We start from the raw sequence: 112852 nt of genomic DNA, 5'->3' as shown, positions 1-112852 counted from the left end.
CTTGGCTCCCACGAAAAACGATGGCGGCACGCATTCGCCGCCGGACCGGACATTATGACAGCCGCGCGGCGCGACGCCACGCCCCCGGCCGCGCCGCCCCGAAGCGAACCGGGCCCGCCATCGCTGGCGGGCCCGGTCGTCGGTCGATGAGGCGCGAGGCCGGCCGCGCTCAGCCGGTCACGACGTCCGCGCCCTTCGGCACGACGAACTTGAACTGGTCGGCCTTGAGCGGCGGATTCGTCTGAATATTGGTGAACGTGAGGAGCGTCACGTTGCCGAACACGTCGTGCAGCTCCATCGCGGCGAGCACGCCGTTCCTGAAGCCGATGCCGATCCGCTGGAACTGCGTGTCCTGCGCCTTCGGCACCATCTCGAGCCAATCGATCCCGCCCTTCTCGCCGGCGTCGCGCAGCGTGTAGTTCTTCTCGAGATCGTTGCTGCCGAACAGGATCGCGGCCGGGCTCGCGCCGAGCGCGCCCGCGAGCTTGCGCTCGGTGACCTGGTTCAGGTCCTTGTCGTACACGTAGAGCTTGTCGCCGTCGGCCTGCAATACCTGCTGGTACGGCTTCTGATACGTCCAGATGAATTTGCCGGGCCGCGAGAACACGAAGCTGCCGCTCGAGTTGTCGGTCGGCTTGACGGTCGGCACCGCGCCGCTCGCCGCCTTCGACGGCGCCTTGACGATCTGCTGCGTGAAGTCGCCCTTCGCCGCGTGGACCTTCGACACGAACGCCCTCAGCTGCTCGGTGCCGCTCGCGAACGCGTGCGACGCGACGAGCGCGAGCGCCGCGCCGGCGAGCGCCGCGCGCAACGTGCGTGCGAGCGTGCGCTTCGGCGCAAGACCCGAACCGGTGTGAACTGCCAACGACTGATGCTGCATATTGAGGTTTTCTCCGTAGACGGCCGGCGCACCGTCGACCGACCGCGCCGGCGCGGATTCATTCGGCGTCGCGCGCGGGCACGAGGATTTCGCGATTCCCGCTCGACGACATCGCCGACACGAGCCCGGACTGCTCCATCTGCTCGAGCAGCCGCGCCGCGCGGTTGTAGCCGATCCGCAAATGGCGCTGCACGAGCGAGATCGACGCGCGCCGGTTCTTGATGACGATCTCGACCGCCTGGTCGTACAGCGGATCAGACTCGCCGTTCGCGTCGCCCGTTCCCGCGCCCGAGCCTTCGTCGCCGTCGACCGTGCCGCCTTCGAGGAGGCCTTCGACATAGTTCGGCTCGCCGTGCTCCTTCAACCTCTCGACGACGCGGTGCACCTCGTCGTCCGACACGAACGCGCCGTGCACGCGCACGGGCAGCCCGCCGCCGGGCGGCAGGTACAGCATGTCGCCCTGGCCGAGCAGCGATTCGGCGCCCATCTGGTCGAGAATCGTGCGCGAATCGATCTTCGACGACACCTGGAACGCGATCCGCGTCGGCACGTTCGCCTTGATGAGGCCCGTGATCACGTCGACCGACGGCCGCTGCGTCGCGAGAATCAGGTGGATGCCGGCCGCGCGCGCCTTCTGCGCGATCCGCGCGATCAGCTCTTCGACCTTCTTGCCGACGACCATCATCAGATCGGCGAGCTCGTCGATCACGACGACGATGTGCGGCAGCCGGCCGAGCGGCTCCGGATCGTCCGGCGTCAGGCTGAACGGATTCGGGATCTTCTCTTCCCGCTTCTTCGCGTCTTCGATCTTGTTGTTGTAGCCGGCGAGGTTGCGCACGCCAAGCTTGCTCATCAGCTTGTAGCGGCGCTCCATCTCGGCGACCGTCCAGTTGAGCGCGTGGCCCGCCTGGCGCATATCGGTGACGACCGGGCACAGCAGATGCGGAATCCCTTCGTAGACGCTCATTTCGAGCATCTTCGGATCGATCAGGATCAGGCGCACCTGCTCGGCGCTCGCCTTGTAGAGCAGCGACAGGATCATCGCGTTGATCCCGACCGACTTGCCCGAGCCCGTCGTGCCGGCGACGAGCAGGTGCGGCATCTTCGCGAGATCCGCGCACACGGGCTTGCCGCCGATGTCCTTGCCGAGGCCGATCGTGAGCATCGACGGCGCGTCCGCGTAGACCTCGGAGCCGAGGATTTCGGACAGGCGCACGGTCTGGCGGCGCTGGTTCGGCAGTTCGAGCGCCATGTAGTTCTTGCCGGGGATCGTCTCGACGACGCGGATCGACACGAGCGACAGCGAGCGCGCGAGATCCTTCGACAGATTGACGATCTGGCTGCCCTTCACGCCCGTCGCGGGCTCGATTTCGTAGCGGGTGACGACGGGCCCCGGATACGCGGCGACGACGCTCACCTCGACGCCGAAGTCCTTCAGCTTCTTCTCGATGAGGCGCGACGTGAACTCGAGCGTGTCGGCGGAGATCGTCTCCTGCGACACGGACGCGGGATCAAGCAGCGAGATCGCGGGCAGCGTCGAATCGCCCGGCAGATCGGTGAAGAGCGGCTGCTGGCGCTCCTTCTCGGCGCGCTCGGACTTCGCCGGCGTGACGACGGGCGGCACGATCGTGACGGGCTCGTGCTCCTCGATCCGCACGCGCTCCTCCTCGACCTTGCCTTCGCGCTTGACGGCCGCGGCCTCGCCAAGCTTGCGGTCGCGCTCGGCCTCGCGGCGCAGCTTCGCGAGCGTGAACGCATTGATGATCGCGTCGCCGACGCGCTCGGCGACCGACAGCCACGAAAAGCGGAAATACAGCGACAGCCCGATCGCGAGCGCGATCAGAAGCGCGAGCGTGCCGCCCGTGAAGCCGAACGCGTGCGACACGCCGCGCGCGACCGTCTCGCCGACGACGCCGCCCGGCGCGCGCGGCAGCTGCACTTTCAGCGACCACATCCTGAGCGCCTCGATGCCGTCGCTCGCGAGCAGCACGAGGACGAACGCGAAGCCTTCGGCGAGCCAGCCCGCCGGCTTTTCCGGCTCGTCGGGCAGCGCGTCGTGCCGGGTGATCCGGCGGTAGCTCGCGGCGACGCGCCGCCCGAGCAGCACGATGAGCCAATAGGCGGACAGGCCGAAGAGCAGCAGCATGATGTCGGCCGTCCACGCGCCGACCCGCCCTGCCCAGTTTGCGATGTGATCGACCTGCGCGGCGTGCGTCCAGCTCGGATCGCGCCGGCTGTAGCTCAGGAGCGCCATCAGCAGGAACGCGAGCAGCGCGACCTGGAGGATCCAGCGGATCTCGGTCAGTAGGCGCGACATGCGATGCGGCAGCGCTTGGGCCTGAGCGGTGTAAGGTGCTTTTGCCATGAATCCGTCAAGAGGGGCGATGAGGCGGCCTGCGCGCGGCAGGGCCGCCGATCGTTCGGTCCGATCTATTGTAAACGCTGCGCCGCCGCGCCAAGTGTAAATGACGGTAACGCCCGGCCGGTTCGCGCCGGAAATGTGCACGCGCTACCACAGACGGACGCGGCGCGACGCTATCGCGCCGATTGAAAAGTCCATTCGGCGGCGCAGCAAGCAGGCCTTTATAATGCGAGCTTTGCACCCATCTGCGACGGTATCCCGCTCGCAACGTGCCGCCCGGCGGCGTCATCCGCCCGGCCGGCCGCTTTTTACGGATCCTGCACATGTCCACGCCCAAACACGCGAAAGTCCTGATTCTCGGCTCCGGCCCCGCCGGCTACACGGCGGCCGTCTATGCGGCCCGCGCGAACCTGTCGCCCCTCCTGATCACGGGCATCGCGCAAGGCGGCCAACTGATGACGACGACCGACGTCGAAAACTGGCCGGCCGATCCGGACGGCGTGCAGGGCCCGGAGCTGATGCAGCGCTTCCTCGCGCACGCTGAGCGCTTCAACACCGAAATCGTGTTCGACCACATCCACACGGCGAAGCTGCACGAGAAGCCGATCCGCCTCATCGGCGACTCGGGCGAATACACGTGCGACGCGCTCGTCATCGCGACGGGCGCGTCCGCGCAGTATCTCGGCCTGTCGTCGGAAGAAGCGTTCATGGGCCGCGGCGTATCGGCCTGCGCGACCTGCGACGGCTTCTTCTACCGCGGCCAGGACGTCGCCGTCGTCGGCGGCGGCAACACGGCCGTCGAGGAAGCCCTCTACCTGACGGGCATCGCGAAGAAGGTCACGGTGATCCACCGCCGCGACAAGTTCCGCGCGGAGCCGATCCTCGTCGACCGTCTGCTCGAGAAGGAGAAGGAAGGCGTCGTCGAGATCAAGTGGGACCACGTGCTCGACGAAGTGACGGGCGACGATTCCGGCGTGACGGGCGTGCGCATCAAGCACGCGAAGACGGGCGCGACCGAGGACGTCGCGGTGCAGGGCCTCTTCATCGCGATCGGCCACAAGCCGAACACCGACATCTTCAAGGGCCAGCTCGAGATGAAGGACGGCTACATCATCACGAACAGCGGCCTGTCGGGCAACGCGACGGGCACGAGCGTGCCGGGCGTGTTCGCGGCGGGCGACGTGCAGGACCACATCTACCGTCAGGCGATCACGAGCGCGGGCACGGGCTGCATGGCGGCGCTCGACGCGCAGCGCTATCTCGAAAGCCTGCACGACCGCAAGTAAGCGCGCCGCGCGGCGCTACAATGGCGTCGCCGCGCGCCGCCTGCCGGGTCTGGAACACCACAGCCGCTGTGCATCGCGCAGCGGCTTTTTCATGTCCGTCGGGCGAAACCGCAGCGTCGGCGCGCCCGCCCATCCGCATCCGATTCATCATGGCGAAGAACCAGCCTCATCCGAGCGACCCCGCGAAGCGGCAAGCCGCCGCACGGGCCGTCGAACCGACTCCCGCGCCCGCGAGCCCGCCTCCGCCGCCCGCCGCGCTCCGCGGCCAGGGCCTGGCCGGGCTCGGCGCGCTGCGCGCGACGCTCGCGGGCGAATCCGAGCGCCGCACGCGCGAAGCGGCGCGGGCGAAACAGGCCGCCCGCCGGTCCGCCGCGGACGCCGATCTGTTCCGCCGCGAGATCGGCGAGATCACGCCGCTCGCCGCGCCGCCGCGCGCCGAGAGCGGCCGCCCGCCGCCCGAGCCCGTGCCGAAGCACACGCGGCAAGACGAGGAAGCGGTGCTGTCCGAGACCTTGTCCGACGAATTCGATCCCGAGACGCTGCTCGACACCGACGAGACGCTTTACTACCACCGCCCCGGCGTGAGCCGCGACGTCGTGCGCAAGCTGAGAAGCGGCGCGTGGATCGTCCAGGCGCAGCTCGATCTGCACGGGATGCGGCGCGACGAGGCGCGCGATGCGCTCGCCGAATTCATCCGCGAAGCGGGCAAGAAAGGCCTGCGCTGCCTGCGCGTGATCCACGGCAAGGGGCTCGGCTCGGCCGGCAAGGAGCCGGTGCTGAAAGGCAAGGTGCGCGCGTGGCTCGTGCAGAAGGACGAGGTGATCGCGTTCTGCCAGGCGCGCGGCCACGACGGCGGCGCGGGCGCGGTGCTCGTGCTGCTTCAGCCGTCTCCGGCGCCGAGTGGCGACCGGCGGCCGCGTGCATCCTAGGCTCACGCTCGCGATCGCGGTCCTCGAGGCGATCGCGACCCTCGCGTTCGCTATCTCGGGCTTCGTCGAGGCGCGCAAGAACCGGCTCGACTCGGTCGGCACGTTCGTCGTCGCGCTCGCGACCGCGTTCGGCGGCGGCACGATGCGCGACGTGCTGCTCGAGCGGCGTCCGTTCTATTGGGTCGAGCATCAGGGCTACGTGATCGCGATCTTCGGCCTGTCGCTCGTCGCGCCGCTCCTGCTCAGGATGGCGTCGCGGCTCTCCGCGGAACGGCTGCTGCTCGTCGCCGACGCCGTCGGCCTCGGCATCTTCAGCATCTCCGGCACGTCGATCGCGCTCGACGCGCAAATGCCGTGGTTCGTCGCCGCGATGATGGGCGTGACGACCGGCGTCTTCGGCGGGATCATCCGCGACGTGCTGTGCAACGACATCCCGCTGATCCTGCGCGATTCGCGGCCCTATGCGACCTGCGCGTTCGCCGGCTGCTGGGTCTATCTGCTGCTCGTCTGGCTGCGCATCGATGCCGTCTACAGCGTGCTCGCGGCGACGGGCTTCATCCTCGTCGCGCGGGTCGTCACGTACAAGCTCGACATTCGGCTGCCGCACTAGCCGCGCACGATGCGCGGAACAAAAAGGGCGGCCCGTGCACGCACGGCCGCCCTTCTCTTCCCTTACTTCGTCCCGCCATCGCCCGGATCACCTGCGATCGACATAGCGGCGCACGGCGAACGCTTCGCGCAAGCCGCGCCGCCATCGGGCGCCGCCCACGCGCCGGATCACGCGATCCGCGCCTCCGTCGACGGATCGAACAGCACCGCCTTCGACACGTCGAACAACAGCGACAGCTTCTGCTGCGGCTTCGGATCGGCGGCCGGGTGCACGCGGCTCACGATCCGCTTGCCGTTGACCTGCGCGAACACGTGCGTGTCCGGGCCGGTCGGCTCGGTCACGTCGACCGTCACGTCGACCGGCTGCAGCCGCGAGCTCTCGCCGTTGTGCGCGCTCCTCGCATCGGTGATCCGCTCCGGCCGCAGCCCGAGGATCACGTCGCGGCCGACGTGGCCGTTCATCCGCTTCGCGTCGAACGGCAGGTTCAGCACGCCGCGCATCGCGCCCGTGTCGAGCTCGATGCCGACGCCGCTCCCCTGCTCGACGAGCTTGCCGTTGATGAAGTTCATCGGCGGCGCGCCGATGAAGCCCGCGACGAACAGGTTCGACGGCGAATCGTAGATTTCCTGCGGCGCGCCGAACTGCTGGACGACGCCGTCCTTCATCACCGCGATCCGGTCGCCGAGCGTCATCGCCTCGATCTGGTCGTGCGTCACGTAGACGATCGTCGTGCCGAGGCGCTGGTGCAGCAGCTTGATCTCGGCGCGCATCTCGATGCGCAGCTTCGCGTCGAGGTTCGACAGCGGCTCGTCGAACAGGAACAGCGACGGATCGCGCGCGAGCGCGCGGCCCATCGCGACGCGCTGCCGCTGGCCGCCCGACAGCTGGCCCGGCTTGCGGTCGAGCAGGTGCTCGATCTGCAGCATCGCGGAGACGCGGTCGACGATGCTCTTCTGCTCGCTCTTCGCCACCTTGCGGATGTTGAGGCCGAACGAGATGTTCTCGCGCACCGTCATCGACGGATACAGCGCGTACGACTGGAACACCATCGCGATGTCGCGATCCTTCGGCGACAGGTCGTTGACGACCTTGTCGCCGATCCGGATCTCGCCCTTCGTCACGGTCTCGAGGCCCGCGATCATGTTGAGGAGCGTCGACTTCCCGCAGCCCGAACCGCCGACGAGAATCAGGAACTGGCCGTCCTCGATGTCGATGTCGACGCCCTTGAGGACGGGCACCCCGTTCGGGTAGGTCTTGTACACGTCACGGATGGAAAGGCTTGCCATGCTGTGAATCCTCTGTCTCAGTGCGGCGCGCGTGCGCCGCGTCGTGTCTCGTATCGTTGCGCCGCGCGCGGCGCCTGCATGTTCGCGTCGGGCGTCCCGACGTCACCCCTTGACCGCGCCCGCCGTCAGGCCGCGCACGAAGTAGCGGCCGGCGATCACGTAGACGAGGAGCGTCGGCAGCGCGGCGATGATCGCGCCCGCCATGTCGACGTTGTATTCCTTCACGCCCGTCGACGTGTTGACGAGGTTGTTCAGCGCGACCGTGATCGGCATCGAATCGACGCCCGAGAACACGATCCCGAACAGGAAGTCGTTCCAGATCTGCGTGAACTGCCAGATCAGGCACACCATGAAGATCGGCAGCGACACGGGCAGCAGGATCTTCGTGAAGATCGTGAAGAAGCCCGCGCCGTCGATGCGCGCAGCCTTCACGAGCTCGGCCGGCACGCTCACGTAGAAGTTGCGGAAGAACATCGTCGTGAACGCGATCCCGTAGACGACGTGCACGAACACGAGGCCGGGAATCGTGTTGGCCATCCCGAAGAAGCCCTGCAGCCGCGCCATCGGCAGCAGGATCACCTGGAACGGGATGAAGCAGCCGACGAGCAGCATCGTGAAGAGCGCGTCCGCGCCGCGGAAGCGCCAGTGCGTGAGCACGTAGCCGTTGAACGCGCCGATCACCGACGAGATCAGCACGGCCGGAATCACCATCTTGATCGAGTTGAAGAAGAACGGCTTCATCCCGTCGCAGCGCACGCCGGTGCACGCCTCGCTCCACGCCTTCACCCACGGCGAGAAAGTCCAGTTCGACGGCGGCGTCAGCAGGTTGCCGGTGCGCAGCTGGTCGAGGTCCTTGAACGACGTCGACAGCATCACGTAGATCGGAAACAGGAAGTACAACGCGAACAGGATCAGCGCCGCGTAAATGACTGCCCGACTGAGGGTCATCTTAGGCTGCATTGCGGGTGCTCCTCGATTCCAGATACATCAGCGGCACGAGCACCGCGACGACCGTCGCGAGCATCATCACCGACGACGCCGCGCCGACGCCGAGCTGCCCGCGGTTGAACGAATACGTGTACATGAACATCGCGGGCAGCGACGACGACGTGCCCGGCCCGCCCGCCGTCAGCGCGACGACGAGGTCGAAGGTCTTGATCGTGATGTGGCAGAGGATCAGCAGCACCGAGAAGAACACCGGGCGCATGCTCGGGATCACGATCTTGCGGTAGATCGTGGGCAGCGTCGCGCCGTCGACCTGCGCCGCCTTGAAGATCTCGCTGTCGACGCCGCGCAGGCCGGCGAGAAAGAGCGCCATCACGAAGCCCGTCGACTGCCAGACGGCCGCGATCACGACGCAGAAGATCGCCTTGTCCGGGTCGTCGAGCCAGCCGAACGAGAAGCTCGTCCAGCCCCAGTCGTGCATCACCTTCTCGAGGCCCAGGCCCGGGTTCAGGATCCACTGCCACGCGGTGCCCGTGACGATGAACGACAGCGCCATCGGATACAGGAACACCGCGCGCAGCGCGCCTTCGTTGCGGATCTTCTGATCGAGCAGGATCGCGAAAAAGAGACCGAGCGCGACGCAGATCGCGATGAACGGAACGCCGAACCAACCGAGGTTCGCGGCCGACGTCCACCAGACGTCGTTCTGGAACAGGTCCGAATAGCGGCCGAAGCCGTCGAAGTCGTAGTTCGGCAACAGCCGGGAATTCGTCAGCGACAGATAGCCGGTGACGGCGATGAAGCCGTAGATGAAAACCAAGGCGATCGCGATGCTGGGCGCGAGCACCAGTTTCGGAATCCAGCGGTCGGCGAACGCCGACAGCGGCGACGTGCGGTGCGCGGCAGCCGCGCTGGTTCCGTTTCCGCTAAGAGGGGCAGCCACGTGTTTCGACTCCTGGAACGAGGTCGCCCGCGCGTCGGCAAGAAGCCGGCGCGGGCGGCGGGTACGGCGCGGGCCGGCTCGCGGCCCGCTTGCTGCGGTTGCAGCGCGAAGCGCCCGGCGCGACGATGCGCGAAACCGGGCGCCCGCGCCGTGCGTTACTTCACCTTCGCGGCTCGCGCGAGCGCGGCGACCGCGCTCTTCGAATCCTGCTGCGAGTTCATGAACTTCGTCACGACGTCGGTGATCGCGCCCGCCGTCGCGTCGCCCTGCGCCATCCCGTGCGCGAGCGACGGCACGTAGCCGCCCGACTTGATCGCCGTCTGTTCATCAGCGTAGGACTTCTTCGCGCAATCGTCGAACTTGTCCATCTTCACGCCGAGGCGCACCGGAATCGAGCCCTTCAGCAAGCTGAACTGCTCCTGGAACGCGGGCGTCATGATCGTCTTCGCGAGCGCGATCTGGCCGGGCGTCGCCGCCTTCTGGCCCTTCTGCTGGAAGAACACGAACGAATCGACGTTGAACGTGTACGCATTCGCCGTGCCCGGCACCGCCGCGCAGATGTAGTCCTTGCCCGGCTTCTTGCCGGCCGCCTCGAACTCGCCCTTCGCCCAGTCGCCCATGAACTGCATGCCGGCCTTGCCGTTGATGACCATCGCGGTCGCGAGGTTCCAGTCGCGGCCGTTGCGGCCGGTGTCGAAGTAGCCCTGGATCTTGCGGACCGTGTTGAACACGTCCAGCATCTTGTCCGACGTGAGCGTCTTCTGGTCGAGGTCGACGAGCGCCTTCTTGTAGAAGTCGGCGCCTTGCGACAGCACGACGTCTTCCCACAGCGTCAGGTCCTGCCACGGCTGGCCGCCCATCGCGACCGGCTGGATGCCCGCCGCCTTCAGCTTGTCGGCGATCTGGAAGAATTCGGGCCACGTCGCGGGCGGCTTCGCGCCGATCTTGTCGAGCGCGGCCTTGTTGATGTAGAGCCAGTTGACGCGGTGCACCGAGAACGGCGCCGCGACGGTGTTGCCCTTGTACTTGATGATCTTGTCGATCTCGGGCGGCAGGTTCTGCTTCCAGTCGCCCGTGGCGGAATCGATGTTCACGAGCACGCCCTGGTCCGCCCATTCCTGGATCAGCGGCCCCTTGATCTGCGCGGCCGACGGCGCGTCGCCGCTGATGACCTTCGTCTTCAGCGCGGTCATCGCCGCGGCGCCCGCGCCGCCCGCGACCGCGTAGTCCTTCCAGACGTAGCCCTGCTTCTGCAGGTCGTCCTTCAGTGCGCCGACCGCCTTCGATTCACCGCCCGACGTCCACCAGTGCAGCACCGTGACGTTCTCGGCTGCTTGCGCCGCTGCGGCGCCGAACAACAGGCCTGCGGCGCCGAGCGCGCCCATGATCGCGCGAATTTTCATCAGTTATCTCCTCCAGATTTGGATCGATTCGTCAGGCTTTCGACTGCGCGGATGCGTGAAAGCCGGCTTTGCTACGGAACGACACGGGAAATCGAGCCGCGAACGACGCATGATGCGTGCGGGCCGATGCCGGCCGCGGGCTCTTAGGAACTGAGTGACTCGAGATTCAACGACTGTCTCCTCTTTAGGCTATCCGGTTCCGCCGCCGCGCGGCTCGAACCCGGGGCAGCGACGCGCGCGAACATGCGCTTCATCAATGTCCGATAACATTTCCACGTGCGGCGCTCGCGCCGCACGGCCCGTTGCGAAGATCGCGCCTCTTCATGCCGTGCGCTTCTTTTCTTCGTTCGGGTGCTACCCCTTGCGGCGGATTGTAGTTAAACTACAATTCAGTGTCAAAAATATTTTTATCGCACTACGGCCCGCGTCGCGGGCATCCCCCAACGGCGGAGACACATGCATACCGATTCGAGCTTCACCTTCGTTCTCTTCGGCGGCACCGGCGATCTGTCGATGCGCAAGATCCTCCCTGCGCTCTTCGAGGCGCACCGCGCGAACATGCTGTCGGAAGCCGGCAGGATCGTCGCCGTGGCCCGCCATGCGGCGGACCGCGACGGCTACCTGCAGTGGGTCGACGAGCACGTGAAGCCGCACGCGACGAAGGCGGCGGGCGGCGCGTTCGACGAATCCGTCTGGCAGAGCTTCCTCGAGCGCATCGTCTACGTGAAGCTCGATCTCGGCCGCGCGGAAGACTACGCGCTGCTGCGCGACGCGGTCGGCCGGCTGTCGGGCATCCGCGTGTTCTATCTGGCGACGGGCCCGTCGCTCTTCGTGCCGATCTGCAAGGCGCTCGCCGCCGTGGGCCTCAACGAAGGCGCGCGGATCGTGCTCGAGAAGCCGCTCGGCTACGACCTGCGCTCGTCGAACGCGATCAACGACGCGGTCGGCGAGATCTTCGCCGAAGATCAGATCTATCGGATCGACCACTACCTCGGGAAGGAGCCGGTGCAGAACCTGCTCGCGCTGCGCTTCGGCAACGCGCTGTTCGAGCCGCTGTGGCGCCGCGAATGGGTCGAGAGCATCCAGATCACGATCGCCGAGGAGCTGGGCGTCGAAGCCCGCGGCGATTTCTACGACAATACCGGCGCGCTGCGCGACATGGTGCAGAACCACCTGCTGCAGCTCCTGTCGATCGTCGCGATGGAGCCGCCGCACTCGATGGATTCCGATTCGGTCCGCGACGAGAAGCTGCGCGTGTTGCGCGCGCTCAAGCCCATCGATCCGCGCGACATCGGCAAGGTCGCCGTGCGCGGCCAGTACCATGCGGGCGTGATCAAGGGCGCGCAGGTGCCCGCCTACGCGACCGAGTCCGGCGTGAAGTCCGACAGCCAGACCGAGACGTTCGTCGCGCTGAAGGTCGAGATCGAGAACTGGCGCTGGGCCGGCGTGCCGTTCTTCCTGCGCACCGGCAAGCGGCTTGCCGACCGCGTCGCGGAGATCGTCGTCAACTTCCGCCCCGTGCCGCACTCGGCGCTCGGCCCGACCGCGCTGCGCGCGGGCGCGAACCGCCTCGTGATCCGGCTGCAGCCGAACGAGTCGATTCGCCTGTACTGCCTCGCGAAGCAGCCGGGCGAAGGGATGAACCTCGCAAGCGTGCACCTCGACCTCGCGTTCGACCAGTTCTTCAAGGAAGGCCAGATGGAGGCGTACCAGCGCCTGCTGCTCGACGTGATCAACGGCCGCCTCGCGCTGTTCGTCCGTCGCGACGAGCAGGAAGCGGCATGGCGCTGGGTCGAGCCGATCCTGAACGAATGGGCGCGCTCGACGAAGCCGCCGAAGCCGTACGCCGCCGGCACCTGGGGCCCCGCCGCCGCGAGCGCGATGCTCGCGCAGCACGGCACCTGCTGGCTCGAAGAAGAAAACTGATGCAAGGCGGCGCGCATGCGGTTTCGCAGGCGCGCCGCTCGATGGTCCCCGCTGAATTCATTCAACATTCAATAAAGGCAGTCTGGAGGAGAAGTGATCGAGGTTCACGCTTTCGAAAGCCCGCGCGCGCAATCCGAAGCGCTCGCGCAAGCGGTCGGCGAAGCGCTCGCGGCGGCGCTCGCGCAGCGCGCGCGCGCGACGCTCGCGGTATCGGGCGGCACGAGCCCGCGGCCGTTCCTGCAAACGCTGTCGGGCGCCGCGCTCGACTGGCCGCGGATCGACGTGACGCTCGTCGACGACCGCTGGGTCCCCGACACCGACGACGCAAGCAACGCGAAGCTCGTGCGCGAGACGCTGCTGCGAAACGCGGCCGTGCACGCGCGCTTCGCGCCGCTCGTCGACACGCGCGAGTCGCTCGACGTACAGATCGCCGCGCTCAATCAAAGCCCCGCGCACCCGCTGCCCGACATCGCCGTGCTCGGCATGGGCGAGGACGGCCACACCGCGTCGATCTTCGCGGACGCGCCCGAATGGGATCACGCGATCGCGACGACCGAGCGTTTCGTCGCCGTCCATCCGGGCGCCGCGCCGCATCCGCGCGTGAGCCTGTCGCTCGACGCGCTGAAGCATATCGAGCGCCTGTTCCTGCTGATCGCGGGAAGCCGCAAGCGCGAGGTGCTCGAGGCGGCCGCCGCAGCGCCGCAGAAGAACGCGATTTCGCAACTCGCCAACGACAAGGGGACGAAGCTCGATGTCTACTGGTGCGCAAACTAAGGTCGCCGCGGCGAGCCAGCACGCCGACGGGCCGCGCCTGCTGGCCGACGTCGGCGGCACGAACGCGCGCTTCGCGCTCGAGACGGGCCCGGGCGAGATCACGCAGATCCGCGTGTACCCGGGCGCCGACTATCCGACGCTCACCGACGCGATCCGCAAGTATCTGAAGGACGTGAAGATCGGCCGCGTGAACCACGCGGCGATCGCGATCGCGAATCCCGTCGACGGCGATCAGGTCCGGATGACGAATCACAACTGGAGCTTCTCGATCGAAGCGACGCGCCGCGCGCTCGGCTTCGACACGCTCCTCGTCGTCAACGATTTCACCGCGCTCGCGATGGCGCTGCCCGGCCTCACCGACGCGCAGCGCGTGCAGATCGGCGGCGGCGCGCGCCGGCAGAACAGCGTGATCGGCCTGATGGGGCCGGGCACGGGGCTCGGCGTGTCGGGTCTCATCCCCGCCGACGACCGCTGGATCGCGCTCGGCAGCGAAGGCGGCCACGCGACGTTCGCGCCGATGGACGAACGCGAGGATCTCGTGCTGCAGTACGCGCGCCGCAAGTATCCGCACGTGTCGTTCGAGCGCGTGTGCGCCGGCCCCGGCATGGAGATCATCTATCGCGCGCTCGCCGCGCGCGACAAGAAGCGGATCGCCGCGAACGTCGACACGGCCGACATCGTCGAGCGCGCGCACGCGGGCGATGCGCTCGCGCTCGAGGCGGCCGAGTGCTTCTGCGGGATTCTCGGCACGTTCGCCGGCAACCTCGCGGTGACGCTCGGCGCGCTGGGCGGCATCTATATCGGCGGCGGCGTCGTGCCGAAGTTGGGCGAGCTGTTCATGCGCTCGTCGTTTCGCGCGCGCTTCGAGGCGAAGGGCCGCTTCGACGCGTATCTCGCGAACATCCCGACCTACCTGATCACCGCCGAGTATCCGGCGTTCCTCGGCGTGTCGGCGATCCTCGCCGAGCAGTTGTCGAACCGCACGGGCGGCGCGTCGTCGGCCGTGTTCGAGCGGATCCGGCAGATGCGCGACGCGCTGACGCCCGCCGAGCGGCGCGTCGCCGATCTCGCGCTCAACCATCCGCGCTCGATCATCAACGATCCGATCGTCGACATCGCGCGCAAGGCCGACGTGAGCCAGCCGACCGTCATCCGCTTCTGCCGCTCGCTCGGCTGCCAGGGGCTGTCGGATTTCAAGCTGAAGCTCGCGACGGGCCTGACGGGCACGATTCCGATGAGCCACAGCCAGGTGCATCTCGGCGACACCGCCACCGACTTCGGCGCGAAGGTGCTCGACAACACGGTGTCGGCGATCCTCCAGCTGCGCGAGCATCTGAACTTCGAGCACGTCGAGCAGGCGATCGACATCCTGAACAACGCGCGGCGCATCGAGTTCTACGGCCTCGGCAATTCGAACATCGTCGCGCAGGACGCGCACTACAAGTTCTTCCGCTTCGGCATTCCGACGATCGCGTACGGCGACCTGTACATGCAGGCGGCGTCCGCGGCGCTTCTCGGCAAGGGCGACGTGATCGTCGCGGTGTCGAAGTCGGGCCGCGCGCCGGAGCTCCTGCGCGTGCTCGACGTCGCGATGCAGGCGGGCGCGAAGGTGATCGCGATCACGTCGAGCAACACGCCGCTCGCGAAGCGCGCGACGGTCGCGCTCGAGACCGATCACATCGAGATGCGCGAGTCGCAGTTGTCGATGATCTCGCGAATCCTGCATCTCGTGATGATCGACATCCTCGCGGTCGGCGTCGCGATCCGCCGCGCCGTGCCGAACGCGGAGCTCGCGGAGGCGATGGCGCGCGCGAAGGTGCGCGCGGGCGCGGACGACGAAGCCGCCGACGTGCTCGACTGGCTGAGTCACGGCGCGGCGCCCGCGGCGAAAGACTGACGCGAATCGAAGTGAGCCGGAGCCCTGGGGCTCCGGTTTTTTTTGTGCGGCCGCATGGCGTGGGACCGGCAGGCTGGCGAATCCCTCGACCAGTCGCACCCGGTTGCACCCACTGCAGGATTATTTGCGCAACCTTCCAAAGCACTAGAATAACTTTCCACGCGACAGCCAAAGTCCGCACTTCTTTGGAAACATTTTCCATTTTGACAAAACTAAGCTTGCCTTCAATCGACTCGCTTTCGTAGCCGTCGGGCGACGCCCCGCCACGCGCATCCCGCACGAATCCGCGCGGTGCCGGGACCGCCGTCGAAGCGACGACGCAGCCGTGAAATCACCCGATCAGTTTTTATCAACGGAGATCAAGATGAAAGTACTCAAACCGATGTTCACGTCAGCAGTCGTTGCCGCGCTCGTGGGCATCGCGACCGCCTCCGCGCACGCGGCCGACCTGCTCGACAGCGTCAAGCAGGCCGGCGTGCTCAAGATCGCGCTCGAAGGTACATACCCTCCGTTCGACTACCGCAACAGCGACGGCCAGCTCGAAGGATTCGACGTCGATGTCGCGAAGGCCGTCGCCGCGCGGCTCGGCGTGAAGCCACAATTCGTCACGACCGAATGGAGCGGAATCCTCGCCGGCCTGCAGGCGGGCAAGTTCGACGTGATCGTCAACCAGGTTGGGATCACGCCGGCGCGCAAGCAGGCGCTCGACTTCAGCCAGCCGTATGTGTATTCGGCCGCGCAACTGATCCAGCGCGCGGACGACAAGCACGACTACGGCGCGCCGGGCGCGCTGCAGGGCAAGCGGCTTGGCGTCACGCTCGGCACCAACTTTGCCGATCTCGCGAAAACGCTGCCGGGCGTCGATGTGAGGACCTACCCCGGCGCACCGGAAAAGCTGCGCGACGTCTCGGCGGGCCGCATCGACGTCAGCATGGACGACCGGCTGATGCTGCCGTATCTGATCAAGAACGCGCATATGCCGCTGCGGCCGGGCGCGACGGTCAAGGGTGGCGAGACGCAGATGGGCATTCCGTTCCGCAAGGGCAACCCGAAGTTCGCGAAGGCGATCGACGACGCGCTCGCGTCGATGCGCCAGGACGGCACGCTCAAGAAGATCTCGATGCATTGGTTCGGCGTCGACACGTCGATCCCCAACGCGCAATAACAGTCCCCAACCGCGCGCGTCGGCACGCACTCCGCGGCCGGCGCGGCCGACAACGATCTGGAGTCAAGTTCATGGAAGCGTTCGATCTGGTCGTGCACACCCTCCCCGTCCTCGCGAAAGGCGCGGTGCTCACGTTGAAGTTCGCGGTCGCGTCGATGGTGCTGGGATTGATCGTCGGCCTCGTGGTCGCGATCGTGCGGATCGGCAACAACCGGATCCTGTCCGCCGTCGCGCAAGGGTACGTCAGTCTGATGCGCGGCACGCCGCTCCTCGTGCAGATGTTCGTCGTCTATTACGGGCTGCCCGACATCGGCATCTCGCTCGACCCGACGTCCGCCGGCATCTTCACGCTGACGCTCAACGCGGGCGCCTATCTGTCCGAGAGCATGCGCGGCGCGATCCTCGGCATCGGCCGCGGCCAGTGGGCCGCGTCGCACAGCCTCGGCCTCACGCACGTGCAGACGCTGCGTCACGTCGTCTGCCCGCAGGCGCTGCGCCTCGCGGTGCCGAGCCTCGGCAACACGCTGATCAGCCTCATCAAGGACACGTCGCTCGTCTCCGTCATCACCGTCACGGAGCTGCTGCGCTCGACGCAGGAAGTGATCGCGTCGACGTTCCAGCCGCTGCCGCTGTATCTCGCCGCCGCCGCGATCTACTGGGTGCTGAGCACGCTGCTCGCGCGGCTTCAGGGCCGCATCGAAACGCACTGCGCGCTGCCGTCGACGCACTGAACGCGCGCCGGCCGTCCGGCTCGCGGACGGCCGCGCGTCCCGCTACTCACGAAGAACCCCGACATGATTACTCTCGACAACGTATCGAAGTGGTACGGCAAGCATCAGGTCCTCAGCGATTGCAGCGCGGCGGTCTCGAAAGGCGAGGTGGTCGTCGTCTGCGGGCCGTCCGGCTCCGGCAAGTCGACGCTCATCAAGACGATCAACGGCCTCGAGCCGTTCCAGCAAGGCCGCATCACCGTCGACGGCGCGCGGCTCGACGATCCGTCGGTCAAGCTCGCGCAGCTGCGCGCGCGCGTCGGCATGGTGTTCCAGCATTTCGAGCTGTTCCCGCACCTGTCCGTGCTCGAGAACCTCACGCTCGCGCAGATCAAGGTGCTGCGCCGCGCGAAGGACGAAGCGCACGACATCGGGCTGCGCCTGCTCGACCGCGTCGGGCTGAAGGCGCATGCGCGGAAATTCCCCGGCCAGTTGTCGGGCGGCCAGCAGCAGCGCGTCGCGATCGCGCGTGCGCTGTCGATGAATCCCGTCGCGATGCTGTTCGACGAGCCGACGTCCGCGCTCGATCCCGAGATGATCAACGAAGTGCTCGACGTGATGGTCGAGCTCGCGCGCGAAGGGATGACGATGGTCTGCGTCACGCACGAGATGGGTTTTGCGCGCAAGGTCGCGCATCGCGTGCTGTTCATGGATCGCGGCGCGATCGTCGAAGACGCGGCGAGCGACGCGTTCTTCGATACGCCGCGTTCCGAGCGCGCCCGCGACTTCCTCGACAAGATCCTGCACTGATCCGCGCCGCACGCCGCCGCACGCGGCGGCGACACTTCGACCCGACACCTCCACCCGACACCTCGACCCGGCATGAACACGACGACACCCCTTTCAACCCGAATGAGCGCCTTTGCGCGCCTGAACCTGATCGACGCGGCGACGCCGCTGCAACGGCTGCCGCGCCTGTCGACGCACGTCGGCCGCGACGTCTACGTCAAGCGCGACGATTTCACGTCGCTCGCGATGGGCGGCAACAAGCTGCGCAAGCTCGAGTTTCTCGCCGCGGACGCGATCCGTGCGAACGCGGACGTGCTCGTGACCGCGGGCGCGATCCAGTCGAATCACGTCCGGCAGACCGCGGCGCTCGCCGCGCAGCTCGGCCTCGACTGCGTCGCGCTGCTCGAGAACCCGATCGGCACCGCGCGCGACGATTATCTGCGGAGCGGCAACCGGCTGCTGCTCGATCTGTTCCGCGTGCGCGCGCACGACGTCGGCAGCCTCGACGACGCCGACCGGCAGCTCGAAGCGGCCGCGCAGCGGCTGCGCGACGAAGGACGTCGTCCGTATGTGATTCCGATCGGCGGATCGAATGCGCTCGGCGCACTTGGCTACGTGCGCGCGGGTCTCGAGCTCGAGCAGCAGATCCGCGCGGCGGGGCTCGACTTCTCGGCCGTCGTGCTCGCGTCCGGCAGCGCGGGCACGCATGCGGGCCTCGCGTTCGCGCTCTCGCACGCATTGCCGTCGCTGCCCGTGATCGGAGTCACCGTGTCGCGCACCGACGCGGCGCAGCGTCCGAAGGTGCAGCAACTGCTCGACCGGACAAGCGAGCTGCTCGACATCGGGACGCCCGCCGGCACGCGCATCGATCTGTGGGACGACTACTTCGCGCCGCGCTACGGCGAGCCCAATCGCGCGGGCATCGACGCGGTCCGGCTGCTCGCGCGGACCGAGGGGCTGCTGCTCGATCCCGTGTACACGGGCAAGGCGATGGCCGGCCTGCTCGACGGCATCGCGCGCGGCCGCTTCGAGGGAAACGGCCCGGTGCTGTTCCTGCACACGGGCGGCGCGCCCGCGCTGTTCGCGTATCGCGACGCGTGCGGCGCGGATTGATTCGCGAACTCGCAAACTCGCGCGCACGTCGCGATCGCGAATCTTGCGCGGCGCGCCGGCGATCGATCGCCGGCAGGCCGCGCGCCCGCGTCACTCGGTCGCGACGTAATCGAGCGGCAGCGCGGTCGTGCGCTTGATGACCTCCATCGCGAACGCGGAGCTCACGTCCATCAGCTCGACGCTCTTGATGAGCCGCTTGTAGACACTGTCGTAGCCGGCGATGTCGGGCACGACGACCTTCAACAGGTAATCGACGTCGCCGCTCATCCGATAGATCTCGATGATCTCCGGAATCGCGCGGACGGCTTCGATGAAGCGCATCGTCCACGCGTCGCCGTGCTGGTTCGAGCGCACCGTCACGAACGCGGTGAGCCCGAGATTCAGCTTCGCCGGATCGCAGAGCACGACCTGCCGGCAGATCACGCCGTCGTCACGCAGTTTCTGCAGCCGGCGCCAGCACGGCGTCGGCGACAGGTTCACCGCCTTCGCGAGATCGTTCAGGCCGATCGTCGCGTCCTGTTGCAGCAGCGTGAGCATCTGAGCATCGCGTTTGTCCATATCCCCTCCGGATTAGAAAATTTTTCCAATCTTATCCGGATGCGCGCGAATCTTTAAAAACAATTTCCGATCTCGCGCAATTAACATGACTTCACGAACTGCCACGCCGCGACGCGCGGCGCCGCTCGATTCGCCTCGATTGAACAGATGACCAAAGGATCACGCCTTGAACGCCACGCATTCGACCGACACCGTCCTCGCGCACGAGGGCCGCGCGCACAGCCAGCTCGGCGCGCCCGTGAATCCGCCCGTCTACCGGCAATCGACGCTGCTCTTCGACAGCGTCGAAGCGCTGAAGCACGCGAACGGCACGCCGGACGTCTACGGGCGCGGCGGCAGCCCGACCACGCGCGCGCTCGAGACCGCGCTCGCCCGCCTCGAAGGTGCGCATCGCGCGATGCTCACGCCGAGCGGGCTGAGCGCGATCACGACGTCGCTGCTCGCGACGCTCGGCCCCGGCGACCATCTGCTGATGACGGACTCCGTCTACGACCCGACACGCGCGTTCTGCGCGGAGACGCTCGCGCGCCTCGGCATCGAGACGACGTACTTCGATCCGTCGATCGGCGCGGGCATCGCCGCGCTGATGCGTCCGAACACGCGCGCCGTGTTCGTCGAGTCGCCCGGCTCGCTGACGTTCGAAGTGCAGGACATTCCGGCGATCAGCCGGATCGCGCATCGGCACGACGCGATCGTGCTGATGGACAACACGTGGGCGACGCCGCTCTATTTCCGTTCGTTCGAGCACGGCGTCGACGTGTCGATTCACGCGGCGACGAAGTACATCTCGGGCCACTCCGACGTGCTGATGGGCGCGATCCTGACGACCGACGCGCTCTATCCGAAGATCAACCGCTTCTACCGGCAGCTCGGCCTGACCGTGAGCGGCGACGACGCATATCTCGCGCTGCGCGGGCTGCGCACGCTGTCGGTGCGGCTCGAGCGGCACCAGCGCAATGCGCACGCGCTGACGGAATGGCTCGCGAGGCAGCCCGAAGTCGCCGAGATCCTGTATCCGGCGCGGCCCGGTTCGCCCGGGCACGCGCTCTGGCGGCGCGACTTCACGGGCGCGAGCGGACTGTTCGGCGTCGTGCTGCACCCGCAATCGGACGAAGCGCTGCGCGCGATGCTCGACGGGATGACGTGCTTCGGCATGGGCTACAGCTGGGGCGGCTTCGAAAGCCTGATCCTCCGGTCGAACCCGGCGTGCTGTCGCACGGCGACGCAATGGAAGCGGGAAGGCCCGCTGCTGCGGATTCACGCGGGCCTCGAGCACCCGGACGACATGATCGCCGACCTCGAAGCCGGATTCTCGCGGCTGCGCGCCGCCGCGCCGACGCCGATCGAAGCCTGATCCGCCGCGATGCCGCGATGCCACCGATGCCGCGCGGGCGGCGAGCCGCCCTCACGCGATGCCCGCGCGCCTCGCCGGCGCCTGGCCCCAACCCACGTAGACCAACCACAGCGAGGCAACCATGAAAGACAAACTGTTCATTCTCCGTCCGGGCTTTTACAGCGGTGCGGAAGGCCCGTTCTACTGCGGCGATTCGGTGGCGGTCGAAGGCCTGCTGAGCTTCTTTCCGCAACTGCGCGACGCGGTCGACGTCGAGTACATCGATGCGCCGCGCCCGCGCAACGCGATCGTGGCGCTGATCGGCGAAGCCAACCAGTCCGCGCCGGTGATCGTGCTGGGCGAGGGTCGGGTGCCGAAGGACGCATCGGTCGCCGTTCGGGACCGCGACGGCACGCGCTTCATCAACGCGCCCGACGATATCCGGCGATATCTGTCGTCGCAGTACGGCGTCGCGCACGCATCGTGATCGCGCGCTCGACGCGGCCCTTCGCGTCGAGCGGCGACGGCCCACGCACCGGCGGTTCGCTTGCGAGCCGCCGGCTCTCCCTTACCCGACGTCGACGTTGCTCAGCCGGCCCTTCGCCGGCCGGCCGTGCCAGCGCAGCACGAGCATACGCCCGCCGAAACACAGCAGGCCCGTGACGCCGATCGTCACGCCCATCGCGAACGGCGTGCCGTCGGCGAGCGCACCGATCGCGACGCTCGCGAGCGCGCCGAGCGCGAGCTGCATCGCGCCGAACACGGCGGCCGCGGCGCCCGCGTTGTGCGGATAGCGGTGCATCAGGTCGGTCGTGCAGTTCGCCGACAGGATGCCGACGACGCCGACGACGAAAAAGAGGCTCGCGACGATCGACCACAAGCCGCCCAGCCCCGTGAGCGCGAAGAACGCGACGGCGAGCGACGCCGCGCAGCTCAGCAGCGACGCGCCGGCGATGATCTTCAGCGAGCCGACGCGGCCGACGAGCCGCGTGTTCAGGAAGTTGCCGATCATGATGCCGACGACGTTCAGCCCGAACAGCAGCCCGTAATGCTGCGGCGACACGTGGAAGTAGTCGATGTAGACGAACGGCGTCGCGGTGATGTACGCGAACATCGACGCGAACGCCATCCCGCCGCACAGCATATGGCCCCAGGCGACCGGATCGGCGACGATGTGCCCGTACGCGGCGAACGAGCGCAGCACGGCCGAGCTCGCGCGCCTCTCGCGCGGCCAGGTCTCGGGCACGCGCAGGAACGCGGCCGCCGCGCACACCGCGCCGAACAGCGTGAGCACGACGAACACGCCGCGCCAGCCGGAGAAGCGCAGCACCTGTCCGCCGATGAGCGGCGCGAGAAGCGGCCCGACCGCGGTGACGATCGCGACCATCGACAGCACCTTCGCGGCGTCGGCGGGCTCGTGCGCGTCGCGCGCGATCGCACGCGCGAGCACCGACGCGGCGCCCGCGCCGAACGCCTGCAGGAAGCGGACGACGATCAGCATGTCGATCGACGCGGCGACGAAGCAGCCGATGCTCGCGAGCGTGAAGAGCGCGATGCCGCCGAGCAGCACGGGCCGGCGGCCGTACGTGTCGGACAGCGGGCCGTAGAGCAGCATGCCGATCGAGAAGCCGGCCATGAAGCTCGTCAGCGTGCGCTGCGCGGCGGCGGCGCTCACGCCGAAGCCGTCCGCGATCGCGGGGAGGCTCGGCAGATACATGTCGGTGGCGATCGGCCCGCACGCGGCGAGCGCGCCGAGCAACAGGATCAGCCGGCCGTCGGGCCGGCGTCTTGCGACGTGAGACATGGGAATTCCACGGAAGCGGCCGGCGTGCGCCGGTGAGCGCGCTGCACGGTCAGGCAAGGAGGACGGCGGCCGGTCGGGCCGACTCGAGGTTTCGATTGTACGCGACCCTTCGTCGGCGCTCTTGACGCGCCCGGACTGGGCGTCGGCTTGCGCGCTTCGCTGCGTTCGCATGCGGTGCTTTGGTGCTTTGGTGCTTTGGTGCTTTGGTGCTTTGGTGCTTTGGTGCTTTGGTGCTTTGGTGCTTCGGTGCTTCGGTGCTTCGGTGCTTCGGTGCTTCGGTGCTTCGGTGCTTCGGTGCTTCGGTGCTTCGGTGCTTCGGTGCTTCGGTGCTTCGGTGCTTCGACAGTTCGGGGCTCGGGGCTCGGGGCTCGGGGTTCGGGGTTCGGGGTTCGGGGTTCGGGGTTCGGGGTTCGGGGTTCGGGGTTCGGGGTTCGGGGTTCGGGGTTCGGGGTTCGGGGTTCGGGGTTCGGGGTTCGGGGTTCGGGGCTCGGGGTTCGGGGCTTCAGTGCGTTGAATTCCCGAGCCTCACTGTTTCCACATCGCCTTCCATTCATTCCCGCGCCCGCGCGAGCGTCTCGCCGCTCCGACGCGCCGGCGATCGCCCTCCGCCGGCCACCGCAATTTTCTTGATCCGACCGCCCTTTGCCCGGCACCGCCGTCGCGCGACGCCCGCGCATCGGTTAAGCTCGCCGTTTCATTGGACGATTCCGCGCCGAGCTGCCGACATGACCGCCTTCCTGCTGATCTGGAGCCCCAAGAAATGGCCGTGGCCCGAGTTGCCCGAGATGGCCGCGCGCGTGAAGGCGGGCGAAGCAGTCGCGGACGTCTGGGGCTGCGGCTTCTCGCGCAGCATCCTGCCGGGGGATCGCGTGTTCCTGCATCGCGTCGCGAAGGAGCCGAAGGGCGTATTCGGCTCCGGCTACGTGACGCGCGGGCCGTACGAAGTGCCCGATCCGGAAATGAAGCGCGGCTACCGGCTTTGCATCGATTTCGTCTACGACTGGCTCGTCGACGGCCATAGCGAAGTCGTGATCCCGCGCGACGCGCTGCGCGCACATCCGTTCTCGGTGCAGACGTGGGACGCGCAGACGTCCGGCATCTCGATCAAGCCCGTCGCCGAAGGCGCGCTCGAGAAGCGCTGGGCCGAGCTCACCTGCAAGCGCAAGCCGCTGCGGCGCGCGTAGCCGGCAACCCAGCCGCCCTTCGTCGCGGCGGATCGCCGTCGATCCGGCAAATGCGGCAAAGCGAGCCGGTACGAAGAGAATCGGACGAATCCGGCCCGCGCCCCGCCCGGCAAACGCGGGCCGCATCACATATCGCGCGCCCGCGCCGCCCCCACGCCCTGCTCGCGCGCCCAACCGCCGCAGCCCCGGCCGGACCCGCGCCGCGCGTCTCCGGTACAATCGGTCGGATCGATACGTCCGACGCGAGCCGCGGCGCTTCGCCGCTCGCGCGCACTCCTCTCGCAGGTCCAATTCATGCCGAACAATCAAACTCTCTTCGAACGCGCCCAGCGGACCATCCCGGGCGGCGTCAATTCGCCGGTGCGGGCATTCCGCTCGGTCGGCGGCACGCCGCGCTTCGTCGCGCGCGCGCAAGGCGCGTACTTCTGGGACGCGGACGACAAGCGCTACATCGACTACATCGGCTCGTGGGGCCCGATGATCGTCGGCCACGTGCACCCGGACGTGCTCGCGGCCGTGCAGCGCGTGCTCGCCGACGGCTTCTCGTTCGGCGCGCCGACCGAAGCCGAGATCGAGATCGCCGAGGAAATCTGCAAGCTCGTGCCGTCGATCGAGCAGGTGCGGATGGTGTCGAGCGGCACCGAGGCGACGATGAGCGCGCTGCGCCTCGCGCGCGGCTTCACCGATCGCAGCCGGATCGTCAAGTTCGAAGGCTGCTATCACGGCCACGCGGACAGCCTGCTCGTGAAGGCGGGCTCGGGGCTCCTCACGTTCGGCAACCCGACGTCGGCGGGCGTGCCGGCCGACGTCGCGAAGCACACGACCGTCCTCGAATACAACAACGTCGCGGCGCTCGAAGAAGCGTTCGCCGCGTTCGGCGACGAGATCGCCGCGGTGATCGTCGAGCCCGTCGCGGGCAACATGAACCTCGTGCGCGGCACGCCCGAATTCCTGAACGCGCTGCGCGCGCTCTGCTCGAAGCACGGCGCCGTGCTGATCTTCGACGAAGTGATGTGCGGCTTCCGCGTCGCGCTCGGCGGCGCGCAGCAGCACTACGGGATCAAGCCGGACCTCACGTGCCTCGGCAAGGTGATCGGCGGCGGGATGCCGGCCGCCGCGTTCGGCGGCCGCGGCGACATCATGTCGCACCTCGCGCCGCTCGGCGGCGTCTATCAGGCGGGCACGCTGTCGGGCAATCCGATCGCGGTCGCGGCGGGCCTGGCGACGCTCAAGCTGATCCAGGCGCCCGGCTTCCACGACGCGCTCGCGCAGAAGACGCGCCAGCTCGCCGACGGCCTCGCGGCCGAAGCGCGCGCAGCCGGCGTGCCGTTCTCGGCCGACGCGATCGGCGGGATGTTCGGCCTCTACTTCACCGAACGCGTGCCGGCGAGCTTCGCCGACGTGACGAAGAGCGACGTCGAGCGCTTCAACCGCTTCTTCCATCTGATGCTCGACGAAGGCGTGTACTTCGCGCCGTCCGCGTACGAAGCGGGCTTCGTGTCGAGCGCGCACGACGACGACACGCTCGACGCGACGCTCGCCGCCGCGCGCCGCGCGTTCGCGGCGCTGCGCCCCTGAACGGCCGGACGACAGACAGGACCCACCGATGTTCTCGGAAAGCGACTTCACCCACATGCAGCGCGCGCTCGCGCTCGCCGCGCGCGGGATGTACACGACGACGCCGAATCCGCGCGTCGGCTGCGTGATCGTCCAGAACGACGTCGTGATCGGCGAGGGCTTCACGCAGCCGGCAGGCCAGGATCACGCGGAAGTGCAGGCATTGAAGGACGCGCGTGCGCGCGGCGGCGACCTGCGCGACGCGACCGTCTACGTGACGCTCGAGCCGTGCAGCCACTTCGGCCGCACGCCGCCGTGCGCGCACGCGCTGATCGACGCGCGCGTCGGCAAGGTCGTCGCGGCGATGGAGGACCCGAACCCGCAGGTGTCCGGGCGCGGCCTCGCGATGCTGCGCGACGCGGGCATCGACGTGCGCTGCGGTCTGCTCACGCACGAGGCGCACGAGATGAACATCGGCTTCGTGTCGCGGATGACGCGCGGCCGGCCTTGGGTGCGGATGAAGACGGCCGCGTCGCTCGACGGGCGCACCGCGCTCGCATCCGGCGAAAGCAAGTGGATCACGGGCGACGCCGCGCGCGACGACGGCCACAAGTGGCGGGCGCGCGCCTGCGCGATCCTGACGGGCATCGGCACCGTGCGCGAAGACGATCCGCAGCTCAACGTGCGCGGCGTCGACACGCCGCGCCAGCCGCGCCGCGTGCTGATCGACAGCCGCCTGGACATTCCGCTCTCCGCGCGCCTGCTCGAAGGCGGCTCGCTCCTCATCTTCTGCGGCGCGCTCGACTCGCAGAGCGAAGCGCGCGCGGACGCGCTGCGCGCGCGCGGCGCGGAGATCGTGCCGCTCGCGAACGCGCGCGGCAAGGTCGATCTGCCCGCCATGCTCGCCATGCTCGGCGAACGCGGGATCAACGAACTGCACGTCGAGGCGGGCCACAAGCTGAACGGCTCGCTGCTGCGCGAGCGCTGCGTCGACGAGCTGCTCGTCTATCTCGCGCCGAGCCTGCTCGGCGCCGACGCGGCGGCGATGTTCGAGGTCGCCGCGCCCCCGTCGCTCGCCGACCGCACGCGGCTCGCGTTCCATAGCGTCGAGCGCGTCGGCGACGACCTGCGCATCCTCGCGCGCTTCGCGAACGCACACGCGAGCGCGTCCCCTACTCATTCATAACGGAACCCGACACGATGTTTACCGGAATCGTCGCGGCGGTCGGCCGCATCGAAACGATCGAGCCGATCGCCTCCTCGCCCGACGCGGGCGTGCGCCTCGAATTGCGCGCGGGCGGGCTCGACCTCGCCGACGTCGCGCTCGGCGACAGCATCGCGATCCAGGGCGCGTGCATGACGGTCGTCGCGAAGACGGCCGACACGTTCGACGTCGAGGTGTCGCGCGAAAGCCTGAACAAGACGGTCGGCCTCGCCGAGCCGGGCGACGTGAACCTCGAAAAAGCGCTGCGCGCGCACGATCGCCTTGGCGGCCACATCGTGTCCGGGCACGTCGACGGGCTCGGCACGGTCACGCGCTTTGCGCCCGTCGGCGAATCGCACGAGCTGCGCGTGCTCGCGCCGCGCGAGCTCGGCCGCTATCTCGCTTACAAGGGCTCGATCACCGTCAACGGCGTGAGCCTTACCGTCAATTCGGTCGAGGACCGCGACGACGGCTGCGAATTCTCGATCAACCTGATTCCTCATACGGTCGAGGTGACGACGCTGCGGCATCTGAAGGCCGGCGCGAAGGTCAATCTGGAGATCGACATGATCGCGCGGTACACCGAAAGGATTCTGTCGTCGGCGCCGCCGATACAGCGTAGCTGACCGCTGCGGTCAGCTACAGCTGCATGGCTGTCTTTCGCTCGGCGGCAAGTCGTCCATCGGGCGACTCTGTAACCCGTAGCCGCTTTGCATCCGGCGCGTCGAGTATCGGCCCTCCGGCCTACTCGACCCGGACTACGCCGCGGCAAATCGCAATCAGGAAGCTGCTCCCCCATCGTTCGTCAACGCTTTCAACGCCCGCTCTGGAGACACTGGTCCCTTGTAAAGCGGGCTACATGGGGTGCGCGCCAGTTTTAGCGACAGTTCGATGAGTTCGGTCGGTTTGTCGTGGGCGCGGTAGGCTTCGGCGAGATGCGCGAACTCCGTCATGATGCCGACAACGCTGCGATTTTGTGTCTTCGCGTATTTGACGACCTGCATTTCGCTCACTTCCGACTCGATAAACGAACCCGGCATCCCGTGGGCGGCCAGTATGTCTATCAGAGCTTCCGGGAACCTAACCGCTAGGTTGGTGGCAGGAGCCAACGGCATCAGCACCGGCAATAGCGTCTGCTCATTCACCAGCATCGCGACCTGAGGCCGCCATGGCAAAACAGTTGCGTACCAGTTGCCAAGCTTCGTCGTGCTGCTTCCAGCCTCGACCACGTCGGGTTTCAGACGTTTGAGCAGCTTGTGAGTGCAGTAAAGATAGAGCATAGAAAGGGGAGCAACCGTGTACCAAAAGAAGATGTACGCCGAGCTAACATGGCGTACCTCCAACCGACTCCGGCGCGATGAGCGGTAGGCCCAAGCGTAGTTCGGCCCGGCTCGCCGAAGCGTGCTCTTGCAATTATACGCAAGTAGCGTATAATTTTTTATGGAAGCGACCTTCATTGAACTGCCGACGTTTTCCCGTGAACGCGAGAACTACCTGGCGGATGACGAGTACGCCGTCCTGCAGAAAGAGCTGCTGGCCAATCCCGAGGCTGGCGACCTGATCAAGGGAGCCGGCGGTCTGCGGAAGTTGAGGTTCGCCGACAAACGCCGCCAGAAAGGCAAACGCGGTGGCCTACGGGTGATCTATTACTACTGGGTCAGCGGTTATCAATTCTGGTTGTTCACACTGTACGACAAGGATGAAATGGCAGACCTCTCCAGTGACGAGCGCAAAGCCTTCGCAAAGCTACTGGAAAGAGAGGTCACGATACGGAGCAAGCAATGAAGAAGCGAAATCTGTTTGCTGAATTGACCGAGGGTCTCGATGCCCTTACTGCCGAGCGCGAAGGGAAAATCACGCTGCGCAAGATCAAGGCCGATGTGCCCGATGCGCTCGAAGTTTCGCCAGCAGAAATCAAGGCCGTGCGTGAAGCCTCTCACGCGTCGCAAGCCGTCATGGCCCGAAGCCTGCGCATCAATGTGCGTACGTATCAGAATTGGGAACAAGGCAAGGCCAAGCCCAACGCACAAGCGGCCACGCTGATCCGACTGGTCGCCAAGCACCCGGAAACGCTTCAGATGCTGGAAACGCTCTGAACAATTGCGGGCAGCGTCCACCATCGCCTGTGGTCGTCTCGCTACAAGCACCGTGACGCGACGGTATTTCTGACGGTATACGAGCAGCTTTTCTTGATCCCGCTTATGTGGGGCTTGGTTTTCCCGCCAGACTCCACATAATCGCGCGATACGTCGAGCGGATGGTGAACGCGCCGAAGTAAGCGTGAACCGGCGCGGCGCGCGGCGCGGGCGCGCGATCGGACGATCGGCGCACGCATCGCGCCCTTTTCGCATCTGCGCCGCCCGCCGGATATCGCGCACCGGCGCGCGCCGAACGTCCGCCGCGCGGCGCTCCGGCCGCATCGCCGCGCGCGCCGCCATAGGCCGTTCGGCCGACGCGGCCGGCCGTCGCGCCGCATCCGGCTAAAACCCGGCGCGCGTGGCGTAAAATACGCGCTTTCCCCTCCCCTGATCCTTTTATGACGCTCGCCTCCACGCCCGACATCATTGCCGAGCTCAAAGCCGGCCGGATGGTGATCCTGGTCGACGAAGAAGACCGCGAAAACGAGGGCGACCTCGTGCTCGCCGCCGAGTTCGTCACGCCGGAAGCGATCAACTTCATGGCTCGCTACGGCCGCGGGCTGATTTGCCTCACGCTCACGCAGGAGCGCTGCAAGCAGCTCCACCTGCCGCTGATGACGTATCGCAACGGCACCCAGTACGGCACCGCGTTCACGGTCAGCATCGAAGCGGCCGAAGGCGTGACGACGGGCATCTCGGCCGCGGACCGCGCGCGCACGATCGCGACCGCGGTCGCGCACGACGCGCGCGCCGAGCACATCGTGCAGCCGGGCCACGTGTTCCCGATCATGGCGCAGCCGGGCGGCGTGCTCGTGCGCGCGGGCCACACCGAGGCGGGCTGCGATCTGACGGCGCTCGCGGGCCTCACGCCCGCCGCCGTGATCTGCGAGATCATCAAGGACGACGGCACGATGGCGCGCCTGCCGGACCTGATCGAATTCGGCAAGGAGCACGGCCTGAAGATCGGCACGATCGCCGATCTGATCCACTATCGCAGCCGCACCGAATCGATCGTCGAGCGCGTTGCCGAACGCACGATGCAGACGGCGCACGGCCCGTTCAAGGCGGTGCTGTACCGCGATCATCCGACGGGCTCGCCGCACATCGCGCTCGTGCGCGGCACGCCCGCGCCGCACGACGAGACGCCCGTGCGCGTGCACGAGCCGCTGTCGGTGCTCGACCTGCTCGAGACCGGCATATCGACCCACTCGTGGACGCTCGACGCCGCGATGAAGGAAATCGCCGCGCGCGAGCTCGGCGTGGTCGTGCTGCTGAACTGCGGCGACACGAACGAGCATCTCGTCGACGTGTTCCTCGCGTTCGACGAGAAGGAGAAGGCGGCCGCGCTCAAGCGCCGGCCGGTCGATTTCAAGACGTTCGGCATCGGCGCGCAGATCCTGCGCGACGTCGGCGTCGGCAAGATGCAGGTGCTGTCGAATCCGCGCAAGCTCGGCAGCATGTCCGGCTACGGCCTCGAAGTCACCGGCTTCGCGCCGATGCCGGGCGGCGCGACGTCGACGCCCGACGCCGCATAACGGTCTCGTGTCGTAGTGTCGTACTGTTGTCAGCCTGTGCTGCAGCCCCTATCACCGCTAATCCACACCACGGAAAGAACATGGAAATCGGACAATATCAACCGAACCTCGAAGGCGATGGCCTGCGTATCGGCATCGTTCAATCGCGCTTCAACGAGCCCGTCTGCAACGGCCTCGCGGACGCGTGCGTCGAAGAGCTGGAGCGCTTGGGCGTCGCCGGCGAAGACGTGCTGCTCGTGACCGTGCCGGGCGCGCTCGAAATCCCGCTCGCGCTGCAAAAGCTCGCGGAAAGCAACCAGTTCGACGCGCTGATCGCGCTCGGCGCGGTGATCCGCGGCGAGACCTATCACTTCGAGCTCGTGTCGAACGAGAGCGGCGCGGGCATCACGCGCATCGCGCTCGACTTCAACACGCCGATCGCGAACGCCGTGCTCACGACCGAAACCGACGAGCAGGCGATCGCCCGGATGACCGAGAAGGGCCGCGACGCCGCACGCGTCGCCGTCGAGATGGCGAACCTCACGATGACGCTCGATCAATTGAGCGACGACGAAGAGGATGAAGACGAGGACGACGAAGACGAAGAGGAGCGCGCATGAAGAAGAGCGCCCGCCGACAATCGCGCGAGCTGGCGACGCAGGGCCTGTATCAGTGGCTGCTGTCGAACGCGGCGCCGGGCGAGATCGACGCGCAATTGCGCGGCGCGCTGGGTTACGACAAGGCCGACAAGACGCTGCTCGACACGATTCTGCACGGCGTGATCCGCGAGCACGCGGCGCTTGCCGAAGCGATCTCGCCGAGCCTCGACCGTCCGATCGACCAACTGTCGCCCGTCGAACGCGCGGTGCTGCTGATCGCGACGTACGAGCTCACGCATCAGATCGAAACGCCGTACCGCGTGATCATCAACGAGGCCGTCGAACTCGCGAAGACGTTCGGCGGCTCGGACGGCTACAAGTACGTGAACGGCGTGCTCGACAAGCTCTCCGTCAAGCTGCGCCCGGCCGAAACGCAGGCGCGACGCGACGCGTAACCCCTTCGCGGGCGCGCGGCGCGCGCCCGCTTTCCGCTTCCCCAACGTTTTGATTCGACGATGAATACCGCTGCCGATTCGCTCCTGAGGCTCGCGTCGCGCGTCGACGCGATCGAGCCGTTCTACGTGATGGAGATCGTCAAGGAGGCCGCCGTGCTCGAGCGCGCCGGCCGCGACGTCATCCACATGAGCATCGGCGAGCCGGACTTCACCGCGCCGGAGCCCGTCATCGAGGCGGCGGCCGCGGCGCTGCGCCGCGGCGTCACGCAATACACGAGCGCGCTCGGCATCGCGCCGCTGCGCGAGGCGATCGCCGCGCACTATGCGCGCGCGTACGGTCTCGCGATCGCGCCGGAGCGGATCGTCGTGACGGCGGGCGCGTCGGCCGCGCTGCTGCTCGCGTGTCTCGCGCTCGTCGGCCGTGACGACGAAGTGCTGATGCCCGATCCTTCGTATCCGTGCAACCGCCACTTCGTCGCGACGGCCGAAGGCCGCGCGATGCTCGTGCCGAGCGGCCCCGAAACCCGCTTCCAGCTGACCGCGAACGACGTGAAGGCGCGCTGGGGCGAACGCACGCGCGGCGTGCTGCTCGCGTCGCCGTCGAACCCGACGGGCACGTCGCTCGAGCCCGCCGAACTCGGCCGGATCATCGACGCCGTGCGCGCGCGCGGCGGCTTCACGATCGTCGACGAGATCTACCAGGGCCTGAGCTACGACGGCGCGCCCGTCTCGGCGCTGTCGTTCGGCGACGACGTCGTCACCGTCAACAGCTTCTCGAAGTACTTCAACATGACGGGCTGGCGGCTCGGCTGGCTCGTCGTGCCGCCGGCGCTCGTCGGCACGTTCGAAAAACTCGCGCAGAACCTGTTCATCTGCCCGTCGGCGCTCGCGCAGCATGCGGCGCTCGCATGCTTCGAGCCGGACACGCTCGCGATCTACGAGGCGCGCCGCGCCGAATTCAAGCGCCGCCGCGATTTCATCGTGCCGGCGATCGAATCGCTCGGTTTCGAGGTGCCCGTGATGCCGGACGGCGCGTTCTATGTATACGCGCAATGCGGCGGCGTCGCGCATCCGGCGGCAGGCGACAGCGCCGCGCTCGTGAACGCGATGCTGCACGACGCGGGCGTCGTGCTCGTGCCGGGGATGGATTTCGGCGTTCATGCGCCGCACGACTATATCCGGCTGTCCTATGCGACTGCGTACTCGCGGCTCGAAGAGGCGGTCGAGCGTCTCGGCAAGCTGTTCGGACGGTAGAAGGCTCTCGGCAAGGGCGCCGCCGGCCGCATTGCGGGCACCGTCCGTTGCTGCCGATCACGGCGGTCGCGCCGCGGCGCGTCTCGCGATCGCCCATCCTGCTTCCCACCTCTTTCGCCTTCGGCTTTCCGTGCCCCGCCCTTCACTGCGCCGCTCGCCTCGAGGCCGAGCTTGACGATTTGCGCTTTGGGACTTCGGACTTCGGACTTCGGACTTCGGACTTCGGACTTCGGACTTCGGACTTCGGACTTCGGACTTCAGCGTAAGTACTGGGCCGCGTGCCGCAACCGCGCCGATTTGCGACAAATCGGCGTGGCCGTCACACACACTACCGCTTGCAGTTAGTTGCACCTACAACACGCGCAACATCCTCGCCCGCCCAAACGAAAAAGCCGAGTCCCGTCTGACACCGGACTCGGCCCTTTCGATGATTCCCAGCCTTCTGCAACCTGCTCGCGACCGAAGCGGCCCGCCGCTCCGGCGCATTCGGCAATCGCCATCGCCACCCGTCAGGTGCCGAGCTCCGAAGCAGCGGTGTCGTGCTTCGCCGCCGTGTCGACGCTCGCGTCGTCCTGCTGCGGCGCCTTCGGCGCGGCGGCCGCCTTGATTGTCAGCGGGTGCGCGCCGTCGAGCGTCGTACGCACGCGCTTTTGCGTCGAGCCCGACGTCGATACCGTCGCGACCGTCACTGCGCCCTGCGCGGGCTGCTGCGACGCATAGATCGATACCTTGCGGCCGCGCGCGACATCGCGCAGCCGGTCGCGCTCGCCGATCACCTTCGTGCCGTAGCCGCCGTCGTCGGGCGTCGTCGCGCCGACGTACAGACGCAGCCCGCCCGAGAGCGAGCCGCCGCGCGCGATGCAATCCTTCAGCACGAGCGCGCCGACCTGGATGTTGACGAGCGGCTGCAGCGCCGCATCGGTACCGCCGAAATACTCGAACTTGTCCGAATGGACCTTCGACATCACCTGCATCAGGCCCTGCGCGCCGACGCCGCTTTCGGCGTATGGATTGAAGCCGGATTCGATCGCCATCACGGCAAGGATCAGCAGCGGGTCGAGCCCGACGTCGCGGCCCGTCTGGAACGCCGCCTTCACGAGCTGGCCGACGGGCTCCTGCGCGACGCGGTAGCGGCGCGCGAGGTAAGTGGCGACGAGCGCCTGTTCGCGGTTCGACGCGAGCACGCGGTCGTCGCGCGCGTCGGCGGCGACCCGCTGCGTCGGGATGAGCTTCGCGAGCGACACGGGCGAAGGACCGTTGCGCACGGCGTCGAGCGCCGCGCCGACGTCGGCGGGCGCGGCCGTTGCCGTCGGCGCAGGCGTCGCGTCCGCGTTGATCGATTCGGCTTCGTCGGCATTCGCCGGGCCGAAGGTCGGGAGCGGATGGCCGCTGAGGAGCCGCGCCGGACCGGCCTGGACGGCAGCCGACACGAACGGCATTACTTTTGCTGCGAGCGTGCCGCGCACGTTGGGCAGCAGCCACAGCGCGAGCGCGATCGCAACCGCACAGCAACCGACCACGCTCAATAGATGGTGACTGACACGCGTCCCGCGACGCAGCGCTGCGCGCAATATCTGCGCATGCCGCTCACTGGGACGCCACGATAACCAAGCGTTCATTCAGATCCTCCACGGGCATGATTCGTGCGGCTCGCTCGGTTCTCGAGGCGAGACATGGCGCGCTGCCGCGGAATCAAGACACCGAGCGTCTTGGTCAGACCGCATCGGTATCGGAGAAACGGTATAAGTACCGTTCGGAGCCACGTCGAAACAGGGCCTGCACTTGCGGCAGGCGGACGCGCGAGGCTCCTACGCAAAAAACCAGCGTCGACTGGGCGCTGGCTAGGACAACAAACAGACCGTCAGAAGGCCGTGCAGGTATCGGCGGACGGCGACGCGTTGCGTCTATAGGACCGGGGATTGATGGTTCAACACTGGGACCTGCAACCAATGTGAGCGGATTCTAGCAGGGTTTTATAGATCGTCAACACTATAGAAATACGATTTCATAACAAAAAGTAATGATTTGTTACGGGTCGGATTTGGAAGCCGCGTGCCGCCTGGCGCTCGGATCCGCCGCCATTTTTTTACGTTTCCATCGCCTGGCCGTCCGGCCGGGTAAAATCGGCGCTCGTTTCCGGGCGGACGCCGTGCCCGCCCTCACCGCCGCCGCCTGTCGCGCGCGGCCCGGACATCCTTCATGAAATACAAAGACTTACGCGATTTCATCAACAGCCTCGAACAGCTCGGCGAGTTGCGGCGCATCACGCAGCCCGTGTCGCCCGTCCTCGAAATGACCGAACTCTGCGACCGCGTGCTGCGCGCGGGCGGCCCCGCGCTCCTGTTCGACGCGCCGACCGGCTACCGGTTTCCGGTGCTCGGCAATCTGTTCGGCACGCCGCGGCGCGTCGCGCTCGGAATGGGTGTCGATGCCGACGACGAAGCGGCGCTCGCGTCGCTGCGCGACGTCGGCCGACTGCTGTCCGCGCTCAAGGAGCCCGATCCGCCGAAGAGCCTGAAGGACGCAGGCAAGCTGCTGTCGCTCGCGAAGGCCGTCTGGGACATGGGCCCGAAGACGGTGTCCGCGCCGCCGTGCCAGGAGATCGTCTGGGAAGGCGCCGATGTCGATCTGCACAAGCTGCCGATCCAGACCTGCTGGCCCGGCGACGCGGGTCCGCTCATTACCTGGGGCCTGACGGTCACGCGCGGGCCGAACAAGACCCGCCAGAATCTCGGCATCTATCGGCAGCAACTGATCGGACGCAACAAACTGATCATGCGCTGGCTCGCGCATCGAGGCGGCGCGCTCGATTTCCGCGAATTCGCGCTGAAGAACCCGGGCCAGCCGTATCCGGTCGCCGTCGTGCTCGGCACCGATCCGGCGACGACGCTCGGCGCCGTCACGCCCGTGCCCGACACGCTGTCCGAATACCAGTTCGCCGGCCTCTTGCGCGGCGCGCGCACCGAGCTCGCGAAATGCCTGACGCCCGGCGTCGACACGCTGCAGGTGCCCGCGCGCGCGGAGATCGTCCTCGAAGGCTTCATTCATCCGCAGCAAGGCACGCCCGCTCCGGCGCCCGAAGGCGCGCCGCCGCGGCCGGCTGCGGGCGCCGCGGCCGGCTACGAGCACGCGCTCGAAGGCCCGTACGGCGACCACACCGGCTATTACAACGAGCAGGAGTGGTTTCCGGTCTTCACCGTCGAGCGGATCACGATGCGCCGCGACGCGATCTACCATTCGACCTACACCGGCAAGCCGCCCGACGAGCCGGCCGTGCTCGGCGTCGCGCTGAACGAGGTGTTCGTGCCGCTCCTGCAGAAGCAGTTCCCCGAGATCACCGACTTCTACCTGCCGCCCGAGGGCTGCAGCTACCGGATGGCCATCGTCCAGATGAAGAAGAGCTACGCGGGCCACGCGAAGCGCGTGATGTTCGGCGTCTGGAGCTTTCTGCGGCAGTTCATGTATACGAAGTTCATCGTCGTCGTCGACGAGGACGTGAACGTGCGCGACTGGAAGGAGGTGATCTGGGCGATCACGACGCGCGTCGATCCGGCGCGCGACACCGTGCTCGTCGAGAGCACGCCGATCGACTATCTCGACTTCGCGTCGCCCGTCGCGGGTCTCGGCTCGAAGATGGGGCTCGACGCGACCAACAAGTGGCCGGGCGAAACCCAGCGCGAATGGGGCCGGCCGATCGAGATGGACGCCGCCGTGAAGGCGCGCGTCGATCGTCTGTGGACCGACATCGGCTTGTCGTGAGCTTCCGCTTCTCCAACCTTCGATAACGACGACGCACCATGAGCTTCGCCCCCACGTCGATGCTGTCCGACGGTTTTTTTTTGTCGCTTTCGCTTTGTCTCGACATCGGCCTCGTGAATGTCGCGATGCTGTCGCTCACGCTGTCGCACGGATTCAGGCCGGGATTCTGGCTCGGCGTCGGCTCGTGCGTCGGCGATCTCGTCTATGCGGCGCTCGCGCTCGCCGGGATGGCCGTGCTGCTGCAATTCGAAGCGGTGCGCTGGATCGTATGGCTCGGCGGCGGCGCTGTGCTGCTGTTCCTCACGTGGAAGATGGCGCGCGAGGCGCTCTTTCCCGAACCGGCGCACGATGCCGTGGACGACGATACCCCCGCCGCTCCCATACGAGCGAGCACGTGGCGCAATTTCGCGCGCGGAATGCTGCTCGCGATGTCGTCGCCGTCGGCGATCCTGTGGTTCGCGGCGGTCGGCGGCGCGCTGATCGCGAAGGCCGGCGCGACGACGCCCGCGACGGCATCCGTGTTTCTGTCGGGGTTCTTCCTCGGCGGGCTCGCGTGGACGCTCTTTCTCTGCACGCTCGCGAGCCAGGGCCGCAAGCGCGCGGGCGCAGGGCTGATGCGCGCGTGTCACGTCGTGTCGGCGCTGCTTTTCGCGTATTTCTCGTACAGCGTGATCGTCGGCGGCTATCGCGACCTGATTCTGAACGCGGCGGCTTGACGCTGGCACGATGCGAGTCGCTCAAGTCGTTCAAATCGTTCAAATCGTGCGGGTCGGCTCAGACGGCTCGAACGACGCGGTCGAAGTCAGGATCTCGAGCCGCTCGCGCAACCGCATACGCAGCCCGGCCTATCCGGACCGGCCGCTCGCCTCGATGGATCGACCGGCCCGCCGCTCGCGCGTGCGGCCTGCCGACAAGACACGCCGCAAGCCGCACGCACGCGCTCACCCGCGCAGGAACTCGCCGTAGCGCGCGAGATCGACGTTCCCGCCGCTCAGGATCACACCGATGCGCTTGCCCGCGACGGGCAGCACGCCATCGAGCACCGCGGCCGCGCCGAGGCAGCCGGTCGGCTCGACGACCATTTTCATCCGCTCCGCGAAGAAGCGCATCGCCTCGATCAGTTGCGCGTCGCTGACCGTGACGATCCGCTTGACGAGCTTCTGGATGATCGGGAAGTTGTACGCGCCGACGTGCGTCGACGCCGCGCCGTCCGCGATCGTCCGCGGCACCGGGATGTGCACGACCTCGCCGCGCGCAAGCGACTGCTGCGCGTCGTTGCCCGCTTCCGGCTCGACGCCGATCACGGCGCAGCCGGCCGCGAGCGCAGCCGCCGACAGCGCACTGCCCGCAATCAGCCCGCCGCCGCCGAGCGGCACGACGAGCATGTCGAGTTCGCCGACTTCGTCGATCAGTTCCTTCGCGGCCGTCCCCTGCCCGGCGATCACGTGCGGATGGTCATACGGCGGCACGAGCGTCATCCCACGCTCCTGCGCGAGCCGCGCGCCAATCTCCTCGCGGCTTTCCGTGTAGCGATCGTAGGTGATGACTTCGCCGCCGTAGCCCTTCGTCGCCGCGACCTTCGCGGCGGGCGCGTCGTGCGGCATCACGATCGTCGCGTGGATGCCCGCGAGGCGCGCGGCAAGCGCGATCGCCTGCGCGTGGTTGCCGGACGAATACGTGAGCACGCCCGCGCGGCGCTGTTCGGCGTCGAAGTGCGAGATCGAGTTGTACGCGCCGCGGAACTTGAACGCGCCCATCCGCTGGAAGTTCTCGCATTTGAAGAAGATCGTCGCGCCGGTGCGCGCGTCGGCCGTGCTGGACGTGAGGACGGGCGTGCGATGCGCGACGCCGGCGAGCCGGGCGGCCGCGTCGGCCACGTCGTCGAAGGTCGGGATGGCGAGGTCGGAAGCGGATTGAACAGGCATGGCGGCGAGTAGGAAAACGCGTTGGACAAGGAAACGGTCATTGTCCCAGCTTCGCTCGACTCGCGCAGCCCCGAAAAAGAAAACGGCGCGGCACGAACCATCGCCGTGCAGCGCCGCGGCATCAGGCGCGCCGCCGGCCAGGCGGCGCGTCGACGTCAGCAATCAATAACGCCAGTACGGACGGCCGTAGTAGCCGTGATGGCGCCAGTACGGGCGCCCGTAGCCGTAGTAGCCGCCGACCACGACAGGCGGCGCGTAGTACGCGGGCGCCGGCGCGTAGACGACAGGCGGCGGAGGCGGCGCGTAATAAACGGGCGGCGGCGCGGCGTAAACCGGATACGCCGGCGCGATCGGCACCCCGATGCCGACACCGATCGACACGTGCGCCTGGGCGGCGCTCGCAGCGCCCAGGCCCAGGACTGCAACGGCGATCAACGGAATGAGCTTTTTCACTTTGGTTCTCCTGGCAGCGGGCGTCAGCGCCCACCGCATCGACAGCGACGGCAAGCTTGCCGCATGAGTCGAATGTAGCGAAATCCCGCATCGCGAGCCACGCGCATTTGTTGCAAATTGCAATTGCGCAAAGCCTCGCGGCAAGGCCGCGCGCGGGATCGGACGCGGCCGCGCGGGCGCGGTCCGGCTGCAATTCGGCGGATTGCGAGGAATCGCGGGAGGCGCCGCGCGCCCCGCCGCGCCATCCGTCCGGCGACCGGTAATGAACGATTACAAATTAGAGACAGTATGTGGACGGCGCGACACGGACGGATCCCGCCGCGCATTCCGTCCCTCAAAAAATGCGGCGGCCTTTTGGGGCTGGATCGAACGCCGCCGCCGCCGAATACGCGATACTGATGGTTTGCCGCAGATTCAGGATCGCATCCATGTCCTTGTCCGCTACGCCCCGCATCGGCTTCATCGGCGCGGGCCGCCTTGCCCGCTGCGTCGCCCGCCGCTTCGCGCGCGCCGGCTACGCCGTCACCGCGATCGCGAGCCGCTCGCCCGCGCCGGCCGCCGCGCTCGCCGCGCAGATCGATGCCGACCAAGCCGCACGCGACGCCGCTGACCCCGCACGTTCCGGCCACGGCAACGCGGCGCACGGCGCGCGTTGCGCGGCGGTCGATTCGCCGCAGGCGGTCGTCGACGCCGCCGACCTGATCTTCGTCACCGTGCCCGACGACGCGCTCGGCCGGATCGCCGCCGAATTGCGCTTCGCGCCGGCGCGCGCGGGCGACCAGGCGCTCGTCCACTGCAGCGGCGCGTCGAGCGTCGATCTGCTCGCCCCCGCGCGCGCGCAGGGCGCGGCGACGGGCGGCTTCCATCCGCTCTACCTGTTCGGCGGCGGCGACGCCGATCTCGCGCGGATCGACGGCTGCTCGGTGACGATCGAGGCCGACGGCGCGCTGAAGGACGTGCTCGTCGCGCTCGCCGCCGCGCTCGGCTGCCATCCGCTGTCGATCCCGGCGGGCGGCCGGATGCTCTATCACGCGGCCGCCAACTACGCGGCGAGCTTCGCGCTCTGCAACCTCGCCGAATGCGTCGAGCTGTGGCGCTCGCTCGGCCTCGCCGAGGACGACGCGCTGCGCGCGCTGCTGCCGATGCTCGCCGGCACGATCGAGACCGCGCGCGACAAAGGACTCGCGAACGCGCTCGCGGGGCCCGTGTCGCGCGGCGACGTCGGCATCGTCGAGCGGCAGCTCTCGCTCCTCGAGTCGCTCGGCGGCGATCACGCGGCGCTCTACGCGCTCCACACCCGCCGCGCCGTCGCGCTCGCGCGCAAGCGCGCGTCGCCGCCGCCGTCGCTCGACGCGCTCAAGCACGCGGTCGACGCGTCGCTCGCCCGTTCGCTCGACCTCGCGCGCCCCGCCCGCGACGAGCCGTGATAAGGTGACGCCCGATGCGCGCCGCCTGCGGGCGGCGACGGCACGCTACCCGACTGGACTGGATAAGGAAAAGGATTCAAACGATGTTCGGCGAGATCGCCCGTTTTCTGCTCAATACCGTCTTCACGCTGTTCGGCGCCGCGCTGATTCTGCGCGTCTGGCTGCAGGCCGTGCGCGTGCCGCCCTACAACCCCGTCACGCAGGCCGTGCTGCAGGCGACCAACTGGCTCGTGCTGCCGCTGCGGCACATCGTCCCGGGCGTGCGCGGCGTCGATTGGGCGAGCATCGTCGCGGCGCTCGTCACATCGCTCGTCTATGTCGCGCTGATGGTGACGATGGCGGGCGTCGACGCGCTGTCGATCATCCCGACGATCCTCATCGTCGCGCTGCTGACCGTCGTGAAATGGGCGCTCAATCTCGTGCTGTGGCTGACGATCCTGATGGCGCTGCTGTCGTGGCTGAACCCGCGCTCGCCCGCGATGGCGATCCTGTATCAGTTGACGGCGCCGTTCCTGAACCCGCTGCGCCGGGTGATCCCGCACCTGGGCGGCATCGACCTGTCGCCGATCCTGCTGTTCGTGATCGTCCAGGTGCTGATCATGATCGTGACGCGCGCGGCGGTTTCGCTCACGCTGTTCGGGATCTGACGCGCTACCGGTTCGGCGGACCGGCGGCGGCCGGCGCGCCGTCGCCGAGATTGTCGATCACGCCGAAGTGCGCGGGGATCGTCGCGTAGCACACGCGCACCTTCTCGCGCGACACGCGCTCGATGAGCCGCTGCGCCTCGTCTTCCGTGACGATGAATTCGACCTCGATCGCAAGCGAGCCCTGCAACTCGAAGAAGCGATCCTCGTGCAGCACCCGATGCTGGCCGAACCCCGCCATCGCGCGAAACGCGGAGCCGCCCGCGATGCCCATCCGGTTCGCTTCCTCGAGCAGCCACTCCCAGAGCGGCTTCCAGTGCAGCCGGTGATTCTCGTGTACGTAAAAACGCAGGAAGACTCCGTCCATAGCCACCTCCGCCCGGGCCGCATCAGGCCGGCGCGAGCCACGCCCGCGCGGTCCACATGCCGAGCCCCGTCAATGTGAACGAACCTATCAAGTGTAGGGCAGCCACGGCGAGCGCCCAGCCGAACTCGCCCTGAGCCGCGTGCGTCATCACTTCGACCGAGTAGGTGGAGAACGTCGTGAGCCCGCCCATGAAGCCCGTGATCACGAAGAGGCGCCATTCGGGCGGCAGCCCCGCCCTCATGGTAAACGCGACGACCGCGATCCCGATCAGATAGCCGCCGATGAGGTTCGACGCGAGCGTGCCGAGCGGCACTTCGGGCAAGAGCGCATTGAGGCCGAGGCTCAGGAACCAGCGCAGCAGCGCGCCGAGCCCGGCGCCGACGAAGATCGCGACGATCGAATAGAACAAGGCCGCACCTCACGATTGACGGGGAGAAGGTCCGCGCGACGTCCGCGCCGCGGGCATGCGCGATGCCCGCAGGACGTGCGGCGGCGGCCGGCATTCGGCGCGGCGCGAGATGCCGGACGCGCCTGAGCCGGCTGCGCACGCTCAACTTTATGCGGATTTCCGGCCGCCCGGCAATCGGCCGGCCCGCGCGCCGCGCCGAATGCCGGCCGCCGCCCGGATGCACCGGCGGCGCTTCGCCTTCCCGCCGCATCGATGCGGCCACTCCGAAAAATCGTAATCCTCGCGTAAAAATGTCGAATGAAAACTACCGTTCGTTCTATTTCAAGGATGCCAAATAAAACAAAAACAATATCCCTATAAATCAATTATTATGATTATTTAAAAAATTCCACCCGGGTTACTCCGGATACCGCCCGCCCCGTGCGAGCGCGCCGTGAGCCGCTCGCCCGATCGGCCATCCGGCCTTATTCGACAACGCATCCCATCGGTTCGAAATGAACAACGATGCCCATGTTCCGGATATCAAAACGGACTCGGTGAATTCCCTCAGCACGCTAATTTTTATTCAAAAAAATTTCTCCGCTCCGTAGAATTCAAACAGACCACGCCATTTTATTGATATGGAGAATGCGCCATGAAAAACAATCCCCTGCTATCCATATTGATAACGGCCGCGTGCCTTCAGGCGTTCGCGTCGACAGCCGCGCTCGCGCAGGGCAACGGCCAGTCGTCGTCATACGTCGAAGGCACCCGTGTGCCGAAAGGCTTCGCGCGGCCGCCGTTCCACACGAACAAGCTGCGCATCGCCGGTACGACCGTCGCGGGCCTCGCGCCCGCCACCGTGCGGCACGCGTACGGCTTCGACTCGATCGCGAACCAGGGCGACGGCATGGTGGTCGCGATCATCGACGCATACGACGACCCGAAGATCGAATCCGATCTCGGCGTATTCAGCAAGACCTTCTCGCTGCCGACCTGCACGACGTCGAACGGCTGCTTCAAGAAGATCTACGCGAACGGCAGCAAGCCGCGCGCCGACGCCGGCTGGTCGCTCGAGATGTCGCTCGACGTCGAATGGGTGCACGCGATCGCGCCAAAAGCGAAGATCGTGCTCGTCGAAGCGGCATCGAACAGCTTCAACGACCTGATGACCGCGGTCGACGTCGCCGTCGGCAACGGCGCGTCCGTCGTGTCGATGAGCTTCGGCGGCAGCGAGTTCAGCTCGGAGACCGGCTTCGACAGCCACTTCGGCTCGCCGTCACGCGTCACGTTCGTCGCGTCGTCGGGCGACAGCGGCAACGGCAGCGAGTATCCGGCGGCGTCGCCGTACGTCGTCGCGGTCGGCGGCACGACGCTGTCCACCGACGCGTACGGCAACTACCTCGGCGAAACCGCGTGGAGCGGCAGCGGCGGCGGCGTCAGCACGTACGAGCCGGAGCCGTCCGGACAGGCGCTGTGGCCGATTCCGTACGCCGGCAGCCGCGGCGTGCCCGACGTCGGCTACAACGCGAATCCGGGCTCGGGCTTCGCGGTGTACGACTCCGTCACTTACCAAGGGCAGTCGGGCTGGTTCGTGGTCGGCGGCACGAGCGCGGGCGCGCCGCAATGGGCGGGGCTCTTCGCGATCGCGAACTCGATGCGCACCGCCGCCGGCAAGGCGAAGCTCGCCGGCCCGTACAACCTGCTCTACACGGTCGGCAAATCCGCGTACGGCAGCGACTACCACGACGTGACGTCGGGCACCAACGGCACTTGCGGGACGATCTGCACTGCGAACGGCGGCTACGACTACGTGACGGGATTGGGCTCGCCGCAGGCGCTCAATCTGATTCAGGGACTCGTCGCGCAGCCTTGACGCGCGCGGCGTGAAGGCGGCGCGCCAAAGATCCGGCGGCGTGAATCGGACATGGCGCGGAGATCTCGATCGAAGTCGAAACGATCATACGCCCGGGCGATGCGCGCTCAGAAGCGTTCGACGACAAGCGACGCCTGCCGGCCCGCCACCGATCCGCACACGGCCGCCGGCTCGCTCGCCCCCCGATCATTTCGCGGCCGCATTCGCCCGCTGCAGCGCCGGCGTGCCCTGCACCCGCTCGACGATGAAATCCATCACCGCGCGAATCGGCGGCGCGGCCTTCAACTGCCGATGCACGACGAGCCAGATATCGCGCACGAACGGCTCGGCGTCGGCGTCGAGCTCGACGAGATCGTCGCTCGCGCTCGGCAGGAATCGCGGCAGCATCCCGATTCCGGCGCCGGCGCGCGTCGCCGCAAATTGGCTCGTGATGTCGCCGAGCCGGCACACGACCGGCCGCTTGCCCGCGACCTTCTTCAGCCATCGCTGCTGCGGCATGTCGTCGAACTGATCGTCGTAGCCGATGAATTCCCAGCGCGCCGGCTCCTGCAGATACGGGTAGCGCCGCGCCGCATAGAGCGCGAACTCCATCGCGCCGATGCGCCGCACGACGTTGCCCGCCTCCTTCGGACGCACGAGCCGCACCGCGACGTCGGCCTCGCGCCGGCTCAGCGACACGCTCTGCGCCTGCCCCGACAGCGCGAGCTGGATGCCGGGATAGCGTTCGCGAAACGCCGTCGTCGTCGCCGCGAAGAAGTTCGTGACGAGCACGGGCGGCGCGCTGACGACGACCGTGCCCGTCAATTGCGACCGCTCCGCCTGAACCGCGCGCTCGATCGCGAATGCGCCCGACTCCATCGTCGACGCGATCTCGAAGATCCGCCGGCCGGCGCCCGTCAGCGTGCAGTGCCGTGGAAAGCGCTCGACGAGACGCACCTGCAATTCGGTTTCGAGCATCGTGACCCGGCGGCCGACCGTCGCATGATCGACGCCCAGCTCGCGCGCCGCGCCCGACAACGTGCCGACACGCGCGACCGCCAGAAAATGGCGCAAGTTTTCCCAATCGAACATCGGTGCAATTTTCCACAGAGAGAGTGCAGATCTGGGGAATTTACATCAGATCGACGCGAGCGATACCCTTCGCTTCGACGCACGGATCCGCGCCTCACACCAGTTCGCAACATTGGAGAAATCAGATGACTCTTGCCATGGCGATGACGCAAACGGGCGGCCCCGAGGTGCTGAAGGCCATCGACGTCGAGGTCCCCGCTCCGGGGCCGCTCGACGTGCGCATCAAGCAATCGGTGATCGGCGTGAATTTCGTCGATACCTATTTCCGCAGCGGCCTCTACCCCGTCGCGTCGCTGCCCGCCGTGATCGGCTTCGAAGGCGCGGGCATCGTCGAGGCGGTGGGCGGCGAGGTCGCGCGCCTGCGGCCCGGCGATCGCGTCGCCTACACGGGTGCGCCGATCGGCGCTTACGCCGAGTCGCGCTTGCTGCCGGAGAGCCGGCTCGTCAGGATTCCCGATGCGCTCTCGTTCGAGACGGCCGGCAGTTCGATGCTGCGCGGGCTCACCGCGCACATGCTGCTGCACAACGTGCATCCGACGAAGCGCGGCGACTGGATTCTCGTGCATGCGGCCGCGGGCGGGCTCGGACAGATCGTCGTGCGATGGGCGAAGCGGCTCGGCGCCAACGTGATCGGCACGGTCGGCTCGCCCGGCAAGATCGATCTCGCCCGCGCGGCGGGCGCCGATCACGTGCTTCTCCATACCGATCCGCATTGGACCGACGACGCCGTGCGCGTGGCCGAGCGCCGCGGCGTGCACCTCGCGATCGACGGCATCGGCGGGAGCATGGTCGCGCAGACGCTGCGCGTCGTCCGTCCGTTCGGCGTCGTCGCGAGCCTCGGCCAACCGGCGGGCCCGATCCCGCCCGTGCGCGTCGAGGATCTCGGCTTCGCCCGCTCGATCGCGCTGATGCGGCCGAGTTCGCTCGCGTATGCGGACGATCCGGATCTGTACGCGCGCGGCACGAGCGATCTGCTCGACGTGCTGGTCGACGGGATGGTCGGGCCGATCGGCGCACGCTACGCGCTGACCGACGCGGCGCGCGCCCATGCCGAGCTCGAAGCCGGCAGGACCACGGGCAGCGTGATCCTGACCGTGTAACGGAGCGTTCGACGCCGCGCCTCGCGCGTTGCGCATTTGCTTGCAGTGATCGTTGCGACCATGCGTAGTATCGTTCGCGCGAACACGCCGGCAGGATGTGCGATGAAGCATGGAGCATGGAGCATTTGACGGCCGACGGCGGCCGATATGTGATTCGGCCGCCTAGCCGGACGCGTCGGCTGCCGCTCCACGATGCCCTCCTCCCAGGCCATCGCCCCGACTGTCCGGCTGGATCTCGACCGGCTGCGAAGCTCAACGTCGCGATGTTCTCGTGCATCGGCCGCCATCTTCGCGCGATCGCGGACGCGCAGCCGCGATCCGCGTCGCGAGATCGGCGAGCGTGTGGCTCGCGCCGAGGTGAACCGGCTCGCGGCGACTGGCTGCATTGCCGGTGGAATACGACGAACCACGTGCCGGCGGCGGCGCTCGGGCCAGATGTCACGTCGTCGCGAGCGTCTAGGAATTCGATGGTGATTCACGATTCAATCAGCGAACCCCGTGATGCCACTGCTGCATCAGCAAGCGATGCTATTTCCCGCCCCACTCGCCAAAACCTCACAATTGCCAACCTCGCCCCAAACCCTGTAGAATCACGCGTTCTGCGGGCGTCGTATAATGGCCATTACCTCAGCTTCCCAAGCTGATGACGTGGGTTCGATTCCCATCGCCCGCTCCACTTTCCCGGCCGTGGATGCCATCCGCAGCCGAAGCACGCGAAGCCGCCTCGTCGAAGGCGGCTTTTTCGTATTTCGTACGCAGTACCGGGCGGCCCGTCCATCGCGACGCCGCCGCGCGCGCCGCGGCACCCGGCCCGCCACTCGCCTTTCATTGCCACGATGACTCACGACGATCCGAACGCTCCCGGCGCGCCGCACGACGACGCCAACGACGCCGCCTCCGCATCGGCGACCGACGCCGCTCCGGCAGCCGGCGCCAGTGGTGGCGGCGACGAATCGAACCCGCTCCACCTGCGCCGCATCCGCAGCTTCGTGACACGCGCCGGCCGCGTGTCGACCGGCCAGCGCCGCGCGCTCGACGAGTTCGGCCCGCGCTTCGTCGTCCCGTACGAGCGCGCGCGGCCGGACTGGGACGCGATCTTCGGCCGCCGCGCGCCGCGCGTGCTCGAGATCGGCTTCGGGATGGGCGCATCGACGGCCGAGATCGCCGCGCTTCGCCCAGACGACGACTTCATCGGCGTCGAGGTGCACGAGCCGGGCGTCGGCGCGCTGCTGAAGCTGATCGGCGAGCAGCAACTGACGAACATCCGGATCATCCAGCACGACGCGGTCGAGGTGCTCGAGCACATGATCGCGCCTGACAGCCTCGACGGCGTCCACATCTTCTTCCCGGACCCGTGGCACAAGGCGCGTCATCACAAGCGCCGGCTGATCCAGCCGCCGTTCGTCGCGCAGCTCGCGGCGCGGCTCAAGCCGGGCGCGTACCTGCATTGCGCGACCGACTGGCAGAACTATGCGGAACAGATGCTCGAGGTGCTCGGCGCCGATCCGACGCTCGAAAACACCGCGGAAGGCTACGCGCCCCGCCCCGACTATCGTCCGGTAACGAAGTTCGAGCGCCGCGGCTTGCGGCTCGGGCACGGCGTGTGGGATCTCGTGTTCCAGAAGCGCGCGAACTGACGCGCGACGCCGCACGGATCACGCGCGGCGTCGGCCGCGGAATCCGTCCGAAGCATGTCCGACAGCGGCGGCGCACCCGCCGCCGCTCATCAGTTGTCGAGGCGCAGAATTACCGAGGCGAAGGACCGCGGCCGCGGCCTCAGGTCCACTCGATCCAGCCGCTGTACCCGACGAGCAGCACGAACAGCCCGAACGCGATCCGGTACCACGCGAACGCGGTGAAATCGTGCGATGCGACGTAGCGCAGCAGCCAGCGCACGCACGCGAATGCGCTGACGAAGGCGGCGACGAGGCCGATCGAGAAGAGGCCGATCGAATCGGCGTCGAATGCGCGCCAGTCCTTGGCGGTCTCGTACAGCGTCGCGCCGAAGATCACCGGGATCGCGAGAAAGAACGAGAATTCGGTCGCGACGCGCCGATCGAGGCCGAACAGTATCCCGCCGATGATCGTCGAGCCGGACCGCGACATCCCCGGAATCAACGCGAAACACTGCGCGAGGCCGACCTTCAGCGCATCGAGCGGCGTCAGCGCATCGATCGACTGCACGCGCGCGGGCGCACCCCGCTCGCGCTGCCGCCCTTCGACCCACAGGATCACCACGCCGCCGACGACGAGCGCGACCGCGACGGGCACCGGCGCGAACAGCACCGATTTGATGGTCTTCTCGAACAGCAGCGCGAGCGAGATCGCCGGGAGTGTCGCGATCACGACGTTCATCACGAAGCGCCGCGCTTCGCGCTGGGCGGGCAGGCCGGTCACGACGTCCACGATCCGGCGGCGGTATTCCCAGCACACGGCGAGAATCGCGCCGAACTGAATCACGACGTCGAACGTCTTCGCCTGTTCGGCATGAAAACGCAGGAAGCTGCCCGCGACGATCAAATGGCCGGTGCTCGACACCGGCAGGAATTCAGTCAGCCCCTCGACGATGCCGAGCGCCAGCGCTTTGCAAATCAGTATCCAATCCATCCGTGGCCCGCTTCAGAAGTGAGTCGAACGAGGCCACGGAACCGCCGCGGCCGCTCCGGCCGCGCGCGGTGCGACGTCACTTTTCGACGATCGCCACGCGTATGCCGTTTGTAAGAATTGTGATTGTACCGGGTTCGTAATTCACGCCGGCAAATTGCAGCTGTTCCGGCTTGAACGTGTAGATCGGATAATTGGTCAGCAATTGAGTCGCGAGCAGGCCGGCCGCCGCGCCGATCTGCTGCGTATACATCTGCGCGTCGCCGTCGACGTTCACGCTGTCGACGGCGGGCGCCTTCAGCACGACCGAGCGGCTCGGCGCGTCGTACGCGAGCTGGCCCGACACGGTGAACTTGCCGTTGACCGGCTCGCGCAGAAACGGGCTCTCGAAGCGCGCGTCGAGGCGCACCGCGACCCGGTTCTGGTCGGGCAGCAGCCCGACCGCCGGATTCGCGAGCGCGACGTCGATCACCTGCGCAACCGTCTTCCGGTACGGGAACTTGCGGGCGACCGCGCGTTGCACGTCGCCTTGCGAGAACGTGTAGTGATCGGGGATGAACGGAAACGTCGACGCGCAAGCGGCAAGCGACGCGGTGACGCCCGCGGCCGCGCACGCGGCGATCAGGAAGCGGCGCCGGCTCGGCGCGCTCGTCTGGGTCATGCTGGATCTCCTGCTGGGGCAAGCGGCGCCGCGGGCCGCGTCTCGGCTTCGAGCCGTGCGAGCCAGGCGAGCGCGTCGGCGCGCGACGCGCCGCACATCTCGTCGCTCGACCGCAGGCCCGAGCAGCACGCCGGCCGCTCCGGGCGGCCGAAGATCGCGCAGCGCTCGCCGTCGACGAGTTGCACGCAGCGCACGCCGGCCGGCTTGCCGTTCGGCATGCCGGGAATCGGGCTCGAGATCGACGGCGCGATGCAGCACGCGCCGCAGCCTTCGCGACACGCGTGCGCGGACGTCTCCCGCGAACTCACGGCAACTTCGCCAATCATCACATCAAATATCCCAAAAGCCACGACAACCGCCGCAACCGCCGAACGGCCGGCCGGCGGCGCGCGGAATCCGTATTGTGCCATCGGCCGCTGCGACGTTATTACACAATTCAATGAAACCGCCGGTTTATATACTGAACGGCGTCACAGAGCACGATTCGAGCTTCCAGCATGACGCCGCCGATCCCGTCCGAAGCGCTGTTTCGCCCCGACCTGCTTGCCAAGTACACGGCGAACGGCCCTCGTTATACGTCCTACCCTCCCGCTCCGCAGTTCCGCGCAGACTTCGATCCGGCCGACTACATCCGCGCGGCCGCCGACCCGGGCGCGTCGGCGAGCGATCTGTCGCTCTATTTTCATATTCCGTTTTGCGCGACCGCGTGCTTCTACTGCGGCTGCAACAAGATCGCGACCCGCAACCGCAAGCGCGCGCGCCCCTATCTCGATCAGTTGAAGCACGAGATCGCGCTGCAGGCGGCGCTCTTCGATCCCGAGCGGACCGTCTCGCAGCTCCACTGGGGCGGCGGCACGCCGACCTTCCTGTCGGACGCCGAAACCACCGAGCTGATGGCGGCGACCCGCGAATACTTCACGCTCGCGTCGGACCGCGCGGGCGAATTCTCGATCGAGATCGACCCGCGCACTGCGTCGCCCGCGACGCTCGTCCATCTGCGCACGATCGGCTTCAACCGCGTGAGCCTCGGCGTGCAGGACTTCGATCGCGACGTGCAGCGCGCGATCAACCGCGTGCAGCCGCTCAAGATGACGTCCGACCTCGTCCGCGCGGCCCGCGCGACCGGCTACCATTCGATCGGCATCGACCTCATCTACGGGCTGCCGCACCAGACCGTGTCGAGCTTCGCGCGCACGCTCGACACGATCGTCGAGCTCGAGCCCGACCGGCTGTCGGTGTTCGGCTACGCGCACATGCCGCATCTGTTCAAGATGCAGCGGCAGATCGACGACGCCGCGCTGCCGCCGCCCGCGACGCGGATCGCGCTCCTCGGCCTCGCGATCGAGCAGCTCACCCGCGCGGGCTACGTGTACATCGGAATGGACCACTTCGCGCGGCCGGGCGACGAGCTCGTGCGCGCGCAGCGCAACGGCACGCTGCAGCGCAACTTCCAGGGCTACAGCACACGCGCGGACGCCGACCTGATCGGCATCGGCGCATCGTCGATCGGCAAGGTCGGCGACGTCTACGCGCAGAACGCGAAGGATCTGCCGCGCTACGGCGCGGCGCTCGCCGAGCAGCGCCTGCCGATCGTGCGAGGCCTGAAGCTGTCCGCCGACGACCGGCTGCGGCGCGACGTGATCACGCACCTGATGTGCAATCTCGTGCTGCCGTTCTCGCATTTCGAGGCGGCGTACGGCATCCGCTTCGCGAACAAGTTCGCGCGCGAGCTCGACACGCTGCGCGGCTTCGAGCGCGACGGCCTGCTGTCGATCGGCGGCGATCATCTGACGATTCATCCGGCGGGGCGCCTGTATGTGCGCAACATCGCGATGGTGTTCGACGCCTACCTGTCGGGCGCGCCCGAAACCCGTTATTCGAAGACCGTCTGAGCGCGAAGGCCGGCGCATCGCGCGCTCGGCCCGCGTTGTTGTTAAAGTGACGGTTTCACCGCACTCCGTTTCCACGCACGATGCGCACCACGCAAGCGACCCGCGCGGTCGAACGCCTGAAAACCCGCACCGGCAATGCACAATACGCGGCGGTCGGCATGCCGGGCGGCCTCTTCTACCTCGTCGACCGTTCGAGCGGCGCGGCCGAAAAGCTCTCCAAGCCGCTGCCGCTCGACGAATTCGTCGCGTTCGTCGACGAGCTCGGCCCGAAGAAGCCGCGCAAGATCAGCAAGTTCGACGTCGCGCTCGAGCAGCAGATCAAGAACAGCAAGCGCTAGCCGGTTTCGTGCCGCAGGCGTTCCGAAGGCAAGACCGCGACCCCGTTTGGTACAATTCGAGAGTTTTTCGTCCCTCGCCCGATTGCCGTCCAGGCAGCATGACACCATGAATATCGAAAAAGCACGTTTCAACATGATCGAACAGCAGATCCGTCCTTGGGATGTACTGGATCTAGACGTCCTGGGCTTGCTGTCGGTCGTCAAGCGTGAGAACTTCGTGCCGGCCGCGTACCGCGACCTGGCCTTCGCCGACATCGAGCTGCCGCTGCCGAACGGCCAGAAGATGCTGTTTCCGCGCGTCGAGGCCCGCGTCCTGCAGGAGCTCGCGGTGAAGAAGCACGAGAACGTGCTCGAGATCGGCGCAGGCTCCGGCTACATGGCGGCGCTCCTCGCCGCGCGCGGCCAGCGCGTGACGACGGTCGAGATCGATCCGGCGCTCGCGAAGTTCGCCGAAGAGAATCTGAAGAAGAACGGCGTGACGAACGTCGAAGTCGCGCTCGGCGACGGCTCGCGCGGCTGGCCTGCGAAGGCGCCGTACGACGTGATCTGCGTGTCGGGCGGCCTGCCCGTCGTTCCGCAAGAGCTGCTCGAGCAGCTGAAGGTGGGCGGCCGCCTCGCCGCGTTCGTCGGCGGCCGGCCGGTGATGAAGGCGCAGATCATCACGCGCATCGACGAGAAGCAATACCGCGTCGCCGACGTGTTCGAAACCTACGTCGATCACCTCGTCAACGCGATCGAGCCGTCGCGCTTCAAGTTCTGAGTCGATTCGTGCCGATGCAGATCCTGACCGCGCCCGCCCTCGCCGAATGGCTGCGCGACCCGGCGCGCCCGGCGCCCGTCGTGCTCGACGTGCGCGAGCCTTGGGAAATCGCGACCGCGAAGATCGACGGCAGCGTGTCGATCCCGATGCAGCAGATCCCCGCGCGCAGCGAGGAGCTCGACGACGAAGCGGAGATCGTCTGCGTGTGCCACCACGGCATGCGCAGCGCGCAAGTCGCGATGTTCCTCGAATCGCGCGGCTTCACGAAGCTCTACAACCTGCAAGGCGGGATCGACGCGTGGTCGCGCGACGTCGATCCGTCGGTGCCGCGCTACTGATCGCGCATCGCGGCGGCGCGCGCTACGCGCGCCGCTTCGCGTGATCGTCCCGCTCAATTTCCCCTTCCCGGCTACTCCGTTTCCTTCAGCGCTTCCGCGACGATCGAGAACAGCTCGACGATCTGCGCCTCCTCGACGATAAGGGGCGGCGAGAACGCGAGGATGTCGCCCGTATAGCGGATCATCGCGCCCTTCCGGAAGCACTTGACGAACACCTCGTATGCGCGCGCGCCGGGCTTGCCGTCGCGCGGCTTCAGCTCGACGCCGCCGACGAGGCCGAGATTGCGCACGTCGATCACGTGGCGCGCGTCCTTCAGCTTGTGGATCTCGCGCTCGAAAATCGGCCCGATCTGCGCGGCGCGCGTAAGGAGCCCATCGCGCTCGTAGAGATCGATCGTCGCGACGGCCGCCGCGGCCGCGAGCGGGTGCCCCGAATACGTATAGCCGTGGAACAGCTCGATGCCGGCCGGCACGCCGTTCACGATCGCGTCGTGGATCGCGCCGCTCGCGGCCACCGCGCCCATCGGCACGGCCGCGTTGTTCGTGCCCTTCGCCATCGTCAGCAGGTCGGGCGTCACGCCGAAGAACTGCGACGCGAACGGCGCGCCGAGCCGCCCCCAGCCGGTGATCACTTCATCGAAGATCAACAGGATGCCGTGCTTGTCGCACAACGCGCGCAGCCGTTCGAGATAGCCCTGCGGCGGAATCAGCACGCCCGTCGAGCCCGCGACCGGCTCGACGATCACGGCGGCGATCGTCGACGCGTCGTGCAGCGCGACGAGCCGCTCCAATTCGTCGGCCAGATGCGCGCCCCACGCGGGCTGTCCCTTCGAGAACGCCGCTTCTTTCAGGTTCAGCGTATGCGGCAGGTGATCGACGGACGGCAGCAGCGCGCCCGAATACGCGTTGCGGTTCGGCGCGATGCCGCCCACCGAGATGCCGCCGAAGCCGACGCCGTGGTAGCCGCGCTCGCGTCCGATGAAACGCGTGCGCTGCCCTTCGCCGCGCGCGCGGTGATACGCGAGCGCGATCTTGAGCGCGGTGTCGACCGCCTCCGATCCGGAGTTCGTGAAGAAGACGTGCTTCAGATCGCCGGGCGTATGGCGCGCGATGCGCGTCGCCGCTTCGAACGCCTTCGGGTGGCCCATCTGGAACGTCGGCGCGAAATCCATCTCCTCGGCCTGCGCCTTCACCGCCGCGACGATCTCGTCTCGCCCGTGTCCCGCGTTCACGCACCAGAGGCCCGCCGTGCCGTCGAGGATGCGGCGGCCATCGTGCGACGTGTAGTACATCCCCTTCGCCGCCACCAGGAGACGCGGCGCCTCCTTGAATTGCCGGTTCGCGGTGAACGGCATCCAGAACGCGGAAAGGTCGGGGGTCTGCGAAACGTGCTCGGCCATGGAGGACTCCTCGGAGATCGATCGAACGAAGTTTGGAATGCGTCGCGATGCGCACTGACGAGCGCGTCGCTCGGGCGCCGCATCGAAGGGAAATCGCATTGAGAGTGTAAGCACGCGGGTCGCGATGCACAACCATGCAGCATGCGCGTGCGCGGTGCTGCACCGCGACGGACCACGCGATGCGCGATCGCGAGCGTCGCAGGCACCGCGTCGCATCGTCGAAAGCCCCGCCGATGGGCGCGCGAACCCGAAAGGCGCGGCATCTGGCACATGCCTTGCGTATTCGGGTTCGCCGCGTGTCCGCTCCGGTGCGCGCCCACACTCCAACAGGCAAGGGGAACTCGATGAAACGTCGCAGTCTTTTGAAGTTCGGATCGATGGCAGGCGTCATGGCGCTCGCGGGGCAAAGCCCCCTCGCGCGCGCGGCGGATTCGGGCAAAGGCCCGATCAAGGTCGGCATCCTGCATTCGCTGTCGGGCACGATGGCGATCTCCGAAACTTCGCTCAAGGACACCGCGCTGATGACGATCGCCGACATCAACAAGAGCGGCGGCGTGCTCGGGCGGCAGATCCAGCCCGTCGTCGTCGACCCCGCGTCGAACTGGCCGCTCTTCGCCGAGAAGGCGCGCCAGCTGCTCACGCAGGACAAGGTCGCGTGCGTGTTCGGCTGCTGGACGTCGGTGTCGCGCAAATCGGTGCTGCCCGTGTTCGAGGAGCTGAACGGCCTGCTCTACTACCCGGTGCAGTACGAAGGCGAAGAGATGTCGCGCAACGTATTCTACACGGGCGCCGCGCCGAACCAGCAGGCGATTCCGGCCGTCGAATACATGATGAGCGCGGAAGGCGGCGGCGCGAAGCGCTTCTTCCTGCTCGGCACCGATTACGTCTATCCGCGCACGACGAACAAGATCCTGCGCGCGTTCCTGAAATCGAAGGGTGTGAAGGAATCCGATATTCAGGAAGTCTACACACCGTTCGGACACAGCGATTATCAAACGATCGTCGCGAATATCAAGACCTTCGCGCAGGGCGGCAAGACGGCGGTGATCTCGACGATCAACGGCGATTCGAACGTGCCGTTCTACAAGGAGCTCGGCAACCAGGGGCTCAAGGCGACCGACGTGCCCGTCGTCGCGTTCTCGGTCGGCGAGGAAGAGCTGCGCGGGATCGACGCGAAGCCGCTCGTCGGGCATCTGGCCGCGTGGAATTACTTCATGTCGGTGAAGGGTCCCGCGAACACGAAGTTCAAGGAGCAGTTCGCCGCGTGGGTGAAGTCGCAGAACCTGCCGGGCGGCGCGAAGCGCGTGACCAACGATCCGATGGAAGCGACCTTCGTCGGCATCCACATGTGGAAGCAGGCGGTCGAGAAGGCGAAGAGCACCGACGTCGACAAGGTGCGCGTCGCGATGATCGGCCAGAGCGTCGCGGCGCCGTCGGGCTTCACGCTGACGATGGACGGCAACCATCACCTGCACAAGCCGGTGATGATCGGCGAGATCCGCGGCGACGGCCAGTTCAACGTCGTCTGGAAGACGAAGACGGCGATCCGCGCGCAACCGTGGAGTCCGTTCATCGCGGGCAATCAGGGCAAGCCCGATGTGGTCGCCTCGATTCCCGAGTTCCTGCGCCGCCGTCGCGCGGCGCTCGCCTGACGCCTCCGCCAGCGCCGCGCAAACGCGGCGCCGCCATCGCGCGCGGCCGCGCCGCGCGTTTTCTCTCCATTCGCGAGGACATACCGATGCCCACGCCCTTGAGCCGCGCCGCCCGTGCGTTCGCGGCGCTCGCCGTCTGCGCGGCATTCGCGCTCGGCGCGCCTCGCGCGGCGTTCGCGGTCACGGCCGCCGACGTCGCCGCGCTGGCCGGCGACGATTTCGACGCGAAGACCACCGCGATCGACCATCTCGCCGCCGAGCGCGACGCCGCCGACGTCGCGCTCTTGAACGCGCTCGCGAACGGCGACGCGCTCGCGACCGACGCGGGACGCATCCTGATCCAGAGCGGCGACACCGCGCACGACGCGCTGACGAACGCGCCGGCGCAGGCGGGCGACGCGCAGCCCGTGATGCTCAACAACCTGCTGCGCACGAAGATCGCGAACGCGCTGTCCGGGCTCGACCTCGCGTCGCCCGATCCCGCGGCGCGGCGCAACGCGATCGACGCGCTGCTGAAGAGCCCCGATGCGTCGCTGAAGCCGATGATCGACGCGGCGCGCGCGAAGGAAACCGACCCGATGCTCAAGCGCCGCCTCGATGCGCTGTGGGCGATCGCCGCGCTGCACGACGCCGATCCGGCGAAGCGCCTCGAAGCGGTACGGCTCGTCGCCGCGCGCAACGAGCTCGACATGATCGAGCAGTTGCGTCCGCTCGTCGCGAAGAACGCCGACGGCAGCTACGCGGAGCCCGATGCGCGCGTGCGCGACGCCGCGCTGCAAGGGCTCGACGCGCTGCACGCGATCCAGCGCCGCGGCGAGATCGTGGGCACGCTGTTCGCCGGGCTGTCGCTCGGCAGCGTGCTGTTGCTCGCCGCGCTCGGCCTCGCGATCACCTACGGTCTCATCGGCGTCATCAACATGGCGCACGGCGAATTCCTGATGATCGGCGCGTACGCGACCTACGTCGTGCAGACGCTCGTGCAGCGCTATGCGCCGGGCGCATTCGACTGGTATCCGCTCGCCGCGATTCCCGCGTCGTTTCTCGCGGCGGCCGCGATCGGCATCGTGCTCGAGCGCACGGTGCTCAAGCACCTGTACGGCCGTCCGCTCGAAACGCTGCTCGCGACCTTCGGCGTGAGCCTCATCCTGATCCAGGCGACGCGGATGATCTTCGGCGCGCAGAACGTGCAGGTCGTGAATCCTTCGTGGATGAGCGGCGGCGTGACCGTGATGCAGAACCTGATCCTGCCGTACAACCGCCTCGCGATCCTCGCGTTCGCGCTCGCCGTGGTGGGCGTCGCGTGGGCGGTGCTGACGAAGACGCGCCTCGGCCTCTTCGTGCGCGCGGTCACGCAGAACCGGCGGATGGCCGCGTGCGTCGGCGTGAAGACGGCGCGCGTCGATTCGTATGCGTTCGCGTTCGGCGCGGGCATCGCAGGCTTGGGCGGCTGCGCGCTGTCGCAGATCGGCAACGTCGGCCCGGATCTCGGCCAAAGCTACATCATCGATTCGTTCATGGCGGTCGTGCTGGGCGGCGTCGGGCAGATCGCGGGCACTGTGCTCGGCGGCTTCGGCCTCGGGCTCGTCAGCAAGGCGATCGAGCCGTTCTGGGGCGCCGTGCTCGCGAAGATCGCAGTGCTCGTGATGATCGTGCTGTTCATCCAGAAACGCCCGCAAGGGATGTTCGCCCTGAAGGGCCGCAGCGCGGAGGCATGACATGACTTCGACGATCCACTCTCTTCCCGTCGCGCCCGCCGCCGCCCCGGTTGCGCCGGCAACGCCCGCCGCGTCGCGCTTCGCGCTCGGCCTGCCGCCGCGCCCCGCGCTGCTGTCGCGGCGCGCGTGGCTCGCGCTCGTCGCGCTGTGCATCGCGGTCGGCGTCGGCGTGCCGCTCGCCGCGCTCGTCGCACCCGAATCGAGCGCATTTCATCTGTCATCCTATGCAATGACGCTCGCGGGCAAGCTGATGTGCTACGCGATCGCGGCGCTCGCGCTCGATCTCGTCTGGGGCTACTGCGGCATTCTGAGCCTCGGGCACGGCCTCTTCTTCGCGCTCGGCGGCTATGCGATCGGCATGTACCTGATGCGCGCGATCGGCCGCGACGGCAAGTACGGCAGCGACCTGCCCGACTTCATGGTGTTCCTCGACTGGCATCAGTTGCCGTGGTACTGGAGCGGCACCGGGTATCTCGCATACGCGCTCGCGCTCGTCGTGCTCGTGCCTGCCGCCGTCGCGTGGGTGTTCGGCTTCTTCACGTTCCGCTCGCGCGTGAAGGGCGTGTACCTGTCGATCATCACGCAGGCGGCGACGTTCGCCGCGATGCTGCTCTTCTATCGCAACGAGACGGGCTTCGGCGGCAACAACGGCTTCACCGACTTCAAGCGCATCGCCGGCTTCGCGATCACGTCGCCCGGCACGCGCACGGTGCTGTTCCTGATGACCTTCGCGACGCTCGTCGCGTCGTTCGTCGCCGCGCGCGCGATCGTCACGAGCAAGCTCGGCCGCGTCGTCACCGCGATCCGCGACGGCGAGACGCGCGTCATGTTCCTCGGCTACAGCCCGCTCGCGTACAAGCTGTTCGTGTGGGTCGTGTCGGCCGTGCTGTGCGGGATCGCGGGCGCGCTGTACGTGCCGCAGGTCGGCATCATCAACCCGAGCGAGATGTCGCCCGGCAACTCGATCGAGATGGCGATCTGGGTCGCGGTGGGCGGCCGCGGCACGCTGATCGGCCCGATCGTCGGCGCCTTCGCCGTCAACGGCGCGAAGAGCGTGTTCACCGCGTACTTCGCCGAATACTGGCTGTTCTTCCTTGGCCTCATCTTCGTGCTCGTGCCGCTCGTGCTGCCGCGCGGCATCATGGGCCTCGTCGAAACCATCGCACGCAAGGGAACGCCACGATGAACGAGAACGCGATGATTCCCGATCTCGCGCAGCCGGACGGCGTCGATCTGCGCGCGGTCAGCGGCACGGCTCAGATGTCGCACGTCGTCACGCCCGGCGCGATCGACACGTCGCACGGCACGATCCTCTATCTCGAGGACGTCGAAGTGAGCTTCGACGGCTTTCGTGCGCTGAGGAAGCTGTCGCTCGCGATCGATGTCGGCGAGCTGCGCTGCGTGATCGGCCCGAACGGCGCCGGCAAGACGACGATGATGGACGTGATCACCGGCAAGACGCGTCCCGACGCGGGCAAGGTGTTCCTCGGACAGACGCTCGACCTTTCGCGGATGAGCGAGCCGGAGATCGCGCGCACGGGCATCGGCCGCAAGTTCCAGAAGCCGACCGTGTTCGAGCAGCATCCGGTATGGGAGAACCTCGAGCTCGCGATGGCGACCGACAAGCGCTGGTTCGCGTCGCTGCGCGCGCGGCTCGATCGTGCGGCGCAAGCGCGGATCGAAGAGACGCTCGCGCTGATCCGGCTCGAAGACAGCGCGTACCGGCTCGCGGGCGAACTGTCGCACGGGCAGAAGCAGCGGCTCGAGATCGGCATGCTGCTGATGCAGCGCCCCGCGCTCCTGCTGCTCGACGAGCCCGCGGCCGGCATGACCGACCACGAGACGATGGCGCTCGCGGAGCTGTTGAACACGCTGCGCGGCACGTGCTCGATGATGGTCGTCGAGCACGACATGGAGTTCGTCGCGGCGCTCGCGGGCGACACGGGCCGCGTGACCGTGATGGCGGAAGGCGCGGTGCTCGCGCAAGGCACGCTCGATCAAGTGAAGCGCGACGAAGCGGTGATCGAGTCTTATCTCGGACGATGATGCGATGCTGACGATCGAATCGCTGAACCAGTACTACGGCGGCAGCCACATCCTGCGCGACGTGACCCTCGCCGCCGACGACGGCAAGCTGACCGTGCTGCTCGGACGCAACGGCGTCGGCAAGACGACGCTGTTGCGCTGCCTGATGGGCGTCGTGCCCACGAAGAGCGGCAGCATCGCGTGGCGCGGCAAGCCGCTCGGCGGGCTGCCGCCCTATGCGCGCGTCGCCGCGGGCCTCGCGTACGTGCCGCAGGGCCGCGACATCTTTCCGCGGCTCACGGTCGAAGAGAACCTGCTCGTCGGCGCGGCGAGCCGCAAGGCGCCGTCGAAAGTGCCCGACCGGATCTACGAACTCTTCCCGGTGCTGAAGGACATGCGCGCGCGGCGCGGCGGCGACCTGTCGGGCGGCCAGCAGCAGCAGCTCGCGATCGGCCGCGCGCTGATGAGCGAGCCGCAGCTCCTGATCCTCGACGAGCCGACGGAAGGCATCCAGCCGTCGATCATCCAGGACATCGGCCGCACGCTGCGGCAGCTCGTCGACGAAACGAGGATGACAGTGCTGCTCGTCGAACAGTATTACGATTTCGCGCGCTCGATCGCCGATCGCTACTGGGTGATGAGCCGCGGCGAGATCGTCGCGGGCGGCGCGGGCAGCGAGATGGACGCGCATCGCGTGCGCGAGCTGATCGCGGTCTGATTGCGGTCTGATTGCGGTCTGAGCGGCGCGATTCGTATCGGACGACGTACTGAACGTTGCGCGCGCGCCGGACGATATCCGCGAGCGGCCAGCGCGCCTCGAAGCCGCCCGCTCGCGCGCCGTCCCCCGCTCGCGGAAGCGAGCCGGTATCCTGTAGCATTGGCGCGCCCGCTTTTCCGATTCGACCGATGTCCGCCCACGAACCCCACGCTTCACTCGTCCGCCCTGCCGCCAAGGCATGGCACGCCCGGCTCGAACTCGGCTTCGAGCGGCAGCAGACGGGTCGCACCGCGCTCGTCCATCGCCGGCACGTCGGGCCGCTGCGCGTGCAGCGCGCGCTCTATCCGGAAGGCGACGCGATCTGCCACGCGGTGATCGTCCATCCGCCGGGCGGCGTCGCGGGCGGCGACCGGCTCGAGATCGACGTGAGGCTCGCCGCCGACGCGCACGCGGTGCTGACGACGCCCGGCGCGACGAAGTGGTACAAGTCGAACGGGCTCGACGCGCGGCAGCGAATCGACATCGACGTCGGCGCGCACGCGAAGCTCGATTGGCTGCCGCAGAACAATCTGTTCTTCGACGCCGCGCAGGCGTCGCTCGAATTCGTACTGAAGCTCGGCGACGGCGCGAGCGTGCTCGGCTGGGACGCGACGCAGCTCGGCCGCCAGGCGGCGGGCGAAGCGTGGTCGACGGGCAGCATCGCATCGTTCTCGAAGATCGTCGGTCCGTCGGGGCGGCCGCTGTGGGTCGAGCGCGCGCGCCTCGATGCGGTCGATCCGCTGCGCGCCGCGCCGCAAGGGCTCGGCGGCTTTCCCGTCTACGGCACGCTCTGGGCGCTCGGCGCCGCATGCACCGACGCGCTCGCCGAATCGATCGCGCCCGCCCTGCCGTTCGACGATGCGCTGCGTGCAGGCGTCACCTGCGTCGCGCCCGGCGTGATGCTCATCCGCGCGCTCGCCCATTCGATGGAGGCGCTGCAGCGTCTGTTCGTCGCGCAATGGCTCGCGCTGCGCCCGATCGTCCATGGCGTCGATGCGATGCCGCTGCGCCTCTGGCAAACCTGAACGCCGCACGTTCCTGACGCACGCCTTTCGGAAAAACGCGCCATCGCGGTGCGCGCCGCACCGTCGCGCAGCACGAACGCGCGCGGAAAACGCATGGCACGTGCCTTGCTCGCCCATTCCCGAAGGCTTCGCCGCACGCGCACGGTCGCGGTGCTACGATAACTTCGCGGCCGCCGCGACGCGCGCCGCCCGAATATTACGTTTTCCAAAATGTTTCTTTCATGAAACTGACTCCCCGAGAAAAAGACAAGTTGTTGATCTTCACGGCGGCGCTCCTCGCCGAACGCCGCCGAGCCCGCGGGCTCAAGCTCAACTACCCGGAGACGGTCGCGTTCATCACGGCCGCGCTGATGGAAGCGGCGCGCGACGGCAAGACGGTCGCCGAAGTGATGCACTACGGCACGACGCTTCTGACGCGCGACGACGTGATGGAAGGCGTGCCCGACATGATTCCCGACATCCAGGTCGAAGCGACGTTTCCCGACGGCACGAAGCTCGTCACCGTCCACCACCCGATTCCGTGAAGGCGCGCCATGATTCACCGCTTGGTTCATTCCCTCCCGCATTCCGCCGACGGAAGCCGCGCCCTTCGCACGCTTTGCCGGGAGGGCGCATGATCCCCGGCGAATTCCTGACCGACGACGGCGAGCATGAGCTGAACGTCGGCCGCAAGACGATCGAGCTCGTCGTCGCGAACACGGGCGATCGCCCGGTGCAGGTCGGCTCGCACTATCACTTCCACGAAGTCAACGACGCGCTGTCGTTCGATCGCGCAGCCGCGCGCGGCTTTCGGCTGAACATCGCGGCCGGCACCGCGGTGCGCTTCGAGCCGGGCCAGGCGCGCACGGTCGAGCTCGTCGAGCTCGCGGGCGCGCGCGCCGTCTACGGCTTCCAGGGCAAGGTGATGGGGCCGCTCTGAGCACCCGCCCCGACGCGACTCGCTGATACGCCCGCACGGGCATCCGAAGGATTCGACGACATGACATTACGTTTGAGCCGCCGCGCGTACGCGGAAATGTACGGGCCGACGACGGGCGACCGCATTCGCCTGGCGGACACCGAGCTGCTGATCGAAGTCGAGCGCGACTACACGGTCTACGGCGAAGAAGTGAAGTTCGGCGGCGGCAAGGTGATCCGCGACGGCATGGGCCAGTCGCAGCTGCCCGCGGCCGACGTCGCCGACACCGTGATCACGAACGCGGTGATCCTCGATCACTGGGGAATCGTGAAGGCGGACATCGCGATCAAGCACGGCCGCATCGCGGCGATCGGCAAGGCGGGCAATCCGGACATCCAGCCGGGCGTGACGATCGCGATCGGCGCGGCGACCGAGATCATCGCGGGCGAAGGATTGATCGTGACGGCGGGCGGCATCGACACGCACATCCATTTCATCAGCCCGCAGCAGATCGACGAGGCGCTCGCATCGGGCGTCACGACGATGCTCGGCGGCGGCACGGGGCCGGCCACCGGCACCAACGCGACGACCTGCACGCCGGGCCCGTGGCACATGGAGCGGATGCTGCAGGCGGCCGACGGCTGGCCGATCAATCTCGGCTTTCTCGGCAAGGGCAACGCGAGCCGGCCGCAGCCGCTCGTCGAGCAGATCGAAGCCGGCGCGATCGGCCTCAAGCTGCACGAAGACTGGGGCACGACGCCCGCCGCGATCGACAACTGCCTGACGGTCGCCGACGACACCGACACGCAGGTCGCGATCCACACCGATACGCTGAACGAAGGCGGCTTCGTCGAAGCGACGGTAGCCGCGTTCAAGGGCCGCACGATCCATACGTACCACACCGAAGGCGCGGGCGGCGGCCACGCGCCCGACATCCTGAAGGTGTGCGGCGAGCCGAACGTGCTGCCGTCGTCGACGAATCCGACGCGCCCTTACACGATCAACACGCTCGACGAGCACCTCGACATGCTGATGGTGTGCCATCACCTCGATCCGTCGATCGCCGAGGATCTCGCATTCGCCGAATCGCGGATCCGCCGCGAGACGATCGCGGCCGAGGACATCCTGCACGATCTCGGCGCGCTGTCGATGCTGTCGTCCGATTCGCAGGCGATGGGCCGCGTCGGCGAAGTGATCATCCGCACGTGGCAGACCGCGCACAAGATGAAGGTGCAGCGCGGCGCGCTCGCCGAAGACGGCACGCGCCACGACAACTTCCGTGCGAAGCGCTACGTCGCGAAATACACGATCAACCCGGCGCTCACGCACGGCATCGCGCACGAAGTCGGGTCGATCGAGCCGGGCAAGTGGGCGGACCTCGTGCTGTGGGAACCCGCGTTCTTCGGGATCAAGCCCACGATGATCATCAAGGGCGGCATGATCGCGGTCGCGCAGATGGGCGATCCGAACGCGTCGATTCCGACGCCGCAGCCCGTCCACTACCGCGAAATGTTCGCGACGCGCGGCGGCGCGCTCGCGCGCACGTCGCTCACGTTCGTGTCGCAACTCGCGCTCGACGCGGGCATCGCCGAACGCTACGGGCTCGCGAAGCGGCTCGTGCCGGTGCGCGGCTGCCGCACGGTGACGAAGCACGACATGGTTCACAACGCATGGCGTCCCGCGATCAGCGTCGACCCCGAGACCTACGACGTCGTCGCCGACGGCACGCTGCTCACCTGCGAGCCCGCCGCCGTGCTGCCGATGGCGCAACGCTATTTCCTGTTCTGAAGTCCTGAAGAATCATCATGCGCACGATCGATAAACGCATCGCCCCGAACGTGAAGCTCGCCGCGCCGCTCGTCGCGCGCGCGCCGACGCTCACGCTCGCCTACGACGCACGCTGCAGGAGCCGGCTCGCCGCGACGCTCGACACGGGCGAAGAAATTGCGCTCGTGCTGCCGCGCGGCACGGTGCTCGCCGACGGCGACGTGCTCGTCGCCGACGACGGCGCGCTCGTGCGCGTCGCCGCGGCTGCCGAAGCCGTGCTGCTCGTGCGCGCGCCCGACGCGCTCACGCTCACGCGCGCCGCATACCACCTCGGCAACCGGCATACGCCGGTCGAGGTCGGCACGGACTACCTGAAGCTCGAATACGATCCCGTGCTCGCCGACATGCTGACGCGGCTCGGCGCGGCGATCGAGCGCGCGAACGCGCCGTTCCATCCGGAGGCCGGCGCGTACGGCGGCGGACATCGGCACGGCCACGACGCGACGTTCGCCGAGGATTACGCGCTCGCGCAGCAGGTGTTCGACGAGCACCACGGCCACTCGCACTCGCACTCGCACTCGCACTCGCACTCGCACTCGCACGATCACGATCACGATCACGATCACGATCACGATCACGATCATCAGCATGGTCCGTCCTGCTCGCACGGTCATGACCATGGACACCGCTGAACTCGTCGCGCTCCTGCATCTCGCGTCGCCGGCGCTGCCGATCGGCGCGTTCAGTTATTCGCAGGGACTCGAGGCCGCGCTCGACGCACCGCTGATCCGCGACGCCGACGGCGCCCGCGACTGGATCGCGAGCGGCCTGACCGACGTGCTCGCACACGGCGAGCTGCCGTTCCTCGCGCATCAGCTCGCGCGCTGGCATGCGCACGACGCGGCCGCGCTCGCCGACGCGAACGAAGAGTTCGTCGCGAGCCGCGAATCGTCCGAACTGCGCCGCGAGACCGAGCAGATGGGCTGGTCGCTCGCGCAGTTATGCGCGTCGCTCGAATGGGGCGACGCCGCGCGCCGCGCGACGCTCGCATCGATCTCGCCGATCGCGCTGCCAACCGCATTCGCATTCGCCGCCGCCGCGCACGGCGCGACGCCCGATGCGACGCTCGCCGCGTATGCGTTCGGCTGGGTCGAAAACCAGACGGCCGCCGCGATCAAGGCGGTGCCGCTCGGCCAGCTGGCCGGCCAGAAGATCATCGTCGCGCTGCGCGAGCCGATCCGCGCCGCGGTGCGCCGCGCGCTCGCGACGCCGCCCGACGCGATCAACACGTTCGCGCCGCAGCTCGGCATCCTGTCCGCGCGGCACGAATCGCAGTATTCGCGCCTGTTCCGCTCGTAAGCATCCCCAAGCATTCCCGGACATCGCAATGAACGCACCTCTCACCGCGGCGGCCCGCCGCACGAAGAAGCTCCCGCCGCTGCGCGTCGGCATCGGCGGCCCCGTCGGCTCCGGCAAGACGACGCTCCTCGAAATGCTCTGCAAGGGCATGCGCGACCGCTACGACCTCGTCGCGATCACGAACGACATCTATACGAAGGAGGATCAGCGCCTCCTGACGATCGCGGGCGCGCTGCCCGAGGAACGGATCATGGGCGTCGAGACGGGCGGCTGCCCGCACACGGCGATCCGCGAGGACGCGTCGATCAATCTCGAGGCGGTCGACCGGATGCTCTCGCGCTTCCCGGATGCGGACATCGTCTTCATCGAATCGGGCGGCGACAATCTCGCCGCAACGTTCAGCCCCGAACTGTCGGACCTGACGATCTACGTGATCGACGTCGCGGGCGGCGAGAAGATTCCGCGCAAGGGCGGCCCGGGGATCACGAAATCGGACCTGCTCGTGATCAACAAGACCGATCTCGCGCCGCTCGTCGGCGCGAACCTCGACGTGATGGCGTCCGACACGAAGAAGATGCGCGGCGAGCGCCCGTACGTGATGTGCAATCTGAAGGCGCTCGACGGCGTCGCCGACGTGATCGCTTTCATCGAGAAGAAAGGATTGCTGACGGTCTGAGCGTGCGGCGTGCGGCGTGCGGCGTGCGGCGTGCGGCGGGCGGCGGGCGGCGTGCGGCGTGCGGCGGGCGGCGGGCGGCGTGCGGCGGGCGGCGGGCGGCGGGCGGCGGGCGGCGGGCGGCGTCGCGCGATCGACGAACCGCGCAGCGCAGCGCCGCGATCGCGCGATGCAGAAGCTCCGCGACAGCGACGAAGCCGCCGTCGCGCGACTCGCATGATCTCGCACGGCGACACTCAGTCGATTGCAGTCCCCGCGTCGAGCCCGCCCGCTTCGCCGTCGCCGTCGCTGTCGTCGCTCGCCGCCGGCGCGACGCGCGGCGGCGGCAGCAGCGCATTCAGCACGTCGACCGTGCGCGCGGTCGCGCCGCGATGCCGCGCGGCGAACGCGGCGCCCGCCGCGCCCATCGCGATGCGGCGCGCGTGATCGGCGAACAGGTCGTCGAGCGTGCGCGCGAGATCGGCCGGATCCTGCACCTGCGCGCACGCGCCCGCCGCGACCGCGTCGGCCGTCGCCTGCGTGAAGTTGAACACGTGCGGCCCGATCAGCACCGGCACGCCGACCGCGCACGCTTCGATCAGATTCTGCCCGCCTAGCGGCAACAGGCTGCCGCCGATGAACGCCACGTCGGCGGCCGCATAGTACGCGCCCAGCTCGCCCATCGAATCGCCGAGCAGCACCGCGACGTCCGCCGGCAGCGCCGAAGCGGCCGGCTGCCCGGCCGCGGCCGCTGCCGCGTCGGCCGCCCATTCGGTGCGGCGCGCGTGGCGCAGCCCGCGCCGCTCGACGAGCGCCGCGACTTCGGCAAAACGCTGCGGATGGCGCGGCACGAGAACCAGCAGCGCATCCGGCGTCTTCAGCGCGGCGAACGCATCGAGCACGAGCGCCTCTTCGCCGTCGCGCGTGCTCGCCGCGACCCACACCGGCCGCTCGCCGATCGCCGCTCGCCACGCGCGTCCGCGCGCGGCGAGCTCCGGCAGCGTCGACATGTCGAACTTCAGATTGCCGAGCACCGAGACGTTGCGTGCGCCGAGCGACGTCAGGCGCTCCGCGTCGGCCGGGCTTTGCGCGAGCACGCGCGAGAGGCCGCCGAACACTTCGCGCGCGGCCGAGCCGAACTTCGCCGCGCGCCTGAACGAGCGCGCCGACATCCGCGCGTTCGTCAGCACGAGCGGCACGTCGGCGCGACGGCATTCGTCGATCAGCGTCGGCCATACTTCGGTTTCCATCACGAGTCCGAGCGACGGCCGCCATGCACGCAGGAAGCGTCGCACGACGTGCGGCAGATCGTACGGCAGATAGCAGCGCGACACGCGTTCGCCGAAGATCTGCTCGCCCGTCGCGCGGCCGCTCGGCGTCATGTGCGTGAGCAGGATGTGCACGTCGGGGCGCGCGCGCATCAATGCTTCGATGAGCGGCTGCGCGGCGCGCGTCTCGCCGACCGACACCGCATGCACCCAGACGATCGGCGTCGGTTCGTCGACGCCGCGCGCGCCCGCGCGGCCCGGTCCGAAGCCGAAGCGCTCGCCGATGTGCTCGCGATAGCCGCGCTCCTTGCGCGAGCGCCACAGCAGGCGCAGCACCGCGAGCGGCGCGATCAGCCACCACAGCGCCCGATAGATCGCTCTCAGCATCGCGCGGCAGCTCCGGCGATGAAAACGTCGCGCGCGCTCAAACGAGGGCCCTGCCCTGCAGGCGTTCGAGAATGCCGAGCGGCGCGCGCTCCGGATGGGCCATCGCGCCGACCGGCAGGAAGAAGGTCTGCTCGAGCATGAACTGGCCGGACATCACCGCGTGCGACGCCTGATCGGAGAAGCAGACCCACACGCTGCCCGACGGGAACGGCATCGTCTGCTGCGGGCTGTGCTTCTGATAGTCGAGATCGGCCTTCATGCTGTCATGCAGGTTCAGCATCAGGTGATCGTACGCACTGCGGCGCGTCTTCGTCACGTGCAGCAACTCGAGCAGCCACGCGGCGCCCGGCAACTGCGGCTTGATGCGCGGCAGGAAGCGCTTCGCGACGTCCTCGAACGGCTCGCCGACGCGCCACACGCGAGGCACGCCCGCCGGATTCACGTTCGTGAACACGCGCAGGATCCGCTCGCCGTAGTTCGGCCGCGACGGAAACGCGTCGACGTGCAGGCGGCTGTCGTCCTTGCGCCACGACGTCTGGCGCGTCTCGACCTGCATCAGGCGCAGGCTCGTCGGCGCGACCCGCAGCTTGCCGCGGTACTCGGGAAAGAGCCCGTCGACGAGCGTGCCCGCCTGCTTCTGGAAGCGCGCGATCAGCGCGCGCACGGCCGATTGCGTGACGGCGTCGCCGACCACGCCGGCGAGCGCGCCGCCGCTCGGCGCGAGACTGATGTTCTTGCGTTTCGGATCGGCGAGCGCGGGATCGAGGAGCGCTTCCTCGCCGCCTTCGATCGCGAAGCGCAAATGCGGAAAGAACAGCACCTTGCCGTCCTCGAGGCCGCCGAGCAGCTGCTCGCGCGGCACGGACAGTTGTTGCCCGCTCCAGTCGGCGGACGCTATTTCGATGATCTGGGATTCGCTCATGATCGCCTGTCGGGATTACAAGAGGCCGAACGACGCGAGTGCGTCCTTCACCTGCGAAAGGGACGGCGGCGCGCCGGCGGTGCCGAGATTGACGATGTCGGGCGACCAGTAGCCGCCCGTGCGCCAGGCTGTCGCGAAATTGTACAGTTCGACCGTCGGACGCTTCAGCGCCGCCGCGATGTGGACGAGGCCCGTGTCGACGCCGACCGTCGCCGCCGCGCCGTCGATGAGGCCGACGACCGCGGGCAGCGACAGCTTCGGCGGCACGATCGCCGCCGCGCCGAACGCCTTCGCGAGGCGCTCGCTCGTCGCGCGCTCGGCGTCGCTGCCCCACGGCAGCACGAGCGACGCGCCACGCCGCACGAGCGCTTCGCCGAGGGCGATCCATGCGTCGTCGGGCCATTGCTTGTCGGCGCGCGACGTCGCATGGACGAACACGACGTACGGCACCGGCAGGTTCAGTTCGAGCGACGCGAGCGCACGCGACGCGCCGCGCGTGTCGAGGCCGAAGTCGATCGAATCGTCGGGCGTCGGCGCGGGATCGCCGAGCGCGGCCGCGACGAGCTGCCGCGAACGCTCGACGACGTGCGTGCGCGGCGCGATCGGCACGCGCTTGCCATAGAAGAAGCGCACCGGCCACTCGTAGCCGGCGCCGTCGGTGCGGTTGCCGAGGCCGACGAGCGGCCCGCGCGCCCAGCTCGCGACCCATGCGGTCTTGATGAGCCCCTGGCAGTCGATCACGAGGTCGTAGCGCTCTGCCGCGAGGCGCCGCCGGAACGCGCGGATCTCGCGCCACGTCGCGGACGAGCCCAGATGCTTGCGCCAGCGCCGCAGCGAGAACGGCAGCACGTTGCGCACGCCGTCGACGAGCCGCACGAGGTCGGCGAAGCCTTCCTCGACGAGCCAGTCGATCTGCGCATCGGGATGACGCCGGCGAATGTCGGCGATCACCGGCATGTTATGCACGACGTCGCCTAGCGACGACACGCGCACGATCAGAATTTTTTGCACGCTGAAAGAGATGGCCGGCAGCCGCCGGCACTGGCCGAAAGGACGGATTTTATCGCGCCGGGCGGCCGGCACAGACAAAAAGCGGCGAACGCACGAGTGCGTCGCCGCTTTTTCGACAAGGCTTGCGTCAGCGCAAGGCCGGCCATGCCGCCCGCGCGGCGCGAAGCGCCGAAGTCAAGCTCAGAACGGCAGGTTCGCGTCCGGCTTCGCCGCCTTCAGTGCACGCCGGAAGTCGTCCTGGATTCGCGCGAGCGCCGCTTCGGTCGTCGCCTCGAAGCGCAGCACGACGACGGGCGTCGTGTTCGACGAGCGCGCGAGGCCGAAGCCGTCCGGATACTCGACGCGCAGGCCGTCGATCGTCACGACCTCGTCGGCGCCGTCGAACTTCGCGTCGGCGCGCAGCTTGTCGATCAGCTTCACGTTCTCGCCTTCCTCGAGCTTCAGTTGCAGCTCGGGCGTCGACACCGCGTTCGGCAGGCCGTTCAGGAGCGCGCTAGGATCCGCGACGCGCGCGAGGATCTCGAGCAGGCGCGCGCCGGTGTAGAGGCCGTCGTCGAAGCCGTACCAGCGATCCTTGAAGAACACGTGGCCGCTCATCTCGCCCGCGAGCGGCGCGCCCGTTTCGCGCAGCTTCGCCTTCACGAGCGAGTGGCCCGTCTTCCACATCAGCGGCTCGCCGCCCTTCTCGCGCACCCAGTGCGCGAGATTGCGCGTGCACTTCACGTCGTAGATGATCTGCGCGCCCGGGTTGCGCGACAGCACTTCCTCGGCGAACAGCATCAGCTGGCGATCCGGATAGATGATCTGGCCGTCCTTCGTGACGACGCCGAGACGATCGCCGTCGCCGTCGAACGCGAAACCGATCTCGGCATCGGTTTCCTTCAGCTTCGCGATCACGTCCTGCAGGTTCTCCGGGTGCGCCGGATCCGGGTGGTGGTTCGGGAAGTCGCCGTCGATGTCGGTGAAGAGCTCGACGAGCTCGCAGCCGAGCGCCTTGAACAGGCGCGTCGCGAGCGGGCCCGCGACGCCGTTGCCCGCATCGACGACGAGCTTCAGCGGCCGCGCGAGCTCGATGTCGCCGACGATGCGCTCGACGTATTGATCGGCGACGTCGTATTGCTCATACGAGCCGCTGCCGGTCTCGAAGCGCGCGTCGACGATGCGCCGGTAGAGGGCCTGGATCTGGTCGCCGTAGATCGCGGCGCCGCGCAGCACCATCTTGAAGCCGTTGTAATCCGGCGGATTGTGGCTGCCCGTGACGACGATGCACGAGTCGATCCGGCGCTCGCCGTTCGCGAGCGCGAGCGGCACGCTTGCCGCGAAATAGCCGACGGGCGTCGGCACCATGCCGACGTCGACGACGTCGACACCCGATGCGCGCAGCCCTTCCGCGAGCGCGCCGACGAGCTCGGGGCCCGACAGGCGACCGTCGCGCGCGACGACGACCGCATCGCCGCCCTGCGCGCGCACCTCGCTGCCGAACGCGCGGCCGATCGCGTGCGCGACGCCGGCGTCGAGCGTCTTGCCGATCACGCCCCGAATATCGTATGCCTTGAAGATGGATTGGGAGATCATCGATTCACTCTCTGTGTCGTCCATAAAAATTTTGGCCGCCTCAACGCGAATGTGTAAAAAATCATCGCCCGAACCGACCGGCGCGGGGCAACGCATGGCACTGCCGATGCCGGAAGCGAATCCGATCCAACTTATAATCGCTGGTTTCAGCTACGCCGATCGCGCCCATTTTAATGCCTGAATGCTTCATCGCAGCAAAACCGCTCCCGCGGACGGCCGGCCCGGTCATCTCGCGCACGTTTTCCCGCTGCGCGCCATGCTGAAATCCAGGCTTTCGAATCCCGACGTCGCGAAGGCCGTCGCGAACCTCGCGTGGCTCGGCGTCGAACGCGTCACGCAGATCGGCGTCGCGATCGTCGTGAGCGGCCTCCTCGCCCGCTACTTCGGCCCTGAAGCGTTCGGCAAATGGCAATACGCGAACACGCTCCTCCTCGTCCTCGCACCGCTCACGTGGGTCTGCGGCGCGGAGATCCTCGTGCCGACGATCGTCCAGCGCGCGGGCGCGCAACTGGGCGCCGTGCTCGGCAGCGCGTTCGCGCTGCGCTTCGCCGTGTCGGTCGCGGCGCTCGCGCTCACATGGGCGGCGATCGCCGCGGGCGCGTTCGATCCGCTCGTCGGCGCGATGCTGGCCGGGCTCGCGGTCACGCTCGTGCTGCGCGAGCCGTTCGTCGGCATAGTCAACGCGTGGCTGCAGAGCATGACGTACAGCAAGCCGCAGTTGCTCGCGAGCATCGCGTCCGCGCTCGCGAAGATGGCGCTCGTGTGGCTCCTCGTACGCGCGGGCACCGCGCCCGCGCGCTTCGGCTGGCTGTGGGCGCTCGAAGCCGCGGCGATCGCGGCCGCGCTGATCTGGTATTACCGCAGCCGCAACGGCGGTGCGCTCGGCTGGCACGTCGAGCGGCCGCTCGTGCGCGAGTTCGCGACGACGGGCACCGTATTCTGGCTCGGCCTCGTCTGCATGTACCTGTTCCTGAAGCTCGACCGGCTGATGCTCGAGCGCTACGTGTCGTTCGCCGAGCTCGGCCGCTACGCGGCCGCGCAGCAGCTGAACGAGAACTGGATCACGCTCGCGCTGATGCTCGCGCAGACGATCGCGCCCGCGTTCGTCTACCGCGTGCAGGACGCGCTGCAGCTGCGCCGCAACGTGTGGCGCCTCATCGGCATGACGGCCGCGCTGATGATCGCGGGCGCGCTCGTGCTCGACCTGCTCGCGGGCTTCATCATCCGCAAGGTGTTCGGCCCCGGCTTCGAGACGTCGGTCGACGTGTTCCGCTGGGCGGTGTGGCTGTCGGTGCCGGCCGGCATCGAGGCGATCGGCAATCTCGTCGTGCTCAAGTATCAGGCGAAGTTCGTACTGCTCGCGAAATGGTCGATGGCGCTCGCGCTCGCCGCGCTCGTCAACCTGATCGCGATTCCCGCGCTCGGCCTCTACGGCGCGCTCGCGGGCCTCGCCGCCGGCTATCTCGCCGCCTCGTCGATCAATTTCTATTACATCCGCCTGAAGCTGCGCCCATGACGCCCTCTCTCGCCACGCCCGGCGCCGCCCGCCCGCTCGACGACGTCGCCGTGCTGATTCCCGCGTACAACGCGCACGACGATCTGCTGCGCACGCTGATGTCGTTTCGCGAAGACGCGCCCGTGCACGTGCTCGTCGTCGACGACGGCAGCGCGCCGCCGATCGCCGCGCCCGAACTGCCGGGCCTCGCGATCGACGTGCTGCGGATGCCGCGAAACGGCGGGATCGAGCGCGCGCTCGCGGCCGGCATCGACGCGCTCGCCGCGCGCGGCTTCCGCTTTGCTGCGCGCATCGACGCGGGCGACCTCGCCGCGCCCGGCCGGCTCGCGAAGCAGCGCGCGTATTTCGATGCGCATCCGGACGTCGCGGGCCTCGGCACGTGGACGCAGGTTGTGTCGCGCGACGGCCGCCCGCTCTTCATGCTGACGCCCGCCGCCGATCCGGCGACGCTGCGCCGCACGCGCTTCTTCCGCTCGCCGTTCGTCCATCCGTCGATGATGCTCGACGTCGCGGCGGTCAAGGCGGTCGGCAATTACCGGATCAAATATCGCGCGGCGGAAGATCTCGATCTTTTTTTACGGTTAATGGAACGCTACGATTGCGCGAATTTGCCGGAGCTCGGTTTGTATTACGAATTGAACGAAGGCGGCATCAGCGCGACGAAGCGGCGCAGGCAGATCGCGTCGACGCTCGCGCTGGCGCTCCATTACTTCAATCCGCTCAATCCTTACGATTGGCTCGGCGTCGCGAAAAATCTGCTTCATTTTGTAATGCCCTACTCGACGCTGCAGCGCGCGAAGCGCCTGCTGTTCGCGCCGCGCGGCGCGGCGTGACGCACCGCGCCCCGTCATTTTTGCCCGAGCGTCCGATTATTTTTTTCAGCCCGACATGAGTTCCGCTTCCGCCCCGCGCATCGTCCTCGTCTGCAATACTGCGTGGGCGATCTATACGTACCGGCACGGCCTGATCCGCATGCTGATCGCGCGCGGCGCGCAGGTGACGGTGCTCGCGCCTCGCGACCGCACGGTCGAGCCGCTCGTGCGGATGGGCTGCCGCTACGCGGCGCTGCCCGTCGCATCGAAGGGCACGAGCCCGCGCGAAGACCTGCGCACGCTCGCCGCGCTCTATCGGCACTATCGGGAGATCAAGCCCGATCTCGTGTTCCATTACACGATCAAGCCGAACATCTACGGCTCGATCGCCGCGTGGCTCGCGCGCGCGCCGTCGATCGCGGTGACGACGGGCCTCGGCTACGTGTTCATCCAGAAGAGCCGCGCCGCGCAGGTCGCCAAGACGCTGTACCGCTTCGCGTTCCGCTTCCCGCGCGAAGTCTGGTTCCTGAACCGCGACGACCTCGACACGTTCACGCGCGCGCAGCTCCTCGCGCATCCGGAGCGCGCGCGCCTGCTGCACGGCGAAGGCGTCGACCTCGAGCAGTTCGCGCTCGCGCCGCTGCCCGAGCGCGACACGTTCACGTTCGTGCTGATCGGCCGCCTGCTGTGGGACAAGGGCGTGCGCGAGTACGTCGACGCGGCGCGCGCGCTGCGCACGCGCTACCCGCACGCGCGCTTCGCGCTGCTCGGCCCCGTCGGCGTCGACAACCCGAGCGCGATTCCGCAAGCCGATGTCGACGCGTGGGTGCACGAAGGCGTGATCGACTATCTCGGCGAAGCGCACGACGTGCGGCCGCACATCGCCGATGCCGACTGCGTCGTGCTGCCGTCGTATCGCGAAGGCGTGCCGCGCACGCTGATGGAGGCGTCCGCGATGGGCCGCCCGATCGTCGCGACCGACGTGCCGGGCTGCCGCGACGTCGTCGCCGACGGCGTCACGGGCCTCCTGTGCGCGGCGCGCGACAGCGCGAGCCTCGCCGCGCAGCTCGCGCGGATGCTCGACATGAGCGCGGCCGAGCGCCGCGCGATGGGCGAGCGCGGCAGGCAGAAGGTCGCCGAGGAATTCGACGAAGCGAAGGTCGTCGAACGGTATCATCAGACCATTTCCGCCCTGACGGGCGTCACACTTTGACGGAGCAATCAGCAATGAGCACGAAGGGCACGATCCTCGTCACCGGCGGCGCAGGCTATATCGGTTCGCACACCGCCGTCGAGCTGCTCGAGCACGGCTACGACGTCGTGATCGCCGACAACCTCGTCAACAGCAAGGCCGAGTCCGTGCGGCGCATCGAGCAGATCACGGGCAGGCAGCCCGCGTTCCACCAGGTCGACGTGTGCGACGAAGCCGCGCTCGCGAAGGTGTTCGATGCGCACCCGATCACCGGCACGATCCACTTCGCGGCGCTCAAGGCCGTCGGCGAATCGGTCGCGAAGCCGCTCGAGTACTACCAGAACAACCTCGGCGGCCTGCTCGCCGTGCTCAAGGTCATGCGCGAGCGCAACGTCAAGCAGTTCGTGTTCAGCTCGTCGGCGACCGTGTACGGCGTGCCCGAGCGCTCGCCGATCGACGAGACGTTCCCGCTGTCGGCGACCAACCCGTACGGCCAGACGAAGCTGATGGCCGAGCAGATCCTGCGCGACGTCGAAATCGCCGATCCGGCCTGGCGCGTCGCGACGCTGCGCTACTTCAACCCGGTCGGCGCGCACGAGAGCGGCCTCATCGGCGAAGACCCGGCCGGCATCCCGAACAACCTGATGCCGTACGTCGCGCAGGTCGCGGTCGGCAAGCTCGAGAAGCTGCGCGTGTTCGGCAGCGACTACCCGACGCCCGACGGCACCGGCGTGCGCGACTACATCCACGTCGTCGACCTCGCGCGCGGTCACATCGCGGCCCTCGACGCGCTCGAGCGGCGCGACGCGAGCCTCACCGTCAACCTCGGCACGGGTCGCGGCTACAGCGTGCTCGAAGTCGTGCGCGCGTTCGAGGAGGCGTCCGGGCGGCCGGTGCCGTACGAGCTCGTCGCGCGGCGCCCGGGCGACGTCGCCGAGTGCTACGCGAACCCCGCCGCCGCGGCCGAGACCATCGGCTGGAAAGCCGAATACGACCTCGATCGGATGTGCGCGGACCACTGGCGCTGGCAGGAAAACAACCCGCGCGGTTTTGTATAATCCGCTGTCCAATTTCCGGGCACCTCCATGCTCAGCTTCGCCGTCGGCTTCATCGTCTCGCTTCTCGTCACGCTGCTCATCGTCCGCTATGCGCACCTGCACGAGAAATTCTCGATCGACAACGATCTTGCCGGCGTGCAGAAATTCCATGCGCGGCCGGTGCCCCGCGTGGGCGGCATCGGCATCCTGATCGGGCTCGTGGTCGCGACGGCGCTGCTGTCGCGCAAGTATCCGGCCATCGCGGGCAGCATCCTCGGGCTCGCCGCGTGCGGGCTGCCCGCATTCGCGTCCGGCCTGATCGAGGATCTGACGAAGAAGGTCACGCCCGCCGTGCGGCTCGTCTGCACGATGGCGGCCGCGGCGCTCGCGTTCGCGCTGATGGGCATCGCGATCACGCGCATCAGCGTGCCGCCCCTCGATTTCCTGCTCGGCTACGCGGCGATCTCGGCCGCGGTCACGGTGCTCGCCGTCGCCGCGCTCGCGAACGCGGTCAACATCATCGACGGCTTCAACGGCCTCGCGTCGATGGTCGCGTTCATGATGTTCGCGTCGCTCGCGTACGTCGCGTTCCAGGTCGGCGATCCCGTCGTGATGTCCGGCTCGATCGTGATGATGGGCGCGATCATGGGCTTCTTCATCTGGAATTTCCCGGCGGGCCTCATCTTCCTCGGCGACGGCGGCGCGTACTTCATCGGCTTCATGCTCGCCGAGCTCGCGATTTCGCTCGTGATGCGGCATCGCGAAGTATCGGCGTGGTATCCGGTGCTGCTCTTCATGTATCCGATCTTCGAGACCTGCTTCTCGATCTACCGGAAGAAGTTCGTCCGCGGCATGTCGCCCGGCATTCCGGACGGCGTGCACCTGCACATGCTCGTCTACAAGCGGCTGATGCGCTGGGCGGTCGGCGCGCGCACTGCGCACGAGCTGACGCGCCGGAACTCGCTGACGTCGCCGTATCTGTGGCTGCTCTGCCTCGTCGCGGTGATTCCCGCGACGCTCTTCTGGCAGCACACGATCCACCTGTTCGCGTTCGTGATCGTGTTCGCGCTCACGTACGTGTGGCTCTACGTGAGCATCGTCAGGTTCAAGTCGCCGAGATGGATGGTGATTCGCAAGCAGCAGCCGAAGCGGTGAAGCGGGAGCGGCAATGGAAAAAGCGCGAGTCGATCTTCGACTCGCGCTTTTTTCATGGGACATCGTTCGTGGCGTGCGCCCGAACGCTTCGACCTGCCGGGCTTGCCGTTCGGCCGGCTCGGACAGCGGACATTCGGGCAGACTCGCCGTCCTTTCCGCCGGACTGCCCGCCGCCGTCTTGTCACCACCGCGTCACGCCTCGCGGCCGATGCCGGCGACGAGCCCGTTGCCGGCCGGCACGCTCTGCAGCGTCGGGCCGACGGCCGGCTGATACTCGGGCACCCAGCGCCGCAGATCGCGCCGCACTTCGTCGTCGCTCAGCACGCGGTGCTGCATCAGCCACGGCAGCAACTCGTCGAGCAGATGATCCGGCACCTCGCGCGCCCGCGCGGTGCGCAGCTTCGGATGCGGCGTGCGGGTCGTCGTCTCGTCGTCGGCGAGCAGCTCTTCGTAGAGCTTCTCGCCCGGACGCAGCCCGCTGAACTCGATGCGGATCTGATCCTCGGTGAAGCCGTAGAGCCGGATCAGGTCGCGCGCGAGATCGACGATTTTCACCGGCTCGCCCATGTCGAGGATGAAGATCTCGCCGCCCTGCCCCATGCTCGACGCCTGCAGCACGAGCTGCGACGCCTCGGGGATCGTCATGAAGAACCGCGTGATCTCGGGGTGCGTGACCGTCACCGGGCCGCCCTTCGCGATCTGCTGCTGGAACTTCGGGATCACGCTGCCCGCGCTGCCGAGCACGTTGCCGAAGCGCACCGTCTCGAACTGCGTGCGCACGCTCGTCTGCTGCAGCGCCTGACAGGCCATCTCGGCGAGGCGCTTGCTCGCGCCCATCACGTTCGTCGGATTCACGGCCTTGTCGGTCGAGATCAGCACGAAATGCTTGACGTCGTGGCGGATCGCCGCGCGCGCGACTCGATAGGTGCCGAGCACGTTGTTGCGCAGCGCCTGCCACGCGTTGAGTTCCTCCATCAGCGGCACGTGCTTGTATGCGGCCGCATGGAACACGATGTGCGGCGCGTAGCGCGACATCACCTGATCGAGCAGCAGCGAATCCTTCGCATCGCCGATGATCGGCACGACGGGAAGATCGGGGAAGCGCTCGCGCAGCTCTTCCGTCAAGCGATACATCGCGTATTCGGACAGGTCGAACGCGATCAGCTGCGCGGGCACGAACTTCAGGATCTGACGGCACAGCTCCGAGCCGATCGAGCCGCCCGCGCCCGTCACCATCACGACGCGGCCGCGCAGCAGCGCTTCGACGTGCGGCGTGTCGATCGTGACGGCCTCGCGGCCGAGCAGGTCTTCGAGGTCGATCTGGCGAATCTGGGACAGGATGCCCTGGCCGGGCATCAGCGCGGTCAGGGACGGCAGCACCATCGCCTTGACGCCGGCGCGCACGCAGAGGGTGGCAAGGCGGCGCTGCGTCTCGACCGGCGCAGACGGAATCGCGATGATCACATGCTCGACCTTGAGCGCCTCCGTCCAGTGCGCGATCTTGCTGATCGGGCCGAGCACCTTGTAGCCGTAGATCTCGCGGCCTTGTTTCGCGACGTCGTCGTCGAGAAGACCGACGAGGCGCCACTCGCCCGAGCGCGACAGCTCGCGGGCGAGGCCCGCGCCCGCGCCACCCGCGCCAAGCACGAGCACGGGCTTGCCCTGGCCGACGAGACCGCCATACAAATAGAACTCCTTGCTCGCGCGATAGACCGCGCGCGCCCCGCCCATCACAAGGAAAAGCAGCATCGGCGAAAGCAGCAGGACCGAGCGCGGGATGATCGGCAGCGGCTGGAACATGACCGCGCCGATCATCACAAGAAGGGCGCCGACGACGACCGCCTTCGCGATGCGCACGAGATCCGGCAGACTCGCGAACACCCACAGGCCGCGATAAAGGCCGAACACGCGGAACATCACGCCGTAGATAGGGAGAACCCAGCAGAGTGCCATCCACGCACTCTTGAGAAAGTCCGTCGGCACTTCCCCGTTGAACCGGACAACATACGCAGCGAGCCACGCGGCCGCAGCGGCCACCAGGTCGAAGAGAAAAGCACTGAACGATAGCCAAGACGCCTTGGATCGCAACATCGGCGGCAAACCTCGAAATTATTTTCTATTTTCCGTCAGCGGCTAGAAAGCTTCGCCAGCGCAGATCGATGACGGCACCCAAGCCCGCTAACACTCCATACCACGCCGCAAGAATCAGCCACTGCTGCCAAGTGGGCAGGCCCAGTGCCCATAGCGCCAGCATTATGCCTGCAAGCATCACGGCGTACCAAAAGATCGCAGTGCGCGCGTGCCCCATGCCGGAGCGCACCATCCGTTGATAGTAATGCTCGCGGTGCGCTTGCCAGAATCTTTCCCCACGTAACAAACGTCTCAATAATGTTACAGATGCATCCGCAATAAAGGGAGAGAACACCATTGCAGAAAACCAGAGTGGCCAAACGCCGCCACGCCAGCCCCAATAGCCAAGGGCGCCCGCCAGAAAACCGAGCGGAACCGAGCCGGCGTCGCCCAAAAACAACTTGGCCGGGTAGAAGTTGAAAAACAGGAAACCGAGCGCAGCGCCGGCGACGGCGGCTCCGGACACCACCAGCGCGGACGAGGGGTGCTCACCGATTAGCGCCGCTGCTGCATAGGCGCCGAAGCCGAACAACGCCATGCCGCCCGCGAGACCGTCGGCACCGTCCATGAAGTTATAAAGATTAATGAGCCACAGCATCAGGAAGCCGACGCCTGCGACAAGCCACAACGGATAAGCCACCGGGTACGCAATCAGGAGCGCGGCCACCGCCATGAGATGTACGGCGAAGCGCACGCGCGCAGGCAGACCGCGACGATCGTCGATCCGGGACACTGCCGCGAGCGCCGCTGCGGCCAGCGCGACGAGCCAGAGCGACGGTGCCCGCCAGAGCAGTGCGGCGACGCACACGGGCACGATTCCCCATCCGCCGATGCGCGGCGTCGGACGCGTGTGCAGCGAACGGTGATTGGGCACGTCGGTCGCGAGACGCCACGCGAGGCCCGTGGCGAGCAGCAGCGACAGGATGAGCGCACACGCGGCCGCGGCGGCTACCGCCGTCCAGCCCGCCTCACTCCATGAATAAACAGCGGCTTGCATGACGACTACTCTCGGTGATGTCGGGAGCGATACCAGGCCGCCGTCGCGGCGAGCCCCTCACGAGTAGTGTAAGGAGGCCGCCAGCCCAGGACTTGGTGAAATCTCACCGTATCGAGCTGCAGGCTGCCAGTCAGGCGATTCACTTGCGGAGCGCATCCCGTCAGTCGCCCAGCCGCTTGTAACAACATGTCGGGCACAGGAACGAGGCGCGCGGGCCGGCCGAGCACCTCCCCCACCATCCGGAGCAGCCCGGAAACCGATTGCGCATCGTCGTCGGCGACATGAAAAATGCCATGCGCCGCCCTCGAATCGGCCGCGCAACGCAGCAGCGCATCGGCGAGATTGTCGACGTAGAGCACGCTGCGGCGCGCCGAGACGGCGCCGAGCGGCAGCGGCAGGCGCCACCACACCGCATCCATCATTCGCAGGAAGTTCGCGCGCACGTCCGGCCCATACACGAGCGGCGGCCGGATGATCACGGCATCGAGACCGCTCGCCCCAGCAAGCTCGGCAAGCGCGCGTTCCGCTTTCAACTTCGAGCGTCCGTACGCGTCCTCGGGATACGGCGTCGCATCCTCGGCGAGCGACACGCCTTCGTCCCGTTCCGCAATCGCCTTGACGCTGCTCACGAACACAATACGCGGCACCCCGTGCCGACGGGCAGCGTCAGCAACGCGCAGAGTGCCGTCGACATTGGTCGCATCAAACGCGGCCTGCGGATCGGCCACCTCCTCGCGCATTACATGCACGCGGGCGGCGAGGTGAACGATGCAGTCCGCCTCGAGGCCAGCCGGCCACGCGACGGCGAGACCATCGAAATCCGGCGCGTCGTGCACCCACTCGCGAACGCCCTCGATGCTCCCTCCCGGACGACGCACGAGCCCCGTGACCGCGTGGCCGTGGGCGAGCGCGAGTCTGCATAGTGCGCGGCCGACGAACCCGTTCGCGCCGGTGATGACGAGACGGCTCAACACACCCTCCAGCCGAAGCGATTGAAGAACTTGAACGCCGACGCGCCAAACATGCGGATATGGGCGACCCCCTTGCGGGACGCGCCGCCACCATAATGGATCACACGAACCGATGGCACGTAGACGACCCGAGCGATCTCGTGCGTGCGCAGACTGAGATCGTAATCCTCGAAGTAAAGGAAGTAGCGCGGGTCGAAACCATGGAGGCGCGTGAGCACATCCGTGCGAAAAAGCATGAAGCAACCGCTGACGATAGGTGGATCCCAGAAAACATCCCGCGCGTTGATCCCGTCCCGGAGTTCGTATCGGGCGAGGCGCCGCGCGAAGAGCCGCCGCACGGCCGCAGGCACGAAACCGCGCACGAAGAGATCGGCCAGGGACGGATAGCGGCGGCACAGGTACTGCTGCCCGCCTTCGTCGTCGCCGATCCAGGGCGTCACGAGACCAGCTTCCGGATGAGTGTCGAGGAACGCAAGCCCGGTCGATAGCGCGGCCCGGTCGAGGTCGACGTCGGGATTTAAGATCAGGTGGAATCGGCTGACCGCCCGCCCGATCGCGAGATTGTGGCCTCTACCGTAACCGACGTTGCCCTGGCCGGACACGATCTCGCAAGCTATGCCCCGTGCGCGGAGCGACTCGACGGCTTCGGGCACGGCGCCTAATCCGCCATTGTCGATCAAGTACAGCGAGATCTTCAGATCAGGGCGTGCAGTGCGCAACGCGTCGCAGGCAACGCCGAGACTGGCAAGCGTGTGCTCGAGTTGCGCGCGATTGGGCCGGTAGACGACGATCGAAACGGACAGCCCGTCGGCGGAAGGTGATAATGCAGTGTCGAGAGGCATCAAGGATACGGCTGTGATCGAATGGACGGCAATCTTCGTCGACGTGTTTGCGGCGACGACACGCAAGTTTGCTCAAATTTGCCTCTTCGGGCAACTTGACGTTGCGACCCCATGAATATATCGAACATGCTCGGCGAGCATCGGCGCCCAACGCTCGACAACGGAGTTCCCTGCCCAGGATGTTAGAATCCGTTGGATGCCGCCGGCATGACACGCCAGTCTTGCCACCGGCAAACGCCTACCGCGGCGATCGACCCGGAGCGCCTCCTCCTGCGAGCGCGCGTTCCGATCCATGTAGCGGTGCACTGAAACCTTGATTCACGATCTAACCGAATAGCACATGACTGTTGCAATCATTACCGGCATTACAGGTCAGGACGGGGCTTACCTCGCGCAGCTTCTCCTCGAGAAAGGCTATACCGTGTACGGCACCTATCGGCGTACCAGTTCGGTGAATTTCTGGCGAATCGAGGAAATCGGCATCGCCGGCCATCCCAATCTTCATCTGGTCGAATATGATTTGACGGACCTTGGGTCCAGCATTCGTCTACTCCAAACCACGCAAGCGACAGAAATCTACAACCTCGCAGCGCAGAGTTTCGTCGGCGTGTCGTTTGACCAACCCACCACGACCGCGCAGATCACCGGTCTCGGAGCGCTGAACCTGCTCGAAGCCATTCGAATCGTCAATCCGGAGATTCGCTTCTATCAGGCCAGCACTTCAGAAATGTTCGGAAAGGTCCAGGCCGTTCCCCAAATAGAAAGTACCCCTTTCTATCCGCGCAGCCCGTACGGCGTCGCCAAGCTTTACGCGCACTGGATGACGGTCAACTACCGCGAGAGCTACAACATCTTCGGATGCAGCGGCATTCTTTTCAATCATGAATCGCCGCTGCGTGGTAGAGAGTTCGTCACGCGCAAGATCACGGATAGTCTCGCAAAAATTCGCTTGGGCAAACTGGATGTACTGGAACTCGGGAATCTGGACGCCAAGCGCGACTGGGGATATGCGAAGGAGTACGTCGAAGGAATGTGGCGCATGCTTCAGGCCGTACGCCCCGACACCTACGTGCTCGCCACGAATCGCACCGAGACCGTTCGCGACTTCGTTTCGATGGCTGCGCAAGCGGCCGGATTCGAACTTGCATGGGAAGGCGGCGGCGAACAGGAAGTCGGTATCGATGCCCGATCCGGCAAGACTATTGTCAAGATCAGCCCGAAGTTTTATCGCCCCGCGGAAGTCGATTTGCTGATCGGCGACCCGGCCAAGGCACAAAAGGAACTCGGCTGGACCCCCAAAACAACGCTCGAGCAACTGTGTCAGATGATGGTCGAGGCGGATATCCGCCGAAACAAGGCCGGCTTCTCGTTTTAACGCATGGCAAAAGTCTTCGTAACGGGACTGGATGGCTTTACCGGTCGCTACTTGGCGAAAGAGTTGACCCAATCCGGTCATGACGTCTGCGGCATCGTTCGCTCAGGACAAACGAATATTCCGGGGCGAGCGCATGTATGCGATCTTCTCGATCGCGAAGGTTTGACGCAAGTACTGTTGTCGGAAAAACCCGACGCGGTCGCGCACCTCGCCGCAATTGCGTTTGTGCAACACGGCAATGCAGGGGACATCTACCAGACCAACGTCGTCGGCACCCGCAATCTGCTCGATGCGCTGGAGCGCTCAGAATGCCGGCCTCGATCGGTGCTGCTCGCGAGCAGCGCAAACGTATACGGCAATTGCGATCGGGAAATAATCGACGAACATGCCCCTCCGGCCCCGGCCAACGACTATGCTATCAGCAAGTATGCAATGGAGTTGGTTGCCCGGATGTGGGAGAACAAACTCCCTATCGTCATTGCAAGACCGTTCAATTACACCGGTGTTGGCCAAGACAAGCGATTCCTTCTCCCCAAGATCGTTTCCCATTTCCGGGACAAAGCACGGCGCATCGAACTCGGTAATCTGCACGTCGTGCGTGACTTCTCCGATGTTCGCACCGTCGTGTCCGTGTATCGCCGCTTGATCGAAAATGATTTTGCCGGGCGAACATTCAATGTCTGTTCGGGAGTTGGATATTCGCTACAAGATGTTCTTGCAATGATGCGCGAACTGACCGGTCACGATCCGGAGATATGTGTGAATCCACAATTCGTACGTGCGCACGAGATTCATAAACTGATCGGAAATTGTCGAGAACTTGCGAGTGGAATCGGCGCTGTTAATTCTATTCCCCTGCGAGATACGTTGGCATGGATGCTGACCGAGCCTAACCAGTAATTTGACAGATCAGCGCGAACGTACCGATCATGGAACGCCTCGAGGAGGCCTGACGGCGAATACCTCGACGCCGGGCAACCCGTCTGGCGAACAGACATTGTCAGAATGTATCGAGGCGGATAGCGGTCCTCAGCGAAATTCAACCGACAATCACTATCGTCGATCACGCGACGCGAAGGCGTCGCTGTAATGACCCAGTGAAAACCTGCTCACGTCATAATGGATGGAAAGACGATGAGCACGAAGATGGACGAAGACATCAAGGGATGGACGGCGAAGCGCAAGAGCGCGCTGGTGCTGGACATCATTCAGGGCAAGACGACGGTCGCCGAGGCGAGCCGGGCCTACGACTTGTCGCCCTCTGAGGTTGAGAACTGGGTTGACGATGGCAAGCGCGGCATGGAAAACGCGCTACGAGCAAATCCGCAGGACGTGAAAGAGCAGTACGAGCGGCAGATCAAGGAACTGCAGGAAGCATACGGCGAAGCGATGCTGGAGTTACGTGCGCGAAAAAAATTGCAGTCCCTGCTGGGCGAGGACGAGAAGTGATCGAGACGATCCGCCAGGGACTCAAAGACGAAGGCATCGCCGTCTCGATTTCAAAGCTGTGCCGCTGGTTCGAGGTGCCGCGTCGCACGATGTATTACCGGCCGGTCAAGTCCGAACCGAAGGTGCAAGCCCGGTTTGCCGAGCCGATCAAGGCGCTGATTGAGGAGTCGCCGTCGTTCGGGTATCGGACGGTCGCGCATTTGCTTGGGTTCAACAAGAACACGGTGCAGCGGATCTTCCGATTGATGGGCTGGCAGGTTCGCAAACGGCCAGTTGGCTTTCGGCCGCGTGTTCAAGCCATGCCGTCGGTTGCGACTGCGCCGAACGAACGCTGGTCGACCGATATGTGCCGCGTTTGGGCTGGTCGTGATGGGTGGGCGACGCTGGCGCTGGTGATCGACTGCCATACGCGGGAGTTGCTAGGCTGGCATCTGTCACGTAGCGGTAAGGCCAGCACAGCCTCGAGCGCGTTGGAGCATGCTTTGATCGCCCGGTTCGGCACACTCGGGCGTGTGCCGAAGCCGTTCCTGCTGAGAAGCGACAACGGGCTAGTCTTCACAAGCCGCGACTACACGGCTCTGGTACGCAGTTACGGTCTGCGGCAGGAGTTCATCACGCCGCACTGCCCGCAACAGAACGGAATGGTCGAGCGCGTCATCCGCACGCTCAAAGAGCAATGCGTACACCGACACCGCTTCGAGACGCTGCAGCATGCCAGCCGCGCCATTGCCGACTGGATCCAGTTTTACAACCATCGACGGCCTCATCAGGCGCTGAAGATGAAAACGCCGGCTGAGGCATTCGCGTTAGCCGCTTAACCTGAGCAGGTTCCGCTGGGTCATTACATCGCGACCGAGCCCTCTCCCTTTCACACAAAGAAAAACCGACCTAAGACCGACCTTGCTCCACCCGATGATGCGATTCTCGCGCGAAACGAAAAGGGGACCTCATTCATCAGTCGACTTATATAGCGCCCACCAAATCGATAATTCCCTTTCTGAAATGAGGCAAGGAATAACGTCTTACGTCCTCACGGGCTCGCGTCGCCAGCATTTCCATATCTCGATGGCCGAACATCGCCATTAATGTTTCTGTACGAGCGATCAGTTCATCCGCGTTACGGAAATAATATCCATTGATTCCGTCATCGACTATTTCACGCTGCCCGCCCTGAGGCATCACCACCGGCACGCATGCGGCGGCCATAGCTTCACATGTGGTCATGCCGAAGTGCTCCATTCGCTCTGGATACGATTCCGCGTCCTCTCCCCATCCGGATCCATGCCAGAAAATGCTCGCTTTTGTGTACTCTTGCTTCAAAGCATCTGCGGAGATATTGCCGAGGATTTTCACAGGATAGCCTTTCGCCAGACCGTTTACTTCCTGAAAATACTTAATATCATCAGGCGTATTCAGGTTGACACTACCCGCCAAATGATATTCCCAACCGTCCGGAACACGTCCGAGGTCACACATCGCACGGAAAGCGCGCAAGAGTTCAAGATGCTTCTTATTATGTCCGTCTTTTCCACCGTGAAAGAAACGGCCAACGCTCAGAATTACGCGTGACTTGCCTACGATCTCTATGTCCGCGTAACGTTCGATGTCGATGGGCGGCGACAGCACTTCCCCTTTGCATCCCCAGCGGCGATCAAGCCAGTCCGTCGTGAATTGAGAAATCGAAATTTTGATTTGGTAGCTTGAGATAAATTCATTGCTCCCACGCTGAAGCCTCCCGCACGCTCTCGAAGCCAACCTTGCTCCCGCCTCTCCCAACAGCCAGCGCGACTGCCCCATCGCACTGAGCAAAGACGTCAACGCTTTGCGCCTTGGTCCCATCGGACGAGGCGACAATTGATGCGGAAAGAAAACCACGTACATGGACTTCTTCGCCTGAGAAACCATGGAAGAGCAATAGGTCGAGTTAATAAACAGGTCGTAATCAGCCGACCTAGGCGCCAACTGGGCACAGGAATCCCCTGGCCATTCAACCCAGCGAACCCTCGACAAATCCAAGTTCATGCGCGCCTGAAATTCCTTCAGATCGACTTTCGTGGTATGGATCAGATCGACTTCATGCCCTTCACTTAATATTTGAGCAATGGTTCCAGTGTATTTCTCACCGCCGCCCATCGTGCTCCAATATCTGTTGTAAATCCCAATTTTCATTACATCCCCACAATCTTACAGACGGTCCAGCTGGATTCCCTTGAAGCCCCAACGCCTCACGAGAGTGCCCGGAATTTTTTCGAGCAAATCGATTTGCAAACGAAGACGCAGTCCGAGTTCGGCACGCGCTCGCTCGTCGCGACCTCCTCGAATGACATTGCGTGCCCACGCCACACACGCCCGCACACATCGTGCCGTCTCAACAAAATAGCTACCCATTGCCACACGCAGCGAGGCATGCTTGAAACGGATAAGCACGTGATTACGGGAGACGTAATATATGAACATCGGGGACCACTCCACACTAGATCCGGTGTGAATATGGCGCACGACGCTCGTCGGCACGTATCGGAGTTCTCCGCCCGCTCGCCGGATACGCCAACAGAGGTCTGCGTCCTCGTAATACATGAAAAATCTGGAATCAAACAGACCGACTCGCTCGAGAGCGGAGCGTCTTATGAGCATCGCCGCACCGCATAGCGCTTCAACAGCCTCCTCCTTATCGTACTGTCCGCGGTCCGGCTCGTAGATCCCACGATCGCTGGCCTCACCCTTTTCGCTTAATTGCGTGCCGACGTTATTCAACAAATCAAAACATGCGCTATCAATCAGCGACCGCGGCACACGGAAAACGTGTTCATCGAATCCGGACGACAGCACGCTCTGGCCGATTTGCACGCCATTCAGTTCGACACCAAACGCGGTCCCGGCTCCGGCTTCCGTTCCCGAGACAACTAACGACAGTTCGCACTCGCCTCCGGTATTTGCTGGCATGACGGGCAACAACAACCTTGCCTCCCCCGAAGTCCAGCGAACGCACCGTCCCGCCAACTGCTCGCTGCCCCAAAAGCCCGTAGCAAAAATGGGTTTGCGATAATCACATCCTACGAATGCGCTGCGCTCATCCAGCAAGAGACCCAATTCACGCTGATCGGAGGATTGCCCTTTTTCCGACGGCCGAAAAACATCGCTCCTCAACACAATTTCGACGTATTTTCGGAAGAAAACAATTTTTGAGCCTACTGCCCATACCTTGGGGTCCCGCACCAATGCGGCCACCAGTTCTCGAAGGCAACCAGGATCCACTACAGTATCGTTATTAATAAGCCCAATCAGATCGCCCTTTGCTGCTTGCATACCGAGATTGTTTCCACCGGCAAAACCAAGATTTTTTTCTGATTTGACGATACGGACGCTGGGGAAGTGTTTTCCAACGTAATCGATCGAAGCATCGCTCGACGCATTGTCGACCAAAACAATTTCATACCTTGGATAATCGAGCTGCGTCAAACTTTGCAGCAGTGCCGGCAAAAATCTAAGGCCATTGAAATTTACGACGACCAAACTCACCAATGGCACCATTTCCTTGAAAATGGCGTCCGTCGAAACTTGAGCCTTGTATTTCTCCGCGACACGCCGAACTTCGCGGCCCCAAATCGCATCTTTATCCTTCAGCATTGCATCGCGCTCCGCCGCGACGCGCTCGACTTCCCGGCCCCATGCTGCATCTTTGCCTCGCAGCATCTCATCCCGTTCCGCCGCGATACGATCGATCTCCGAGCCGTAGTCCTTTACCACTTGCTGGAGGTATTTCTCCCATGCCTGGTCCTTATCCTTCAGCATGGCATCGCGTTCCGAACCGATGCGCCGAATCTCTGCCTGATAATCTGCCGACACGCCCTGTATGCGAGACTCGATATAGCCTTCAACTTCGAATATCGAGGGCGCAAACTCCGGCAGTTGGAAATTTGATGCCAGTGCAATGAAATAAACCGGCTCTCGAGGCAATCCGGCCTCCTGGACGTCATGCGGTCCATTGCCGGTCCGAGTCCAGAAATGCCGCCCGTCATTACTCGAATTCCCGTTCAGGCGAGCAACTAGTGAGCCAAATACGGCACGCTGACCGTAAACATCGACATTGGAGAAATAATGCGCCAACAAGCCCTTGAATTCATCGAGATAAAGCTCTTTGACATGATACGGATTTTTAAACCTTGGCTTTTCTGAGTATTCGTATTTGTCCGGGCTCGAGATTACCAAAATCCCGTCTTCGCGCAGCACGCGCGAAATCTCGCACATCATCTCATCATGCTGATCGTGATGCTCGATCGTCTCAAAGCTCACGATCACATCGACACTGCGATCAGGCAGCGGGATTGCAGCACACGATCCCGCTTCGAAGCGGAGATTCGGGTACCGATAACTCGCACGCGCGTGCTCGATCGTGGCTTTGTCGATATCCACGCCGATCACGCTACGTGCTCTTGACGCCATCAAGCCGGAGCCATATCCCTCTCCACACGCGATGTCGAGAACGTCCTTATCTTTAATAAGCTCGTCAACAAGATGGTAGCGATGATAATGCTCCATCTCGATCTCGCCAGTGATCCCCGGCACGTACCGTTCACCGGTAAAATCCATGCTTCGATCTTCCTGTTCACTCGAATAAGACATCACATCGTTTCCAAAATAATCTCTCTCATAGGCACACCGATCAGGCCTATGCATGTCGAGCTGGAATGGACCTGAAGAATCATCGCATCATGCACCCAGTGGTGCTGCACGTGATCACTCTGCGTACCTTCGGCTATCGCAGGAGAAATGCTGTATTCTCCCGAAGGCAGAATCGGAAATTTGAATTTGAACTTGGCCACGAGCTTATTTCCTTGGCTCGCCTGAATCAATTTGTTTCTGTAAGGAATATAGGTATTGTCTCCAAAGATAATCTGACCAAGCTTATCTTTGAGTACGAAGCCGATAATCGGACGCACGAGATCTGCGGCCGCTCGCGCCGAGATTTCCAGTACCATTTCCTCCCCACCGACCGCCCAGGAGACGGGATTCCCATTGGCATCGAGTAAGCGCACTCCCGTGATCTGCGCGCCCCCCACTCCGAACGAAGCACCTCCTTCGTCAAACTGGAAGACTTCAATATCATTTCGCAATGGAGAAGCGTTGATCAACGGCATCCGCATGTCAACATACTCTTCGATTTGATTGGGAGCCTCCTCGTCAACTTCAATCAGTTCCTTGACCGGCTCGGAATCCTCCACAACCATCGGATCAAATAACGACTCCAGATATTTTTCCGAGACGGCCTTGGGCTTTCCTGCCTTCTTGAGTTGGCCTTTATCCAGCCATATGACGCGATTGCACAGGTTAACGATCGCTCCCATATCATGACTACAGAACAGCAATGTTCCGCGTTTCATGAATGAACGCAGGAATCTCATGCATTTTTGGGTGAAGTATGCATCCCCTACGGATAGAGCCTCATCCACAACTAATATGTCCGCGTCGACGTGCGCAATCACGGAAAAAGCCAAGCGAACCACCATACCACTAGAGTAAGTCTTGACTGGTTGGTCGATAAAATCAGCGATGCCGGAAAACGCGACAATCTCGTCATAGCGCGCCGCGATCTCGTCCCGGGACAAGCCGAACAAGGCACCACTGAGCATCACGTTTTCACGTCCCGTGAATTCCGGATTGAACCCGGAACCAAGCTCGAGAAGAGCCGCAATGCGGCCGCGCGTTTCCATCGTGCCCGCGGAAGGCGAGAGCGTTCCACAGACGAGTTGCAGCAGAGTCGACTTGCCCGAGCCGTTTCGTCCGATAACACCAATGGTCTCGCCACGCCGCACCTCAAAGGACACGTCGCTTAGCGCCCAAAATTGTTTGTAGTACTTTCGAGGATCCTTACCTGTTGCACGATCAATAGTCGGCAATAAAAATTGCTTCAGCCGATCCTTCGGATTCCCGTAGATCTCGTAGTATTTCCCCAAGCCCTTGGCCGCAATCACGACATCATCGGCGTCAGCCTCGGTGTTATCAAATTGGTTAGAGAACATCGGCAAATCCCTTTCGCATCTTCTGGAAACAAAAGTACCCAAACCAAGCCACGATTAGCGCGACCAATAAATATACGCCCAATCCAATAAAATCAGGACAATGCCCCCAAAGCAAAATTTCCCGAGCCTGACCAATGATAAATGTCAGAGGATTAAGTAGAAAAAGAGTCTGGTACTGCTTTGGCCACGCCGTCTCCGGATAGAAAACTGGCGAAAGAAACAGCATAGCTGTAGTTATAAATGAAGTGCTCTGCTTTAAATCGCGAGCAAAAACACCCAGCGCAGCCAGCAGCCAGGCAATCCCAATAACCATAACCAAGAATGGGAAAAGAACGAATGGAAGCAGGATGATCTGCCAATGCACTTCCCCGCTATACAGGAATATCCCAGCCAATAGAATAACGAAGCCGGCGAGAGCATGAAAAAGTGCCGCCCCGAGACCAATGGCAGGTAGAACTTCCAAAGGGAAAACCACTTTCGTAACATAGTTCGGATTTTCCAGCACAAGCCCCGGTGCGCGATTGATCACCTCGGAGAACAGGCCGTGAACAATGACGCCAACAAACATGATCAACGCGAACTGTGAACGACCGCCATCCACCGTTCCAGCCCAGCGCGATTTAAATATGAATGTAAATACAAACGTATAGATCAACAGCATCAGCAAAGGATTGACCAGAGTCCACAGCAATCCAATGTATGCTCCCTTATATCGAGCCTGTACGTCGCGCTTCGCAAGCAGCCAAGTAATTTCCCGATTCCGCCAAATAGAAAGGATCATCGAGGGCAGCGAAGTTGGACACTCCGATGCGGAGCTTTTCGAAGATAAATTGCTGTTCATGACTGAAGCGTTAATTTCCGTAATGTGCGCCAACCAACTCGGTCATCTGCTAGCCACAACTGTTCAAAACGATAAGTTGCGGCAATCAAGAATTTAAGTGCCAGATCTTTTGTCAATCAAACCTGAGTCCGGGCCTTCGAGCGATCGACTTCACCGACTCGACCATACTGATCCTCGAAGCGAACGATGTCGTCCTCACCTAAATACTCTCCGCTCTGCACTTCGATAAGCACGAGCGGAATCTTTCCTGGATTCTCAAGACGATGCCGGTATCCGCACGGAATATAGGTGGACTGATTTTGTGTAAGCAGCATTTCCTGTTCGCCATTGGTCACACGTGCGCTGCCGGAAACCACTATCCAGTGTTCTGCACGGTGGAAATGCGCCTGCAGGCTAAGCCGCCCTCCAGGTTTGACTTCAATCCTCTTGATCTTGAAGCCAGTCCCATCCTCCAGCACGGTATACGTGCCCCACGGCCGATGAGCGGTACGATGAATCATCGCTGCTTCATGATTCTCCGTTCTCAGGCTGCCGTACATCGCCTTGACGTCCTGCACTCGTTCACGGTGAGCAATCAGCAGGGCATCTTGAGTGTCGACCACGACAAGATCCGAGACTCCCAACAGACCGATCATTCGATTGCCACCGTTAACGTAACAATTCTTGGCATCGAGTAAGCGCGCCTCACCGAGAACGCGGTTGCCATGCTCGTCGGCGTCGAGCAAATCAGCCATGCCGGACCATGAACCTATATCCGACCAGCCACAATCACAGGCGACCACCGCGACGTTGTCTGCCTTCTCCATCACCGCGTAATCGATCGAGATCGATGGCACTGCCGCAAATATCACGTCGTCGACAATAATATTTGATCGACTTGTACGATCGACTCGGGACTGCTCCAATGCGCGCTTCGCACCAGCAAGCAATTCCGGGCAATGCTCTTCCATGGCCGCCAGCATTACGCCCGCACCAAAACAGAACATCCCGGAATTCCAATAAAAGCGACCGCTCTTTACGTAGTCGACAGCAGATTCATAATCGGGTTTTTCGACAAAGCGAAGCACGTTCTCATCGTCGGCTTCGATGTAGCCAAAACCCGTTTCGGGGTGAGTTGGACGAATGCCGAAAGTTACAATTCGGCCCGTGCTCGCAATCTCCATGGCGCGACTTACAGCAAGCCGAAATGCAGCTTGATTTTCGATGAGATGATCCGCCGCCAACACCAGAAGCAGAACGTTCTCATTATAATTTCGTGCGACTTCCAAGGTCGCCAACGCGACTGCCGCAGCGGTATCTCGACCGAAAGGCTCAAGAATATAGTGCTCGTCCGCCACCTTGCAGTCGGATGCGGCATAATGATCTTGCGTAAGGAAATAGAGGTCCTTATTAGTTACCGTGAACAGGTGCTCCACGCCGGGAAGCGATGCAGCCCGCTCATAGGTGCGCTGAATAAGCGTACTTCCATCCGGCAAGCTGAGAAATGGCTTGGGATAACGCTCTCGCGACTGCGGCCAGAGACGCGATCCTGAACCACCACTCATAATTACGGGAATCAGCTTCATGACCCGGCTAAACTCCTTAAACTTCAAGATCAATGCGCGGCTTCACCAAAAATCCAGTGCTGCTCGCGGCAACTTTATGAATCCCGCCTCGTTGCGGTCACGGCGGCATCACCACCAACTCGAGCCAGCCCTGCGTTGAACTCGTCGGGTATCCGATCATGGATGCCTGGACTTCCGTACGATCCGGGCCTATGACACGAATATTGTTTGGGGTGCCAAATAGGATCGTATGGTACATCACCACCAAGTTGCCACCCGGTACGTCGCTGTACGCAGATGACGTCAGACCTTGCTGAGTGCGAGCGGCAGCGCTCGTCGCAAGACGGAGCGCGCCGCCTCGAGCGAGAAGTATTTGCGCACATTCTCCACGCCGTGGTCGGACAACCGATTCCACAACAACTCGTCTTCGTAGACCCGAAGCACCGCAGCGGCAAAGCCTTCAGCATCGTCGCTCAGCAGCACATCGTCTCCATCATGAAGCTGCATGCCCTCAGCGGCCATACGTGTTGCGACCACCGGCAAACCATAGCTCATTGCCATGTTCACTTTGCCTTTCACGCCGGCGCCGTAGCGCAATGGAGCAAGCGCAACGCGACATCCGTCCATCCATGGCGCCAGATCGGCTACGCGACCGTGAATATGGATACCAGACCCAGCCAATTCGGATTGCGTCGCTTTGGGAATGTCGCCGATGATGTGCAGCAGGATATCCGGTCGCTCTGCATGAATGTGCGGAAAGATCTCACCGATGAGCCAGCGCACCGCATCCTCGTTGGGCGAATGACTGAAGCCGCCGACAAAAACCAACCCCTGCCGCGCAAAGAAACCGGCGCGTCGACCAGGCACTTCGTGTATGTTGGACAGCAGCTCGACCGTAGCATCGGGCACTTCACGAGCAAGCAGATCGCGTTCGATCGGACTGACAACGAAGGACACGTCACATGCCCGAATAAGCGCCAGCTCATGCCGACGGGACATATTTGCTTTTCGCGCCAGAGCCTGGTTATCGGTGAGCGCAGCCGCACGCTGCTCGCGCAAGAAATGTAGATCTACCGTGTCGAATAGAATCCGCGCCTGGGGTGCGAGCTGCTTGATCAACTTGAGATTAGGTGTGGCAACGTAATGCCGGCAAAGCATCACCGCTGCAAGCTGATCGCCTTCGCGCTTTAACCACCGAGTCAGCGACGCCATCCAAGGTTTACACAACACGTGCACGCCAATACGGCCGAGCGCGGCAATTTCCACGGGCGAAGCCAGGCGATTACTTGCCATAAAGCTAATCCGCCAACCCATCTCATTCAGAAGACGCATGATATTGATCATGCGCAATGAGCCGGAATCGCGAGACGCATCAGGCGTCAATGCGTCAATGATCAGGATATGCGGTGTCGAAGAGCGCTGAATGGCTTTTACCGCAGGCGTGCCCGGAGCGGGCTGTGCCGTCAGTTCAGTTGCCCATTTGCGCCTGAATTTATCGCGGTTGGCAACCTGATATTGCTTGACACCAGAGAAGATATCAGTGCCTGAACTGATACCTTCGTTATGGATAACCAAGCTTTCCGGTTGATAGAGTACTTGCTTGCCAGCTGCCCGCACGGCGAATGCAAGGTCCGTGTCCTCATAGTAGGCGGGTGCATAGCGCGAATCGAAGCCGCCAAGCTGCCGGAAGAGCACGGCTTCGATCATCATCGATGCGCCGGAAACGTAATCGACGCGTCGCCGGTAGAGAAACTGCGGGTTGTCTGGCGATTCGAAGCGTCCAAAATTCCAGCCGGACGCATCGGAAAAAACAATGCCTCCCGCTTCTTGCAGCCGACCATCAGGATATACCAGACGACTGCCGGCGATACCGCAATCGGCCTCCTCGACAAAACAGGCGAGCAGTTGATCGAGCCACCCGAGCGTTACTTGCGTATCGTTGTTGAGAAACAGCAAGTAGCCGCCCTGGGCAGCGGCTGCGCCCGCATTGCAGCTACCAATGAACCCGAGATTGCGCTCATTGCGTATCAAGCGCAGCCCCTTTATCTGCGAAAGGGTTTGGGTACCATCATCTGGCGATGCATCGTCCACCACTAGTACTTCAAATGCGGCGCTGGCACCGTGTCGCGCTATCGAACGCAGACAGGCCAAAGTGTATGCCAATTTGCCGTAAGCGGGAATGATGACCGACACCAGCGGCGCAGAACTGGTAGGGAGCGCAAACGGAGTGAACGGTTGTTGAAGCGACTCCAGCGTCCAGCGGAGGGACTCGTCAGTCAACGGCCGGCGAAATTCCTGTGAGATGCGCGCAACGGTATTGCGCCACCCGCGGGTAGCGATGCTTCCGGACACGCGATGCGCAAGAAAGTGTATGCGGCGCACATGCCAGATCAAATTGTTGAGCAACATCGGATTTCTATACGGAGGGAAATCAAAATTTGAAGCAATCGCGCGTGATAAATTTCTGTAGTATCGAGATGCTCTTCACCATCGGCATCTCGGATATCGACCGACGCTATCATCGAGCTCGCGAAAATCCGCACCAAGCGACCGGAGCGTCCGCGGGATCTCTATCTGATCGAAAAACGCCCTCCACGCCTCGGACACGCCATCGTAACCGCTCAGCGACTCTCGAGACACAGCTGCAATGCCTCGTCCCAACGTGACGGCTTCAATCCGAACACCGTTTCCAACTTTTCATTGGATAGACGCGAATTCGCAGGCCGTTTCGCAGGCGTGGGATAGTCCGAGGTCGAAATCGGTAGCAAGCGAGGGGACGACTCCGACGACGCCCGCGCGAAAATATCCTGAGCGAATCCGTGCCATGAAGTGGCGCCTGCGCAAGTGAGATGGTAGATGCCGGAGCGCTCCGCCCACCATTGCACTGAACCGGCAGCAAGCCCCTGAGCAACGATATGCGCTGTCATGGTCGCGATCGTGTTCGCCCAAGTCGGCGCACCGATCTGGTCCGCGACGACGCGCAACTCCGAACGCTCATCCCTGAGCCTCAACATTGTCAGCAAGAAATTCTTACCGCGCTGCCCGTACACCCAACTCGTTCGCAAGATCAGATGCGCGCATCCGCTTGCCGCGATCGCCTGCTCTCCCGCCAGCTTGGTCCGTCCATAGACGTTTTGCGGATTGACCGCATCATCTTCGGTATACGGCGACGCCTTCGCTCCATCGAAGACGTAATCCGTCGAATAATGGATCAGGGTGGCACCACTTCGCGCGGCCTCTTCCGCGAAGACTCGCGGCGCCTCCGCGTTGAGTTGGCGCGCCATTGCCTCGTCCGACTCTGCCTTGTCGACTGCCGTATAGGCCGCCGGATTCACGATGATCGATGGTTCGAGTTCGCGCAATACCTCACGCATCCGCGTGAGATCTGAGAGATCGAGTGCGGCTCGATCAAGCGCCACGATCCGTCCCAAGCCTTGAAGCGTCCGAACCAACTCAAATCCAACTTGACCATTCACGCCGGTCACAAGAATCGTTGCTTGCTTGCCCATGGGGACCTCAGACAAAGACTTCGGCATCGCCAAGCCGCTTGCCCGCCGCATCCTTCGCCGCCAACAGCGGCTCGAAGTCGATCGGCCAATCGATTCCGATCGCCGGATCGTTCCACGCGATGCTCCGCTCGAATTCGGGGAACCAGTAATCGGTCGTCTTATAAAGGAACTGTGCGGCGTCCGACAGCACGACGAAACCGTGCGCGAAACCGGGCGGCACCCAAAGCTGCCGGTGGTTGTCGGCCGACAGTACGACGCCCACCCACTTGCCGAAATTCGGCGAGCTTTTGCGGATGTCGACCGCGACGTCGAACACTTCGCCCCCGACGACGCGCACGAGCTTGCCCTGCGCATGCTGGATCTGGTAATGCAGCCCGCGCAGCACGCCCTTGGCCGAGCGCGAATGATTGTCCTGAATGAACTCGACGCCCGCGTCCACCTGCTCGGCGAATTCCCGTGCATTGAAGCTCTCGAAAAAGAAGCCTCGCGCGTCGCCGAACACCTTCGGCTCGATGATCTTGACTTCGGGCAATGCCGTCGGCGTTACTTGGATGGCCATGCAACTTGATCCGTGAGAATGTGTTTCAGATATTGTCCGTAGCCGTTCTTCGCGAGCGGCTGTGCGAGCTTCAGCACCTGCTCCGCGTCGATCCACTGCCGGCGGTACGCGATCTCTTCGGGACACGCGACCACGAGCCCCTGCCGCTTCTGCAGCGTCGCGATGAACGTCGCCGCGTCGATCAGCGAATCGTGCGTGCCGGTGTCGAGCCACGCGTAGCCGCGCCCCATGATTTCGACGTCGAGCGCGCCTGCGGCGAGATAGCGGGAATTCACGTCCGTGATCTCCAGCTCGCCGCGCGGCGACGGCTTGATGTCCGCCGCGATGTCGCACACCTGGTTGTCGTAGAAGTAGAGCCCCGTCACCGCATAGTTCGAACGCGGCTTCGCGGGCTTCTCCTCGATCGACAGCGCGCGGAACTCGCGGTCGAACTCGACGACGCCGTAGCGCTCCGGATCGTGCACGTGGTATGCGAACACTGTCGCGCCCGCCTCCTGCTCCGATGCCCGCTCGAGCTGCTTCGCGAGATCGTGGCCGTAGAAGATGTTGTCGCCGAGAATCAGCGTCGACGGATCGTTGCCGACGAATTCGCGGCCGATGATGAACGCCTGCGCGAGTCCGTCCGGCGACGGCTGCACCGCATAGCGGATGTTCATCCCCCACTGGCCGCCGTCGCCCAGCATCGCCTCGAAGCGCGGCGTGTCCTGCGGCGTCGAGATGATCAGCACGTCACGGATGCCCGCCACCATCAGCGTCGACAGCGGATAGTAGATCATCGGCTTGTCGTAGACCGGCAGCAGCTGCTTCGACACGGCATGCGTGATCGGATACAGCCGCGTGCCGGAGCCGCCGGCGAGAATAATGCCCTTGCGCGCCATCGATTCAACCTTTACGCGCGTTGCGCGTAGTTCGTTTCGACCCACTTGCGGTAGTCGCCGGACACCACCTCGTCGCCCCATTCCTGATTGTCGAGGTACCAGCGCACGGTCTTCGCGAGGCCGGTCTCGAACGTCTCCGCCGGCTTCCAGCCCAGTTCGCGCTCGAGCTTGCGCGCGTCGATCGCATAACGGCGATCGTGGCCCGGACGATCGGTCACGTACGCGATCTGATCGCGGTACGAACCCGCGGCCTTCGGCCGCGCTTCGTCGAGCAAATCGCACAGCGTATGCACGACGTCCAGGTTCTTCTTCTCGTTCCAGCCGCCGACATTGTACGTCTCGCCCGGCACGCCGCGCGCGAGCACCTCGCGAATCGCGCTGCAGTGATCGCCGACGTAGAGCCAGTCGCGCACGTTCTGGCCGTCGCCGTAGACGGGCAGCGGCTTGCCGGCGAGCGCGTTCGCGATCATCAGCGGGATCAGCTTCTCGGGAAATTGATACGGGCCGTAGTTGTTCGAACAGTTGGTCGTCAACACCGGCAGCCCGTACGTATGATGGTACGCGCGCACGAGATGGTCGGAGCCCGCCTTCGTCGCCGAGTACGGGCTGTTCGGCGCGTACGGCGTGGTTTCGGAGAACTGCGGATCGGTCGCCGACAGCGAGCCGAACACTTCGTCCGTCGACACGTGCAGGAAGCGGAACGCGGCCTTCGCTTCGGCGTCGAGCGCGCTCCAGTACTGGCGCGCGGCCTCGAGCAGCGTGAAGGTGCCAACCACGTTGGTCTGCACGAAATCGGCCGGACCGTGAATCGAGCGGTCGACGTGGCTTTCCGCGGCGAAATGCAGAATGGCGCGCGGCTTGTGCTGCGCCAACAGCGCGTCGACCGCGGCGCGATCGCAGATGTCGACGCGCGCGAACACGTGCTTCGGATTCCCCTGCAACGACTTCAACGTGCCGAGGTTGCCCGCGTACGTCAGCTTGTCGACGTTCAACACCGCTTCGTCGGATTGAGCCAGCCAGTCAAGCACGAAGTTGGCGCCGATGAAACCAGCGCCGCCCGTTACCAAAATCATGGGATTCCTTTGCTGAAATTGGGAGTCGGTCAAACAACCGGCGTGATGTCAGCATGGCCGGCATGTTCGGGAAAATGCCGTTGATCGCTCGAGTCAAACCGCCGGTTGTGGCCGCATGGCTCGATCGAACCATGCGCCCAAGTCGGCAGTACACAGCTACTGCCCCACAAGGCCGCAATTATACGGGCAAGGAAGTGAAAAAACATCCCTCTAACATCTTGAAACAGCTCGGCAAGTTTGCTCGCATCATGATATTTTCGAGAATGTTTCTACTGCAGAAACTGAGCCCGTATTAAATTTTCTCCGTTGTCAATCCGCTCGGATCAATGTCGTTTCTTGTGATACCGTGAACCCGGTTTCGTCACGAACGCAATGTAATGGCCCCTTTTTCCAGCAGCCCTCCCCTCGCCTTCGGCGACCTCCAAGGCTGCCACGCCGCCTACCGGCAGCTGTTCGACAAGCTCTCTCCGGCGGCCGACACCCCACTCTGGTTTGCAGGCGACCTGGTCAACCGCGGGCCCGCGTCGCTCGCGACGCTGCGCGAAATCGTCGCGCTCGGCGAGCGCGCGGTCACCGTGCTCGGCAATCACGATCTGCATCTGCTGTCGGTCGCGGCCGGCATCCGCACGCTGAAGCCGAGCGACACGATCGGCGAGATCCTCGATGCGCCCGACGCCGACGAGCTCATCGAATGGGTGCGCCACCGGCCGTTCGCGCACTTCGAGCGCGGCATGCTGATGGTGCATGCGGGCGTGCTGCCGCAATGGGACGCGACGCTCGCGCTCGAGCTCGCCGACGAACTGCAGCGTGCGCTGCGCGCGCCGAACTGGCACGACACGCTGCGCAATCTGTACGGCAACGACCCCAATTGCTGGAGCCCGAATCTGAAGAAGGCGGACCGGCTGCGGGTCGCATTCAACGCGTTCACGCGCATCCGTTTCTGCACGCCCGACGGTGCAATGGAGTTTCGGGCGAACGGCGGCCCCGCGTCCGCGCCCGCCGGCTATCTGCCGTGGTTCGACGTGCCGGGACGGAAAACGGCCGACGTCACGATGGTGTTCGGCCATTGGGCCGCATTGGGACTGATGCTGCGCGACAATCTGGTCGCGCTGGATTCGGGATGCGTGTGGGGTAATCGGCTGTCGGCCGTGCGGCTCGCCGACGACCCGGCCGCGCGCCAGGTCACGCAAGTCGCGTGCGAGCGCTGCGGCGCAGCGGACGAATAGCCAGCCTGCCGGCCCGTCCGCACCGCCGCGCTTACCCTTCGCGGCGCGGCATTGCGTCGACGCCGACCTCCGGGTCGGCCGCGCCTTCGGGTTCGCCGGCCGGCTCGGCGGGCGCCGGGTACGCGGCCGCCGCGAGCCGCGCGAGATCCGCGTCGAGCGGCCGCTCGACGGCGCGCTGCATCTGCGCGAGCGCGCCCGCGACCGCGGCACGCGCGAGCGCGGCCGTCTCGCGCCGGTCGCCCGCTGCAACGATCGGCTCGCATACGAATAGATGCGCAGTGAGCGGCCCGCCGTTCAACACCATATCGAGCGACTTGCCAAGCGACAGATCGCCGACGTACGCGGGCGCGACCGACTGGCGACCGCGCGCGTCCTCATACATCAGGCAGATCGGCTGCACCGCGCAGCCGGCCGACACCACCGCCTGGAACATGTTCGAATGGAACGGCAACAGCCCGAGACCGTCCGACGTCGTGCCTTCCGGAAACACGCACATCAGCTCGCCCTTGCCGAGGCGATCGGACAGCTCGTGCATGATCCGCTTCGCCTCGCTGCGCTTCTCGCGCTGGATGAACACGGTCCCCAGGCGCTCGGCGAGCCAGCCGACGACGGGCCACGCGCGCACCTCGGCCTTCGACACGAACGGCGTCGGGCGCCATGCGTTGATCACGTAGATGTCGAGCCACGACACGTGGTTGCCGACGACGAGCGCGCTCGCGTCGAGTCGCGCCGCGTCGTTGTGCACGACGAGCCGCATCCCGCAAAGCTGCAGCATCTTCACGGTCCAGCGCCGCGTGAGGTCCTGGCGGCGTTCCGGGGTCGCGCGCTTGAAGCGCAGCGCGATGATCGCCATCCCGCGCAGCAGATGCAGGACGAGGCGCGCCTTGCGTAGGGGTCTCATGATGCGGCTCGCGTCAGCGGCGCTCGAACGCGACCTGACCCGCGACAAGCGTCGCACATACCTGCGCGGGCAGTTCGTAGCCGAGGAACGGCGTGTTGTGACCCTGGCTCTTCAGCACGCGCGGCTCGACGCGCCAGTGCGCGTTCGGATCGAACACACACAGGTCGGCCGGCGCGCCTTCGTCGACGCGGCCGGCGGGCAGTTGCAGCACGCCCGCGGGCGCCGAGCTGATTTTCGCGAGTGCGCGCACGAGCGGCACACCCGCCTCCCGCGCCCACTTCACGGTCAGCGACAGCAACAGCTCGAGCCCCGTCGAGCCCGGCGTCGCCTCGGCGAACGGCAGCAGCTTCTCGTCGTCGTCGACGGGCGTGTGATCCGAGCAGATCGCGTCGATCGTGCCGTCGGCGAGCGCGGCGCGGATCGCTTCGCGATCGCGCTCGGTGCGCAGCGGCGGATCGAGGCGGAACTGCGCGTCGAAGTAGCCGATGTCGACGTCGATCAGATGCAGGTGGTTCGCGCCGACGTCGCAGGTCACGGGCAGGCCCTCGGCCTTCGCCGCGCGCACGAGCGCGACGCCCGCCGCCGATGACAGCCGCGCGACGTGCACGCGCGAACCTGTCACGCGCATCAGCTCGAAGAGCGTGTGCAGCGCGATCGTCTCGGCCGCGACCGGCACGCCCGACAGGCCGAGCCGCGACGCGACGGGCCCGCTCGCCGCGACGCCGCCCTTCGCGAGGAACGCGTCGACGGGCCGAAGCCACACGGTGTAGCCGTAGGTGCTCGCGTACTGCAGCGCGCGCAGCAGCACCTGCGTGTCGGCGACGGGCGAGTCCGCCTGCGTGAAGCCGATGCAGCCCGCCTCGGTCAACTCGACCATCTCCGTGATGGTCTGTCCTTTCAGCCCGACCGTCAGCGCGCCGAGCGGATACACGTGCGCCTGATGCAGGTTGTGCGCGCGGAACTTCAGCATCTCGACGAGGCCCGGCTCGTCGAGCACGGGATCGGTGTCGGGCGGGCAGACGAGGCTCGTCACGCCGCCCGCGACCGCCGCGGCCATTTCCGATTCGAGCGTCGCCTTGTGCTCGTAGCCCGGCTCGCGCAGCCGCGCCGACAAGTCGACGAAGCCCGGCGCGACGATCATCCCGGTCGCGTCGATCGTCTTCGCCGCGTTGAAATCGGCCGGCGCCGTGCCGATCGCGGCCACCTTGCCGGCGGCGACGAACACATCGGCCTGCCGTTCCGTGCCGGCCGCCGGATCGATGAGCGTGCCGCCTTTGATATGAATCTTCATGCGCTGTCTGTTGATGCGTTGAATGCGTTGATTTCGTCGAGTCCGATGCGCGCGCGGGACACCCGCGTCGCTGCGCCGCGCGTCAGTCGTTCGTACCCGCGACGATCCCCATCACGGCCATCCGCACCGCGATGCCGAACGTCACCTGATTCAGGATCACCGATTGCGGGCCGTCGGCCACCTGCGAGTCGATCTCGACGCCGCGGTTCATCGGCCCCGGGTGCATCACGATCGCATCGGGCGCGGCGAGCGCGAGGCGCTCGGGCGTCAAGCCCCAGCTCTTGAAGTACTCCTGCGCGGACGGCAGGAGCGCGCCGCTCATCCGCTCGTTCTGCAGGCGCAGCATGATGATCACGTCGACGTCCTTCAAGCCTTCGTCGAGGTTGTGGAACACGCGCACGCCCATCTGCTCGAGACCGCCCGGCAGCAGCGTGCGCGGGCCGATCGCGCGCACTTCCGGCACGCCGAGCGTCGTCAGCGCATGGATGTCCGAGCGCGCGACGCGCGAATGCAGGATGTCGCCGACGATCGCGACGCGCAGCTTCGTGAAGTCGCGCTTGTAGTGGCGGATCGTGTACATGTCGAGCAGGCCCTGCGTCGGATGCGCATGACGGCCGTCGCCCGCGTTGATCACGTGCACGTGCGGCGCGCAGTGCTCGGCGATCAGGTACGGCGCGCCGCTCGACGCGTGGCGCACGACGAAGAGGTCGGCATGCATCGCCGACAGGTTGTTGATCGTGTCGAGCAGCGACTCGCCCTTGCTCGTCGACGATGCGTTGATGTTCAGGTTGATCACGTCGGCGGACAGCCGCTTCGCGGCGATCTCGAACGTGGTGCGCGTGCGCGTCGAGTTCTCGAAGAACAGATTGAACACCGACTTGCCGCGCAGAAGCGGCACCTTCTTCACTTCGCGGTCGGTCACGCTGACGAACTGCTCGGCGGTGTCGAGGATCTGATTGACGATCGCGCGGGGCAGCCCCTCGATCGACAGCAGATGCTTGAGCTCGCCGTTCTTCGTGAGCTGCGGGTTGCCCTTCAGGAAGCCGTAGCGAAAGCGCTCGGCGGGCGCGGCCGCGGCGGGATTGCCGGTGCGGCCGGAGGTGTCGGTCGTCATGATGTGCGTGATTCCAACGTGTTGCCAAACGGCGCCCGGATGCGCGATGCGCGCGGGCGGCCGGAATGCGTCGCGCGCCTCAGCCGGCGCGCGCCTCGGTGCGAAGCGTGAATTGTCCCGCGTCCGTGCGCTCGAGCACGAGCGTCGCGTCGGCGTCGACGCCGAGCGTGCCGCCGACGAAGCGCGCGGCGACCGGCAGCTCGCGCCCGCCTCGATCGGCGAGCACCGCGAGCTCGACGGCGGCGGGCCGCCCGTAGTCGTACAGCTCGTTGAGCGCCGCGCGCACCGTGCGTCCGGTGTACAGCACGTCGTCGACGAGGACGATGCGCCGCCCTTCGACTTCGAACGGCAGCGACGTCGGGCTCGCCTGGCTGTGCAGCCCCTTCTTCGCGTAATCGTCGCGATGCAGCGCGACGTTGACGACGCCGAAGTCCGGCGCGTTCAGGTCGCGCGCGAGGCGCTCGGCGAGCCACGCGCCGCCGCTGTGGATGCCGGCCAGCACGGGGCCGCCGGATTCGGCGAACGCGGTTTCGCCATAGGCGCCGCGAATCTGGTCGAGCAGGACGCGGTAAAGCGCCTCGGCGTCAATTGAACTCATGATGATCGGGCAGTTCGTCGAGGTATTGTTGAAGGATGATGCGGGCGGCTTCGGCATCGACGCGATCCGCGCCGCTGCCGCGCGCGCGCAGATCCGCGCGTGCTTCGACCGACGAGTAGCGCTCGTCGACCCAGCTCACCGGCAGGTTGAAGCGGCCGTTCAGCTGATTGCCGAAGCGCTTCGCCTGCTGCGTCATTTCGTGCGGCGCGCCGTCCGGATGAAGCGGCAGACCGACGACGAGCGCATCCGGCTTCCATTCGGCGATCAGCTCGCCGACCGCCTTGAAGCGGTGCTCGCGATTCAGATTGGGAACGATGACGAGCGCACGGGCCGTGCGGGTCAACATATTGCCGACCGCCACGCCGATGCGCTTCTCGCCGTAGTCGAACGCCAGGAGCGTCGCGTCGCGCGAAAGCGCCGCGCTCATGCGTGTCCTGCCTCGCCCGAAAGCATCGACGAACTCACGCCGAGCAGCCCGAGCGCCGCTTCGAAGCGCTCTTCGGCGGGCGTGTCGAACACGATCCGCGGATCGGCGGCGACCGTGAGCCAGCCGTTCTTCGAAATCTCTTCCTCGAGCTGGCCCGCACCCCAGCCGGCGTGGCCGAGCGTCAGCAGGAAACGCTTCGGGCCCGTGCCCGTCGCGACCGCCTCGAGCACGTCTTTCGACGTCGTCATCTCGAGCCCGCCTTCGACCGTCATCGACGAGTTGTACGAACTGCCCTCGACCGGCTCGTGCAGCACGAAGCCGCGCTCGGTCTGCACCGGGCCGCCGAAGTAGACGGGGATGTGCAGGAGCGGCTCGATCTCGAGCTTCAGATCGATGCGGTTGAACAGCGATTCGAGATCGATGTCGGTCGGGCGATTGATGACGAGGCCGAGCGCGCCGCGCTCGCTGTGATCGCAAAGATAGACCACCGTTCCCGAAAACGTCGGATCCGCCATGTTCGGCATGGCGATCAGGAACTGGTTGGTAAGGTTGATGCGATCGGAACTCTTTGACATGGTTTGAATTTTAGCAAAGACCTCGCGACGTGACGGACGCCGCTTCTCGCGGCCTCGCACGCCGCGCGGGTCGACACGACATATCACTCACTCTATCACGCGTTCGGGGCCAATCGGCGCGCGCGCCGCGCGCGATTGCGCCGCATCGGCCGAAAGCAAGAAGCCGGCCTTGCCTGCCGCCCCGCCGCGCGTCGCCTCATGCCTTGCGGACCGCGCCCGACAACGCGTCCGCGAGCGCCGCACACGCGTCCGACAAGTCGGGCGGCGCCATACCCGCTGCAATCTTGTGCAACGCCGCGCGCAACGCTTCGGTGGCCTGCCGGCATGCCGACGCGCCCGCTTCGTCCGTCGCGCCGAGATGCGCACGGCGGCGCCATGCGAGCCCGAGTGCGTCGGCAAGCAGCGCCGCGTGTCCGAGCCCGAGCGCGCACGCGGCCGAGCCGACGCGATACGCGGCCTCCGCCGCCTGCAACGCAGCACCCGCGTCGGCCGTGCGCACGTCGAGCGCCAGCTCGGTCATCGACGCATCGGCCGTCTGCAGAAAATCCTCATACGCGTGACCGTTGACGGTGACGACGCCGAGCTCGCGCGTCGGCGCGGCCCGTACTGCGTCCGCCTCGGCGCGCGCGGCGTCGGCTTCCCACAATGCCTCGGACGCCTGCGTGCCCGCGACGTGCCACGCGACGGTCAGCCCGTAGTCGTGCAGCAGCTCGACGTCGCTCACGTCCTCGGCCGCCGCGCCGTACAGCGCGTAGTCGCGCCAGAAGAGCGCGAGCGCCTCCCGGACGAGCGCGGCAGGCGCGATGCGCAATCCGCGCGCCTGCTCGCCGAGCAGCAGATTGCAGCGCGCGAGAAAACGCTTGAGCTCGACGCCGCCGCGCACGCGCAGCACCCGCATGCACGCGCCGGCGAGCCGCCAATAGTCGTACGGAAACGGGCCGGCGAGCTCGGCCGCGCAGTCGGCGAGTCCGTCGAGCGCCGTGTCGGTCGCCGGCTCCGACGCACGCAGCGCACCGAGGAGCGCTTGCTCGTAGCGCGCGCGCAGATGCGCGAGCGCATGCGGCGACAGCGCATACAGCGTGGCGGGAGGCACCGGCCGGCCGGCGAGCGCGAGCGCGTCGTGCGGCGTGTCCGCGCGCAAATCGCTCGCGGCCTGCGCGCACAGCGCACGGTAATGCTCGAACAGGAGCGGCGAGCAGGCGAGCTCGCGCAGATTGTGACGCTCGAGCGCGGCGCGGAAATCCCGCAGCGCGGCCTCGAACGCGATCGGCTGCAATTCCGTCGCCGCAAGCGGCGCGGCGTGAGCAAGCGCGACGGCAAAGCGTTGCGCGGCGAGCCAGCCCGCCTCCCGCAACGCCGCCGCCGCGCCGGCAAGCGGCTCGGCCGGATCGGCTCGCCGCTCGAACGCCTGTTGCGCGGCGCGCAGCGCCGCCTCGGCCGCAGGCACCGCGCCGCCTCGCGGATTGGGCAAAGCGTCGAGGAACGGGACCGTCGCGATTTCAGAGATAATAGGCACGAGCGTCAGCACCAGAAACGAAGCCGCGCCGCAAGCGGCGCCTCAACCCGTCGATGCTGCCGCGCCGACGCCGCCGGTTCGCTCGATGCCGAACCGCCGACGCGAGACGATCAGATCTGGACCATCTCGAAATCTTCCTTGCGCGCGCCGCACTCGGGGCATGTCCAATTGATGGGAACGTCTTCCCAGCGTGTGCCCGGGGCGATGCCCTCCTCCGGCAACCCAGCTTCTTCGTCGTAAATCCAACCGCAGATCAGGCACATCCAGCTTTTATATTCCATCTTAAGCCGCGTAAAGGAAAGTCCGTTGATTTGAGAGCCATGATGGTACCGTGTCAGCGCCGGACTGCCTAGCAATCGGCCTCTAGTTGCGCTTGCTCGCTGCGACGCGATAAAAAAACGCTTCGGACAGACGGAATCCGCCGCATAATTGACTGCGCGGGCGCACTCGGCTGGTGCATCCCGCCAACTGGCTTTACCGTTTTTCCTCTTTCCCCATTTCCATGTCCAGCAACACCCCTCCGATCGTCCTCACTTTCGGCCTGTCCGATCCGACGGGCGGCTCCGGCCTGCAAGCCGACCTGATGACTCTGGCAAGCATGGGCTGCCACGGCGTGTCCGTGCTGACGGGCTACACCGTGCGAGACTCCGCGACCTGCGACGAAGTCACCGGCCTCGATCCGGATACCGTCGCCGCGCAGGCGCGCATGCTGCTCGAAGACATGCCCGTCGCCGCGTTCAAGATCGGCGCCGCGACGCGGGCGGAAGTCGTGAGCGCGATCGCCGAAGTGGTCGCCGATTACGACGGCGTGCCGCTCGTCCTCGCGCCGGACTTCACGCTCGACGACGAGCACGTGCTCGCCGCAGACGACCTGCGCGAATCGATCGCCGATCTGCTCGCGCCGCAAACGACGCTCCTCGTCGCCGACCACGCGACGCTCATCGCGCTCGCGCAGCCGGACGGCGACGCCGAGGCGCCGAATCTCGACGCCGCCCTGGCGCATCTGCTCAGCCAGGGCTGCGAGTACATCCTGGCGACCGAGACGGGCTCGCACCGCCTCGTCAATTCGCTGTACAGCGAAGAAGGCCAGATTCGGCAAGATTTATGGGAACGCACGCCGCATCGTTTGATGGGCATCACCGACACGCTCGGCGCGGCGATCGCCGCCCTGCTCGCGAACGGCCAGGAGCCGCCCGAGGCGGTGCGCGAAGCGCAGGAATATCTGTATCAGGCAGCCCGCGACGCGTTTCGGCCCGGGATGGGCGCGTATCTGCCGGATCGTTTCTTCTGGGCGCGCAGCAATGAAGACGACGCGCCTCCGCCGACGCTGCCGCAGTCGGGCTCGACCGCTCGGCGGTAAGCCGCTCCGTTGCCGCCCGCAGCCCGCCGCAATCGGGCTGCCCGCCGGCGTTCCGGACGGATTTCAGTCGTGGATCGCCGATTCGTCCGAAACGTTCAACAGGCGTTCAACAATAGCGGCGTCCGGTAACACGTCCGGCATCGCGCGGCCGCCTGACGCCGGTGACGGCGGCCAATGCCGCCGTCCGATCGCCGTTCGGTTTTCTTCGGCTCCAAACGAAAACACCCGCATCGCTGCGGGTGTTTTCGTTTGGGAGAACGCGCGTCGCCGCGCGTCCTTCGATGCAATCGGCGCTACGCCAATTACATGTCCATGCCCATGCCGCCCATGCCGCCCGGCATGCCGCCAGGCATCGGAGCGTCTTCCTTCGGCAGTTCGGCGACGGCCGCGTCCGTCGTCAGCAGCAGGCCGGCGACCGACGCTGCGTTTTGCAGTGCGGTGCGCGTGACCTTGGTCGGGTCGACCACGCCGGCTTCCACCAGGTCGCCGTACTCGCCCGTCGCCGCGTTGTAGCCGTAGTTGCCCGAACCCGCGGCAACCGCCGCCACCACGACGCTTGCTTCTTCGCCGCCGTTCGTGACGATCTGACGCAGCGGCTCTTCCATCGCGCGCAGCACGATCTTGATACCGGCGTTCTGATCGGCGTTGATGCCCGTCAGGCCGGCGATCGCGGTGCGTGCGCGGATCAGCGCGACGCCGCCGCCCGGGACGATGCCTTCTTCAACGGCAGCGCGGGTTGCGTGCAGCGCGTCTTCGACGCGTGCCTTCTTTTCCTTCATTTCGACTTCGGTCGCGGCACCAACCTTGATCACTGCCACGCCGCCAGCCAGCTTGGCCACGCGCTCTTGCAGCTTCTCGCGGTCGTAGTCCGACGTCGCTTCTTCGATCTGCGTGCGGATCTGCTTCACGCGCGCTTCGATGCTGGCGGCTTCGCCTGCGCCGTCGATGATCGTCGTGTTTTCCTTGCCCACTTCGATGCGCTTCGCCTGGCCCAGCTCGGCCAGCGTTGCCTTCTCGAGCGTCAGGCCCGTTTCCTCGGCGATCACCTGGCCGCCCGTCAGGATCGCGATGTCTTCGAGCATCGCCTTGCGACGATCGCCAAAGCCAGGCGCCTTGACCGCAACGGTCTTCAGGATGCCGCGGATGTTGTTCACGACCAGCGTGGCGAGCGCTTCGCCTTCGACGTCTTCGGCGATGATCAGCAGCGGACGGCCAGCCTTCGCGACTTGCTCGAGCACCGGCAGCAGGTCACGGATGTTCGACACCTTCTTGTCGTGCAGCAGCACGAACGGGTTTTCCAGGACGGCGACTTGCTTGTCCGGGTTGTTGATGAAGTACGGCGACAGGTAGCCGCGGTCGAATTGCATGCCTTCGACGACGTCCAGCTCGTCGGCGAGCGACTTGCCGTCTTCGACGGTGATCACGCCTTCCTTGCCGACCTTGTCCATCGCTTCAGCGATGCGATCGCCGATCGACGAGTCGCTGTTCGCCGAGATCGAGCCGACCTGTGCAATTTCCTTGTTCGTCGTGCAGGGCTTGCTGATCTTCTTCAGCTCTTCCACTGCAGCGGCCACGGCCTTGTCGATGCCGCGCTTCAGATCCATCGGGTTCATGCCCGACGCGACGTACTTCATGCCTTCGCGCACGATCGATTGCGCGAGCACGGTTGCCGTCGTCGTGCCGTCGCCGGCGTTGTCGCTGGTCTTGGAAGCCACTTCCTTGACCATTTGCGCGCCCATGTTCTGGAGCTTGTCCTTCAGCTCGATTTCCTTCGCGACCGACACACCGTCCTTCGTGACCGTCGGGCCGCCGAAGCTGCGCTCGAGCACCACGTTGCGGCCCTTCGGACCCAGCGTGACCTTCACAGCGTTGGCGAGAATGTTCACGCCTTCGACCATCTTCGCGCGTGCGGAATCGCCGAATACGACGTCTTTAGCTGCCATCTTCTAACTCCTTGAGATCTTTGAGAATGTGATCCGTTGGCGAACGCTTACTGAGCGTTGACCACGGCCATGATGTCTTCTTCGCGCATCACGAGCAGTTCCTGGCCGTCGACCTTGACGGTTTGGCCTGCGTATTTGCCGAACAGCACGCGATCGCCGACCTTCACGTCGAGAGCGATCGGAGCGCCCTTGTCATCGCGCTTGCCCGGACCGATGGCCAGAACTTCACCTTGATCCGGCTTCTCAGCGGCTGCGTCGGGAATGACGATGCCCGAGGCGGTCTTGGTTTCCTGATCCAGGCGCTTGACGATCACGCGATCGTGCAACGGACGAAGATTCATATTCACTCCTCTCTTGATTGAGACTGAAGAACGCTGAGGGAAACTGCCGGACGGCTCGCCGACCGGCAGGAATTGTTAGCACTCTCGTGCAGCGAGTGCTAATTATATGGACGGGTTTTGACAAATTCAAGAAGTGGAATCGCCAGCGATTCAGCAAAATTTCGGCGCGGGGAAATCCGGGGGAAATAGCCGGAGGTGCGCCGTCGGATCGCGAAAAAATCTCAATCGAAACAATAACTTGAAGCGAAACCCACCATTGGGGCGAAATGCGGCGCGAGCCGCCGCGCGCATCGTCGGGACGGATCCGAGGCGGATTTGCCCCCGTTGACTCGATCGGCGCCGAACGCACGATCATCGCATACATAATCCTTACGTCCAAGCCGATCCGCCTGCCCGACCCGCGGCTCCACCGATGCCGCCGGACGGATGCCGGCGCGCCGCCGCCCTTGCCCAGCCCGTGGCTCGGACGACAAATCCCGAGCCGAAACGACAAGGCGGCATGGCGTCGCCGCCATGCCGCCTGCTCCGTGTTCCGGTCAATTGCTTCCGGCTAGTTACTATAGGCGCGTCCCGCAGCATCGTCGGGACGCGCCGCGCCGCATTACTTCGGCAGCGCGCCGGCGAGCGTCGCGATCGCCGACGTGACCGGAGCGAGCGGATTCGACGCCGGAGCCGCCGACTTCGACGACGAGACCGTCAGGTTCGGCAGCGACGCCACCACCGCACCGACCGACGAGCCCACCGAGTTGACGACCGTGCTCGCGGCAACGGCGCCCGTCGACAGCAGCGAGCCGGTTGCGGCCGCCGCGCCGCCGAACGCGTTGCCGCCCGACGTCAACACCTTCCCGGCCGAGGTCGCGCCCGAACCCATCAGCGCGGAGCCGACGCTTCCGAGCTGCGAGCCCGCTGCGACGCCGGTGCCTGCCGCCCCCGTCAGCGCGCCTGCGACGCCGCCGACCGTGCCGCCGACAGCCGCAGCCGGATTGCTGCCTGCGACGGTCGCGATCGCGCCTGCCACGTTGTTCGCTGCGCTCGTCAGCGCGCCGGCCGGATTGCTGACGGGCAGCGCGCCCACGAGACCGCTGACCGCGCCCGTCACCGGATTGCCGTTCGCCACGCGCGCGAGCGTGCCCGCGACGTTGTTCGCGGCACCCGTCAATACGCCCGTCGGGTTGGCGACAGGCAGCGCGTTCGTCAGGCTGCTCACGACGCTCGTGATCGGCGCGATCGGATTGCCGCCGATCGCGTTCGCGAGCGTGCCGGCGACGTTGTTCACGACGCCCGGCAGCGGATTGCTGCTTGCGGCGCCCGCAAGCGCGCCGGCCACGTTGCTGCCCGCGCCTGCCAGCGCGCCCGTCACGTTGCTGGCAGCCCCCGCCAATGCGCCAGTGACATTGCTCGCCGCGCCCGCCAATGCGCCGGCCGAGTTGCCGAGAGCGGCAGGCAGCGTGTTGCCCAGGCCGCCGACTGCGCCTGCGAGCGGGTTGTTGCTCGCGAGACTCGTCAGCGTGCCCACGGCATTGTTCAGCGCGCCCGGCAGCGGGTTATTGCTCGCCAGATTCGTCAGCGTGCCCACGGCGTTGTTCGCGACGCCGGACAGCGGGTTGTTGCCCACCGCGTTTTGCAGCGTACCCACTGCGTTATTCAGCGCGCCCGGCAGCGGATTGTTGGCTACCGTGCTTTGAAGCGTGCCGACGGCGTTGTTCAACGCGCCCGGCAACGGATTATTGCTGGCGAGATTCGCCAGCGTACCGACAGCATTGTTCACAACCCCCTGAACGGGGTTATGGCTCACCGCGTTCGCGAGCGTGCCTGCCACGTTGTCGAGCGCGCCGGCGCCGACCGATGCGTCGGCCGAGCCGAGCGCGCTGGCGTGGATCGCCCCCTGCTGCGCACCAGCGGCAAGCGCCAATGCAGTGCTGCCCGAGCCAGCGCCGCCGACATCGCCGACCGACGCAGAGACCGGAAGGGCGTTCAGCCCACCTGCGACGGCCGGCGTCGCAGCCGCGACCCCAAACGCGACTGCTGCGGACAGTGCAATGCTCGTCAACTTGAAGTTCTGTTTCATATGTGACCTCGTGTGGATAGGTACTGCCGTCGATACGGCGCGGAGGTCATCGCACGGAACATGCCAGCATGCGCACCGGACCGATCGCGCACCGTTTTTTCAAGAAAGCAAATCCACAACGAATTTAATTGCTCGATACGTCGCGCGAGCGGCATAGTTGACGCCTATCCTTCCTCTCGTTACGCGCGCCGTAACGTAACACCACACTCCATCACGTTACATTTACCATCAAAACACATCTTTATTCTCCAAATACATCATTTCCAGAAAAATCCAATGAAAATTCAATAAAAAATTCTATTGATAGACCTGCGAAAACCTGCCTTCCGCGCGCCCACGCGAGCCGTGGGCAGGCAAGCCGAAGCAGCCGGAGATCATCGCCCCGCCGCGCAAACCGCCTAGTGATAGCAAAGTGCAGCGGACGACGAAAAGCCCATCCATACACCATTTCGCAAGGAGAACGGCGTATCCGCATGCGCAGGCATCTTTCCCGCACAACCCCGCCCCCCCGCGGATCCTGATGCCGACGGCACGTCCGCAAGCACGGCGGCGTCCGCGCGATCGTGCGTCCTCGGTCATCCGATCGACGACAGCCTCCATTACCTTTCATATTGAAATTCCAAATCCACATGGCAAACAAAATATTCCACAAGAATTTATGAAAATTCATATTTAAATGAATGAAAAATGACGACTCGATATTTCCCTTCACTTTCATCATGAGGCAGCGCAAGAAAGATCGAACGAATTCGATGCCGTTCACGAAACGGACATCTTCATCGACGTCGAGCATCGCGCATCACCCGGCGATCCGACGACACGATTGAAAATAACGAAGACGGACGTGGCTCGCATTGCGAGCCGCGAGGAAGCACACGCGACATGCCGGTCGGGCGTCGCTCGTCGTGCGTGAATTGGAAGAGGAAGGTCTGCCTGCCAAGAAGCGGCGTCGCACATG

At 65.7% G+C, this 112852-nt stretch carries 107 protein-coding genes, 1 tRNA gene and 1 pseudogene; 60 read left to right on the top strand and 49 right to left on the bottom strand.

The genetic code is table 11. The features are described 5' to 3' along the window. Positions 1-169 precede the first annotated feature (169 nt). Positions 170-880, bottom strand: a complete 711-nt coding sequence (gene lolA, locus BG90_RS12285; RefSeq protein ID WP_010105704.1) for an outer membrane lipoprotein chaperone LolA — start codon at positions 878-880, stop codon at positions 170-172. 58 nt (positions 881-938) lie between these two features. Next, entirely contained in the window at positions 939-3245 is a 2307-nt protein-coding gene (locus BG90_RS12280; RefSeq protein WP_010116596.1) for a DNA translocase FtsK, read from the bottom strand. A 320-nt stretch (positions 3246-3565) separates the two neighbouring features. On the opposite strand from BG90_RS12280, the gene trxB reads away from it, so the two are divergent. The 3 genes from trxB to BG90_RS12265 all read left to right on the top strand — a co-directional run bounded on the left by trxB (position 3566) and on the right by BG90_RS12265 (position 6067). Beyond that, on the top strand, positions 3566-4528 hold the full coding sequence (trxB, locus tag BG90_RS12275; RefSeq protein ID WP_010116597.1) for a thioredoxin-disulfide reductase: 963 nt from the start codon (positions 3566-3568) through the stop codon (positions 4526-4528). 149 nt (positions 4529-4677) lie between these two features. Further along, a complete protein-coding gene (locus BG90_RS12270) occupies positions 4678-5457 on the top strand; it encodes a Smr/MutS family protein (RefSeq protein WP_045568148.1) in 780 nt (259 codons plus the stop codon). Continuing rightward, a complete protein-coding gene (locus BG90_RS12265; protein WP_010116607.1) occupies positions 5447-6067 on the top strand; it encodes a trimeric intracellular cation channel family protein in 621 nt (206 codons plus the stop codon). The genes BG90_RS12270 and BG90_RS12265 overlap by 11 nt, the downstream gene beginning before the upstream one ends. 167 nt (positions 6068-6234) lie before the next feature. Here BG90_RS12265 and BG90_RS12260 read toward each other — a convergent pair whose 3' ends face one another. The 4 genes from BG90_RS12260 to BG90_RS12245 form a co-directional block, all read right to left on the bottom strand. After that, positions 6235-7353 carry an ABC transporter ATP-binding protein gene (locus BG90_RS12260; RefSeq protein WP_045568147.1) on the bottom strand — a complete coding sequence of 373 codons (1119 nt, stop codon included), beginning with the start codon at positions 7351-7353 and terminating at the stop codon, positions 6235-6237. 102 nt (positions 7354-7455) lie between these two features. Continuing rightward, complete coding sequence (locus BG90_RS12255; RefSeq protein WP_010105716.1) at positions 7456-8313, bottom strand: carbohydrate ABC transporter permease; 858 nt, start codon at positions 8311-8313, stop codon at positions 7456-7458. Then, positions 8303-9241 carry a carbohydrate ABC transporter permease gene (locus BG90_RS12250; RefSeq protein WP_010105717.1) on the bottom strand — a complete coding sequence of 313 codons (939 nt, stop codon included), beginning with the start codon at positions 9239-9241 and terminating at the stop codon, positions 8303-8305. The genes BG90_RS12255 and BG90_RS12250 overlap by 11 nt, the downstream gene beginning before the upstream one ends. Positions 9242-9396: 155 nt before the next feature. Further along, positions 9397-10644, bottom strand: a complete 1248-nt coding sequence (locus BG90_RS12245; RefSeq protein ID WP_010116616.1) for an ABC transporter substrate-binding protein — start codon at positions 10642-10644, stop codon at positions 9397-9399. A 456-nt stretch (positions 10645-11100) separates the two neighbouring features. On the opposite strand from BG90_RS12245, the gene zwf reads away from it, so the two are divergent. The 7 genes from zwf to BG90_RS12210 all read left to right on the top strand — a co-directional run bounded on the left by zwf (position 11101) and on the right by BG90_RS12210 (position 19018). Beyond that, the gene (gene zwf, locus BG90_RS12240; RefSeq protein ID WP_010116618.1) at positions 11101-12570 is read left to right on the top strand and encodes a glucose-6-phosphate dehydrogenase; all 1470 of its coding nucleotides are present in this window, start codon (positions 11101-11103) and stop codon (positions 12568-12570) included. Between the two features lie 93 nt (positions 12571-12663). Beyond that, a complete protein-coding gene (gene pgl, locus BG90_RS12235; protein ID WP_045568145.1) occupies positions 12664-13344 on the top strand; it encodes a 6-phosphogluconolactonase in 681 nt (226 codons plus the stop codon). Next, positions 13322-15241, top strand: a complete 1920-nt coding sequence (locus BG90_RS12230) for a bifunctional transcriptional regulator/glucokinase (protein WP_010116622.1) — start codon at positions 13322-13324, stop codon at positions 15239-15241. Before pgl ends, BG90_RS12230 begins: the two co-directional genes overlap by 23 nt. A gap of 364 nt (positions 15242-15605) precedes the next feature. Then, positions 15606-16406 carry a transporter substrate-binding domain-containing protein gene (locus BG90_RS12225; protein WP_010105726.1) on the top strand — a complete coding sequence of 267 codons (801 nt, stop codon included), beginning with the start codon at positions 15606-15608 and terminating at the stop codon, positions 16404-16406. A gap of 71 nt (positions 16407-16477) precedes the next feature. Next, on the top strand, positions 16478-17137 hold the full coding sequence (locus BG90_RS12220; RefSeq protein ID WP_010116623.1) for an amino acid ABC transporter permease: 660 nt from the start codon (positions 16478-16480) through the stop codon (positions 17135-17137). Between the two features lie 63 nt (positions 17138-17200). Beyond that, complete coding sequence (locus BG90_RS12215; protein WP_010105730.1) at positions 17201-17926, top strand: amino acid ABC transporter ATP-binding protein; 726 nt, start codon at positions 17201-17203, stop codon at positions 17924-17926. A gap of 72 nt (positions 17927-17998) precedes the next feature. Further along, positions 17999-19018 (top strand): D-cysteine desulfhydrase, encoded by a 1020-nt coding sequence (locus BG90_RS12210; protein ID WP_025989951.1) that lies wholly within the window; start codon positions 17999-18001, stop codon positions 19016-19018. A 90-nt stretch (positions 19019-19108) separates the two neighbouring features. Here BG90_RS12210 and BG90_RS12205 read toward each other — a convergent pair whose 3' ends face one another. Further along, positions 19109-19576 (bottom strand): Lrp/AsnC family transcriptional regulator, encoded by a 468-nt coding sequence (locus BG90_RS12205; RefSeq protein WP_010105734.1) that lies wholly within the window; start codon positions 19574-19576, stop codon positions 19109-19111. A gap of 166 nt (positions 19577-19742) precedes the next feature. On the opposite strand from BG90_RS12205, the gene metC reads away from it, so the two are divergent. Beyond that, positions 19743-20930: a cystathionine beta-lyase gene (metC, locus tag BG90_RS12200; protein WP_010116625.1), complete on the top strand. Its 1188-nt coding sequence runs from the start codon at positions 19743-19745 to the stop codon at positions 20928-20930. A 121-nt stretch (positions 20931-21051) separates the two neighbouring features. Beyond that, positions 21052-21396 (top strand): DUF3088 domain-containing protein, encoded by a 345-nt coding sequence (locus tag BG90_RS12195; RefSeq protein ID WP_010105736.1) that lies wholly within the window; start codon positions 21052-21054, stop codon positions 21394-21396. A gap of 81 nt (positions 21397-21477) precedes the next feature. On the opposite strand, the gene BG90_RS12190 is transcribed toward BG90_RS12195, so the two are convergent. After that, a complete protein-coding gene (locus BG90_RS12190) occupies positions 21478-22713 on the bottom strand; it encodes a Bcr/CflA family multidrug efflux MFS transporter (RefSeq protein ID WP_010105737.1) in 1236 nt (411 codons plus the stop codon). A 725-nt stretch (positions 22714-23438) separates the two neighbouring features. Between BG90_RS12190 and BG90_RS12185 the strand changes: the two genes are divergently transcribed. From BG90_RS12185 to BG90_RS12170, 4 genes and pseudogenes are all read left to right on the top strand, one after another. Continuing rightward, on the top strand, positions 23439-23897 hold the full coding sequence (locus tag BG90_RS12185; RefSeq protein WP_010116633.1) for a hypothetical protein: 459 nt from the start codon (positions 23439-23441) through the stop codon (positions 23895-23897). Between the two features lie 131 nt (positions 23898-24028). Then, positions 24029-25475: pseudogene (gene hemL / locus BG90_RS12180) on the top strand (glutamate-1-semialdehyde 2,1-aminomutase). Between the two features lie 28 nt (positions 25476-25503). Next, the gene (gene ribD, locus BG90_RS12175) at positions 25504-26640 is read left to right on the top strand and encodes a bifunctional diaminohydroxyphosphoribosylaminopyrimidine deaminase/5-amino-6-(5-phosphoribosylamino)uracil reductase RibD (RefSeq protein WP_045568144.1); all 1137 of its coding nucleotides are present in this window, start codon (positions 25504-25506) and stop codon (positions 26638-26640) included. Positions 26641-26654: 14 nt separating this feature from the next. Next, on the top strand, positions 26655-27284 hold the full coding sequence (locus BG90_RS12170; RefSeq protein ID WP_010105743.1) for a riboflavin synthase: 630 nt from the start codon (positions 26655-26657) through the stop codon (positions 27282-27284). Positions 27285-27437: 153 nt separating this feature from the next. Here BG90_RS12170 and BG90_RS12165 read toward each other — a convergent pair whose 3' ends face one another. Next, positions 27438-27938 (bottom strand): DUF6933 domain-containing protein, encoded by a 501-nt coding sequence (locus BG90_RS12165; RefSeq protein WP_010121212.1) that lies wholly within the window; start codon positions 27936-27938, stop codon positions 27438-27440. A 160-nt stretch (positions 27939-28098) separates the two neighbouring features. Between BG90_RS12165 and BG90_RS36975 the strand changes: the two genes are divergently transcribed. From BG90_RS36975 to BG90_RS12130, 6 genes are all read left to right on the top strand, one after another. Further along, positions 28099-28443, top strand: a complete 345-nt coding sequence (locus tag BG90_RS36975; RefSeq protein WP_010121214.1) for a type II toxin-antitoxin system RelE/ParE family toxin — start codon at positions 28099-28101, stop codon at positions 28441-28443. Then, on the top strand, positions 28440-28754 hold the full coding sequence (locus BG90_RS36970) for a helix-turn-helix domain-containing protein (protein WP_010121216.1): 315 nt from the start codon (positions 28440-28442) through the stop codon (positions 28752-28754). The genes BG90_RS36975 and BG90_RS36970 overlap by 4 nt, the downstream gene beginning before the upstream one ends. Positions 28755-29194: 440 nt before the next feature. Next, positions 29195-30331, top strand: coding sequence for a bifunctional 3,4-dihydroxy-2-butanone-4-phosphate synthase/GTP cyclohydrolase II (gene ribBA, locus BG90_RS12145; protein ID WP_010105760.1), 1137 nt, complete (start codon positions 29195-29197; stop codon positions 30329-30331). An 80-nt stretch (positions 30332-30411) separates the two neighbouring features. Then, positions 30412-30930, top strand: a complete 519-nt coding sequence (gene ribH, locus BG90_RS12140) for a 6,7-dimethyl-8-ribityllumazine synthase (protein ID WP_010105762.1) — start codon at positions 30412-30414, stop codon at positions 30928-30930. Further along, positions 30927-31364, top strand: a complete 438-nt coding sequence (nusB, locus tag BG90_RS12135) for a transcription antitermination factor NusB (RefSeq protein ID WP_010105764.1) — start codon at positions 30927-30929, stop codon at positions 31362-31364. Before ribH ends, nusB begins: the two co-directional genes overlap by 4 nt. Positions 31365-31424: 60 nt before the next feature. Further along, entirely contained in the window at positions 31425-32618 is a 1194-nt protein-coding gene (locus BG90_RS12130) for a pyridoxal phosphate-dependent aminotransferase (RefSeq protein ID WP_010105766.1), read from the top strand. Positions 32619-33127: 509 nt separating this feature from the next. Here BG90_RS12130 and BG90_RS12125 read toward each other — a convergent pair. Beyond that, positions 33128-34237: a lytic transglycosylase domain-containing protein gene (locus BG90_RS12125; RefSeq protein WP_010105773.1), complete on the bottom strand. Its 1110-nt coding sequence runs from the start codon at positions 34235-34237 to the stop codon at positions 33128-33130. A 580-nt stretch (positions 34238-34817) separates the two neighbouring features. On the opposite strand from BG90_RS12125, the gene BG90_RS12120 reads away from it, so the two are divergent. Then, positions 34818-36377, top strand: a complete 1560-nt coding sequence (locus BG90_RS12120) for a UbiD family decarboxylase (protein ID WP_010116646.1) — start codon at positions 34818-34820, stop codon at positions 36375-36377. Positions 36378-36415: 38 nt separating this feature from the next. Beyond that, positions 36416-37093: a LysE family translocator gene (locus BG90_RS12115; protein WP_010105779.1), complete on the top strand. Its 678-nt coding sequence runs from the start codon at positions 36416-36418 to the stop codon at positions 37091-37093. A gap of 225 nt (positions 37094-37318) precedes the next feature. Here BG90_RS12115 and BG90_RS12110 read toward each other — a convergent pair whose 3' ends face one another. Both BG90_RS12110 and BG90_RS12105 read right to left on the bottom strand, forming a co-directional pair. Continuing rightward, positions 37319-38302, bottom strand: coding sequence for a threo-3-hydroxy-L-aspartate ammonia-lyase (locus BG90_RS12110; RefSeq protein WP_025989953.1), 984 nt, complete (start codon positions 38300-38302; stop codon positions 37319-37321). Between the two features lie 162 nt (positions 38303-38464). Continuing rightward, positions 38465-38755 carry a hypothetical protein gene (locus BG90_RS12105; protein ID WP_010116650.1) on the bottom strand — a complete coding sequence of 97 codons (291 nt, stop codon included), beginning with the start codon at positions 38753-38755 and terminating at the stop codon, positions 38465-38467. 428 nt (positions 38756-39183) lie between these two features. Between BG90_RS12105 and BG90_RS12100 the strand changes: the two genes are divergently transcribed. Both BG90_RS12100 and BG90_RS12095 read left to right on the top strand, forming a co-directional pair. Next, the gene (locus tag BG90_RS12100) at positions 39184-40182 is read left to right on the top strand and encodes a Rossmann-like and DUF2520 domain-containing protein (RefSeq protein WP_045568142.1); all 999 of its coding nucleotides are present in this window, start codon (positions 39184-39186) and stop codon (positions 40180-40182) included. Positions 40183-40265: 83 nt separating this feature from the next. After that, positions 40266-40829, top strand: a complete 564-nt coding sequence (locus tag BG90_RS12095; RefSeq protein ID WP_010116661.1) for a YggT family protein — start codon at positions 40266-40268, stop codon at positions 40827-40829. A gap of 4 nt (positions 40830-40833) precedes the next feature. Here the strand turns inward: BG90_RS12095 and BG90_RS12090 are convergent, their stop codons facing one another. Both BG90_RS12090 and crcB read right to left on the bottom strand, forming a co-directional pair. Beyond that, entirely contained in the window at positions 40834-41193 is a 360-nt protein-coding gene (locus BG90_RS12090; RefSeq protein WP_010116663.1) for a DUF190 domain-containing protein, read from the bottom strand. 22 nt (positions 41194-41215) lie between these two features. Then, positions 41216-41602: a fluoride efflux transporter CrcB gene (gene crcB, locus BG90_RS12085; RefSeq protein ID WP_010116665.1), complete on the bottom strand. Its 387-nt coding sequence runs from the start codon at positions 41600-41602 to the stop codon at positions 41216-41218. Positions 41603-41664: 62 nt separating this feature from the next. Here crcB and BG90_RS35010 point away from each other — a divergent pair, with 62 nt between their 5' ends. Next, positions 41665-41940, top strand: a complete 276-nt coding sequence (locus BG90_RS35010; protein ID WP_124072255.1) for a hypothetical protein — start codon at positions 41665-41667, stop codon at positions 41938-41940. Between the two features lie 296 nt (positions 41941-42236). Continuing rightward, positions 42237-43457 carry a S53 family peptidase gene (locus BG90_RS12080; RefSeq protein WP_010116674.1) on the top strand — a complete coding sequence of 407 codons (1221 nt, stop codon included), beginning with the start codon at positions 42237-42239 and terminating at the stop codon, positions 43455-43457. A gap of 186 nt (positions 43458-43643) precedes the next feature. Here the strand turns inward: BG90_RS12080 and BG90_RS12075 are convergent, their stop codons facing one another. Beyond that, positions 43644-44528 (bottom strand): LysR family transcriptional regulator, encoded by an 885-nt coding sequence (locus BG90_RS12075; protein ID WP_010116675.1) that lies wholly within the window; start codon positions 44526-44528, stop codon positions 43644-43646. Positions 44529-44653: 125 nt separating this feature from the next. On the opposite strand from BG90_RS12075, the gene BG90_RS12070 reads away from it, so the two are divergent. The 3 genes from BG90_RS12070 to trmB all read left to right on the top strand — a co-directional run bounded on the left by BG90_RS12070 (position 44654) and on the right by trmB (position 47265). Continuing rightward, the gene (locus BG90_RS12070) at positions 44654-45628 is read left to right on the top strand and encodes a quinone oxidoreductase family protein (protein ID WP_025989954.1); all 975 of its coding nucleotides are present in this window, start codon (positions 44654-44656) and stop codon (positions 45626-45628) included. A gap of 601 nt (positions 45629-46229) precedes the next feature. Beyond that, positions 46230-46304: transfer RNA gene (locus tag BG90_RS12065), tRNA-Gly, on the top strand. 160 nt (positions 46305-46464) lie between these two features. Continuing rightward, positions 46465-47265 (top strand): tRNA (guanosine(46)-N7)-methyltransferase TrmB, encoded by an 801-nt coding sequence (gene trmB, locus BG90_RS12060; RefSeq protein ID WP_010105811.1) that lies wholly within the window; start codon positions 46465-46467, stop codon positions 47263-47265. Between the two features lie 139 nt (positions 47266-47404). Here trmB and BG90_RS12055 read toward each other — a convergent pair whose 3' ends face one another. The 3 genes from BG90_RS12055 to BG90_RS12045 form a co-directional block, all read right to left on the bottom strand. Beyond that, on the bottom strand, positions 47405-48235 hold the full coding sequence (locus tag BG90_RS12055; RefSeq protein ID WP_010116677.1) for an undecaprenyl-diphosphate phosphatase: 831 nt from the start codon (positions 48233-48235) through the stop codon (positions 47405-47407). 76 nt (positions 48236-48311) lie between these two features. Beyond that, on the bottom strand, positions 48312-48893 hold the full coding sequence (locus BG90_RS12050) for a DUF1439 domain-containing protein (RefSeq protein ID WP_010105815.1): 582 nt from the start codon (positions 48891-48893) through the stop codon (positions 48312-48314). After that, on the bottom strand, positions 48890-49219 hold the full coding sequence (locus BG90_RS12045) for a YkgJ family cysteine cluster protein (RefSeq protein WP_010105818.1): 330 nt from the start codon (positions 49217-49219) through the stop codon (positions 48890-48892). The genes BG90_RS12050 and BG90_RS12045 overlap by 4 nt, the downstream gene beginning before the upstream one ends. A 171-nt stretch (positions 49220-49390) precedes the next feature. On the opposite strand from BG90_RS12045, the gene hemN reads away from it, so the two are divergent. The 4 genes from hemN to BG90_RS12025 all read left to right on the top strand — a co-directional run bounded on the left by hemN (position 49391) and on the right by BG90_RS12025 (position 52221). Further along, complete coding sequence (hemN, locus tag BG90_RS12040; protein ID WP_010116678.1) at positions 49391-50785, top strand: oxygen-independent coproporphyrinogen III oxidase; 1395 nt, start codon at positions 49391-49393, stop codon at positions 50783-50785. A gap of 80 nt (positions 50786-50865) precedes the next feature. Further along, entirely contained in the window at positions 50866-51123 is a 258-nt protein-coding gene (locus BG90_RS12035; protein ID WP_010105822.1) for a hypothetical protein, read from the top strand. A gap of 106 nt (positions 51124-51229) precedes the next feature. Next, positions 51230-51883 carry a protein-L-isoaspartate O-methyltransferase family protein gene (locus BG90_RS12030; RefSeq protein ID WP_010105824.1) on the top strand — a complete coding sequence of 218 codons (654 nt, stop codon included), beginning with the start codon at positions 51230-51232 and terminating at the stop codon, positions 51881-51883. Positions 51884-51897: 14 nt separating this feature from the next. Beyond that, positions 51898-52221: a rhodanese-like domain-containing protein gene (locus BG90_RS12025; RefSeq protein WP_010105826.1), complete on the top strand. Its 324-nt coding sequence runs from the start codon at positions 51898-51900 to the stop codon at positions 52219-52221. 71 nt (positions 52222-52292) lie between these two features. On the opposite strand, the gene aptA is transcribed toward BG90_RS12025, so the two are convergent. Next, complete coding sequence (aptA, locus tag BG90_RS12020; RefSeq protein WP_010105827.1) at positions 52293-53621, bottom strand: omega-aminotransferase AptA; 1329 nt, start codon at positions 53619-53621, stop codon at positions 52293-52295. 344 nt (positions 53622-53965) lie between these two features. Here aptA and urtA point away from each other — a divergent pair, with 344 nt between their 5' ends. From urtA to ureG, 12 genes are all read left to right on the top strand, one after another. Then, a complete protein-coding gene (urtA, locus tag BG90_RS12015; RefSeq protein WP_010105828.1) occupies positions 53966-55273 on the top strand; it encodes an urea ABC transporter substrate-binding protein in 1308 nt (435 codons plus the stop codon). An 86-nt stretch (positions 55274-55359) separates the two neighbouring features. After that, on the top strand, positions 55360-56988 hold the full coding sequence (gene urtB, locus BG90_RS12010; protein ID WP_025989955.1) for an urea ABC transporter permease subunit UrtB: 1629 nt from the start codon (positions 55360-55362) through the stop codon (positions 56986-56988). Between the two features lies 1 nt (position 56989). Beyond that, a complete protein-coding gene (gene urtC / locus BG90_RS12005) occupies positions 56990-58174 on the top strand; it encodes an urea ABC transporter permease subunit UrtC (protein ID WP_045568141.1) in 1185 nt (394 codons plus the stop codon). Beyond that, positions 58171-59034: an urea ABC transporter ATP-binding protein UrtD gene (urtD, locus tag BG90_RS12000; RefSeq protein WP_010116687.1), complete on the top strand. Its 864-nt coding sequence runs from the start codon at positions 58171-58173 to the stop codon at positions 59032-59034. The genes urtC and urtD overlap by 4 nt, the downstream gene beginning before the upstream one ends. A 4-nt stretch (positions 59035-59038) precedes the next feature. After that, positions 59039-59731, top strand: a complete 693-nt coding sequence (gene urtE, locus BG90_RS11995; protein ID WP_010116689.1) for an urea ABC transporter ATP-binding subunit UrtE — start codon at positions 59039-59041, stop codon at positions 59729-59731. 188 nt (positions 59732-59919) lie between these two features. Next, entirely contained in the window at positions 59920-60795 is an 876-nt protein-coding gene (locus BG90_RS11990) for an urease accessory protein UreD (RefSeq protein ID WP_010116691.1), read from the top strand. 221 nt (positions 60796-61016) lie between these two features. Further along, positions 61017-61319 carry an urease subunit gamma gene (gene ureA, locus BG90_RS11985; RefSeq protein ID WP_010105834.1) on the top strand — a complete coding sequence of 101 codons (303 nt, stop codon included), beginning with the start codon at positions 61017-61019 and terminating at the stop codon, positions 61317-61319. A gap of 89 nt (positions 61320-61408) precedes the next feature. Beyond that, positions 61409-61714: an urease subunit beta gene (locus BG90_RS11980; RefSeq protein ID WP_010105836.1), complete on the top strand. Its 306-nt coding sequence runs from the start codon at positions 61409-61411 to the stop codon at positions 61712-61714. A gap of 60 nt (positions 61715-61774) precedes the next feature. Next, positions 61775-63481 (top strand): urease subunit alpha, encoded by a 1707-nt coding sequence (gene ureC, locus BG90_RS11975; RefSeq protein WP_025989956.1) that lies wholly within the window; start codon positions 61775-61777, stop codon positions 63479-63481. 17 nt (positions 63482-63498) lie between these two features. Continuing rightward, positions 63499-64152, top strand: a complete 654-nt coding sequence (gene ureE, locus BG90_RS11970; protein WP_010116696.1) for an urease accessory protein UreE — start codon at positions 63499-63501, stop codon at positions 64150-64152. Further along, positions 64139-64819: an urease accessory protein UreF gene (locus BG90_RS11965; protein ID WP_010105840.1), complete on the top strand. Its 681-nt coding sequence runs from the start codon at positions 64139-64141 to the stop codon at positions 64817-64819. The genes ureE and BG90_RS11965 overlap by 14 nt, the downstream gene beginning before the upstream one ends. Before the next feature lie 28 nt (positions 64820-64847). After that, on the top strand, positions 64848-65495 hold the full coding sequence (gene ureG / locus BG90_RS11960; protein ID WP_010105841.1) for an urease accessory protein UreG: 648 nt from the start codon (positions 64848-64850) through the stop codon (positions 65493-65495). Positions 65496-65728: 233 nt separating this feature from the next. Here the strand turns inward: ureG and waaA are convergent, their stop codons facing one another. From waaA to BG90_RS11940, 4 genes are all read right to left on the bottom strand, one after another. Then, on the bottom strand, positions 65729-67126 hold the full coding sequence (waaA, locus tag BG90_RS11955; protein ID WP_045568140.1) for a lipid IV(A) 3-deoxy-D-manno-octulosonic acid transferase: 1398 nt from the start codon (positions 67124-67126) through the stop codon (positions 65729-65731). 37 nt (positions 67127-67163) lie between these two features. Next, on the bottom strand, positions 67164-68048 hold the full coding sequence (locus tag BG90_RS11950; protein ID WP_010105857.1) for a Kdo hydroxylase KdoO: 885 nt from the start codon (positions 68046-68048) through the stop codon (positions 67164-67166). Positions 68049-68063: 15 nt separating this feature from the next. After that, positions 68064-69131 carry a lipopolysaccharide heptosyltransferase I gene (gene waaC / locus BG90_RS11945; protein ID WP_162486573.1) on the bottom strand — a complete coding sequence of 356 codons (1068 nt, stop codon included), beginning with the start codon at positions 69129-69131 and terminating at the stop codon, positions 68064-68066. A 108-nt stretch (positions 69132-69239) separates the two neighbouring features. Continuing rightward, positions 69240-70658 (bottom strand): phosphomannomutase/phosphoglucomutase, encoded by a 1419-nt coding sequence (locus BG90_RS11940; protein ID WP_081469822.1) that lies wholly within the window; start codon positions 70656-70658, stop codon positions 69240-69242. On the opposite strand from BG90_RS11940, the gene BG90_RS36425 reads away from it, so the two are divergent. From BG90_RS36425 to BG90_RS11915, 6 genes are read left to right on the top strand one after another with little or no spacing between them, the layout of a single operon-like run. Then, positions 70618-70815 carry a hypothetical protein gene (locus tag BG90_RS36425; protein WP_162486565.1) on the top strand — a complete coding sequence of 66 codons (198 nt, stop codon included), beginning with the start codon at positions 70618-70620 and terminating at the stop codon, positions 70813-70815. The two genes, BG90_RS11940 and BG90_RS36425, sit on opposite strands and share 41 nt — an antisense overlap. Next, positions 70816-72150 carry a lipopolysaccharide biosynthesis protein gene (locus BG90_RS11935; RefSeq protein WP_010116707.1) on the top strand — a complete coding sequence of 445 codons (1335 nt, stop codon included), beginning with the start codon at positions 70816-70818 and terminating at the stop codon, positions 72148-72150. Then, the gene (locus tag BG90_RS11930) at positions 72147-72983 is read left to right on the top strand and encodes a glycosyltransferase (protein WP_010116709.1); all 837 of its coding nucleotides are present in this window, start codon (positions 72147-72149) and stop codon (positions 72981-72983) included. Before BG90_RS11935 ends, BG90_RS11930 begins: the two co-directional genes overlap by 4 nt. Before the next feature lie 55 nt (positions 72984-73038). Next, positions 73039-74175 (top strand): glycosyltransferase family 4 protein, encoded by a 1137-nt coding sequence (locus BG90_RS11925; RefSeq protein ID WP_010105867.1) that lies wholly within the window; start codon positions 73039-73041, stop codon positions 74173-74175. A 14-nt stretch (positions 74176-74189) separates the two neighbouring features. Beyond that, the gene (gene galE / locus BG90_RS11920) at positions 74190-75212 is read left to right on the top strand and encodes a UDP-glucose 4-epimerase GalE (protein ID WP_025989958.1); all 1023 of its coding nucleotides are present in this window, start codon (positions 74190-74192) and stop codon (positions 75210-75212) included. A gap of 27 nt (positions 75213-75239) precedes the next feature. Continuing rightward, the gene (locus BG90_RS11915; protein WP_010116712.1) at positions 75240-76346 is read left to right on the top strand and encodes an MraY family glycosyltransferase; all 1107 of its coding nucleotides are present in this window, start codon (positions 75240-75242) and stop codon (positions 76344-76346) included. Between the two features lie 192 nt (positions 76347-76538). Here BG90_RS11915 and BG90_RS11910 read toward each other — a convergent pair whose 3' ends face one another. From BG90_RS11910 to BG90_RS11895, 4 genes are read right to left on the bottom strand one after another with little or no spacing between them, the layout of a single operon-like run. Beyond that, positions 76539-78437, bottom strand: a complete 1899-nt coding sequence (locus BG90_RS11910; RefSeq protein ID WP_025989959.1) for a polysaccharide biosynthesis protein — start codon at positions 78435-78437, stop codon at positions 76539-76541. A gap of 25 nt (positions 78438-78462) precedes the next feature. Next, positions 78463-79473, bottom strand: coding sequence for an MraY family glycosyltransferase (locus BG90_RS11905; protein WP_010116714.1), 1011 nt, complete (start codon positions 79471-79473; stop codon positions 78463-78465). 5 nt (positions 79474-79478) lie between these two features. After that, positions 79479-80444: an NAD-dependent epimerase/dehydratase family protein gene (locus tag BG90_RS11900; protein ID WP_010116715.1), complete on the bottom strand. Its 966-nt coding sequence runs from the start codon at positions 80442-80444 to the stop codon at positions 79479-79481. Next, positions 80441-81286 carry a glycosyltransferase family 2 protein gene (locus tag BG90_RS11895; protein ID WP_010116717.1) on the bottom strand — a complete coding sequence of 282 codons (846 nt, stop codon included), beginning with the start codon at positions 81284-81286 and terminating at the stop codon, positions 80441-80443. The genes BG90_RS11900 and BG90_RS11895 overlap by 4 nt, the downstream gene beginning before the upstream one ends. A 340-nt stretch (positions 81287-81626) precedes the next feature. Between BG90_RS11895 and gmd the strand changes: the two genes are divergently transcribed. The 4 genes from gmd (at position 81627) to BG90_RS11880 (ending at position 84928) form a co-directional block, all read left to right on the top strand. Next, positions 81627-82661 carry a GDP-mannose 4,6-dehydratase gene (gene gmd, locus BG90_RS11890; protein ID WP_010116719.1) on the top strand — a complete coding sequence of 345 codons (1035 nt, stop codon included), beginning with the start codon at positions 81627-81629 and terminating at the stop codon, positions 82659-82661. A 3-nt stretch (positions 82662-82664) separates the two neighbouring features. Further along, positions 82665-83561, top strand: a complete 897-nt coding sequence (locus BG90_RS32580) for an NAD-dependent epimerase/dehydratase family protein (protein ID WP_010116721.1) — start codon at positions 82665-82667, stop codon at positions 83559-83561. Between the two features lie 234 nt (positions 83562-83795). Beyond that, positions 83796-84110 (top strand): DUF1153 domain-containing protein, encoded by a 315-nt coding sequence (locus BG90_RS11885; RefSeq protein ID WP_045568071.1) that lies wholly within the window; start codon positions 83796-83798, stop codon positions 84108-84110. After that, positions 84107-84928, top strand: coding sequence for an IS3 family transposase (locus BG90_RS11880; protein ID WP_045568139.1), 822 nt, complete (start codon positions 84107-84109; stop codon positions 84926-84928). Before BG90_RS11885 ends, BG90_RS11880 begins: the two co-directional genes overlap by 4 nt. Before the next feature lie 145 nt (positions 84929-85073). Here BG90_RS11880 and BG90_RS32575 read toward each other — a convergent pair whose 3' ends face one another. The 10 genes from BG90_RS32575 to rfbB form a co-directional block, all read right to left on the bottom strand. Continuing rightward, positions 85074-86279 carry a glycosyltransferase family 4 protein gene (locus tag BG90_RS32575; RefSeq protein ID WP_081469823.1) on the bottom strand — a complete coding sequence of 402 codons (1206 nt, stop codon included), beginning with the start codon at positions 86277-86279 and terminating at the stop codon, positions 85074-85076. A gap of 15 nt (positions 86280-86294) precedes the next feature. Then, positions 86295-88700, bottom strand: a complete 2406-nt coding sequence (locus BG90_RS31050; protein WP_050814380.1) for a glycosyltransferase — start codon at positions 88698-88700, stop codon at positions 86295-86297. A 32-nt stretch (positions 88701-88732) separates the two neighbouring features. Continuing rightward, positions 88733-90130, bottom strand: a complete 1398-nt coding sequence (locus BG90_RS11865) for an ABC transporter ATP-binding protein (protein WP_010116733.1) — start codon at positions 90128-90130, stop codon at positions 88733-88735. Beyond that, a complete protein-coding gene (locus BG90_RS11860) occupies positions 90120-90971 on the bottom strand; it encodes an ABC transporter permease (RefSeq protein ID WP_045568306.1) in 852 nt (283 codons plus the stop codon). The genes BG90_RS11865 and BG90_RS11860 overlap by 11 nt, the downstream gene beginning before the upstream one ends. 116 nt (positions 90972-91087) lie before the next feature. Then, positions 91088-92536: a mannose-1-phosphate guanylyltransferase/mannose-6-phosphate isomerase gene (locus tag BG90_RS11855; protein WP_045568305.1), complete on the bottom strand. Its 1449-nt coding sequence runs from the start codon at positions 92534-92536 to the stop codon at positions 91088-91090. Between the two features lie 282 nt (positions 92537-92818). Then, positions 92819-94924 carry a glycosyltransferase gene (locus BG90_RS11850; RefSeq protein WP_038801999.1) on the bottom strand — a complete coding sequence of 702 codons (2106 nt, stop codon included), beginning with the start codon at positions 94922-94924 and terminating at the stop codon, positions 92819-92821. Between the two features lie 212 nt (positions 94925-95136). Beyond that, a complete protein-coding gene (rfbD, locus tag BG90_RS11845; RefSeq protein ID WP_038802004.1) occupies positions 95137-96024 on the bottom strand; it encodes a dTDP-4-dehydrorhamnose reductase in 888 nt (295 codons plus the stop codon). A gap of 7 nt (positions 96025-96031) precedes the next feature. Beyond that, positions 96032-96583 (bottom strand): dTDP-4-dehydrorhamnose 3,5-epimerase, encoded by a 552-nt coding sequence (gene rfbC / locus BG90_RS11840; protein ID WP_010116744.1) that lies wholly within the window; start codon positions 96581-96583, stop codon positions 96032-96034. Next, positions 96568-97461 (bottom strand): glucose-1-phosphate thymidylyltransferase RfbA, encoded by an 894-nt coding sequence (gene rfbA / locus BG90_RS11835; protein WP_010116745.1) that lies wholly within the window; start codon positions 97459-97461, stop codon positions 96568-96570. The genes rfbC and rfbA overlap by 16 nt, the downstream gene beginning before the upstream one ends. 11 nt (positions 97462-97472) lie before the next feature. Next, positions 97473-98534: a dTDP-glucose 4,6-dehydratase gene (gene rfbB, locus BG90_RS11830; RefSeq protein ID WP_010116746.1), complete on the bottom strand. Its 1062-nt coding sequence runs from the start codon at positions 98532-98534 to the stop codon at positions 97473-97475. A 53-nt stretch (positions 98535-98587) separates the two neighbouring features. Here rfbB and BG90_RS35000 point away from each other — a divergent pair, with 53 nt between their 5' ends. Further along, positions 98588-98830, top strand: a complete 243-nt coding sequence (locus tag BG90_RS35000) for a hypothetical protein (RefSeq protein ID WP_144411690.1) — start codon at positions 98588-98590, stop codon at positions 98828-98830. A gap of 81 nt (positions 98831-98911) precedes the next feature. After that, a complete protein-coding gene (locus BG90_RS11825) occupies positions 98912-99760 on the top strand; it encodes a symmetrical bis(5'-nucleosyl)-tetraphosphatase (protein WP_010116747.1) in 849 nt (282 codons plus the stop codon). A gap of 31 nt (positions 99761-99791) precedes the next feature. On the opposite strand, the gene BG90_RS11820 is transcribed toward BG90_RS11825, so the two are convergent. The 8 genes from BG90_RS11820 to BG90_RS11785 form a co-directional block, all read right to left on the bottom strand. Then, positions 99792-100661 carry a lysophospholipid acyltransferase family protein gene (locus BG90_RS11820; protein WP_010116748.1) on the bottom strand — a complete coding sequence of 290 codons (870 nt, stop codon included), beginning with the start codon at positions 100659-100661 and terminating at the stop codon, positions 99792-99794. A 13-nt stretch (positions 100662-100674) separates the two neighbouring features. Beyond that, on the bottom strand, positions 100675-101952 hold the full coding sequence (locus BG90_RS11815; protein WP_010116750.1) for a dihydroorotase: 1278 nt from the start codon (positions 101950-101952) through the stop codon (positions 100675-100677). Between the two features lie 82 nt (positions 101953-102034). Continuing rightward, positions 102035-103066, bottom strand: a complete 1032-nt coding sequence (locus tag BG90_RS11810; protein ID WP_010105896.1) for an aspartate carbamoyltransferase catalytic subunit — start codon at positions 103064-103066, stop codon at positions 102035-102037. 79 nt (positions 103067-103145) lie between these two features. Continuing rightward, positions 103146-103664, bottom strand: a complete 519-nt coding sequence (gene pyrR, locus BG90_RS11805; RefSeq protein WP_010105897.1) for a bifunctional pyr operon transcriptional regulator/uracil phosphoribosyltransferase PyrR — start codon at positions 103662-103664, stop codon at positions 103146-103148. Further along, positions 103651-104091, bottom strand: a complete 441-nt coding sequence (gene ruvX, locus BG90_RS11800) for a Holliday junction resolvase RuvX (RefSeq protein WP_010116752.1) — start codon at positions 104089-104091, stop codon at positions 103651-103653. The genes pyrR and ruvX overlap by 14 nt, the downstream gene beginning before the upstream one ends. Beyond that, positions 104088-104666: a YqgE/AlgH family protein gene (locus tag BG90_RS11795; RefSeq protein ID WP_009889573.1), complete on the bottom strand. Its 579-nt coding sequence runs from the start codon at positions 104664-104666 to the stop codon at positions 104088-104090. Before BG90_RS11795 ends, ruvX begins: the two co-directional genes overlap by 4 nt. A gap of 196 nt (positions 104667-104862) precedes the next feature. After that, positions 104863-106113, bottom strand: a complete 1251-nt coding sequence (locus BG90_RS11790) for a hypothetical protein (protein ID WP_025989964.1) — start codon at positions 106111-106113, stop codon at positions 104863-104865. Positions 106114-106292: 179 nt separating this feature from the next. Then, a complete protein-coding gene (locus BG90_RS11785; RefSeq protein ID WP_004186709.1) occupies positions 106293-106463 on the bottom strand; it encodes a rubredoxin in 171 nt (56 codons plus the stop codon). 221 nt (positions 106464-106684) lie between these two features. On the opposite strand from BG90_RS11785, the gene BG90_RS11780 reads away from it, so the two are divergent. Continuing rightward, complete coding sequence (locus BG90_RS11780; RefSeq protein WP_010116758.1) at positions 106685-107542, top strand: hydroxymethylpyrimidine/phosphomethylpyrimidine kinase; 858 nt, start codon at positions 106685-106687, stop codon at positions 107540-107542. A 302-nt stretch (positions 107543-107844) separates the two neighbouring features. On the opposite strand, the gene groL is transcribed toward BG90_RS11780, so the two are convergent. The 4 genes from groL to BG90_RS36135 all read right to left on the bottom strand — a co-directional run bounded on the left by groL (position 107845) and on the right by BG90_RS36135 (position 112687). Next, positions 107845-109485, bottom strand: coding sequence for a chaperonin GroEL (gene groL, locus BG90_RS11775; protein ID WP_010105905.1), 1641 nt, complete (start codon positions 109483-109485; stop codon positions 107845-107847). 47 nt (positions 109486-109532) lie between these two features. Continuing rightward, complete coding sequence (groES, locus tag BG90_RS11770) at positions 109533-109826, bottom strand: co-chaperone GroES (RefSeq protein WP_009889537.1); 294 nt, start codon at positions 109824-109826, stop codon at positions 109533-109535. 601 nt (positions 109827-110427) lie between these two features. Then, the gene (locus BG90_RS11765) at positions 110428-111894 is read right to left on the bottom strand and encodes a hypothetical protein (protein WP_025989965.1); all 1467 of its coding nucleotides are present in this window, start codon (positions 111892-111894) and stop codon (positions 110428-110430) included. Between the two features lie 241 nt (positions 111895-112135). Further along, positions 112136-112687: a hypothetical protein gene (locus BG90_RS36135; RefSeq protein ID WP_157135624.1), complete on the bottom strand. Its 552-nt coding sequence runs from the start codon at positions 112685-112687 to the stop codon at positions 112136-112138. Positions 112688-112852: the final 165 nt, after the last annotated feature.

The organism is Burkholderia oklahomensis C6786, assembly GCF_000959365.1.
Classification (GTDB): Bacteria; Pseudomonadota; Gammaproteobacteria; order Burkholderiales; family Burkholderiaceae; genus Burkholderia; species Burkholderia oklahomensis.
Note: the sequence above shows the minus strand (reverse complement) of the source record. Positions and strands in the feature narration are given on the sequence as shown.

Excerpts from the sequence above, each read along its gene's own strand:
- lolA (WP_010105704.1), bottom strand. The coding sequence starts at position 880 with ATGCAGCATCAGTCGTTGGCAGTTCACACCGGTTCGGGTCTTGCGCCG.
- BG90_RS12280 (WP_010116596.1), bottom strand. The coding sequence starts at position 3,245 with ATGGCAAAAGCACCTTACACCGCTCAGGCCCAAGCGCTGCCGCATCGC.
- trxB (WP_010116597.1), top strand. The coding sequence starts at position 3,566 with ATGTCCACGCCCAAACACGCGAAAGTCCTGATTCTCGGCTCCGGCCCC.
- BG90_RS12270 (WP_045568148.1), top strand. The coding sequence starts at position 4,678 with ATGGCGAAGAACCAGCCTCATCCGAGCGACCCCGCGAAGCGGCAAGCC.
- BG90_RS12260 (WP_045568147.1), bottom strand. The coding sequence starts at position 7,353 with ATGGCAAGCCTTTCCATCCGTGACGTGTACAAGACCTACCCGAACGGG.
- BG90_RS12255 (WP_010105716.1), bottom strand. The coding sequence starts at position 8,313 with ATGCAGCCTAAGATGACCCTCAGTCGGGCAGTCATTTACGCGGCGCTG.
- BG90_RS12245 (WP_010116616.1), bottom strand. The coding sequence starts at position 10,644 with ATGAAAATTCGCGCGATCATGGGCGCGCTCGGCGCCGCAGGCCTGTTG.
- zwf (WP_010116618.1), top strand. The coding sequence starts at position 11,101 with ATGCATACCGATTCGAGCTTCACCTTCGTTCTCTTCGGCGGCACCGGC.
- BG90_RS12230 (WP_010116622.1), top strand. The coding sequence starts at position 13,322 with ATGTCTACTGGTGCGCAAACTAAGGTCGCCGCGGCGAGCCAGCACGCC.
- BG90_RS12225 (WP_010105726.1), top strand. The coding sequence starts at position 15,606 with ATGAAAGTACTCAAACCGATGTTCACGTCAGCAGTCGTTGCCGCGCTC.
- BG90_RS12220 (WP_010116623.1), top strand. The coding sequence starts at position 16,478 with ATGGAAGCGTTCGATCTGGTCGTGCACACCCTCCCCGTCCTCGCGAAA.
- BG90_RS12215 (WP_010105730.1), top strand. The coding sequence starts at position 17,201 with ATGATTACTCTCGACAACGTATCGAAGTGGTACGGCAAGCATCAGGTC.
- BG90_RS12210 (WP_025989951.1), top strand. The coding sequence starts at position 17,999 with ATGAACACGACGACACCCCTTTCAACCCGAATGAGCGCCTTTGCGCGC.
- BG90_RS12205 (WP_010105734.1), bottom strand. The coding sequence starts at position 19,576 with ATGGACAAACGCGATGCTCAGATGCTCACGCTGCTGCAACAGGACGCG.
- BG90_RS12195 (WP_010105736.1), top strand. The coding sequence starts at position 21,052 with ATGAAAGACAAACTGTTCATTCTCCGTCCGGGCTTTTACAGCGGTGCG.
- BG90_RS12190 (WP_010105737.1), bottom strand. The coding sequence starts at position 22,713 with ATGTCTCACGTCGCAAGACGCCGGCCCGACGGCCGGCTGATCCTGTTG.
- BG90_RS12185 (WP_010116633.1), top strand. The coding sequence starts at position 23,439 with ATGACCGCCTTCCTGCTGATCTGGAGCCCCAAGAAATGGCCGTGGCCC.
- ribD (WP_045568144.1), top strand. The coding sequence starts at position 25,504 with ATGTTCTCGGAAAGCGACTTCACCCACATGCAGCGCGCGCTCGCGCTC.
- BG90_RS12170 (WP_010105743.1), top strand. The coding sequence starts at position 26,655 with ATGTTTACCGGAATCGTCGCGGCGGTCGGCCGCATCGAAACGATCGAG.
- BG90_RS12165 (WP_010121212.1), bottom strand. The coding sequence starts at position 27,938 with ATGCTCTATCTTTACTGCACTCACAAGCTGCTCAAACGTCTGAAACCC.
- BG90_RS36975 (WP_010121214.1), top strand. The coding sequence starts at position 28,099 with ATGGAAGCGACCTTCATTGAACTGCCGACGTTTTCCCGTGAACGCGAG.
- BG90_RS36970 (WP_010121216.1), top strand. The coding sequence starts at position 28,440 with ATGAAGAAGCGAAATCTGTTTGCTGAATTGACCGAGGGTCTCGATGCC.
- ribBA (WP_010105760.1), top strand. The coding sequence starts at position 29,195 with ATGACGCTCGCCTCCACGCCCGACATCATTGCCGAGCTCAAAGCCGGC.
- ribH (WP_010105762.1), top strand. The coding sequence starts at position 30,412 with ATGGAAATCGGACAATATCAACCGAACCTCGAAGGCGATGGCCTGCGT.
- nusB (WP_010105764.1), top strand. The coding sequence starts at position 30,927 with ATGAAGAAGAGCGCCCGCCGACAATCGCGCGAGCTGGCGACGCAGGGC.
- BG90_RS12130 (WP_010105766.1), top strand. The coding sequence starts at position 31,425 with ATGAATACCGCTGCCGATTCGCTCCTGAGGCTCGCGTCGCGCGTCGAC.
- BG90_RS12125 (WP_010105773.1), bottom strand. The coding sequence starts at position 34,237 with ATGAACGCTTGGTTATCGTGGCGTCCCAGTGAGCGGCATGCGCAGATA.
- BG90_RS12120 (WP_010116646.1), top strand. The coding sequence starts at position 34,818 with ATGAAATACAAAGACTTACGCGATTTCATCAACAGCCTCGAACAGCTC.
- BG90_RS12115 (WP_010105779.1), top strand. The coding sequence starts at position 36,416 with ATGAGCTTCGCCCCCACGTCGATGCTGTCCGACGGTTTTTTTTTGTCG.
- BG90_RS12110 (WP_025989953.1), bottom strand. The coding sequence starts at position 38,302 with ATGCCTGTTCAATCCGCTTCCGACCTCGCCATCCCGACCTTCGACGAC.
- BG90_RS12100 (WP_045568142.1), top strand. The coding sequence starts at position 39,184 with ATGTCCTTGTCCGCTACGCCCCGCATCGGCTTCATCGGCGCGGGCCGC.
- BG90_RS12095 (WP_010116661.1), top strand. The coding sequence starts at position 40,266 with ATGTTCGGCGAGATCGCCCGTTTTCTGCTCAATACCGTCTTCACGCTG.
- BG90_RS12090 (WP_010116663.1), bottom strand. The coding sequence starts at position 41,193 with ATGGACGGAGTCTTCCTGCGTTTTTACGTACACGAGAATCACCGGCTG.
- BG90_RS35010 (WP_124072255.1), top strand. The coding sequence starts at position 41,665 with ATGCCCGCAGGACGTGCGGCGGCGGCCGGCATTCGGCGCGGCGCGAGA.
- BG90_RS12080 (WP_010116674.1), top strand. The coding sequence starts at position 42,237 with ATGAAAAACAATCCCCTGCTATCCATATTGATAACGGCCGCGTGCCTT.
- BG90_RS12075 (WP_010116675.1), bottom strand. The coding sequence starts at position 44,528 with ATGTTCGATTGGGAAAACTTGCGCCATTTTCTGGCGGTCGCGCGTGTC.
- BG90_RS12070 (WP_025989954.1), top strand. The coding sequence starts at position 44,654 with ATGACTCTTGCCATGGCGATGACGCAAACGGGCGGCCCCGAGGTGCTG.
- trmB (WP_010105811.1), top strand. The coding sequence starts at position 46,465 with ATGACTCACGACGATCCGAACGCTCCCGGCGCGCCGCACGACGACGCC.
- BG90_RS12055 (WP_010116677.1), bottom strand. The coding sequence starts at position 48,235 with ATGGATTGGATACTGATTTGCAAAGCGCTGGCGCTCGGCATCGTCGAG.
- BG90_RS12050 (WP_010105815.1), bottom strand. The coding sequence starts at position 48,893 with ATGACCCAGACGAGCGCGCCGAGCCGGCGCCGCTTCCTGATCGCCGCG.
- BG90_RS12045 (WP_010105818.1), bottom strand. The coding sequence starts at position 49,219 with ATGATTGGCGAAGTTGCCGTGAGTTCGCGGGAGACGTCCGCGCACGCG.
- hemN (WP_010116678.1), top strand. The coding sequence starts at position 49,391 with ATGACGCCGCCGATCCCGTCCGAAGCGCTGTTTCGCCCCGACCTGCTT.
- BG90_RS12035 (WP_010105822.1), top strand. The coding sequence starts at position 50,866 with ATGCGCACCACGCAAGCGACCCGCGCGGTCGAACGCCTGAAAACCCGC.
- BG90_RS12030 (WP_010105824.1), top strand. The coding sequence starts at position 51,230 with ATGAATATCGAAAAAGCACGTTTCAACATGATCGAACAGCAGATCCGT.
- BG90_RS12025 (WP_010105826.1), top strand. The coding sequence starts at position 51,898 with ATGCAGATCCTGACCGCGCCCGCCCTCGCCGAATGGCTGCGCGACCCG.
- aptA (WP_010105827.1), bottom strand. The coding sequence starts at position 53,621 with ATGGCCGAGCACGTTTCGCAGACCCCCGACCTTTCCGCGTTCTGGATG.
- urtA (WP_010105828.1), top strand. The coding sequence starts at position 53,966 with ATGAAACGTCGCAGTCTTTTGAAGTTCGGATCGATGGCAGGCGTCATG.
- urtB (WP_025989955.1), top strand. The coding sequence starts at position 55,360 with ATGCCCACGCCCTTGAGCCGCGCCGCCCGTGCGTTCGCGGCGCTCGCC.
- urtC (WP_045568141.1), top strand. The coding sequence starts at position 56,990 with ATGACTTCGACGATCCACTCTCTTCCCGTCGCGCCCGCCGCCGCCCCG.
- urtD (WP_010116687.1), top strand. The coding sequence starts at position 58,171 with ATGAACGAGAACGCGATGATTCCCGATCTCGCGCAGCCGGACGGCGTC.
- urtE (WP_010116689.1), top strand. The coding sequence starts at position 59,039 with ATGCTGACGATCGAATCGCTGAACCAGTACTACGGCGGCAGCCACATC.
- BG90_RS11990 (WP_010116691.1), top strand. The coding sequence starts at position 59,920 with ATGTCCGCCCACGAACCCCACGCTTCACTCGTCCGCCCTGCCGCCAAG.
- ureA (WP_010105834.1), top strand. The coding sequence starts at position 61,017 with ATGAAACTGACTCCCCGAGAAAAAGACAAGTTGTTGATCTTCACGGCG.
- BG90_RS11980 (WP_010105836.1), top strand. The coding sequence starts at position 61,409 with ATGATCCCCGGCGAATTCCTGACCGACGACGGCGAGCATGAGCTGAAC.
- ureC (WP_025989956.1), top strand. The coding sequence starts at position 61,775 with ATGACATTACGTTTGAGCCGCCGCGCGTACGCGGAAATGTACGGGCCG.
- ureE (WP_010116696.1), top strand. The coding sequence starts at position 63,499 with ATGCGCACGATCGATAAACGCATCGCCCCGAACGTGAAGCTCGCCGCG.
- BG90_RS11965 (WP_010105840.1), top strand. The coding sequence starts at position 64,139 with ATGGACACCGCTGAACTCGTCGCGCTCCTGCATCTCGCGTCGCCGGCG.
- ureG (WP_010105841.1), top strand. The coding sequence starts at position 64,848 with ATGAACGCACCTCTCACCGCGGCGGCCCGCCGCACGAAGAAGCTCCCG.
- waaA (WP_045568140.1), bottom strand. The coding sequence starts at position 67,126 with ATGCTGAGAGCGATCTATCGGGCGCTGTGGTGGCTGATCGCGCCGCTC.
- BG90_RS11950 (WP_010105857.1), bottom strand. The coding sequence starts at position 68,048 with ATGAGCGAATCCCAGATCATCGAAATAGCGTCCGCCGACTGGAGCGGG.
- BG90_RS36425 (WP_162486565.1), top strand. The coding sequence starts at position 70,618 with ATGGATTGGGAGATCATCGATTCACTCTCTGTGTCGTCCATAAAAATT.
- BG90_RS11940 (WP_081469822.1), bottom strand. The coding sequence starts at position 70,658 with ATGGACGACACAGAGAGTGAATCGATGATCTCCCAATCCATCTTCAAG.
- BG90_RS11935 (WP_010116707.1), top strand. The coding sequence starts at position 70,816 with ATGCTTCATCGCAGCAAAACCGCTCCCGCGGACGGCCGGCCCGGTCAT.
- BG90_RS11930 (WP_010116709.1), top strand. The coding sequence starts at position 72,147 with ATGACGCCCTCTCTCGCCACGCCCGGCGCCGCCCGCCCGCTCGACGAC.
- BG90_RS11925 (WP_010105867.1), top strand. The coding sequence starts at position 73,039 with ATGAGTTCCGCTTCCGCCCCGCGCATCGTCCTCGTCTGCAATACTGCG.
- galE (WP_025989958.1), top strand. The coding sequence starts at position 74,190 with ATGAGCACGAAGGGCACGATCCTCGTCACCGGCGGCGCAGGCTATATC.
- BG90_RS11915 (WP_010116712.1), top strand. The coding sequence starts at position 75,240 with ATGCTCAGCTTCGCCGTCGGCTTCATCGTCTCGCTTCTCGTCACGCTG.
- BG90_RS11910 (WP_025989959.1), bottom strand. The coding sequence starts at position 78,437 with ATGTTGCGATCCAAGGCGTCTTGGCTATCGTTCAGTGCTTTTCTCTTC.
- BG90_RS11905 (WP_010116714.1), bottom strand. The coding sequence starts at position 79,473 with ATGCAAGCCGCTGTTTATTCATGGAGTGAGGCGGGCTGGACGGCGGTA.
- BG90_RS11895 (WP_010116717.1), bottom strand. The coding sequence starts at position 81,286 with ATGCCTCTCGACACTGCATTATCACCTTCCGCCGACGGGCTGTCCGTT.
- gmd (WP_010116719.1), top strand. The coding sequence starts at position 81,627 with ATGACTGTTGCAATCATTACCGGCATTACAGGTCAGGACGGGGCTTAC.
- BG90_RS32580 (WP_010116721.1), top strand. The coding sequence starts at position 82,665 with ATGGCAAAAGTCTTCGTAACGGGACTGGATGGCTTTACCGGTCGCTAC.
- BG90_RS11885 (WP_045568071.1), top strand. The coding sequence starts at position 83,796 with ATGAGCACGAAGATGGACGAAGACATCAAGGGATGGACGGCGAAGCGC.
- BG90_RS32575 (WP_081469823.1), bottom strand. The coding sequence starts at position 86,279 with ATGAAAATTGGGATTTACAACAGATATTGGAGCACGATGGGCGGCGGT.
- BG90_RS31050 (WP_050814380.1), bottom strand. The coding sequence starts at position 88,700 with ATGGATTTTACCGGTGAACGGTACGTGCCGGGGATCACTGGCGAGATC.
- BG90_RS11865 (WP_010116733.1), bottom strand. The coding sequence starts at position 90,130 with ATGTTCTCTAACCAATTTGATAACACCGAGGCTGACGCCGATGATGTC.
- BG90_RS11860 (WP_045568306.1), bottom strand. The coding sequence starts at position 90,971 with ATGAACAGCAATTTATCTTCGAAAAGCTCCGCATCGGAGTGTCCAACT.
- BG90_RS11855 (WP_045568305.1), bottom strand. The coding sequence starts at position 92,536 with ATGAAGCTGATTCCCGTAATTATGAGTGGTGGTTCAGGATCGCGTCTC.
- BG90_RS11850 (WP_038801999.1), bottom strand. The coding sequence starts at position 94,924 with ATGTTGCTCAACAATTTGATCTGGCATGTGCGCCGCATACACTTTCTT.
- rfbD (WP_038802004.1), bottom strand. The coding sequence starts at position 96,024 with ATGGGCAAGCAAGCAACGATTCTTGTGACCGGCGTGAATGGTCAAGTT.
- rfbC (WP_010116744.1), bottom strand. The coding sequence starts at position 96,583 with ATGGCCATCCAAGTAACGCCGACGGCATTGCCCGAAGTCAAGATCATC.
- rfbA (WP_010116745.1), bottom strand. The coding sequence starts at position 97,461 with ATGGCGCGCAAGGGCATTATTCTCGCCGGCGGCTCCGGCACGCGGCTG.
- rfbB (WP_010116746.1), bottom strand. The coding sequence starts at position 98,534 with ATGATTTTGGTAACGGGCGGCGCTGGTTTCATCGGCGCCAACTTCGTG.
- BG90_RS35000 (WP_144411690.1), top strand. The coding sequence starts at position 98,588 with ATGGCCGGCATGTTCGGGAAAATGCCGTTGATCGCTCGAGTCAAACCG.
- BG90_RS11825 (WP_010116747.1), top strand. The coding sequence starts at position 98,912 with ATGGCCCCTTTTTCCAGCAGCCCTCCCCTCGCCTTCGGCGACCTCCAA.
- BG90_RS11820 (WP_010116748.1), bottom strand. The coding sequence starts at position 100,661 with ATGAGACCCCTACGCAAGGCGCGCCTCGTCCTGCATCTGCTGCGCGGG.
- BG90_RS11815 (WP_010116750.1), bottom strand. The coding sequence starts at position 101,952 with ATGAAGATTCATATCAAAGGCGGCACGCTCATCGATCCGGCGGCCGGC.
- BG90_RS11810 (WP_010105896.1), bottom strand. The coding sequence starts at position 103,066 with ATGACGACCGACACCTCCGGCCGCACCGGCAATCCCGCCGCGGCCGCG.
- pyrR (WP_010105897.1), bottom strand. The coding sequence starts at position 103,664 with ATGAGTTCAATTGACGCCGAGGCGCTTTACCGCGTCCTGCTCGACCAG.
- ruvX (WP_010116752.1), bottom strand. The coding sequence starts at position 104,091 with ATGAGCGCGGCGCTTTCGCGCGACGCGACGCTCCTGGCGTTCGACTAC.
- BG90_RS11795 (WP_009889573.1), bottom strand. The coding sequence starts at position 104,666 with ATGTCAAAGAGTTCCGATCGCATCAACCTTACCAACCAGTTCCTGATC.
- BG90_RS11785 (WP_004186709.1), bottom strand. The coding sequence starts at position 106,463 with ATGGAATATAAAAGCTGGATGTGCCTGATCTGCGGTTGGATTTACGAC.
- BG90_RS11780 (WP_010116758.1), top strand. The coding sequence starts at position 106,685 with ATGTCCAGCAACACCCCTCCGATCGTCCTCACTTTCGGCCTGTCCGAT.
- groL (WP_010105905.1), bottom strand. The coding sequence starts at position 109,485 with ATGGCAGCTAAAGACGTCGTATTCGGCGATTCCGCACGCGCGAAGATG.
- groES (WP_009889537.1), bottom strand. The coding sequence starts at position 109,826 with ATGAATCTTCGTCCGTTGCACGATCGCGTGATCGTCAAGCGCCTGGAT.
- BG90_RS11765 (WP_025989965.1), bottom strand. The coding sequence starts at position 111,894 with ATGAAACAGAACTTCAAGTTGACGAGCATTGCACTGTCCGCAGCAGTC.
- BG90_RS36135 (WP_157135624.1), bottom strand. The coding sequence starts at position 112,687 with ATGCTCGACGTCGATGAAGATGTCCGTTTCGTGAACGGCATCGAATTC.